The organism is Pseudomonas sp. ASL7, from assembly GCF_056680375.1.
Genome location: NZ_CM155279.1, coordinates 4,815,120 through 4,927,342 on the forward strand (window position 1 = coordinate 4,815,120; position 112,223 = coordinate 4,927,342).

The 112,223-nt window shown below is 57.3% G+C and carries 102 protein-coding genes, 3 tRNA genes, 4 rRNA genes and 3 pseudogenes (2 of these 112 cut by a window edge); 53 read left to right on the forward strand and 59 right to left on the reverse strand.

All coding sequences use genetic code 11. The features are described from left to right. The 3 genes in view from znuC to AC1MDT_RS22330 are tightly spaced (at most 37 nt apart) and all read left to right on the forward strand, a layout consistent with a single transcriptional unit that may run on beyond the window. Positions 1-538, forward strand: the 3' portion of a protein-coding gene (gene znuC / locus AC1MDT_RS22320; RefSeq protein WP_480418977.1) for a zinc ABC transporter ATP-binding protein ZnuC. It extends 248 nt beyond the left edge of the window; only the last 538 of its 786 coding nucleotides appear in the window; the start codon falls outside the window, past its left edge; its stop codon occupies positions 536-538. Further along, positions 531-1,319 carry a zinc ABC transporter permease subunit ZnuB gene (gene znuB / locus AC1MDT_RS22325; protein WP_414909760.1) on the forward strand — a complete coding sequence of 263 codons (789 nt, stop codon included), beginning with the start codon at positions 531-533 and terminating at the stop codon, positions 1,317-1,319. The genes znuC and znuB overlap by 8 nt, the downstream gene beginning before the upstream one ends. A 37-nt stretch (positions 1,320-1,356) precedes the next feature. Continuing rightward, positions 1,357-2,073 (forward strand): PA5502 family lipoprotein, encoded by a 717-nt coding sequence (locus tag AC1MDT_RS22330; RefSeq protein WP_480418978.1) that lies wholly within the window; start codon positions 1,357-1,359, stop codon positions 2,071-2,073. Positions 2,074-2,177: 104 nt separating this feature from the next. On the opposite strand, the gene katE is transcribed toward AC1MDT_RS22330, so the two are convergent. Then, the gene (katE, locus tag AC1MDT_RS22335; protein WP_480418979.1) at positions 2,178-4,316 is read right to left on the reverse strand and encodes a catalase HPII; all 2,139 of its coding nucleotides are present in this window, start codon (positions 4,314-4,316) and stop codon (positions 2,178-2,180) included. A gap of 264 nt (positions 4,317-4,580) precedes the next feature. On the opposite strand from katE, the gene AC1MDT_RS22340 reads away from it, so the two are divergent. From AC1MDT_RS22340 to AC1MDT_RS22350, 3 genes are all read left to right on the forward strand, one after another. Next, positions 4,581-5,588, forward strand: a complete 1,008-nt coding sequence (locus AC1MDT_RS22340) for a methionine ABC transporter ATP-binding protein (RefSeq protein ID WP_480418980.1) — start codon at positions 4,581-4,583, stop codon at positions 5,586-5,588. After that, positions 5,588-6,262, forward strand: coding sequence for a methionine ABC transporter permease (locus tag AC1MDT_RS22345; RefSeq protein WP_480418981.1), 675 nt, complete (start codon positions 5,588-5,590; stop codon positions 6,260-6,262). Before AC1MDT_RS22340 ends, AC1MDT_RS22345 begins: the two co-directional genes overlap by 1 nt. 62 nt (positions 6,263-6,324) lie before the next feature. Further along, positions 6,325-7,098, forward strand: a complete 774-nt coding sequence (locus AC1MDT_RS22350; protein WP_480418982.1) for a MetQ/NlpA family ABC transporter substrate-binding protein — start codon at positions 6,325-6,327, stop codon at positions 7,096-7,098. A 148-nt stretch (positions 7,099-7,246) separates the two neighbouring features. Here the strand turns inward: AC1MDT_RS22350 and AC1MDT_RS22355 are convergent, their stop codons facing one another. From AC1MDT_RS22355 to AC1MDT_RS22375, 5 genes are read right to left on the reverse strand one after another with little or no spacing between them, the layout of a single operon-like run. Then, entirely contained in the window at positions 7,247-7,882 is a 636-nt protein-coding gene (locus AC1MDT_RS22355; protein WP_480418983.1) for an SCO family protein, read from the reverse strand. Then, a complete protein-coding gene (cyoE, locus tag AC1MDT_RS22360; protein WP_480418984.1) occupies positions 7,879-8,778 on the reverse strand; it encodes a heme o synthase in 900 nt (299 codons plus the stop codon). Before cyoE ends, AC1MDT_RS22355 begins: the two co-directional genes overlap by 4 nt. Next, positions 8,766-9,845 (reverse strand): COX15/CtaA family protein, encoded by a 1,080-nt coding sequence (locus tag AC1MDT_RS22365; protein WP_480418985.1) that lies wholly within the window; start codon positions 9,843-9,845, stop codon positions 8,766-8,768. The genes cyoE and AC1MDT_RS22365 overlap by 13 nt, the downstream gene beginning before the upstream one ends. A 10-nt stretch (positions 9,846-9,855) precedes the next feature. Next, positions 9,856-10,449 (reverse strand): hypothetical protein, encoded by a 594-nt coding sequence (locus tag AC1MDT_RS22370; RefSeq protein ID WP_480418986.1) that lies wholly within the window; start codon positions 10,447-10,449, stop codon positions 9,856-9,858. Next, complete coding sequence (locus AC1MDT_RS22375; RefSeq protein ID WP_480418987.1) at positions 10,415-11,155, reverse strand: SURF1 family protein; 741 nt, start codon at positions 11,153-11,155, stop codon at positions 10,415-10,417. The genes AC1MDT_RS22370 and AC1MDT_RS22375 overlap by 35 nt, the downstream gene beginning before the upstream one ends. Before the next feature lie 70 nt (positions 11,156-11,225). Here AC1MDT_RS22375 and AC1MDT_RS22380 point away from each other — a divergent pair, with 70 nt between their 5' ends. After that, a complete protein-coding gene (locus AC1MDT_RS22380; RefSeq protein WP_027926133.1) occupies positions 11,226-11,429 on the forward strand; it encodes a twin transmembrane helix small protein in 204 nt (67 codons plus the stop codon). Between the two features lie 79 nt (positions 11,430-11,508). Here AC1MDT_RS22380 and AC1MDT_RS22385 read toward each other — a convergent pair whose 3' ends face one another. The 4 genes from AC1MDT_RS22385 to coxB all read right to left on the reverse strand — a co-directional run bounded on the left by AC1MDT_RS22385 (position 11,509) and on the right by coxB (position 15,926). Then, positions 11,509-12,396, reverse strand: a complete 888-nt coding sequence (locus tag AC1MDT_RS22385) for a cytochrome c oxidase subunit 3 (protein WP_480418988.1) — start codon at positions 12,394-12,396, stop codon at positions 11,509-11,511. A 31-nt stretch (positions 12,397-12,427) separates the two neighbouring features. Continuing rightward, positions 12,428-12,985: a cytochrome c oxidase assembly protein gene (locus AC1MDT_RS22390; RefSeq protein ID WP_480418989.1), complete on the reverse strand. Its 558-nt coding sequence runs from the start codon at positions 12,983-12,985 to the stop codon at positions 12,428-12,430. A 138-nt stretch (positions 12,986-13,123) separates the two neighbouring features. Beyond that, positions 13,124-14,716, reverse strand: coding sequence for a cytochrome c oxidase subunit I (gene ctaD, locus AC1MDT_RS22395; protein WP_480418990.1), 1,593 nt, complete (start codon positions 14,714-14,716; stop codon positions 13,124-13,126). Between the two features lie 82 nt (positions 14,717-14,798). Then, entirely contained in the window at positions 14,799-15,926 is a 1,128-nt protein-coding gene (gene coxB, locus AC1MDT_RS22400; protein ID WP_480418991.1) for a cytochrome c oxidase subunit II, read from the reverse strand. 371 nt (positions 15,927-16,297) lie between these two features. Between coxB and AC1MDT_RS22405 the strand changes: the two genes are divergently transcribed. Then, positions 16,298-16,948 carry a hypothetical protein gene (locus tag AC1MDT_RS22405; RefSeq protein ID WP_480418992.1) on the forward strand — a complete coding sequence of 217 codons (651 nt, stop codon included), beginning with the start codon at positions 16,298-16,300 and terminating at the stop codon, positions 16,946-16,948. 109 nt (positions 16,949-17,057) lie between these two features. On the opposite strand, the gene AC1MDT_RS22410 is transcribed toward AC1MDT_RS22405, so the two are convergent. The 4 genes from AC1MDT_RS22410 to AC1MDT_RS22425 all read right to left on the reverse strand — a co-directional run bounded on the left by AC1MDT_RS22410 (position 17,058) and on the right by AC1MDT_RS22425 (position 22,882). After that, positions 17,058-18,584 (reverse strand): SulP family inorganic anion transporter, encoded by a 1,527-nt coding sequence (locus AC1MDT_RS22410; RefSeq protein ID WP_480418993.1) that lies wholly within the window; start codon positions 18,582-18,584, stop codon positions 17,058-17,060. 85 nt (positions 18,585-18,669) lie between these two features. Continuing rightward, on the reverse strand, positions 18,670-19,401 hold the full coding sequence (locus AC1MDT_RS22415) for a carbonic anhydrase (protein ID WP_480418994.1): 732 nt from the start codon (positions 19,399-19,401) through the stop codon (positions 18,670-18,672). Between the two features lie 244 nt (positions 19,402-19,645). Further along, the gene (locus AC1MDT_RS22420; RefSeq protein ID WP_480418995.1) at positions 19,646-20,704 is read right to left on the reverse strand and encodes a PA0069 family radical SAM protein; all 1,059 of its coding nucleotides are present in this window, start codon (positions 20,702-20,704) and stop codon (positions 19,646-19,648) included. A gap of 219 nt (positions 20,705-20,923) precedes the next feature. Continuing rightward, complete coding sequence (locus tag AC1MDT_RS22425) at positions 20,924-22,882, reverse strand: methyl-accepting chemotaxis protein (RefSeq protein ID WP_480418996.1); 1,959 nt, start codon at positions 22,880-22,882, stop codon at positions 20,924-20,926. 375 nt (positions 22,883-23,257) lie between these two features. On the opposite strand from AC1MDT_RS22425, the gene AC1MDT_RS22430 reads away from it, so the two are divergent. Continuing rightward, complete coding sequence (locus AC1MDT_RS22430; protein ID WP_480418997.1) at positions 23,258-23,563, forward strand: hypothetical protein; 306 nt, start codon at positions 23,258-23,260, stop codon at positions 23,561-23,563. A 223-nt stretch (positions 23,564-23,786) separates the two neighbouring features. Continuing rightward, positions 23,787-24,434, forward strand: coding sequence for a dual specificity protein phosphatase family protein (locus tag AC1MDT_RS22435; protein ID WP_480418998.1), 648 nt, complete (start codon positions 23,787-23,789; stop codon positions 24,432-24,434). Between the two features lie 55 nt (positions 24,435-24,489). Here AC1MDT_RS22435 and AC1MDT_RS22440 read toward each other — a convergent pair whose 3' ends face one another. Both AC1MDT_RS22440 and prlC read right to left on the reverse strand, forming a co-directional pair. After that, positions 24,490-24,777 (reverse strand): YheV family putative zinc ribbon protein, encoded by a 288-nt coding sequence (locus tag AC1MDT_RS22440; RefSeq protein WP_414909738.1) that lies wholly within the window; start codon positions 24,775-24,777, stop codon positions 24,490-24,492. Next, complete coding sequence (gene prlC / locus AC1MDT_RS22445; RefSeq protein WP_480418999.1) at positions 24,774-26,825, reverse strand: oligopeptidase A; 2,052 nt, start codon at positions 26,823-26,825, stop codon at positions 24,774-24,776. Before prlC ends, AC1MDT_RS22440 begins: the two co-directional genes overlap by 4 nt. A 103-nt stretch (positions 26,826-26,928) precedes the next feature. Here prlC and AC1MDT_RS22450 point away from each other — a divergent pair, with 103 nt between their 5' ends. After that, positions 26,929-27,474 (forward strand): gamma carbonic anhydrase family protein, encoded by a 546-nt coding sequence (locus AC1MDT_RS22450; RefSeq protein ID WP_480419000.1) that lies wholly within the window; start codon positions 26,929-26,931, stop codon positions 27,472-27,474. A 40-nt stretch (positions 27,475-27,514) separates the two neighbouring features. Further along, positions 27,515-28,165, forward strand: coding sequence for an HAD family hydrolase (locus tag AC1MDT_RS22455; RefSeq protein ID WP_480419001.1), 651 nt, complete (start codon positions 27,515-27,517; stop codon positions 28,163-28,165). A 105-nt stretch (positions 28,166-28,270) separates the two neighbouring features. On the opposite strand, the gene AC1MDT_RS22460 is transcribed toward AC1MDT_RS22455, so the two are convergent. Then, positions 28,271-29,347: an aminopeptidase gene (locus AC1MDT_RS22460; RefSeq protein ID WP_480419002.1), complete on the reverse strand. Its 1,077-nt coding sequence runs from the start codon at positions 29,345-29,347 to the stop codon at positions 28,271-28,273. Between the two features lie 59 nt (positions 29,348-29,406). Between AC1MDT_RS22460 and AC1MDT_RS22465 the strand changes: the two genes are divergently transcribed. Together AC1MDT_RS22465 and AC1MDT_RS22470 are read left to right on the forward strand one after the other, a co-directional pair. After that, complete coding sequence (locus AC1MDT_RS22465) at positions 29,407-29,829, forward strand: PA0061/PA0062 family lipoprotein (RefSeq protein WP_480419003.1); 423 nt, start codon at positions 29,407-29,409, stop codon at positions 29,827-29,829. 40 nt (positions 29,830-29,869) lie between these two features. After that, the gene (locus tag AC1MDT_RS22470; RefSeq protein WP_480419004.1) at positions 29,870-30,292 is read left to right on the forward strand and encodes a PA0061/PA0062 family lipoprotein; all 423 of its coding nucleotides are present in this window, start codon (positions 29,870-29,872) and stop codon (positions 30,290-30,292) included. Positions 30,293-30,298: 6 nt separating this feature from the next. Here the strand turns inward: AC1MDT_RS22470 and AC1MDT_RS22475 are convergent, their stop codons facing one another. Next, entirely contained in the window at positions 30,299-30,532 is a 234-nt protein-coding gene (locus AC1MDT_RS22475; RefSeq protein WP_480419005.1) for a DUF1161 domain-containing protein, read from the reverse strand. A gap of 187 nt (positions 30,533-30,719) precedes the next feature. After that, positions 30,720-31,151 (reverse strand): OsmC family protein, encoded by a 432-nt coding sequence (locus AC1MDT_RS22480; protein ID WP_480419006.1) that lies wholly within the window; start codon positions 31,149-31,151, stop codon positions 30,720-30,722. Positions 31,152-31,391: 240 nt separating this feature from the next. Between AC1MDT_RS22480 and AC1MDT_RS22485 the strand changes: the two genes are divergently transcribed. Beyond that, a complete protein-coding gene (locus AC1MDT_RS22485; RefSeq protein ID WP_480419007.1) occupies positions 31,392-32,393 on the forward strand; it encodes an LLM class flavin-dependent oxidoreductase in 1,002 nt (333 codons plus the stop codon). Between the two features lie 67 nt (positions 32,394-32,460). On the opposite strand, the gene AC1MDT_RS22490 is transcribed toward AC1MDT_RS22485, so the two are convergent. Further along, positions 32,461-32,682 (reverse strand): DUF1161 domain-containing protein, encoded by a 222-nt coding sequence (locus tag AC1MDT_RS22490; protein WP_480419008.1) that lies wholly within the window; start codon positions 32,680-32,682, stop codon positions 32,461-32,463. Positions 32,683-32,805: 123 nt separating this feature from the next. Continuing rightward, on the reverse strand, positions 32,806-33,021 hold the full coding sequence (locus AC1MDT_RS22495; protein ID WP_414909726.1) for a dodecin: 216 nt from the start codon (positions 33,019-33,021) through the stop codon (positions 32,806-32,808). 154 nt (positions 33,022-33,175) lie between these two features. Here AC1MDT_RS22495 and AC1MDT_RS22500 point away from each other — a divergent pair, with 154 nt between their 5' ends. Further along, a complete protein-coding gene (locus tag AC1MDT_RS22500; protein ID WP_480419009.1) occupies positions 33,176-33,502 on the forward strand; it encodes an ElaB/YgaM/YqjD family protein in 327 nt (108 codons plus the stop codon). Here the strand turns inward: AC1MDT_RS22500 and AC1MDT_RS22505 are convergent. Next, on the reverse strand, positions 33,499-34,392 hold the full coding sequence (locus AC1MDT_RS22505) for a LysR family transcriptional regulator (RefSeq protein ID WP_480419010.1): 894 nt from the start codon (positions 34,390-34,392) through the stop codon (positions 33,499-33,501). The two genes, AC1MDT_RS22500 and AC1MDT_RS22505, sit on opposite strands and share 4 nt — an antisense overlap. A 112-nt stretch (positions 34,393-34,504) precedes the next feature. Here AC1MDT_RS22505 and trpB point away from each other — a divergent pair, with 112 nt between their 5' ends. The 3 genes from trpB (at position 34,505) to AC1MDT_RS22520 (ending at position 37,114) form a co-directional block, all read left to right on the forward strand. Beyond that, positions 34,505-35,725, forward strand: coding sequence for a tryptophan synthase subunit beta (trpB, locus tag AC1MDT_RS22510; protein ID WP_480419011.1), 1,221 nt, complete (start codon positions 34,505-34,507; stop codon positions 35,723-35,725). Then, positions 35,725-36,537 (forward strand): tryptophan synthase subunit alpha, encoded by an 813-nt coding sequence (gene trpA, locus AC1MDT_RS22515; protein WP_480419012.1) that lies wholly within the window; start codon positions 35,725-35,727, stop codon positions 36,535-36,537. Before trpB ends, trpA begins: the two co-directional genes overlap by 1 nt. Positions 36,538-36,658: 121 nt before the next feature. Beyond that, positions 36,659-37,114: an anti-virulence regulator CigR family protein gene (locus AC1MDT_RS22520; protein ID WP_480419013.1), complete on the forward strand. Its 456-nt coding sequence runs from the start codon at positions 36,659-36,661 to the stop codon at positions 37,112-37,114. Positions 37,115-37,198: 84 nt separating this feature from the next. Here the strand turns inward: AC1MDT_RS22520 and AC1MDT_RS22525 are convergent, their stop codons facing one another. From AC1MDT_RS22525 to AC1MDT_RS22575, 11 genes and pseudogenes are all read right to left on the reverse strand, one after another. Continuing rightward, on the reverse strand, positions 37,199-39,160 hold the full coding sequence (locus AC1MDT_RS22525; protein WP_480419014.1) for a DUF7844 domain-containing protein: 1,962 nt from the start codon (positions 39,158-39,160) through the stop codon (positions 37,199-37,201). Further along, entirely contained in the window at positions 39,157-39,477 is a 321-nt protein-coding gene (locus tag AC1MDT_RS22530; protein WP_480419015.1) for a DUF2388 domain-containing protein, read from the reverse strand. The genes AC1MDT_RS22525 and AC1MDT_RS22530 overlap by 4 nt, the downstream gene beginning before the upstream one ends. Positions 39,478-39,504: 27 nt before the next feature. After that, a pseudogene (locus AC1MDT_RS22535) lies at positions 39,505-39,734 on the reverse strand (DUF2388 domain-containing protein); the annotation flags it as partial. A 38-nt stretch (positions 39,735-39,772) separates the two neighbouring features. Further along, on the reverse strand, positions 39,773-40,090 hold the full coding sequence (locus AC1MDT_RS22540; RefSeq protein ID WP_480419016.1) for a DUF2388 domain-containing protein: 318 nt from the start codon (positions 40,088-40,090) through the stop codon (positions 39,773-39,775). A 145-nt stretch (positions 40,091-40,235) separates the two neighbouring features. Beyond that, the gene (locus AC1MDT_RS22545; RefSeq protein WP_480419017.1) at positions 40,236-40,445 is read right to left on the reverse strand and encodes a DUF1127 domain-containing protein; all 210 of its coding nucleotides are present in this window, start codon (positions 40,443-40,445) and stop codon (positions 40,236-40,238) included. 258 nt (positions 40,446-40,703) lie between these two features. Then, positions 40,704-40,919, reverse strand: a complete 216-nt coding sequence (locus tag AC1MDT_RS22550) for a DUF1127 domain-containing protein (protein WP_414909718.1) — start codon at positions 40,917-40,919, stop codon at positions 40,704-40,706. A 319-nt stretch (positions 40,920-41,238) separates the two neighbouring features. After that, a complete protein-coding gene (locus tag AC1MDT_RS22555; protein ID WP_480419018.1) occupies positions 41,239-42,732 on the reverse strand; it encodes an acetyl-CoA hydrolase/transferase family protein in 1,494 nt (497 codons plus the stop codon). A 182-nt stretch (positions 42,733-42,914) separates the two neighbouring features. Then, positions 42,915-44,351: an NAD(P)(+) transhydrogenase (Re/Si-specific) subunit beta gene (locus AC1MDT_RS22560; protein ID WP_480419019.1), complete on the reverse strand. Its 1,437-nt coding sequence runs from the start codon at positions 44,349-44,351 to the stop codon at positions 42,915-42,917. Further along, positions 44,348-44,704 (reverse strand): NAD(P) transhydrogenase subunit alpha part 2, encoded by a 357-nt coding sequence (locus AC1MDT_RS22565; protein WP_480419020.1) that lies wholly within the window; start codon positions 44,702-44,704, stop codon positions 44,348-44,350. Before AC1MDT_RS22565 ends, AC1MDT_RS22560 begins: the two co-directional genes overlap by 4 nt. Positions 44,705-44,715: 11 nt before the next feature. Continuing rightward, complete coding sequence (locus AC1MDT_RS22570; protein WP_480419021.1) at positions 44,716-45,837, reverse strand: Re/Si-specific NAD(P)(+) transhydrogenase subunit alpha; 1,122 nt, start codon at positions 45,835-45,837, stop codon at positions 44,716-44,718. Positions 45,838-46,270: 433 nt separating this feature from the next. Then, the gene (locus AC1MDT_RS22575; RefSeq protein WP_480419022.1) at positions 46,271-47,170 is read right to left on the reverse strand and encodes a LysR family transcriptional regulator; all 900 of its coding nucleotides are present in this window, start codon (positions 47,168-47,170) and stop codon (positions 46,271-46,273) included. A gap of 157 nt (positions 47,171-47,327) precedes the next feature. Between AC1MDT_RS22575 and AC1MDT_RS22580 the strand changes: the two genes are divergently transcribed. The 8 genes from AC1MDT_RS22580 to rrf (AC1MDT_RS22615) all read left to right on the forward strand — a co-directional run bounded on the left by AC1MDT_RS22580 (position 47,328) and on the right by rrf (AC1MDT_RS22615) (position 55,770). Continuing rightward, positions 47,328-48,509 carry an acyl-CoA dehydrogenase gene (locus tag AC1MDT_RS22580; protein WP_076029106.1) on the forward strand — a complete coding sequence of 394 codons (1,182 nt, stop codon included), beginning with the start codon at positions 47,328-47,330 and terminating at the stop codon, positions 48,507-48,509. Between the two features lie 13 nt (positions 48,510-48,522). Further along, the gene (locus tag AC1MDT_RS22585; RefSeq protein ID WP_480419023.1) at positions 48,523-49,743 is read left to right on the forward strand and encodes a CaiB/BaiF CoA transferase family protein; all 1,221 of its coding nucleotides are present in this window, start codon (positions 48,523-48,525) and stop codon (positions 49,741-49,743) included. 584 nt (positions 49,744-50,327) lie between these two features. Beyond that, positions 50,328-51,864: ribosomal RNA gene (locus AC1MDT_RS22590) — 16S ribosomal RNA — on the forward strand. A gap of 83 nt (positions 51,865-51,947) precedes the next feature. Further along, positions 51,948-52,024: transfer RNA gene (locus AC1MDT_RS22595), tRNA-Ile, on the forward strand. 30 nt (positions 52,025-52,054) lie between these two features. Beyond that, positions 52,055-52,130: transfer RNA gene (locus tag AC1MDT_RS22600), tRNA-Ala, on the forward strand. Between the two features lie 235 nt (positions 52,131-52,365). After that, positions 52,366-55,257 (forward strand): 23S ribosomal RNA (locus tag AC1MDT_RS22605). Between the two features lie 173 nt (positions 55,258-55,430). Next, positions 55,431-55,546 (forward strand): 5S ribosomal RNA (rrf, locus tag AC1MDT_RS22610). Positions 55,547-55,654: 108 nt separating this feature from the next. After that, positions 55,655-55,770 (forward strand): 5S ribosomal RNA (gene rrf, locus AC1MDT_RS22615). The 16S, 23S and 5S rRNA genes sit together here with 2 tRNA genes alongside, the layout of an rRNA operon. Before the next feature lie 151 nt (positions 55,771-55,921). On the opposite strand, the gene AC1MDT_RS22620 is transcribed toward rrf (AC1MDT_RS22615), so the two are convergent. From AC1MDT_RS22620 to AC1MDT_RS22640, 5 genes are all read right to left on the reverse strand, one after another. Then, complete coding sequence (locus tag AC1MDT_RS22620) at positions 55,922-56,389, reverse strand: SRPBCC family protein (protein ID WP_480419024.1); 468 nt, start codon at positions 56,387-56,389, stop codon at positions 55,922-55,924. A 30-nt stretch (positions 56,390-56,419) separates the two neighbouring features. After that, positions 56,420-59,836, reverse strand: coding sequence for an amino acid adenylation domain-containing protein (locus AC1MDT_RS22625; protein WP_480419025.1), 3,417 nt, complete (start codon positions 59,834-59,836; stop codon positions 56,420-56,422). Between the two features lie 13 nt (positions 59,837-59,849). Beyond that, positions 59,850-60,779 carry a diiron oxygenase gene (locus AC1MDT_RS22630; protein ID WP_480419026.1) on the reverse strand — a complete coding sequence of 310 codons (930 nt, stop codon included), beginning with the start codon at positions 60,777-60,779 and terminating at the stop codon, positions 59,850-59,852. Then, the gene (locus AC1MDT_RS22635; RefSeq protein WP_480419027.1) at positions 60,776-61,552 is read right to left on the reverse strand and encodes a DUF3050 domain-containing protein; all 777 of its coding nucleotides are present in this window, start codon (positions 61,550-61,552) and stop codon (positions 60,776-60,778) included. Before AC1MDT_RS22635 ends, AC1MDT_RS22630 begins: the two co-directional genes overlap by 4 nt. Before the next feature lie 648 nt (positions 61,553-62,200). Next, entirely contained in the window at positions 62,201-62,911 is a 711-nt protein-coding gene (locus AC1MDT_RS22640; protein WP_480419028.1) for a GntR family transcriptional regulator, read from the reverse strand. A 231-nt stretch (positions 62,912-63,142) separates the two neighbouring features. On the opposite strand from AC1MDT_RS22640, the gene lapG reads away from it, so the two are divergent. The 3 genes from lapG to AC1MDT_RS22655 all read left to right on the forward strand — a co-directional run bounded on the left by lapG (position 63,143) and on the right by AC1MDT_RS22655 (position 66,599). Then, positions 63,143-63,835 carry a cysteine protease LapG gene (lapG, locus tag AC1MDT_RS22645; RefSeq protein ID WP_480419029.1) on the forward strand — a complete coding sequence of 231 codons (693 nt, stop codon included), beginning with the start codon at positions 63,143-63,145 and terminating at the stop codon, positions 63,833-63,835. Positions 63,836-63,849: 14 nt separating this feature from the next. Further along, on the forward strand, positions 63,850-65,796 hold the full coding sequence (gene lapD / locus AC1MDT_RS22650; RefSeq protein WP_480419030.1) for a cyclic di-GMP receptor LapD: 1,947 nt from the start codon (positions 63,850-63,852) through the stop codon (positions 65,794-65,796). Between the two features lie 488 nt (positions 65,797-66,284). Next, complete coding sequence (locus tag AC1MDT_RS22655; RefSeq protein WP_480419031.1) at positions 66,285-66,599, forward strand: DUF6124 family protein; 315 nt, start codon at positions 66,285-66,287, stop codon at positions 66,597-66,599. A gap of 102 nt (positions 66,600-66,701) precedes the next feature. On the opposite strand, the gene AC1MDT_RS22660 is transcribed toward AC1MDT_RS22655, so the two are convergent. Further along, on the reverse strand, positions 66,702-67,067 hold the full coding sequence (locus AC1MDT_RS22660) for a tryptophan synthase subunit beta (RefSeq protein WP_480419032.1): 366 nt from the start codon (positions 67,065-67,067) through the stop codon (positions 66,702-66,704). A 229-nt stretch (positions 67,068-67,296) separates the two neighbouring features. Between AC1MDT_RS22660 and AC1MDT_RS22665 the strand changes: the two genes are divergently transcribed. From AC1MDT_RS22665 to AC1MDT_RS22680, 4 genes are read left to right on the forward strand one after another with little or no spacing between them, the layout of a single operon-like run. Beyond that, complete coding sequence (locus tag AC1MDT_RS22665) at positions 67,297-68,193, forward strand: TauD/TfdA dioxygenase family protein (RefSeq protein WP_480419033.1); 897 nt, start codon at positions 67,297-67,299, stop codon at positions 68,191-68,193. A 17-nt stretch (positions 68,194-68,210) separates the two neighbouring features. Further along, entirely contained in the window at positions 68,211-69,236 is a 1,026-nt protein-coding gene (locus AC1MDT_RS22670; protein WP_480419034.1) for an ABC transporter substrate-binding protein, read from the forward strand. Between the two features lie 5 nt (positions 69,237-69,241). After that, positions 69,242-70,102: an ABC transporter ATP-binding protein gene (locus AC1MDT_RS22675; protein WP_480419035.1), complete on the forward strand. Its 861-nt coding sequence runs from the start codon at positions 69,242-69,244 to the stop codon at positions 70,100-70,102. Positions 70,103-70,122: 20 nt separating this feature from the next. After that, positions 70,123-70,989, forward strand: coding sequence for an ABC transporter permease (locus AC1MDT_RS22680; RefSeq protein ID WP_480419036.1), 867 nt, complete (start codon positions 70,123-70,125; stop codon positions 70,987-70,989). Positions 70,990-71,059: 70 nt separating this feature from the next. Here AC1MDT_RS22680 and AC1MDT_RS22685 read toward each other — a convergent pair whose 3' ends face one another. After that, a complete protein-coding gene (locus AC1MDT_RS22685) occupies positions 71,060-71,797 on the reverse strand; it encodes an RHS repeat-associated core domain-containing protein (RefSeq protein WP_480419037.1) in 738 nt (245 codons plus the stop codon). A 329-nt stretch (positions 71,798-72,126) separates the two neighbouring features. Here AC1MDT_RS22685 and AC1MDT_RS22690 point away from each other — a divergent pair. Beyond that, positions 72,127-72,361: pseudogene (locus tag AC1MDT_RS22690) on the forward strand (hypothetical protein); the annotation flags it as partial. Positions 72,362-72,419: 58 nt separating this feature from the next. Then, on the forward strand, positions 72,420-73,991 hold the full coding sequence (locus tag AC1MDT_RS22695) for a glycosyltransferase family 39 protein (protein WP_480419038.1): 1,572 nt from the start codon (positions 72,420-72,422) through the stop codon (positions 73,989-73,991). A gap of 45 nt (positions 73,992-74,036) precedes the next feature. Here AC1MDT_RS22695 and AC1MDT_RS22700 read toward each other — a convergent pair whose 3' ends face one another. Further along, positions 74,037-74,792: a slipin family protein gene (locus tag AC1MDT_RS22700; protein WP_008034707.1), complete on the reverse strand. Its 756-nt coding sequence runs from the start codon at positions 74,790-74,792 to the stop codon at positions 74,037-74,039. A gap of 2 nt (positions 74,793-74,794) precedes the next feature. Then, entirely contained in the window at positions 74,795-75,328 is a 534-nt protein-coding gene (locus tag AC1MDT_RS22705) for an NfeD family protein (RefSeq protein WP_480419039.1), read from the reverse strand. Between the two features lie 252 nt (positions 75,329-75,580). Here AC1MDT_RS22705 and AC1MDT_RS22710 point away from each other — a divergent pair, with 252 nt between their 5' ends. The 9 genes from AC1MDT_RS22710 (at position 75,581) to AC1MDT_RS22750 (ending at position 84,063) form a co-directional block, all read left to right on the forward strand. Beyond that, complete coding sequence (locus AC1MDT_RS22710) at positions 75,581-76,042, forward strand: aminoacyl-tRNA deacylase (RefSeq protein WP_480419040.1); 462 nt, start codon at positions 75,581-75,583, stop codon at positions 76,040-76,042. Positions 76,043-76,156: 114 nt separating this feature from the next. Continuing rightward, positions 76,157-76,402 (forward strand): DUF2789 domain-containing protein, encoded by a 246-nt coding sequence (locus AC1MDT_RS22715; protein ID WP_480419041.1) that lies wholly within the window; start codon positions 76,157-76,159, stop codon positions 76,400-76,402. Positions 76,403-76,525: 123 nt separating this feature from the next. Continuing rightward, positions 76,526-76,954 (forward strand): MarR family winged helix-turn-helix transcriptional regulator, encoded by a 429-nt coding sequence (locus tag AC1MDT_RS22720; RefSeq protein ID WP_480419042.1) that lies wholly within the window; start codon positions 76,526-76,528, stop codon positions 76,952-76,954. After that, complete coding sequence (locus AC1MDT_RS22725) at positions 76,951-79,023, forward strand: FUSC family protein (RefSeq protein WP_480419043.1); 2,073 nt, start codon at positions 76,951-76,953, stop codon at positions 79,021-79,023. Before AC1MDT_RS22720 ends, AC1MDT_RS22725 begins: the two co-directional genes overlap by 4 nt. Next, on the forward strand, positions 79,020-79,229 hold the full coding sequence (locus AC1MDT_RS22730) for a DUF1656 domain-containing protein (RefSeq protein WP_008059581.1): 210 nt from the start codon (positions 79,020-79,022) through the stop codon (positions 79,227-79,229). The genes AC1MDT_RS22725 and AC1MDT_RS22730 overlap by 4 nt, the downstream gene beginning before the upstream one ends. Further along, positions 79,226-80,113 (forward strand): efflux RND transporter periplasmic adaptor subunit, encoded by an 888-nt coding sequence (locus tag AC1MDT_RS22735; RefSeq protein WP_480419044.1) that lies wholly within the window; start codon positions 79,226-79,228, stop codon positions 80,111-80,113. Before AC1MDT_RS22730 ends, AC1MDT_RS22735 begins: the two co-directional genes overlap by 4 nt. Further along, a complete protein-coding gene (locus AC1MDT_RS22740; RefSeq protein ID WP_480419045.1) occupies positions 80,110-81,558 on the forward strand; it encodes an efflux transporter outer membrane subunit in 1,449 nt (482 codons plus the stop codon). Before AC1MDT_RS22735 ends, AC1MDT_RS22740 begins: the two co-directional genes overlap by 4 nt. Positions 81,559-81,640: 82 nt before the next feature. After that, complete coding sequence (locus AC1MDT_RS22745; RefSeq protein ID WP_480419046.1) at positions 81,641-82,276, forward strand: NADH:ubiquinone oxidoreductase subunit N; 636 nt, start codon at positions 81,641-81,643, stop codon at positions 82,274-82,276. 281 nt (positions 82,277-82,557) lie between these two features. Continuing rightward, on the forward strand, positions 82,558-84,063 hold the full coding sequence (locus AC1MDT_RS22750) for a YdgA family protein (protein ID WP_480419047.1): 1,506 nt from the start codon (positions 82,558-82,560) through the stop codon (positions 84,061-84,063). Between the two features lie 244 nt (positions 84,064-84,307). On the opposite strand, the gene AC1MDT_RS22755 is transcribed toward AC1MDT_RS22750, so the two are convergent. Continuing rightward, entirely contained in the window at positions 84,308-85,831 is a 1,524-nt protein-coding gene (locus AC1MDT_RS22755; protein WP_480419048.1) for an FAD-dependent oxidoreductase, read from the reverse strand. 139 nt (positions 85,832-85,970) lie between these two features. Between AC1MDT_RS22755 and AC1MDT_RS22760 the strand changes: the two genes are divergently transcribed. Beyond that, positions 85,971-86,531 (forward strand): YbhB/YbcL family Raf kinase inhibitor-like protein, encoded by a 561-nt coding sequence (locus AC1MDT_RS22760; protein WP_480419049.1) that lies wholly within the window; start codon positions 85,971-85,973, stop codon positions 86,529-86,531. 213 nt (positions 86,532-86,744) lie between these two features. Then, on the forward strand, positions 86,745-86,951 hold the full coding sequence (locus AC1MDT_RS22765; RefSeq protein ID WP_480419050.1) for a hypothetical protein: 207 nt from the start codon (positions 86,745-86,747) through the stop codon (positions 86,949-86,951). 93 nt (positions 86,952-87,044) lie between these two features. On the opposite strand, the gene AC1MDT_RS22770 is transcribed toward AC1MDT_RS22765, so the two are convergent. The 6 genes from AC1MDT_RS22770 to AC1MDT_RS22795 all read right to left on the reverse strand — a co-directional run bounded on the left by AC1MDT_RS22770 (position 87,045) and on the right by AC1MDT_RS22795 (position 93,687). Then, complete coding sequence (locus tag AC1MDT_RS22770; protein WP_480419051.1) at positions 87,045-87,284, reverse strand: pyocin S6 family toxin immunity protein; 240 nt, start codon at positions 87,282-87,284, stop codon at positions 87,045-87,047. A gap of 15 nt (positions 87,285-87,299) precedes the next feature. Beyond that, positions 87,300-88,583: an S-type pyocin domain-containing protein gene (locus AC1MDT_RS22775; RefSeq protein ID WP_480419052.1), complete on the reverse strand. Its 1,284-nt coding sequence runs from the start codon at positions 88,581-88,583 to the stop codon at positions 87,300-87,302. Between the two features lie 521 nt (positions 88,584-89,104). Next, complete coding sequence (locus AC1MDT_RS22780; RefSeq protein WP_480419053.1) at positions 89,105-89,629, reverse strand: hypothetical protein; 525 nt, start codon at positions 89,627-89,629, stop codon at positions 89,105-89,107. A 1,167-nt stretch (positions 89,630-90,796) separates the two neighbouring features. Next, positions 90,797-92,068, reverse strand: a complete 1,272-nt coding sequence (locus AC1MDT_RS22785) for a hypothetical protein (protein WP_480419054.1) — start codon at positions 92,066-92,068, stop codon at positions 90,797-90,799. Between the two features lie 81 nt (positions 92,069-92,149). Beyond that, positions 92,150-92,812 (reverse strand): Cap15 family cyclic dinucleotide receptor domain-containing protein, encoded by a 663-nt coding sequence (locus AC1MDT_RS22790; protein WP_480419055.1) that lies wholly within the window; start codon positions 92,810-92,812, stop codon positions 92,150-92,152. Beyond that, the gene (locus tag AC1MDT_RS22795; RefSeq protein ID WP_480419056.1) at positions 92,812-93,687 is read right to left on the reverse strand and encodes a nucleotidyltransferase domain-containing protein; all 876 of its coding nucleotides are present in this window, start codon (positions 93,685-93,687) and stop codon (positions 92,812-92,814) included. The genes AC1MDT_RS22790 and AC1MDT_RS22795 overlap by 1 nt, the downstream gene beginning before the upstream one ends. A gap of 319 nt (positions 93,688-94,006) precedes the next feature. Here AC1MDT_RS22795 and AC1MDT_RS22800 point away from each other — a divergent pair, with 319 nt between their 5' ends. Next, positions 94,007-97,306: a VPA1262 family protein gene (locus tag AC1MDT_RS22800; protein ID WP_480419057.1), complete on the forward strand. Its 3,300-nt coding sequence runs from the start codon at positions 94,007-94,009 to the stop codon at positions 97,304-97,306. A 192-nt stretch (positions 97,307-97,498) separates the two neighbouring features. On the opposite strand, the gene AC1MDT_RS22805 is transcribed toward AC1MDT_RS22800, so the two are convergent. The 9 genes from AC1MDT_RS22805 to AC1MDT_RS22845 all read right to left on the reverse strand — a co-directional run bounded on the left by AC1MDT_RS22805 (position 97,499) and on the right by AC1MDT_RS22845 (position 105,279). Next, on the reverse strand, positions 97,499-97,684 hold the full coding sequence (locus AC1MDT_RS22805; RefSeq protein ID WP_407013372.1) for a hypothetical protein: 186 nt from the start codon (positions 97,682-97,684) through the stop codon (positions 97,499-97,501). A gap of 64 nt (positions 97,685-97,748) precedes the next feature. Next, on the reverse strand, positions 97,749-98,591 hold the full coding sequence (locus AC1MDT_RS22810; RefSeq protein WP_480419058.1) for a chromosome segregation protein SMC: 843 nt from the start codon (positions 98,589-98,591) through the stop codon (positions 97,749-97,751). A gap of 85 nt (positions 98,592-98,676) precedes the next feature. After that, a complete protein-coding gene (locus AC1MDT_RS22815; RefSeq protein WP_480419059.1) occupies positions 98,677-101,571 on the reverse strand; it encodes a DUF927 domain-containing protein in 2,895 nt (964 codons plus the stop codon). Further along, positions 101,568-101,840 carry a DUF3077 domain-containing protein gene (locus AC1MDT_RS22820; RefSeq protein ID WP_401324131.1) on the reverse strand — a complete coding sequence of 91 codons (273 nt, stop codon included), beginning with the start codon at positions 101,838-101,840 and terminating at the stop codon, positions 101,568-101,570. The genes AC1MDT_RS22815 and AC1MDT_RS22820 overlap by 4 nt, the downstream gene beginning before the upstream one ends. Further along, positions 101,837-102,121 carry a hypothetical protein gene (locus tag AC1MDT_RS22825; RefSeq protein WP_111454474.1) on the reverse strand — a complete coding sequence of 95 codons (285 nt, stop codon included), beginning with the start codon at positions 102,119-102,121 and terminating at the stop codon, positions 101,837-101,839. The genes AC1MDT_RS22820 and AC1MDT_RS22825 overlap by 4 nt, the downstream gene beginning before the upstream one ends. Positions 102,122-102,648: 527 nt before the next feature. Continuing rightward, positions 102,649-102,954, reverse strand: a complete 306-nt coding sequence (locus AC1MDT_RS22830; RefSeq protein ID WP_480419060.1) for a hypothetical protein — start codon at positions 102,952-102,954, stop codon at positions 102,649-102,651. Next, positions 102,951-103,205 (reverse strand): helix-turn-helix transcriptional regulator, encoded by a 255-nt coding sequence (locus AC1MDT_RS22835; RefSeq protein ID WP_480422852.1) that lies wholly within the window; start codon positions 103,203-103,205, stop codon positions 102,951-102,953. Before AC1MDT_RS22835 ends, AC1MDT_RS22830 begins: the two co-directional genes overlap by 4 nt. 98 nt (positions 103,206-103,303) lie before the next feature. Beyond that, the gene (locus tag AC1MDT_RS22840; RefSeq protein ID WP_253434641.1) at positions 103,304-103,552 is read right to left on the reverse strand and encodes a helix-turn-helix domain-containing protein; all 249 of its coding nucleotides are present in this window, start codon (positions 103,550-103,552) and stop codon (positions 103,304-103,306) included. A gap of 491 nt (positions 103,553-104,043) precedes the next feature. Next, positions 104,044-105,279, reverse strand: coding sequence for a tyrosine-type recombinase/integrase (locus AC1MDT_RS22845; RefSeq protein ID WP_253434662.1), 1,236 nt, complete (start codon positions 105,277-105,279; stop codon positions 104,044-104,046). A gap of 361 nt (positions 105,280-105,640) precedes the next feature. Between AC1MDT_RS22845 and AC1MDT_RS22850 the strand changes: the two are divergent. Both AC1MDT_RS22850 and AC1MDT_RS22855 read left to right on the forward strand, forming a co-directional pair. Beyond that, positions 105,641-106,672 (forward strand): annotated as a pseudogene (locus AC1MDT_RS22850) (HAMP domain-containing protein); the annotation flags it as partial. Positions 106,673-106,765: 93 nt separating this feature from the next. Then, positions 106,766-107,530 (forward strand): methyl-accepting chemotaxis protein, encoded by a 765-nt coding sequence (locus tag AC1MDT_RS22855; protein ID WP_480422853.1) that lies wholly within the window; start codon positions 106,766-106,768, stop codon positions 107,528-107,530. A 64-nt stretch (positions 107,531-107,594) separates the two neighbouring features. On the opposite strand, the gene AC1MDT_RS22860 is transcribed toward AC1MDT_RS22855, so the two are convergent. Beyond that, a tRNA-Arg gene (locus AC1MDT_RS22860) sits at positions 107,595-107,671 on the reverse strand. Positions 107,672-108,019: 348 nt separating this feature from the next. On the opposite strand from AC1MDT_RS22860, the gene gabD reads away from it, so the two are divergent. From gabD to AC1MDT_RS22875, 3 genes are all read left to right on the forward strand, one after another. After that, positions 108,020-109,462, forward strand: coding sequence for an NADP-dependent succinate-semialdehyde dehydrogenase (gabD, locus tag AC1MDT_RS22865; protein ID WP_480419061.1), 1,443 nt, complete (start codon positions 108,020-108,022; stop codon positions 109,460-109,462). 182 nt (positions 109,463-109,644) lie between these two features. Further along, a complete protein-coding gene (gene gabT / locus AC1MDT_RS22870) occupies positions 109,645-110,922 on the forward strand; it encodes a 4-aminobutyrate--2-oxoglutarate transaminase (RefSeq protein ID WP_480419062.1) in 1,278 nt (425 codons plus the stop codon). Between the two features lie 125 nt (positions 110,923-111,047). Further along, positions 111,048-112,223, forward strand: the 5' portion of a protein-coding gene (locus tag AC1MDT_RS22875) for an HDOD domain-containing protein (RefSeq protein WP_480419063.1). The gene runs 39 nt beyond the window's last position; 1,176 of the gene's 1,215 nt are visible here — the first part of the coding sequence; the start codon lies at positions 111,048-111,050; its stop codon lies beyond the right edge, outside the window.

Sequence of the window (112,223 nt, forward strand, 5' to 3'; positions counted from 1 at the left end):
GCCACTGTCGGTGCTGCGATTCCTGCGCCTGGTTCCGGGCGTGGATCGTGTGCGGGCCTTGGCGGCACTCAAGGAAGTCGGCGCCGAGCAGGTGATTGATAGCCCGGTGCAAAGTGTTTCCGGTGGTGAGATGCAGCGCGTGCTGTTGGCTCGGGCTCTGTTGCGTGAGCCGGAGTTGCTGGTGCTCGACGAGCCTGTGCAAGGCGTCGATGTGGCGGGTCAGGCCGAACTGTATAGCCTGATCACGCGATTGCGGGACCGTCACGGCTGCGGCGTGTTGATGGTGTCCCACGATCTGCACCTGGTGATGAGCACCACCGACCAGGTCGTTTGCCTGAATCGCCACGTTTGCTGTTCCGGACACCCGGAGCAGGTCAGCGGCGATCCTGCATTCGTCGAACTCTTCGGAAAGAACGCACAAAGCCTGGCGATTTATCACCACCACCACGACCACGCCCACGACTTGCATGGCTCGGTAGTCAGCGCGGACCCTTCGGTTCAACCCCACGTTCATGGAGATAGCTGCAAGCATGGCTGATTTTCTGCTCTACGCCCTGCTTGCAGGTCTGGCTCTGGCGTTGGTGGCGGGCCCACTGGGTTCGTTCGTGGTCTGGCGGCGCATGGCCTATTTCGGCGACACCCTGTCTCACGCGGCCTTGCTTGGCGTGGCGTTGGGATTCTTGCTGGATGTCAGCCCGACGGTGGCGGTCACCGTAGGGTGTCTGCTGCTGGCGGTGCTGTTGGTGACATTGCAGCAGCGCCAGCCGCTGGCGTCCGACACGCTTTTGGGAATTCTCGCACCGAGCACGCTCTCATTGGGCCTGGTGGTACTAAGCTTCATGCATGAAGTACGGATCGATCTGATGGCGTATCTGTTCGGCGACCTGTTGGCGATCAGCCCGACAGATCTGGCTTGGATACTCGGGGGCAGCGCGGCAGTCCTGGCGCTGTTAGTCACGTTGTGGCGACCCTTGCTGGCGATCACGGTGCATGAAGAACTGGCCAAGGTAGAAGGTTTGCCGGTGGCGGCGTTGCGCTTGACGCTGATGCTGCTGATTGCCGTCGTGATTGCCGTGGCGATGAAAATCGTCGGTGTGTTGCTGATCACTTCGCTGCTGATCATCCCCGCGGCTGCCGCACAACGTCACGCGCGCTCGCCAGAACAGATGGCATTGGGCGCAAGCCTGTTGGGTATGTTCGCGGTGTGTGGTGGGCTGGCGCTGTCCTGGTTCAAGGACACGCCAGCAGGCCCATCGATTGTGGTGATGGCCGCTGCACTGTTTCTGCTGAGTTTTGTCCTGCCCCGTCGAGGGGTGTAGACTTGCTCGTTTTTTGCGCAAATAGAGAGTCGCAGGAATGAAGTCGTTCGCCTCCCGTTATCTGCTCCTTGTCGCATTTTCTCTGCTGCTGGGTGCTTGCCAAAGCACGCCACCGGCGGCCACCGAGGCCCCCGATGCGCGGGCTACGGCCATCACGCAACTGGAACAAAGTATCGCCAGCAATGAGTTGGCCACCGCCGAAGATCAACTGGCTGCCTTGCAGGCCCAGTCGCCCGACGACCCAAGCCTTGTGCAGTACCAACGGCAACTGGCCGAAGCCTATCTGCAGCGCAGCCAGATCGTGTTGCAAAAAGGCGATGTGAATGCCGCCGCCACGGCGCTCAGCCGTGCTCGGTCGTTGATGCCCAAAGCCCCGGCGCTGACCGGTGGTGTAAACAACGCCATCGTCAATGCCCGCAAGGCTGAGCTGGATAAAGCCGAGGCGGCGCTCAATGCTGCAGAAGCCAAGTCAAAGGCGAAAGTCATTGATCCGACGGCGCAAAGCACCACGGTTGCGCTGAACGTAAACGATATGGTCAAACTTCGCCGGCAGCTGGATGCTATCGCCGCCGATGTGGTGAATTACCAGTGCGATGTGAGCATTCAGACGCCGCGTACTGAGGATTACCCTTGGCTGGCCACATTGCTGACCAAGCGGGTGAAGAAGCTGGATTCCGGGTTTGACTTGAAACTGCAAAAGCAGATCCTGCGCAACGTTCCGGCGCAGATGGTTCTTAGCCCGCGTAAACCCTAAAAGCTTCGCGAGCAGGCTCGCTCCCACAGGTGATTTGCAGCGAGTCGCAGATCCAATGTGGGAGCGAGCCTGCTCGCGAAGGCGTCCGTCCAGTAATAAACAACTTAAGCCGCAATCGCCTTGGCTTTATCCTCCCGATCCCAAACCCGATGTTGCCCGATCGCGGCAATAAACGGTTTGATCAACTCCGCGTCCGTCCCCACGATCAGTCCTGCATCAGCGTCCAGTCTCAACACATCAAGCAACTGCTGCGCCTCGCCGTGCAGCGCAATCGCCTTCAAATGCTTGTACGCCTCCAACACGTAGTGCAACGCCACGCCGTCAGTACTCAAGGCCTTGATCGACCCCGCGCCACCTGGCACAAACACTGCGTCGAACGCCACCGAAGGCAAGCCTTCCATCGAAGCATCCACGGGCAGCGCCTTACCTTGCGCAGTCGTCACCGGTGCTGAAGTCGGTCCCAACAATTTGGCGTGCGCCCCCTCGGCCATCAGCGCTTTTTTCATCGCATCGATCGCTGCGCCATCGACACCGTTGGCGGCAAGAATGGCCACTTTGCGGGTTTTGATGTCCGCCGGCAGCAAGTTGGCCTGACTCAAGGCTGGTGATCGGTTCAGCGAGGACTTCCGTACATCGACAGTTCCTGCTTTCGGCGCCGGCAAACCAAGGTTCTGCGCCACACGCTTGGCCAGTTCCAGGTCGATGTTGGCCAGGATCTCATTCACCTGACGCGCACGGATGGTCTCGCGCGCAACCTTCCCCAGCTCAAAGCTGTAGGCCGCGATGATGTGTTCCTGCTCGTGCTTGCTCATGCTGTGGAAAAACAGCCGTGCCTGGGAGAAATGGTCGCTAAACGACTCGCTACGCTGGCGGATTTTGTTAGCGTCGATGCGCTCCGGATAACTCTCGAAGCCGCCATCCTGAGCAGCAGACGCCGTTTCTTTCGGCCAGCCACCGTCGATGGAGTTTGGCTCATAAGACGCGCGGCCCTTGTCAATGGTGGTGCGGTGCAATGCGTCCCGCTGGTCGTTGTGGAACGGAGCGACCGGACGGTTGATTGGAATTTCGTGAAAGTTCGGCCCGCCGAGTCGGCTGATCTGCGTGTCTGTGTAGGAAAACAGCCGCCCCTGCAGCAACGGGTCGTTGGAGAAATCGATCCCCGGCACGATATGGCCAGGGCAGAACGCGACCTGCTCGGTTTCGGCGAAAAAATTGTCCGGGTTGCGGTTGAGCACCATTTTGCCCAAAGGCGTGATGGGGACGAGCTCTTCCGGGATCAGCTTGGTGGGGTCGAGGATGTCAAAGTCGAATGTGTGTTCGTTTTCCTCTGTGATGATCTGAACGCCCAGCTCCCATTCCGGGTAGTCGCCCATCTCGATCGATTCCCACAGGTCGCGACGGTGGAAGTCAGTGTCTTTACCGGCGAGCTTCTGCGCCTCATCCCACACCAGTGAGCAGGTCCCGGCCGTAGGACGCCAGTGGAATTTGACGAAGCGCGATTTACCTTCGGCATTGACCAGGCGAAACGTGTGCACACCGAAGCCCTGCATGCTGCGCAGACTTTTCGGGATCGCTCGGTCGGACATGGTCCAGATCACCATGTGCGCCGATTCCGGCACCAGTGAGACAAAATCCCAGAACGTATCGTGAGCCGAGCCCCCCGTAGGAATCTCGTTGTGCGGCTCGGGTTTTACCGCGTGCACGAAGTCAGGAAACTTGATCGCGTCCTGAATGAAAAAGACCGGCATGTTGTTGCCCACCAGGTCGAAGTTGCCCTCGTCGGTGAAGAACTTCACAGCGAAGCCTCGCACGTCCCGCACGGTATCGCCTGACCCGCGAGAGCCTTGCACCGTGGAAAAGCGCGTGAAGACTGGGGTTTTCTTGCCCGGGTCCTGTAAGAAACCGGCTTTGGTCAGGGCAGAATGGTTTTCATACGTCTGGAAGTAACCATGAGCACCGGTGCCGCGAGCATGGACGATGCGTTCGGGAATGCGCTCATGGTCAAAGTGCGTGATTTTTTCACGCATGATGAAATCTTCCAGTAACGACGGCCCGCGAGCGCCGACCTTCAACGTGTTCTGATTGTCCGAAACCTTCACGCCCTGATTGGTGCGCAGGGCTTGTTCAGTGGCGTCGGAGCGGAATTTCTCCAGGCTGTCGAGCTTGGCATTGGTGTTGCCACGGTCCAGGGTGTCGGTCCCGGCCAGTGCGTTTTTAGGGGTGGCAGGCTTTTTAGTACTCATCAGACGTAAACTCCTCGTTGCGATTCCCGCCGTAGCCAGAACGCTGAGTAAAACCCCCGGCACGGCACCAGGAGCGATATCGAGTTGCCTACTTACTGACTGATGAAGTTTTTAGCCGTTCCTTTTTTCTGACCTTTGATCGCGTTATTGCCAAATCGAAGGTTGAATGCGGAATAAATGCTAATAACCTCTATACGGACAGGCTAAAATGCGCGCCCGGCTAACCGCTGATCCTTTTCTATCGCGCCCCACAAGGTTCGCTACGTGATCGAGTTTCAAAACGTCCATAAAACCTACCGCATCGCCGGTAAGGATATCCCCGCGCTGCATCCGACCAGTCTGACGATTGAGAACGGTCAGGTCTTCGGCCTGATCGGCCATTCCGGCGCGGGAAAAAGTACCCTGCTGCGTCTGATCAATCGCCTGGAAAACGCCAGTGGCGGCAAGATCATCGTCGACGGCGAAGAAGTCACCGCGCTCGACGCCAACAGCCTGCGGCGCTTCCGTCAGCAGGTCGGGATGATTTTCCAGCACTTCAACCTGCTGGCCTCCAAGACCGTGGCCGATAATGTTGCGCTGCCGCTGACCCTCGCCGGCGAACTGTCGCGCGGCGAGATCGACCAGCGTGTGGCTGAATTGCTGGCGCGGGTTGGTTTGTCCGACCACGCCAAAAAGTACCCGGCGCAGTTGTCCGGTGGCCAGAAGCAGCGCGTCGGCATCGCCCGCGCCCTGGCCACCAAGCCGAAAATCCTGTTGTGTGACGAAGCCACCAGCGCCCTGGACCCGCAGACCACGGCATCGGTCCTGCAATTGCTGGCCGAGATCAATCGCGAGCTGAAGCTGACCATCGTCCTGATCACCCACGAGATGGATGTGATCCGTCGCGTGTGCGACCAAGTGGCTGTGATGGACGCTGGCGTAATTGTCGAGCAAGGTTCGGTGGCCGAGGTGTTCCTGCATCCCAAGCACCCGACCACCAAGCGCTTCGTGCAAGAAGACGAGCAGATCGATGAAAGCGAACAGCGCGACGACTTCGCTCACGTGCCAGGCCGCATCGTGCGTCTGACCTTCCAGGGCGAAGCGACCTACGCGCCCTTGCTGGGTACCGTTGCTCGGGAAACGGGTGTGGACTACAGCATCCTGGCCGGTCGTATTGATCGCATTAAAGACATCCCCTATGGGCAACTGACTCTGGCCGTCACCGGCGGCGACATGGAAGCCGCGTTCGCCCACTTCACCGCAGCTGACGTCCACATGGAGGTGCTGCGCTGATGGAAGCCCTGATGAGTTTCTTTTCCAATATCGACTGGATCGAAATCTGGCTGGCAACCGGCGACACGCTGCTGATGCTCGGTGGTTCGTTGTTGTTCACCGTTTTGCTGGGCTTGCCGCTGGGTGTGCTGTTGTTCCTGTGCAGCCCACGCCAGTTGCTGGAAGCCAAAGGCGTTTACGCGATGTTGTCGCTGGTGGTGAACATACTGCGTTCGCTGCCCTTCATCATTCTGCTGATCGTGATGATTCCGTTCACGGTGCTGATCACTGGCACGTCTCTCGGTGTTGCCGGTGCGATTCCGCCACTGGTGGTGGGTGCTACGCCGTTCTTCGCACGACTGGTGGAAACCGCGTTGCGTGAAGTCGATCGCGGCATCATCGAAGCGACCCAGGCCATGGGCGCGACGACGCGGCAGATCATCATCAATGCCTTGCTGCCGGAAGCCCGCCCGGGCATCTTCGCGGCGATTACGGTGACAGCTATTACACTGGTGTCCTACACGGCAATGGCCGGTGTGGTTGGCGCTGGTGGTCTGGGCGACCTGGCGATCCGTTTCGGTTACCAGCGCTTTCAGACTGATGTAATGGTGGTCACCGTCGTGTTGTTGCTGGTGCTGGTTCAAGTACTGCAGACCGTTGGCGATAAGCTTGTGGTCCACTTCTCTCGTAAATGACAATTGAGCCGGCCATTCGCTGGCAGGCGCCGCAAACAGGCGCCTCACATGGAGTTAGCTGAATGAAAAAACTACTCGTCGCGTTCGCTGCCGTTGCAGCCTTTTCTGCTCACGCTGCCGAGACGCTGACCGTCGCGGCCACCCCGGTCCCGCACGCAGAAATCCTCGAATTCGTTAAACCGGCCCTGGCCAAAGAAGGCGTGGACCTGAAGGTCAAAGTCTTCACCGACTACATCCAGCCGAACGTGCAAGTGTCCGAGAAGCGCCTGGATGCAAACTTCTTCCAGCACCAGCCGTACCTCGATGAGTTCAACAAGGCCAAAGGTACGAACCTGGTGGCTGTTGCCGGTGTGCACCTGGAACCCCTGGGCGCGTACTCCAGCAAATACAAAACCCTGGCCGAGCTGCCGGGTGGCGCTAACGTGGTCATCCCGAACGACGCCACCAACGGCGGCCGTGCGCTGTTGCTGCTGGCAAAATCCGGCCTGATCAAGTTGAAGGATTCGAACAACATCCTGTCGACCGTCAAGGACATCACCGAAAACACCAAGGACCTGAAAATCCGCGAACTGGAAGCCGCGACAATCCCGCGCGTGCTGACCCAGGTCGACCTGGCGCTGATCAACACCAACTACGCGCTGGAAGCCAAGCTTGATCCGGCCAAGGATGCTCTGATCATCGAAGGCAGCGACTCGCCTTACGTGAACATTCTGGTGGCTCGTCCGGACGACAAAGACAGCGACGCGATGAAGAAACTGGTTGCTGCCCTGCACAGCCCGGAAGTCAAAGCGTTCATCCTCGAGAAGTACAAAGGCGCGGTTGTGCCGGCGTTCTGATCCGAAGCATTAACGAAAAAAGGGGCGCATTGAATGCGCCCCTTTTTTTATGCCTGAAACACGACCCCTCTGTAGGAGCGAGCTTGCTCGCGAAGGTGTGTCAGTCGACATCACCGCAGCTGACACACCATCGCGAGCAAGCTCGCTCCTACATGCGTTTAAGCATCACCGGCAACTGCGCCACCAACTTGGTGTTATTCAACGGCGCCCGAATAAACCCACGCTGCGTCCCGTCTGGCCCAATCACCGCCAGGTTCCCACTGTGATCAACCGTGTAATTCGGTTTGCTGGTATCCGCCGGAATAAACGGAATGCTCACCGCGTTGGCCAGTTTCTGAATGTCGTCCACCGACGAAGCCGTCAGGCCGATGAACTGCGGATCGAAGTAACCCAGGTATTGCTTGAGCTGCTTGGGCGTGTCGCGATTCGGGTCGACGCTGACGAGGATGATCTGCAACTTGGCCACCGCTTCCGGGGGCAGTTCGCTCTTGATCTGGCGCAGCTGGGCGAGGGTGGTCGGGCAGATGTCCGGGCAGAAGGTGTAACCGAAGAACAGCAAGCTCCACTTGTCTTTCAGCTCGTTGACGGCCACCGGTTTGCCGTCCTGATCGGTCATGGTCACGTCCGGCAGGTTGCGGCTTTGCGGCAGCAGGATAATCCCGGCGTCGATCAGTGGAGTCGGGTCGCCCTGGCCCTTGCCGGACAGCACTTTGTTGATGGTCAGGCCCAGGACCAGCGCGATCAGGGCGACGAGGATGAAGACGGTTTTCTGGGTTCGGGTCATAGGTTCAACAATAAGTAGTGGTCTACGAGCAGGGCGATAAACAGCAGGAACAAGTAATAGATAGAGTACTTGAAGGTGTTGATCGCCGCGTGCGGCCGAGTGCCACGGTACAGCACGACGGCCCATTGCAGAAACCTTGCCCCCAGGCCCAGGGCGCAAACCAGGTAGAGCACGCCGCTCATGTGAATCACGTAGGGCATCAGGCTCACGGCCAGCAGCGCGAAGGTATAAAGCAGGATATGAATCTTGGTGTAATGCTCGCCGTGGGTGACCGGCAGCATCGGAATGTCGGCCTTGGCGTATTCCTCTTTGCGATGGATCGCCAGTGCCCAGAAGTGTGGTGGGGTCCAGGCGAAGATGATGAGTACCAGCAACAGCGGTTCGGCGCTGACATGGCCGGTGGCCGCGACCCAACCGAGCAACGGTGGGGCGGCGCCGGCCAGGCCTCCGATGACGATGTTTTGCGGTGTCGCGCGTTTCAGGAAACCGGTGTAGACCACCGCATAACCCAGCAGCGAGGCAAGGGTCAGCCAAGCGGTCAGCGGGTTGGTGAAGGCCAGCAGCAAGGCCTGGCCCAGCACCGCCAGCACCAATGCGAACGTCAGTGCAGCGGTCGGTGACACCCGGCCTTCGGCCAGTGGGCGCTTGTGGGTTCGCGCCATGACCGCGTCGATGCGCCGGTCCACCACATGATTGACCGCCGCCGCACCGCCGGCACACAACGCGATCCCCAGATTGCCGAACACCAGCACCGTCCACGGCACCCCGGCGCGGGTTGCGAGGAACATCCCGACCAGCGAGGTGATGAGCATCAGCACCACCACTTTCGGCTTGGTCAGCTCCAGATAGTCGCGCCAGATTGCCTGACTGTGACGTTCGCCGATCAGAGTCGCCATGGCATCTCTCCTTTTTTTGTTATGGGCCCGGCTGAATGTTTATGCAGGCTGAACCGCCAGCGCACGAGGGATTGTTGCTTGACCCGAACCAGACTGGTTCGCGCGTGGTAATTGACCAGCACCATCGTCAGGAGCAGCGCTGCGCCGCCGGCGTTGTGCGCGACGGCCACCGGCAGCGGCAGGTGGAACAACACGTTGCTGATGCCCAGGGTGATTTGTGTGGCCAGTGCGATCAGTACCAGCCCTGCCAGTCGCGTCATGCCGACAACTTTCAGTTGCCACGCCAGACCGAGCAGCACCAGCGTCACCAGCAACGCGCCGATACGGTGAGTGAGATGAATCGCCGTGCGAGCATCGCTGTCCAGTTGCCCGCCGAGGTAATTGGGGCCGATGTGTTGGGTCAGATGAAAACCGTTGGCGAAATCTGCGGGTGGCAGCCATTGCCCGTGGCAGGTCGGAAAGTCGATGCAAGCCACGGCGGCGTAGTTGGAACTGACCCAGCCACCCAAGGCAATTTGCAGGATTACCAGCAGCAAGCCGGCCGTTGCCCAGTACTGCAAACGCCGTGGCACGGTGAGCGCCGGCAACACGCCAGACAGGCGCAGCGTCAGCAAGAACAGCAGACTCAAGGTCGCAAAACCGCCGAGCAAATGTCCGGTCACCACCTGCGGCCAAAGTTTGAGCGTCACTGTCCACATGCCGAACGCCGCTTGGGCGAACACCACGGCCAGCAGGAACAGCGGCAACTTCACGGGTTGTCCCGGATGATGACGATGGACCCAGGCGCGACCGGCCAGCACCGCAATCAACAGCCCAAGCGTACCGGCGAAGTAGCGGTGGACCATCTCGTTCCAGCCCTTGTGCGCTACGACGGGCGCATCAGGAAAATGCAATTCGGCATGGGCCAGTTGAGCTTCGCTTTTCGGCACACTGATAAAGCCATAGCAGCCCGGCCAGTCCGGGCAGCCAAGGCCGGCGTGGGTCAGACGTGTGTAGGCGCCGAGCAACACCACAATCAGTGCCAGCAAGGTGGCAAACAGCGCGAGGCGAAATCCAGGTTTGGCCATGACGATGCCCTTATCCGATGTTCGACAGTTTCAGCAGATGACGCAGGTCGTTCAGCAAGTCCTTACCCTTCACCGTCGGGTCATAGCGCAGCACCAGATTGCCGTGAGGGTCGATGATCCATAGCTGCGGCACGGTATTGTCACCCATCGTCTTGCTAAAGGTCGTCAGGTCCATGGGATAGCGCTGCAGTTGCGGGTATTCGCGGGTCAGTTTGGTTTCGTAATCGGCAGTCAGCGGTTGTGCGGCGGCCAGTGCATGGCTGGCGCGGGACGCCTCGGGGCCGAGGCCGATCTGGATTTGCCGCGCCAGATACACCAGTTGCTGGCAATCCACTGAGCACTCCTTGGGCGCCGTGACCAGCATCTGCCAGCGGTCTTCTTGTGCCTGAACCCCAAGGTCGGCGCGGGTCTGGCCATTGCCGATCAGTTCACCGTGATAACTGCGACCCTCCGGCACCCAGAACTGCAATTTGTACATGCCGGTGGCGAGGACCATCGGGCCGATCACTCCCAGTAAGATTAGCAGCAACTGCAAGCGACCTTTGCGCCGGCGAGCCGGCGTTTTCGTCTCAGACATGCTGGGTGGATTCATGGCCGCTCCCATGGTGTTTCTCCTTTGCGTTGTGCCAGCCGAGGTAGATAAAAAGGCCGAACAGGGCAATCGACATGGCGAACCACTGCACGGCGTAAGCGATGTGTTTTTCCGGGCCCATGGCGACGACCGGCCAATCGGCCTGATAAGACGCGGGACCGGCTTCTTCACGTAATTCGTAGGCAAAACCTTCGCGCCCGAGCGTCTTCCAGAGCTTGGCCGGCTCAACCGCTGTCACTAACTGAGGCCAGAGGGTGGTGCTCGGATCGGCGTGCAACTGAAAGGTCGCGCCGGGGGAGACGTAGACCCAGGCATCGAGACTCAATGCCTGAGTGGGTGTGGTGAATTGTGGCGGGGTGCGGCGCTCTGGCCACGGCAGCCAGCCGCGATTGACCAGTAGCCAGAGTCCGGTCGCCTGATCGTGGAAGGGTTGCAGCAACTCGACGCCGACCTTGCCGTTGCGCTGACGGTTGTCCAGTAACAGGCTGTGTTCGGCATCGAACTGACCGTGCAGGTGAACGCGGCGGAAGGCTGGGTCTTTGGTGTGTTGCAGCTCGCTGCTGGCCATCGGTTCGGCGACACGGCGTTCGGCATAGCTTTGCAGCAGGGCGCTTTTCTCCGCGCCCCGGCTCAATTGCCAGAACCCGAGCGACACCAGCAGCGGCAGCAAGATTGCGACCACCAGGGTTGGCACGATGCCCGGCTGGAAGCGCTTCATGGCGTCGCCAGAAAGTCGGTCATCGCGATAGCTATACTCAAATGCATCGCCTTACCCCCGGAGTCTCACCATGCTCAAAGCAGCCATCGTCCTGATGCTGATTGCCACGGTTGTCAGCCTGTTCAGCGGCCTGTTTTTTCTGGTCAAGGACGACAGCAGCTCGAACCGCCTCGTTATTGCCTTGAGTGTTCGTGTTGCGCTGGCCGCCACCACCGTTGGCTTGATCGCCTGGGGTTTCTACAGCGGCCAGTTGGTCTCGACTGCGCCTTGGTAGCTGTAGGAGCGAGCTTGCTCGCGAAGGTGTCTCAGTCGAAATCAACGCGTCTGACACACCTTCGCGAGCAAGCTCGCTCCTACAGCACGTAGACGAAAACGAACAAACCGATCCACACCACATCCACGAAGTGCCAGTACCAACTCGCCGCCTCAAATCCGAACTGGTGATCGGCATCAAAGTGCCCGCGCATGATCCGCATCAGCATCACGAACAGGATGATGGTGCCGATCGTCACGTGAGCCCCGTGGAAACCGGTGAGCATGAAGAAGGTCGCGCCGTAAATGCCCGAGCCGAGGGTAAGGCCCAGCTCGTGATAGGCGTGCATGTACTCTTCGGCCTGAAAGGTAAGAAACCCACAGCCGAGCAACACAGTAATCGCCAGCCAGATTTTCAGCGCGCCGCGATGGCCCTTTTTCAAGGCGTGGTGAGCGATGGTCACGGTGACGCTGGAACTCACCAGTAACGCGGTGTTAAGCAGCGGCAGGCCCCAAGGGCTGATCACTTCTTTGGGCGGAGGAAAGAGCTTCGGGTCGGGGGTATGCAGCAATGGCCAGGCAAACTGGAAGTTCGGCCAGAGCATGTGGGCAATGCCTTTCGGGCCTTCCCCACCCAGTGCGGGGCCGGAAATATGCCGCACATAAAACAGCGCACCGAAGAACGCGATGAAGAACATCACTTCCGAGAAAATGAACCAGCTCATGCCCCAACGAAAGGAGCGATCCATCTGGGCGCTGTACAGCCCGGCGCGACCTTCCTTGACCACCGTACCGAACCAGCCGAACAGCATGTATGCCAGCAACAGGCTACCGACGAAAAAGATCAGCGGGCCGTGGGATTCTGGCCGCGCCGCCTTCAGGTCGTTGAACCAGGTGGCCAGGCCGAACACAGTGGTGAGCATGCCGAGCGTGGCAATGATCGGCCATTTGCTTTGGGCCGGTACGTAATAGTGTTCATGAGTTGCCATTATTGTTCTCCTTATCGGGCACGCTTAACGCCTAGCCACCGGTGCTTGCAGCAACAGTCACGGGCGGATGACGTGCGGTGATATCGAACAGCGTGTAGGACAGCGTCAGGTGCTTCACATCCTTGGGCATGTCTCGGTCAACGATGAAACGTACCGGCATCTCGATCCGTTGACCGGGCTGCAACACTTGTTGGGTAAAGCAGAAACATTCGGTTTTGTGGAAGTACGCTGCCGCTTCACTGGGCGCGATGCTCGGCACTGCCTGGGCGCTCATGGCGTGATCGGTCGGGTTGTAGGCGACGAAAATCATCTCGTTCACTGCCCCCGGATGCGCCGTCAGCTCATTGCCCTTGGGATAGAACTCCCAGACCATGTCGGCGTTATTCATCGACAGAAACTGCACGCGCACTTGCCGTGAAAAATCGACCACTTGCTCGCCTTCGTATTGCCCGGCGGTTTTGCCATTGATGCCAAATGCCTTGCACATCACGTCGTAGATCGGCACCAGGGCAAACCCGAAGATAAACATCGCCACCACCACCAGTAGCAGGCGCGTGACCAGTTTCTTCAGCGAAATAGAGTCAGCCATGGTTCAGACCCTCTACGCATAACCCTGTAGGAGCGAGCTTGCTCGCGAAAAACCTGAGGGTACCGCGCAGTGTCAGGATTCCAGCGGAATCGTTGACGACCATCGCGAGCAAGCTCGCTCCTACAAGGGCAAAGGTGTTCATTTCACTTCCGGCGGGGTGGTGAAGGTGTGATACGGCGCCGGTGACGGAATGCTCCACTCCAGGCCTTCGGCCCCGTCCCACGGTTTGGCCGGCGCTGGCGGGCCGCCACGGATGGTCTTGATCACGATGAAGAGGAAGAACAACTGCGTGGTGCCGAACATGAACGCGCCGATCGAGGAGACCATGTTGAAGTCGGCGAATTGCAGGTTGTAGTCCGGGACCCGTCGCGGCATGCCTGCCAGCCCCACGAAGTGCATCGGGAAGAACGCCATGTTCATGCCGATGAACGAGAGCCAGAAGTGCAGCTTGCCGAGGGTTTCGTCGTACATGTGGCCGGTCCATTTCGGCATCCAGTAGTAGGCAGAGGCGAAGATCCCGAAGATCGCTCCCGGCACCAGCACGTAGTGGAAGTGCGCGACCACAAAGTAGGTGTCCTGGTACTGGAAGTCCGCCGGGGCGATGGCCAGCATCAGTCCGGAGAAACCACCGATGGAGAACAGGATCACGAAGGCCACCGCAAACAGCATCGGCGTCTCGAAGGTGAGCGAGCCTTGCCACATGGTGCTGACCCAGTTGAACACCTTCACCCCGGTGGGCACGGCGATCAACAGCGTGGCGTACATGAAGAACAACTCGCCCACCAGCGGAATGCCGACCACGAACATGTGGTGCGCCCAGACGATGAACGACAGGAACGCGATGCTCGCCGTCGCATAAACCATCGAGGTATAGCCGAACAGCGGTTTGCGCGAGAAGGTCGGGATGATCGAACTGACAGCGCCAAAGGCCGGCAGGATCATGATGTACACCTCGGGGTGACCGAAGAACCAGAACACATGCTGGAACAACACCGGGTCACCGCCACCGGCGGCACTGAAGAAACTGGTGCCGAAGTGGATGTCCATCAGCATCATCGTCACGCATCCGGCCAGCACCGGCATCACTGCGATCAACAGGAACGCAGTGATCAGCCAGGTCCAGACGAACAACGGCATTTTCATCAGCGTCATGCCTGGGGCGCGCAGGTTGAGGATGGTGGCGATCACGTTGATCGCGCCCATGATCGAACTGATGCCCATCAAGTGGATGGCGAAGATGAAGAAGGTCACGCTTTCCGGCGCGTAGGTCGTCGATAGCGGGGCGTAGAAAGTCCAGCCGAAATTCGGCCCGCCACCGGGCATGAACAGCGTCGAGACCAGCAGAATGAACGCCGCCGGCAGGAGCCAGAAGCTGAAGTTATTCATCCGTGGCAGGGCCATGTCCGGTGCGCCGATCATCAACGGGATCATCCAGTTGGCGAGGCCGACGAAGGCCGGCATCACTGCACCGAAGACCATGACCAAGCCGTGCATGGTGGTCATCTGGTTGAAGAACGCCGGTTCGACGATTTGCAGCCCCGGCTGGAACAGCTCGGCGCGAATGACCATCGCGAACGAGCCGCCCAACAGGAACATGGTGAACGCAAACCACAGGTACAGCGTGCCGATGTCTTTGTGGTTGGTGGTCAGCACCCACCGCATCAGGCCTTTGGCGGGACCGTGGGCGTGCTCGGTGGCGGTATGAACATGTTCATCGATTACAGCAGTCATGTCCTGTCTCCTGCAAACAGATGGGCTGGGCAGGCCGGGGCGCGCAGCCCCGACCGGTTCCTTACGTGGGCAATAGACCGGGTCATTTGCTTTCCGCCTGTTTCAGCGCCAGCACTTCTTTAGGAGTGACCATGTCGCCTTTGTTGTTGCCCCAGGCGTTACGTTCGTAGGTCACGACCGCCGCGATATCGACTTCTGAAAGTTGCTTGCCGAATGCCGCCATGGCGGTGCCGGGTTTGCCGAAGTAAACGCGGTGCAGGTGGTCGGCTTTGGGGCCGGTAGCAATCGGCGAGCCTTTGAGCGCCGGGAACATGGGCGGCAGACCCTGGCCTTCGGCCTGGTGACAGGCCACGCAGGTGGTGTGATAGATCTTGTCGCCGCGCTCTTTGAGCTCGTCGAGGGTCCATTCCTTACTGGTCAGCTCTTTGAGCTGCATGGCTTCTGTCTTGCGTTCGGCCAGCCATTTCTCGTAATCGGCCTTTTCCTTGACCTCGACCACGATCGGCATGAAGCCATGGTCCTTGCCGCACAACTCGGCGCACTGGCCACGGTAGATGCCGGGCTTGTCGATGCGGGTCCAGGCTTCGTTGACGAACCCCGGGATCGCATCGCGCTTGACCGCGAAGGCCGGTACCCACCAGGAGTGGATGACGTCGGCGGAAGTCACCAGAAAGCGCACCTTGGCGCCAATCGGCAGCACCAGTGGCTTGTCGACCTCGAGCAAGTAGTGCTCGCCCTTGGTTTCCTTGTTGTGGATCTGGTCGGCGGGGGTGGCCAGGTTACTGAAGAACTCGACGTCCTGGCCCAGGTACTTGTAATGCCACTTCCACTGATAGCCGGTGATCTGGATATCAATATCCGGCTCACTGGTGTCGTACATCCTGATCAGGGTGGCGGTAGCCGGAATCGCCATGGCCACCAAAATCACGAAGGGCACGATGGTCCAGAGGATTTCGACGGTGGTGCTTTCATGAAATTTTGCGGCCACTTGCCCGGTAGAGCGGCGGTGGACCATCATCGACCAGAACATGGCGCCGAAGACGATGATGCCGATCACTACACAGATCCAGAAAATGGTCATGTGCAGGTCAAATATTTCGTGACTGATTTCAGTCGCTCCAGGCGCCATATTCACAGTCCAGGCCGCTTGCGCCTGACTGAAAATCGACCACAACAGGAGGCCCATCCAGACGTGTGGATGTCGCATCATTGCGGGTTCCCCTTATCGTTCTTGTTATCCCGCCGGCTTTCACCTGCGGCAAGGGAGCGGCTTTTTCAGACTACGAACTTGAATCGCCGAGCCTTGCTGCATATGCAGTCGGGCGTCATCAGCTAACTCCATTCCAACCCGAGTATAGACAGCGACCGCGACCTCGCAATGTGACGGCGTAAATGATCTGAAACAGCTGATGCTTGCGTTCAAGGTCACGAATGGAGAAGGATGCAGACGAGTGGTGGCAAATCGATATAACTATGATGTCTCAAGGATGAAATAATTATGACAAATGCGTCTTAGCATTTTTCGACAGCCAGCTAAGTTATGTCTTCCCTATTTCATTGCCTTCGTTTCCTGGAGTTTTCATGAACACCGCCGCATTGCGCGAGCAGATCCAAAAAGCCCAACAACACGAGAAAGAAACCGGCCTGCTGGCACGTCAGCTGCAGACCCAACTGCCTCATCTACACCCTGCTATCCAATTGCCGGAGGCCGATGCCAACGGCGTGCTGACGCGTTTTGTTTGCGCCTACATCGAAGAGGTGCCCGACCTGCTGGACGCAGCCAATGAAGTCGCCAGGGAAGCGGGCATCGAATCGCAAATCAAACCGGTACTGACAATCGCCGAGCAATATTTCCTCCAGCCTCCGGCAATCATGAGCGGGCATGTCGGTCTGGATGGCCTGCTGGACGAAGCCTATCTGGCGCACCGGTTTGTAGAAGAGGTCAACGACCTGTACATCAAGCATTTCGGCCAGCCATTGATCCCCTTGGACATGACGGTCGCCAACTTGATTGCTCACCAATTGATCGGTGAGGAATTTGCCAACCAACTGGATGAAGCGGTACATCACGCCATCGACGAGATGCTCAACGAAGAGAGTTTTGCGCTGGAATCGGTGGAAGCCTACCGTGAGAAACTCAACAGCCCGGACACCGGCGCCGCGTGGAAACGCTGGCCGTGCATGTCGCGCCGCTTGGACGTAGGCCTGGAACTGGATCAGCCGGCGGCTTGATCCACCGCTCAACACAATCCCTTGTAAGAGCGTGCTTGCTCGCGATGGTGTGTCAGCTACGTCGTATCGACTGACACTCCATCGCGAGCAAGCTCGCTCCTACAGTGCTCTACCCGGTGGAACCGATGCCGGCCGTGGTGCGCAACCGCCCCTCCAACCTGCGCTTCAACCCCCGCGCCTCAATCAATAGCGTCGAGCCCTTCGCCGCATTCGCCCGACCCCATTCCTCAAGCAACTCCAGGCACGAGTGATCGATGTAGCTCAGGTTATTGAGCGGCACATGCACCGTCGTCCCGGCAGGGATGGTTCCCAGTACCTGAGTCAGCGCCGGCACCTTGAGAAAAGTCGCGGCCCCCATCAGTCGCAACTCCATTTCTCCTTCCTTGGGCAGGTCTATCAGGCTGATCTTCAGCCGCGACGCTTTCCAGGCAAGCTTGACGAGTGTCAGGCCAAAGCCAATCAACACGCCGGTCAGCAAGTCAGTGAAGATGATGGCCAGCGCCGTCGCCGCGTAAGTGAACATCGGCATCCGGCCATAACGTCCCAGACCACGAAGGGCCTTGAGGTCGACCAATTTGAAACCGGTGTAAACCAAAACCCCCGCCAGACTCGCCACCGGAATGCGTTGCAGCACACTGGACAGCAGCAGGACGAAAGCCAGCAACCACAGGCCATGAAACACCGCCGACAGTCGCGTGGTGGCACCGGCCTGAACGTTGGCCGAACTGCGCACGATCACCCCGGTCATCGGCAGCGCGCCAAGAAGACCGCAGAGCATGTTGCCTATACCTTGAGCGGCTAATTCCCGGTCGAAATCCGAACGTTGACCGTTGTGCATGCGATCGACCGCCGCGGCGGAGAGCAGAGTTTCGGCGCTGGCAATGAAGGCTACGGCGAAGGCTGCGATCAGCAGTGTCGGGTCGGCCAGGTTGAGCAAGTCCGCAGGTTTCAGCCAGTTGATGGCTTGCGCGAGATTCGCCGGCACCTCAACCCGTTTGACCTGCAGCGCCAGCGCCACACTGGCGGCCGTCGCAAGGCCAACACCCAGTAATGCACCGGGAATGAAGCGCAGGGAATGCGGACGGAATTTTTCCCATAGCCACATCACGACAATTGTCGACAGCCCGAGCAACCCCGCTTGCCGGCCGAGGGAACGCAATGCCTGAGCCACGGCGGCCGGGAAGGCTGACAGGTTATCCAGTCCGGAAGGCTTGGGCACGCCATCAAGCATCACATGCACCTGGGACAAGACGATCAGTACGCCAATTCCAGCGAGCATTCCGTACACCACCGCAGGCGCCGTCACTCGAAACCAACAGCCCAGTTTCAATCTCCCGGCCACCAGTTGCAGAAAGCCTGCGAGCAGCAGGATTGGCCCGAGCATGGCGATGCCATGCTGGCGCACCAGTTCGAACACCAGAACCGCCAAACCTGCTGCAGGGCCGCTGACTTGCAGAGGCGAGCCGGCAATCCAGCCCACCACCAATCCGCCGATGATGCCGGTGATCAGACCTTTGGCGGGCGGCAACCCCGAGGCGATGGCGATGCCCATGCACAAGGGCAGAGCGACCAGGAACACAACCACTGAAGCGAGCAGCTCCCGTGGCAGAACAGCGTTGAGTTGCGCAGCACGCATGTGGGTTTCTCCTGACGTTTTCTTCAGGCGTGGCGAAGCCAGGCTGCTTGATCAGCAGCCTCGGCTTTACCACACTTAGGAGGTGTTAGAAGCGTGCTTTGGGCGTCGCCACCGGAATTGGGTGGCTGCCATCGAGCGGCAGGAAACAACCCTTGTCCGCGTCGTAAGCTTTGATTTCGCTGGTTTCGATGCTGTAGACCCAGCCATGGATAAACAGCTGACCGTTGGCCATACGCGAAGCCACCGAAGGGTGCGTGCGTAAATGTTGGAGCTGAGCGATCACATTCTCTTCGGTGAGGATCTGCATGCTCTCGGTTTCATTCGCACAATGGCAGTTTTCCTGAACCATGGTTTTCGCCACTTCCGCATGCCGCAGCCAGGCTTTGACCGTCGGCATCTTTTCCAGACTTTCCGGGTTGAGCACTGCGCGCATGGCGCCGCAATCGGAGTGCCCGCAGATGATGATGTGTTGCACGCCAAGGGCCAGCACCGCGTATTCGATGGCGGTGGAAACGCCGCCGTTCATTTGCCCGTAAGGCGGCACAACGTTGCCGACGTTACGGGTCACGAACAGGTCGCCCGGGGAGCTTTGGGTAATCAGTTCAGGCACGATGCGCGAGTCGGCGCAGGCGATGAACATCGCTCTGGGGTTCTGAGCTGTGGCGAGTTTTTTGAAGAGCTCTTCCTGCTGAGGGAAGACTTCGTGATGAAAATGCAAAAAGCCGTCAACGATATGCTGCAGCGCTGCATCGGCGGACTCCGCCTCGGGGTGGGCTGAAGCCGACGCAGCCAACGGCTGTTTATCCTTGTCACTCATGATTCATCCTCTTTGACGGAGTTGGGGGAAAGTGTCCCGTTTTGTCCGATATGAAGCCAGTGGCTGTTTAAAAAACATCCAGGCCGAAATTTCGACCCGTCAGTCACTCGATGAACAAGGTAACCGCCGAAACTTAACTCAAACTGAATCAAACGCTCTAGGACGTGTGTTCCAGGTCACAGAAAACGTGACTAGCTTAGTTGCACGGTGCTTGTACCCCTACTCAACCTTAGGCCAATTGTCCTCAAATCAACGACATTTGGCGACCCGGCGGACAGAAGGCGTCGCAATCCAGATTAAACCCTTCTCGACGATTGAGCCCCAGGCGCTTGATGGTTTTGGCAAAGCGCTGCGCCAACAGGTCGGCGAACGGCCCTTCACCGCGCATCCGGGCTCCAAATCGACTGTCGTAAAGTTCGCCGCCACGACTCTGGCGGATCAGGCTCAGCACATGGGCCGCACGCTGCGGGTAGTGGGCCGTCAGCCATTCTTCGAACAACGGTGCCACCTCCAGAGGCAGGCGCAACATCATATAGGCCGCGCTCTGGGCTCCGGCCGCATGGGCCTCGGCGAGCAGGCTTTCGAGTTCGCTGTCGTTGATCATCGGAATCATCGGTGAACACAGCACGCCCACCGGGATTCCCGCTTCACGCATGACCCGGATCGCCCGCAGCCGAGCCTTGGGCGCAGCAGCGCGTGGCTCGAGGATGCGCTTGAGTTCATCATCCAGCGTGGTGAGGCTGATCATAACCGCCACCAATCGCTGTTCGGCGAGTTCGACCAGCAAATCCAGATCGCGAAGAATCAGCGAACCCTTGGTAATGATGGTCACCGGATGGCGGTAGCGCAGCAGTACTTCCAGGGTCTGGCGGGTGATTTTGTGTTCGCGCTCAATGGGCTGGTAAGGGTCGGTGTTGGAGCCCAGGTTGATCGGCGCGCATTGATAGCCGCGTTTGCAGAGTTGCTCCTCCAGCACTTCCGCGGCGTTGGTCTTGGCGATCAGCTTGGTTTCGAAATCCAGCCCCGGCGACATGTCCCAATAGGCATGACTGGGCCGCGCGTAGCAATAGATGCAGCCGTGCTCGCAGCCGCGATAGGGATTGATTGAGCGATCAAAGGGCAAGTCCGGCGAGTTGTTACGGGTGATGATGGTTTTCGCCGTCTCGATGCGCACCTCGGTGCCCTGGGTGACCGGCGCTTCTTGATACCAACCGTCATCCTCGGCCACCGAACGGTTCGGCGCGAAGCGGTTGTGCGGGTTGGTGGCGGTGCCGCGGCCGCGTGGAGGCAACGGAGTGCTCATGGGTCAATGTCCTGTACTGTATACATATACAGTACAGGGGGGCTGGCGAACCGGCCAGTGCCGTTCGGCGGTCGTTAGAAAATAAAATGAAGTCATTGCCTTGGCGCAGCGCGCCATGACTTCATGCGAATGCTTTAACCGCGGAGCAACTCAGGTCGAACGCCTCACGCCACCTGTCGAACTCCAGGCGGCTGTCCGGCTGAGAGCTAGCGGTGGCGGCTAAAGGCGGAAGCGCAGCACCAGGGCTTGCTGGTTGTTGGCCACTTGCTCCAGGTGCTCGCCGCTACTGCGGGTATGCGCCGCATTCCTCCGGTTGTCGCGGGTCATGTCGTGCAAGCGGTGCATATGCTGATTCACTTCCTGCGTGGTTCCGGCCTGTTCGTCCGCGGCGGCGGCGATCTGCACGGCAAGGGCGTGCACGCCTTGCAGGGAATTGTCCAACTGACTGAGCGAGGTCAGCACGACTTGGGTTTCACGTTCCAGCGTATGTGCTTGTTCGGCCGAAGCCTGCATCGCCTGCCGGGCTTCAGTGGAAGAACTTTGCAAGGTGTTGGTGATGGCAACGATTTCTTCGGTGGCGCTGCTGGTGCGTTGGGCAAGATTGCGCACTTCGTCAGCGACCACAGCAAATCCACGGCCTTGTTCCCCGGCGCGCGCGGCCTCGATAGCGGCGTTGAGTGCCAGCAGATTGGTCTGTTCGGCAATGCCACGGATCACCGCGAGCACGGTGCCGATTTGCAGGGCATCGCTGGTCAAGGTGTCGACCACCCTGCCGGCCCGGCCGATGTCGTTCAGCAAGCGACCCTGCTGGCCGATCATCTGTTGCAAGGTACCTTGCATCTCGCCGAAGGCACCCCGTGCGGCGGTGCTGCCGTGTGCACTGTCGGCGGCGTTGCGGGCGATCTCCTGCACGGTGCAGGACATTTGCTCGACGGCGCTGACGACCATTTCCAGCGACTCTTGCTGCAGGTCGAGGCGTTCGCTGGTTTGCCCGGCGGCGCTTAGAATTTCGCTGCTGGCCTGACCGACGTCCTGGCTGGATTGGCGCAGACGCTCAATCACATCGCGCCAGGCCTGGGCCATTTCATGCAGGGCCTGCATCAGGCCAGCCTGTTGTCGTTGTTCGGTCGGCAGGTTCAGCTCGCCTGCGGCCAAGCGACGGGCCAGTACCGTCATATTGCTCGGTTCACCGCCCAGCGGGCGCATCACACTGCGGCTGACCAGCCAAGTGGCGATGGCAACGGCGGCGACGGTCAGCAGGCCGAGCAGCAAGACCTGCCACATCAGTTGATGTACCGGGGCAAACGCCTGGGTCTGATCCATTTCGGCAATCAGGGCCCAGTGGTTGTCATCGAAGCCGACAGGGACAAACACTTTCAGCGCACTATTGCCGTCCAGCCCCGGTTCGGCGATACGTCCCTGTTGGCCCGCCAGGGCATTGCTGACGGCATTGCCAGTAAGGCCGACGGGTGCATTGAGGCTGCGGTTGACCTGATGTTCAGGGAAACGTGCCGAGTCCGAACGCAGGCCGGCATCGCTGCCGACCAGGTAGGTTTCACCTTTTTCACCCAGGCCCTGGCGGGTTTGCATCACGTTATTGAGCGGAGCGATGGGCAACTCCAGAACCACGGTCATTTGCAGCTCACCATGCGACAAGACAGGGGTCACCAGATACTGGGTCGGCTCCTTGCTCAGCGGGTTGTACTGCAGATCGCTGATCAACGGTTTGCCGCTATCGCGGCTTTGCTTGACCAGACGCGCCAGCGAGGTATCACGGAGGCTGGCTTCGCTGAGATTGTGCTTTTCTTCACGGCTGTCCTTCAAACTGAGCATGACCGTGCCATCGGGCATGATCAGTTTCAGATCACGGTAACCAAAGGTGCTGATGAAATTTTCAAACATCGGATGATCGTAGTGGGTGGTGCTGATCAGTGCGTTGCCGTCCAGTCCCTGGTAGCTGTTGCTCAGGTTACTGGCCAGGGTGCTGATCTGGTTTCGCCGCTCCTGCCAGTTATCCAGCAACTGCTGCTGTTTGATATGGGCAACCGCCTCGAGAGCGTTCAGCGTCTGCTCGCGCAGGGCCGTACTGGCTTGTTGATAGACCGTAAAGGCCATGCCCAGAACCGGGATCAAACCGATCAACAGGTAGCTGAGGGCTAACTTCAAGCGTAACGGCATGTTCAACGACTCCGCGGGTAGAAGGGTTACAGATTAAGGTGCTTGTAAATTATTCTGCAAGAACTGTGCAAATTACTGAACGCAATGACTTGGCTTGAGCTTCTGAGTCGCTTTTCTGGCTTGTAGAGCAGGCTGAGGATCTGTTTTCGCGCGAGGTCATTGGCTGGGCAATGAAGGCAATGAGGCGATTTTTATTTTCTGATGAGCACTGAAGCTCTGGCAGCCCTGAATCCCGTTATTGCCCTTTAGTTGATTAAAATGGCAACTTGTCGCAATGCTGGGAAACAGATAACAAATAGCCTGATGATGAAGTTTCTCAGTACTATCCGCTGCACACGAAGTTATCGTGAATTATTAATTAAATGGAATTAATCAATGTCGTTTTTTAATCAGCGCGGTATTTTTTTACAGCTGTTGGCTCCCAGTATTATCAATCCACGGGAAGCGCAAGTTTCAATGCAACTTTCCCGAAAAGAACCAGGTTGGGATGCCGAAAATGAAGCACAGACCGAGTCCCTGGTGGACTCCGTCTATGTCACGGCAATTTCGGCTGATGGCGGTCAATCCTTCAACATCAAAGAAGTCAGAAGCGATGTGGACGGTGACGGCGATATCGACAGTGATGACAAGGCAAAACTGTTGGCGCTGGCAAAAGCGTATGCCAGCATCGTCAATCCATAACTATTGGATGACGAAACCTGTGTGGAAATTCATGCAGGTTTCATTGTCAGTCGAGCGTTAAATAAACACAGTATCTAATGGGCTGAAAAGTTTCGGTTGTGTAACATGCGCAAATTTAATGGGCTAATTCACGATTCTTTGACAGTCGGCTCACAGGCCTTTGACCGTTCGGAGCACAAGCTGGCCGTTATTTTCCAGCCTTTTCCTGAACGGTAGCCCTAGCATGTCCCTACCTCGCTTCATCCCTGCGTTCTGTCTATCGCTGGCCGCACTTTTCAACGTGTCGCTGGCCATGGCCGACGACGCTGCATCGCCGCGACCTGCGGAATGGGCGCAATCGGTGGAGGCAAAATATAACCTCTATCAAATGACCCCAACCCTCTACCGCAGCGCATTGCCGGACAGCGGAGCGGTGCCACTGCTGGAAAAACTCAAGGTGGGGACCGTCATCAACTTCCTGCCTGAATCGGATAAGAACTGGTTGTCCACGCCTGGCATCGACCAAGTCCAGCTGCCTTACCGCACCAACCATGTAGATGACGCTGATGTACTCAAGGCCCTTCGCGCTATTCAGACAGCCGAAGCCAAAGGTCCGGTGCTGATGCATTGCAAGCACGGTTCCGACCGTACCGGCCTGATGGCGGCCATGTATCGGGTGGTGGTGCAGGGCTGGAGTAAGGAAGACGCCCTGAACGAAATGACTCAGGGTGGTTTTGGCGACAGCACCCACTTCAAGGACGGCGTTCGCTACATGATGCAGGCGGATGTCGACAAACTGCGCACGGCGCTGGCCAACGGTGATTGCAGCACGAGTCCGTTCGCCATGTGCTCGATGAAGAGCTGGTTCAAATCGGCCAACGTCGAGAAGTAGGAAAAATCGGGAGTGCCACCTTTCACGCCATTGCGACGTGGAAGGTGGTGATGACTCAATGTTGCTCGTCAGGCTTTTTCTTCAGCTTCGGGTTCGGGAAGAATTGCACTGCCTGAACCTTGATGTCCGGCACTTTCAGCGCCGAGGTATTAACCCTCGTGCCCAATTCCTTGGGCACTGACAGACCTTGTTCATTGAGCGTGTCTGAATAACCGCAGGCCACGCACTCACGGTGCGGGACCTCGTCTTCGTTCCACATCATCAACTTGTCCGGCTCGCTGCAGGCCGGGCAAACTGCCCCGGCGATAAAGCGTCGTTTGGTAATCACAGGTCCCTCACTCATGCTGCTGCGTCCTCACTCAGGCCGCTGTGGCGCAAGAGTGCGTCAATCGATGGCGCACGGCCACGGAAGTCGACGAACAGCACCATCGGTTCCTGAGAACCCCCACGAGCCAGGATCGCTTCGCGGAAGGCGCGGCCGGTTTCGGCATTGAGCACGCCGTCTTCTTCGAACTTCGAGAAGGCGTCGGCGGACAGCACTTCAGCCCATTTGTAACTGTAATAACCCGCCGCGTAACCACCGGCGAAAATGTGAGCGAAGCTGTTAGGGAAGCGATTGTAGGCGGGTGGACGCATGACCGACACCTCGTCGCGCACGCCTTCGAGCACTTGCAGCACGCTGCGGCCGTCGCCGTGGGTGGCGTGCAGTTCGAAGTCGAACAGCGAGAATTCCAGTTGTCGGACCATCATCAGGCCGGACTGAAAGTTCTTCGCCGCGAGCATTTTTCCCAGCAGGTCTTGCGGCAGTGGTTCGCCGGTTTCGTAGTGACCGGAAATCAGCGCCAGGCCTTCCGGCTCCCAGCACCAGTTTTCCATGAACTGGCTTGGCAGCTCGACCGCATCCCAAGCCACGCCGTTGATGCCGGATACGCCGGCATGTTCGACGCGGGTCAGCAAGTGATGCAGGCCATGACCGAATTCGTGGAACAGCGTGGTGACTTCATCGTGGGTCAGCAGCGCAGGTTTGCCGCTGTCGGCCGGAGTGAAGTTGCACACCAGATTGGCCACCGGGTTCTGCAGTACGCCTGCAGCCGTACGGCGACGGTCGCGGGCGCCATCCATCCAGGCACCGCCGCGCTTGTTGGCGCGGGCGTAGAGGTCGAAGAAGAAGCGGCCGACGTGCTGGCCGTTTTCCTTGATTTCGAACAGGCGAACATCCGGGTGCCAGGTGTCGAAGCCTTTTTGCTCGGCGATCTCGATGCCGTATAGACGCTGGACGATGGCGAACAGGCCGCTCAGCACTTTATCGATCGGAAAGTAAGCGCGCAGTGCTTCTTGAGCAACGCTGTAACGTTGTTCGCGAAGTTTTTCGCCGTAGAAACCGCTGTCCCAGCTTTGCAGGTCCGGGCAGCCCTGTTCGGCGGCGTAGGCCTTGAGGTGTTCCAGATCCTGAGCGGCAAACGGCTTGCTGCGTTTGGCCAGATCGCGCAGGAAACTCAGCACCTGGTCGCTGGACTCAGCCATTTTGGTGGCCAGACTCAGCTCCGAGAAGCTGCCGAAACCGAGCAGCTTCGCCAGTTCCTGACGCAGGTCGAGGATTTCCTCCATCACCGGGCCGTTATCGTTCTGGCCGGCATTCGGGCCTTGGTCCGACGCACGGGTGCAATAGGCCGCGTAGACTTCTTCGCGCAGGGCGCGATCGTGGGCGTAGGTCATCACCGCGTAGTAGCTCGGGAATTCCAGGGTAATCAGGAAGCCATCCAGACCTTTGGCTTGAGCCGCGGCGGCCATTTGCGCCTTGGCCGACTCGGTCAGGCCGGCGAGGGCGGATTCGTCGGTAACGTGTTTGGTCCAGGCTTGAGTCGCGTCGAGCAGCTGGTTGGAGAAGCGGCTGCCCAGCTCGGACAGTTTGCTCTGCACTTCGGCGTAACGTTTCTGCTCAGGCGCAGGCAGGTCGATACCCGACAAACGGAAGTCACGCAGCGAATGTTCAAGGATGGTTTTTTGCGCCACCTCAAAACCGGCGGCTTCCGAACTGTTGGCCAAGGCTTCGAACGCCTCGAACAGCTCGCGGTTCTGGCCCAGTTCGGTGGCGTAGGCGCTTAACGCTGGCAGGCAGGATTCGTAGGCTTCGCGCAGTTCGGCGCTGTTGCAGACGGCATTCAGGTGGCTGACCGGGCTCCAGGCTGCGCCCAGGCGATCGTTAAGCTCGTCCATCGCCAGCACCAGGCCGGCCCAGGTCGGTTGTTTGCCCTGGGTTTCGAGGATCTCGATAATGGCGGCGCGGTTGTCAGCCAGGATCTGTTCAATGGCCGGTTGCACATGTTCGGCACGGATCGCGGAGAACGGCGGCAGGTCGTAGGACTGCAATAGAGGGTTGTTCACGCTCACGGTTGGCACCTTGGCTGGAAGAAACATGCATGAAGAAACATCGCCCCATCATAATTACAATCGACGTCAACCGCAGCTATCAGCAACAGAGAGAGAGCCTATCGTGACCCTTCGCAAGTATCAGAACCATACGCCGCTGCTGGGCACAGGCGCGTTTGTCGACCGTTCGGCGGTGGTGATCGGCGATGTCGAAATCGGTGATGACAGCTCGGTTTGGCCGCTGACGGTGATCCGCGGCGACATGCACCGTATCCGCATCGGTGCGCGCACCAGCGTTCAGGATGGTTGCGTGCTGCACATCACTCACGCTGGGCCGTTCAATCCTGATGGCTTTCCGTTGCTGATCGGCGATGACGTGACCATCGCGCATAAAGTCATGCTTCACGGTTGCAGCGTGGGCAGCCGGGTGCTGATCGGCATGGGCAGCATCGTTATGGACGGCGCGGTGGTCGAAGACGATGTGATCATCGGCGCCGGCAGCTTGGTGCCGCCGGGCAAGCGTCTGCAAAGCGGTTTCCTGTATGTGGGCAGCCCGGTGAAGCAGATCCGCCCGCTGTCTGACAAGGAAAAAGCCTTTTTCACCTACAGCGCGGCGAACTACGTGAAGCTCAAGAATTCGCATCTGGACCAAGGCTACGACCAAATCTGACCTTTTTTCTGAAGCCTCTTGCTATTACCCGGGAATTTTCATGCATTACCAAACCGTTTTGTTTGACCTCGATGGCACCCTGACCGACCCACGCGAAGGCATCACCCGTTCGATCCAGTTTGCTCTGAGCAAACTGGGCATCGATGAGCCTGACCTGACCAAGCTCGAACACTTCATCGGGCCGCCGTTGTTGCAGGCATTTATGCAGTTCTACGATTTCGACGAGCCCAAGGCGTGGGAAGCGGTGAATTTCTATCGCGAGCGCTTCAAGGTCACCGGTTTGTACGAGAATCGTGTGTTCGATGGCGTCACACCGTTGCTGGAAACCCTGACCGGGCAAGGGCGGCAGCTGTACATCGCGACGTCCAAGCCGTGGGTTTTCGCCCGGGAAATCGCCCGGCACTTCGACTTCGCCAAGCATTTCAAAGTCATATACGGCAGTGAACTGGATGGCACGCGAACCCATAAAGTCGAGCTGATCGCCCACCTGATGAAAGAGGAAGGCCTGGACCCGGCCAACACCTTGATGATCGGCGACCGTAAACACGACCTGATTGGCGCGCGCAGTAACGGGCTGGATGCAGCGGCGGTGGGTTATGGGTTTGGTAGCCGTGAAGAGTTGAGCGCCGAAGCGCCGGCGTATCACTTTGAAACGCTGGAAGAGATGCATCGGGCGTTTTTGCAGCGCTAATTGAATCGCCTTCGCGAGCAGGCTCGCTCCCACAATGGACCTGTGTTCCCAAATCTAATGTGGGAGCGAGCCTGCTCGCGAAGAGGTCTCTCAACCACCGGAGTTTTATGATCCTGCCAAAGCCTTCAATGTCGCCTTGCGCTCAACTACCGGCAACGCACCAAGCCTCTCCGCCGCCGCATAGAACTTTACCCAATCCCCACCTGACTGCCTGAATAACGCAGCAAACGCCGGCACCCATTGGTCGTACAACCCAAATGGCAACAACCGAGCGTTGTTCATCGGCGCGTTGATCCAGGCGTCGTATCGTTTGTCCCCGGCCCATTGGCTGTCACGCATCCTCCGGTACTCGGCGCGCAATCGTTCGAACTCAGCCGCTTTGCGCTGGCGCATTTGATCTGCAGGCAGCGCAAGGGCGTATAGCGCTGTAAGCCTGGTGCGGGTGTCGAGAATCAACTGGGTGAACTGGTCCCGTTGCTGCACCTGTGCACCGTTATCCGGCGACAGGCCGCGGAATGCACGCCATTGCCGAGTGCCTTCCTGTTCCACAAACGTGGCGTAAGACTCGTTGAACTCTGTGTCGTCCTTCACATACAGGCGCTGGTGCGCCAGCTCGTGGAAGATCATCGTCGCCAATCGTTCATCTCCCCAACCCATCATCGAACTGATGATCGGATCGTTGAACCAGCCGAGCGTCGAATAAGCCTCGACGCCTCCAATCGATACGTCCATACCGTTCAATCGTTGAATAGCGGCCTCACCCCGGGCCGCGCTTTGGCTGTAATAACCGCGATAGGCCACGCAACCGGCGATGGGGAAGCAATGGTTTTGCGGTGTCAGGGAAAATTCCGGGGTGACGAAGACGTTCCAGACTACGAACGGTCGGCCAATGTCGGCGTACAAACGGTAGCTCTGGTTATCCGGCAGGTGCAGCTGCTGGCTGGCGAATGCCCGGGCCTTTTGTGACTGGGCCAGGTGCGCGCGTAGCTTTTCATCGCGCGAGGGGTCGGCAATGACGGTGGAAACCGGCTCCCGTGCCCGCAGCAATTGCAGCTGACCACTGGCCAACTGGCTGTAATAGCTGACGCTGGTGCAACCGTTGAGCAATAAAAACAACACGCCCGGAAACAAAACGCGAAAAACGCGATCAAGTAACCCAAGGCTTGGAAGCGGCCTGATCAAAATGAATCTTCCCTGGAAAGTCTGCCCGCAAGACTATCCCGTCTGACTGGAGCTCCGCTATGCGCATGTTGATGCTGACAGGAAGCCTGCTGACGTTGGCCGGCTGTGCTGTTTTCGGATTACCCCGCCCTGATCCGGCTCAAGCGTGGATCGACCTTGATTCACCGCAGGAACACACAGCCCTGCAAGCATTGAAAGTCGACAACATAGCCACCACCGACAAACGTTTTTTTGAAGTGCCGCCCGGCAGCCATGAGCTGACGGTCCGCTATCAATTCCCGGTCCAGGCAACCAATATCGGCCCCGGGGCCGAACCACTTTGGCGTGATTGCCATTTGAATGTGAAATTCAACGATTTCAACGCCGGTGAGCGGTATCAGCTGGAAGCGGGGAATATCGGCTTTCGGCCGTGGGCAAAGCTCTATGATCGGCAGCGAAAAGTAATCGGTCATGGCACACCGGCAGGCTGCCAAAGCACCTGATCGGCGTTATGCTGAATGTCCAAACCTTGGGACATTCATCATGCGCAGGTTGATGCTGTTGCTCGCTGCAAGTGTTGTGGTCGGCTGCCAGAGCCCGTTACCGGCGGTTAATCCGCAGATGGCCTGGGTAGATTTCTCGACGCCGTTCCCCAACGACAGATTGCTGATGGCCGAGCGACTGGACAAGCAGCGGTTAAGTGACGGGCGTTTTTTCCAGGTGACGCCCGGCAGCCATGAGCTAATCGTTCGATTCGATTTTGACGTGCCCGGTGGGGGGGGCTTAGGTGTAAGGGACGGTCCCTCGGAGCGGCTGTGCTACCTGACCATCAACTACGACCATTTCGAAGCCGGCCAGCGTTATTTGCTGGTTGGCCAGTCAATAGTGTTTACGCCCGGCGCCCGGCTGTACAACGCCAAGCGGGAGATCGTCGCTGAAGATCGGGAGTCCTATTGCCTCATATGAGGCACATCAGCGGTTGTTCTTTTGGTAGATGATTTTCTTGGTGCCGCTATCGCACGAGCCAACGACCATGTTCTGATCGTGCACTTCCTCATTAGTGACGATTTCCAGGGTGTAGGACGAGACTTTTTTGGCCTGGATCTTGGTTTCGATTTCGGCCTTGAGTTCTTCACAGGATTTAGGTGCTGCCAGGACCGATGTGGCCAGCGCGCAACAGATAATCGCCAAGACAAAACGTTTCATGGTTGAAGCTCCCTTGAGGCAGCGCGCATCGTACTGCGTTTTTGCTGCTGTCATTTATTCGACCACACTATCGCCAGTCAGGTTTTATTTCAGCGCAAAAAAGATCGCAGCCTTTGGCAGCTCCTGCTGGTTCACCCGCCCGTCTAGGAGCTGCCGAAGGCTGCGATCTTTTAGTTTCAACGCGAATTTAGCTGACGAGTGTCGCCTCCAGACTGATCTTCGCATTCAGCACTTTGGAAACCGGACAGCCCTTTTTCGCCTTATTGCTCAGATCCTCGAATTGCGCCTGGGTCGCCCCCGGGATTTTCGCTTTGAGGATCAATTTCACGGCTGTGATCGCAAACCCACCGTCAACCTGGTCCAGGGTGACTTCAGCCTGGGTGTCGATGCTGTCTGCCTTAAGCCCGGCATCGCCGAGAATCATCGAAAAAGCCATGGAGAAGCAGCCTGCGTGGGCCGCGCCGATCAGCTCTTCCGGATTGGTGCCCTTGCCACCCTCGAATCGAGCCTTGAAGCCGTAGGGCGCTTCTCTGAGTACACCCGTTTCTGTGGAAATCGAGCCGATGCCGGTTTTCAGGTCACCTTCCCAATGAGCCGATGCTTTCTTGGTAATAGCCATGCCTGCCTCCTCAAGATCCGGCGCGAGCGCCGCGCCGTTGTGGTTTTCGGTTACTCAAAGCTCTGAGGATAGACGGTGGTGCAAAGTTCACCTCATCTGATCGGTCCGCTAAATCTGTAGGAATTTTGTCTGTGCTATTGAAACTCGGGTATATGCCCTCATTGCATGAACACGCTTATAGATTCGGCAGGTTTTCGTTCGCAAGAAAAAACCTGCGCCCTCAATTGGAGAAGCAGGTTTATGAAACGACTGTCCGACATCAAGTTCTCGACCCTCGATCTGGTACCTGTGCGTGAGAATGGCAACGCGGCCCAGTCGCTGCGTAACTCTCTGAACCTGGCGCAGCAGGTCGAAAAATTTGGCTATAACCGCTTCTGGGTCGCCGAACACCACAACATGGACGGCATCGCCAGTTCCGCGACCTCGGTGCTGCTTGGTTACCTGGCCGGCGGCACGTCGACCATTCGGGTTGGTTCGGGAGGGGTGATGCTGCCTAACCACGCGCCGCTGGTCATCGCGGAGCAGTTCGGGACCCTCGAAAGTCTTTATCCGGGCCGGATTGACCTGGGCCTCGGGCGTGCCCCTGGCTCCGATCAAATGACCGCACGCGCCCTGCGCCGTGAACGCTCTGGTAGCGCCGATGATTTCCCGGAAGATGTGGCCGAACTGATGCGCTACCTCGGCCCGCGCACACCGGACCAACGCATCATTGCAATGCCGGGCACCGGCACCAATGTCCCGGTCTGGCTGCTGGGCTCCAGTCTGTTCAGTGCACAGCTGGCCGGTGAACGCGGTTTGCCCTACGCCTTCGCTTCACATTTCGCTCCGCGCTTTATGCATGAGGCGATACGCGTCTATCGCAATCACTTCAAGCCCTCAGCGGTTTTAGATAAGCCCTATGTCATGCTCGGCGTGCCTTTGGTGGCGGCCGATACGGACGAGCAGGCCGAGTATCTGGCGACTTCGGTCTATCAGCGGATTCTCGCGTTGATGCGCGGCCAAAGTCTGGTGCAACGGCCACCGGTAAAAACCATGGACGGCCTGTGGCTGCCTCATGAGAAAGAAGCGGTGGGGGATTTCCTGGGGCTGGCGATGGTCGGCAGCCCACAGAAAATTCGCGCCAAACTGGAAGTGCTGATCGAGCAGACCCAGGCCGATGAGCTTATTTTCACCTGCGACCTGTATGAACATGCCGATCGAGTGCACTCCTATGAACTGCTGGCGCAGGTCATGAAGGGCTGAGGCTCAAGCCGCGCCCATCAAAAGCCGACGTATTAACGTCGGCTTTTTCATTCACATCAGCATCAGCCTACTTTTTGTAAACGATGACCTTGGCGCCTTTTTCACATTTGCCGACGACTTTCCCACCCGCTTCCGCGCCCTTGTCGACTATTTCCAGTGAATAACCGGAAATGCCCTTGGCATCCAGTTTCGCAGCAATTTCTGCTTTCAATTCTTCACACGGCTTGCCGTCAGCAAAGGCTGTACTCGCAAGACTCAACAAACCTACCGCCAAAATAAACTTCTTCATCGGTCGCATTCCCTGGTCGGAATAAATGGGAAACATCCAGCCGTCAGCCGGGTGCGCTCATGTAGCGCTTTGCCATTTCTATGGCACTCGGCCAGCGCGCAAGTTCAGAAGACTAGCCCAAACTCAGCTGCTGGCAATCCGGAACCCGACTTTGAGGGTCACCTGGAAATGGGCGGCCTTGCCGTCCCTGATGTGACCGCGGGTTTCGGTCACTTCAAACCATTCCATGTGTTTGATGCTTTTGTTGGCTTCGGCCAGCGCGTTGTTAATGGCATCTTCAATGCTGGAAGTGGACGAGCCGACCAGCTCGACTTTTTTGTAGGTGTGATGGTCAGTCATGGTGTTCTCCTAGGGTGTGAAATACAGCCTAGCAGTGATTTTTCGTATTACTTCTGTCGGCGAATCCCACAGCGGGATTCAGATTTACTGCACTTTCTCGAACCCGTGAAGTCCCAACCAACACACGCAACTCAATCAATGCAGGAGAGCCATCATGGCCAACACCTCTTTACGTAAAGCCTCATTGCAAAGCATGGAAGCCGAGATCGAGAGTCTGCTGAAATCGTTGGAAAACTTGAAAGACGATGCCTCGGACGAGTCGCGTAAAACCCTGAAAGCCTTGAAAACCAACGCGGAGAACGCGCTGAAGCATTCGCGCCACCTGCTCAGTGATGCGTACGAAGAAGTCAAAGTCAAAACACGAGAAACCGGGATTGCAACTCGGGACTACGCCCAGGATCACCCTTGGACTACAGCCGGTGTGGCTGTCGGTGCACTGGGCCTGCTGGCGGCCTACTTGCTGTGTAAACGCGACGACTAATATGCCTGGCGCAGCTCGTTCTTGAGCCACTGCGCCAATTGCCGAGCGCGGCCGTCTGCGGCGCGCTTGGGTAGCCATAACGCCAGTTGCGCCGGGGTTTCACTGAAACCCCATGGTGCAACCAGGCGACCCGCTTTCAAGTCCTCGGCCACCAGCGGCTCTGGCGCAATGGCTACACCCAGCCCTGCCACGGCGGCTTCCAGCAAGTAATACAAATGCTCAAAACCCTGACCGTACTTCAATGATTTGGCGTCGAGGCCGCTTTGCTGTGCCCAGCTGGGCCACGCTTGCGGTCGCGAGGTGGTGTGCAGCAAGGGCTCGGTCAACAGCGCGTTTGTCGGTCCGTTCATCAACCGCGCGTAACCGGCAAATCGAGGGCTCATGACCGGGCCGATTCGCTCGCTTGCCAGCTCGTAGACTTGCATGTCCGCGGGCCATGGTGGCTCGGCAAACACTAGCAACGCATCCAGACCGGGTTTGCGCGGGTCAAGATCGCCTTCACCCGCCGACAGGTGCAGGCGCAAATCCGGCAGGTCTGCATTCAAACGCCCCAACCGGGGGATAAACCAACGCGCCAGCAGGCTTCCCGAGCAGCCAAGTACGAATGGCGCATCGGCGGTGCTTTGAGTCAGTTCGGCGCAGACGATACGCAAACGCTCAAAAGCTTCACCGCTGACATCACGCAAACGAACGCCAGCATCTGTGAGTTTAAGGCCACGCCCATCCTTGGTGAAGAGGCTCACACCCAGGTGTTCTTCCAGCACCTTCAATTGCCGGCTGACCGCGCCATGGGTGACGTGCAACTGCTCGGCAGCCTGACTGACGCTGTTCAGGCGGGCGGTGGCTTCGAAGGCCCGGAGGGCGTTCAGCGGAGGAAGGTCATGGCGCATGGTATCTGTGAGTTTTCCTGACAGGTTGTGGCGATCTTATCGGTTTTCAGCTCAAGGCGTCAGGGGTAGAGTGGACCCCATTGTCATCTCACGCATTCAACTGGAGCGACCCATGACCCAGACAAATCTGCGCACCGGCCCCGACACCAACGGCATGTTCGGTGCGTTCGGCGGCCGCTACGTTGCCGAAACACTGATGCCGTTGGTTCTCGACCTGGCCCGTGAATACGAATTGGCCAAGGAAGATCCTGCCTTCAAAGAAGAACTGGCCTACTTCCAGCGCGACTACGTCGGTCGTCCAAGCCCTCTCTACTACGCCGAGCGACTGACCGAGTTCTGCGGCGGCGCGAAGATTTATCTTAAACGCGAAGAGCTGAACCACACCGGCGCGCACAAGATCAACAACTGCATCGGCCAGATCCTGTTGGCGCGGCGCATGGGCAAAAAACGCATCATCGCCGAAACCGGCGCTGGCATGCACGGCGTGGCAACCGCCACCGTGGCCGCACGGTTTGGCCTCGACTGCGTGATCTACATGGGCACCACGGACATCGAACGCCAGCAAGCCAACGTGTTCCGCATGAAGCTGCTGGGCGCTGAAGTGATTCCGGTGGTCGCAGGCACGGGTACGCTGAAAGACGCAATGAACGAAGCCTTGCGTGACTGGGTGACCAACGTCGACAGCACGTTCTATCTGATCGGCACCGTAGCCGGCCCGCACCCTTATCCCGCCATGGTTCGCGACTTCCAGGCCGTTATTGGCAAGGAGACCCGTACTCAACTGCAAGCCCAGGAAGGCCGTCTGCCAGACAGTCTCGTGGCGTGCATCGGTGGCGGTTCCAATGCCATGGGCCTGTTTCACCCGTTCCTCGATGACAAAAGTGTCGAGATCATCGGCGTTGAAGCCGCCGGTTACGGCATCGAGACCGGCAAGCACGCGGCCAGCCTGAATGGCGGCGTTCCCGGCGTGCTGCACGGCAACCGCACCTTCCTGTTGCAGGACGAAGACGGCCAGATCATCGACGCCCACTCGATCTCCGCTGGCCTCGATTATCCAGGTATCGGCCCGGAACATGCCTGGTTGCATGACATCGGCCGCGTTCAGTACACCTCGGTGACCGACGACGAAGCCCTCGACGCGTTCCACACATGCTGTCGCCTGGAAGGGATTATTCCCGCGCTGGAAAGCGCCCATGCCTTGGCCGAGGTGTTCAAGCGCGCCCCGACCCTGCCGAAAGATCACTTGATGGTGGTCAACTTGTCCGGCCGTGGCGACAAAGACATGCAAACCGTGATGCACCACATGGAACAATCCCAGCAGGAGAAACACTGATGAGCCGCCTGCAAACGCGTTTTGCCGAACTCAAGGAACAGAATCGCGCCGCCCTGGTGACCTTCGTGACCGCTGGCGACCCGAGCTACGATACATCCCTGGCGATCCTCAAAGGGTTGCCCGGTGCTGGCGCCGATGTGATTGAGCTGGGTATGCCCTTCACCGATCCGATGGCCGATGGCCCGGCGATCCAGTTGGCCAACATCCGCGCCCTGGGGGCCAAGCAGAACCTGGCGAAAACCCTGCAAATGGTTCGCGAGTTCCGTGAAGGCAATACAGAAACGCCGTTGGTGTTGATGGGCTACTTCAACCCGATCCATAGGTACGGTGTGCCGCGCTTCATTGCCGACGCCAAAGAGGCCGGTGTTGATGGCCTGATCGTGGTCGACATGCCGCCTGAACATAACGGCGAACTGTGCGACCCGGCTCAGGCTGCGGGTATCGATTTCATCCGTCTTACCACGCCGACCACCGACGACGTGCGTCTGCCAACCGTGTTGAACGGCAGCTCCGGTTTTGTGTACTACGTGTCGGTAGCCGGTGTGACCGGTGCGGGCGCGGCGACGCTGGAGCACGTCGAAGAAGCGGTCGCCCGCCTGCGTCGCCACACCGATTTGCCGATCAGCATCGGTTTCGGCATTCGCACACCTGAGCAAGCAGCGTCCATTGCACGTCTGGCCGACGGTGTAGTGGTGGGTTCGGCACTGATCGATCACATCGCCAATGCCTCGACACCGGATCAGGCAATCGATGGCGTGCTGAGTCTTTGCTCGGCGCTGGCTGAGGGTGTGCGTCAGGCGCGAGTCAGCTGAAGGTAAAGTTCTTGATACAGAGGAATTAGCGCCACGCCGCGCAGACTAAACAGTAAGACCGAGGGCTTCAGGACTATGTTCTGAAGCCCTTTTTGCTGTATGTGCAGTGAGGAAAGACCTGATGAAAATGCCGAAACGTCTGATTGCCAGCGTGGGTGTACTGATGCTGAGTGCAACCCCGTTGCTGCACGCAAGTGCCGATCAACGCGACGATCACGACCACGGCGGCCCGGAGCAGGGCCAGTACGATAACCACGGCTACAACAATCATGGTGATGACCATCGTGGACCGCAGGACAATCGCGGCGGGCCTCCGCCACGGGACTTCGGTCCGGTTCGCCAGACTATTCATGATAATCACGATTATTTCGTGCGCGGTGCGCCGCCACCGCCAGGTATTCGTCTGGAACGTGGCCGACCATTCCCTCACGGCTATTATGGCGAGCGCCTGGATAACCGCGCTCTGTCGCATCTGCCGTATTACCAGGGTTACGAATGGCGCCGCGCGGGAGGCGACATTGTGCTGGTCGCCGTAGGAACCGGGATTGTCTATGAAATTCTGGAAGGGGTTTTGTAACTGTCCCAGGCCTGTCTGGCGGATGTGGCGAGGGACTTTCCCCCTCGCCATAGAGGATCTTGGTTTTGTCGCAAGCTCCAGGCTTTACGGCAATTCCAGTCCGCCCGCTGCTTTATGCAGTTTTCGCAAATGCGCGCCAACCTGCTTCAGGTTGGCTTCATTGGCGGCCATCTCGGCTGCACGGCTCGGTTCGAGTAACGCTCTGACTTCCTTGTCCAGATCACCGGTCAGCGCCTGAAGCTGTTTCTGGCGCAGGCTGCTTTCCGATTCCAGATGCTGCCACTCACTTGGCTGCGGCAAGCCATAACCACCGGTGCCGAGCAACTCTGCCGGACGGCTGAGGAAGCCACTGTTGGCGAGAATTTGCTGCAAGGTCGCGTTGGCCTTGTCCATGCCGCCGCTCTTCAATTCCCGAGCACCCAGATAGCGTTGTTTGACTTCGTCCTGAGCCAGCAGCAGCTGTTGTCGGAAGGCTGCCTGCTCCAATAGCAGCAATGCTGCGCTGGTGCGCAAGTCAGCCTGGTCGAACCACTTGCGCCGTTCTTCAGCTTTCAATGCCAACCAGTCTTCGACGGTTTCCTGTTTGATCGGCAAATGCTTCTTCAGCACTTCGAACATGGCTTGATAGCGATCGCGGAAAGAATCGAAGCGATAGCCCAGACGCAATGCCTCACGAGGATCGTCCAGCACGCTGGTGTCCGCCAGCCCGCGTCCCTTGAGGACTTCCAGCAAGCCATTGGGCATGATGCTGTCCAGACCGACCAGTTGCGCATTGTTGGTGCCGCTGCGCAATAGTTTCAGGCCTTCCACCGCACAGTTGTTGGACAGGAAGAAATAGTTGCCGTCGTAACTCCAATGCATCTCGGCGGCATGTTCCACAACGTCGTCGATCTCGCGGCGCGACAGGTTCAGCGGTACCGAGGCAAGGCTGCGCAGTTCGGTCTTGGTGTACTCGTCGATCACTTGAGAGAGGGGCAGTACAAACAGGCGCGACGGGTATTTACCCACCAGCCCGTCCCAGCTCGACAGTTGTACGTCACCGACAAAGGCGCGGTAAGACAGCACCAGGTGCTGATCCAGATCCAGTCGGCAATCGGGCCCACGTGGTCGGCCAGGGGCACAGATCACCAGTCGCAACATGCTGTGACCCCAACGGCTGACCCAGTTCTGATTGGCTTCAGCCAGCAAATAGTCGACGGCGTAAACGCGCTCCGGATCGATCTGGCCCAAAGGCTCTTTGGCGAAGTCGTTGCCAGCATTGAGGAACGCGAAGGATTTGCTGCAGGTGTCTTTGGCGGCGGGCGCCCAGCCGAAATGGTCTTTGTAGTAGCGGTACAGCGCAGGACGACGACAGGCGTAGCTCGGGTCGAGGAGGAAATACTCCATGTTGACCGCAACGAACTCCTTGGGATTGGTCGTTTCGTAGATGTCAGGGCTACGGGCGACCTGGCGGTTGTGCTGTTCGCGCTCGCCACGACGGCCGACGTATTGCTGCCAGCCGGCGAGATCAAGCAGGCGCGGGTCGTCGCTCAGCGTGAAGCGTCGATCGGTCTGGCCGCGACATTGATCGGGAAGTCCGACCAGCCCTGAGCTGCTGCTGCGCTGCGTACAGCGTTGAATCAGTTTGCGCTCCGCGTCTGGCCACAGGTGTGAGCGGTCATAAATGTGGGTGAGTTCATGCAATACCGTGGCGAGCATTTCCTGGCGGACAGTGCCATGGGGGCGATTAGTCTTTTTGGTGGCGGCGCTGCCATCGGTGAGGCTGGTCAGCAAGTTGCGGTTCAGGTCGATTTCGGAGACCAACGACGCCTCGCCATAGGCGTTGCTCGGCATGTCATCAGTCCAGCCGACGTCGATGCGGCGGTCAAGTTGCTCGATGAACCGTGGCGGCAGAGCCCGCATGGCCTCATCGAGCAATGCCTGACTGGCCTGCTGCTGCGCGGGACTCAGGCCGTCGGTCTTGAGCTGTAATTGCAGGCTGGCCTGGGCCGTGTTGCCAAGGAGCAACATGACCGCGGCCAGTAGCCAGGCGCCTGGAGTCCTCACAGTGCGAGGATGGCTTCGGCAAGTACATGATCGCTGGCGTCACGAGCTTCCGGCACGCGGGTGCGCAAGGTGTTGATGGCTGCTTCCAGGTGCGCACCACGAATATCGCCGTCGCTGGCGACGAAACTGGCAGCATCGTCGTGCGCTTCACGGACGATCTTCGAGTCACGGATAGAGGTGGTGGTGTCGGAAGTGAAATCGAGCGTGCGCTGGGTGGCCCGAATGATCATGTTGCTGGTGGCTTCCAGGGTGCGCGCCTGGACCCCGCCGGCCAGCAATAGCAGGCCCAGGGTGGCAGCGATCAGTGGGTTACGCATGGAACGACTCCGGAGGAACGAGGATAACTATTGGACGAGTATTGCCTGCGCCAGTTCAAGGTCGCTTACATGAAGTTTTGGCTGGGTTCGACGCAGAAAATAAGTGCGGATTCCAGTTGCACTCCTTTCCATTGGCCGTGGCTGGCGATGAAAGCTGCGGCGTCATCCTGAGCGGCGAGCAGTTTAGGGTCGAAGGGAGCGCAGGTCACGATGCTTGTGGCGCAGCCAGTGGCCACAATGCCTTGCGTCGAAACATTGGGACACTACAAGCGTGTCCCATGTCAGCCAATGTTGCTTAGATAGTCAGAATGGCTTGTGCGAGTTGTGTATCCGTCGCCTTCAACTGCGGGGCCTGGTGACGAATGTAGTCAAGGGCGCTTTCCAGTTTGGCGCCACGAATGGCGCCTTCGGTGGCAACAAAACTGGCCGCGTCATCTCGGGCAGCGAGGACAATTTTGTTGTTATGAAAGGACGACGTGACATCGGAAGTTGCATTGGAGCTGGACTTCAGTGCATCAACGACCGTGTCGGTGGTCACGATAAAGCTGGTGGCGTGGGAATTGGCAGCCACGGCAAGCAGGGCTGCAGTGCTGAGCAGACGAAGTCGGGACATGGTGTAACTCCTTTTGATAAACCAAGTAAGAGGTGACGAGGTATCTGAAGGATCAGACGTCTATCGCGAGGTGTTCGCCACGTTCTGGTTTGATTTTAGGCCTGCGCGTAAGCGTTCGAACAGTCCCGTCTGTGCCAAAAGGGCGCTATCGCCAAAAGGGTTTGTCCAGTTCGCTGATACGGTCCGCGTGGCTAATGCCCAGATCTGAAAGCTGCTGGTCATTGAGCTGGCCCAGCAATCGTCGGGTTCTAGCCCTTTCCAGGCTGTCGGCGAGCGCTCTCGGCAACCCCCGAAGCCAGCGCAAACGAGGCTTCGATTGAGGCGTGGAAACGGAAACTTCCAATGGGTGTTTCATGGTCGAAGTCCTTTTGCTGGGTGGGGGAATTCATGTTGGCCCCGGCCGGACTTGCGCAACAGATACACTGCGGAAAAATTGTACTGGTTCAGATTTATTAAAACTAAAACTGTACCTATAAATTGTTCATGCTTTTGTGTGGGCGTCTTTGATGCCCACAAAACGACAAAACCCGTCGTGGTTGCCCACGACGGGTTTTGTTTTTTCAATTCGGGTTGCTGGCGGTGGACCCTGCAGGTCAGAGCCAGCGACGCTAACTTAGCGCCAGAACGGCTTGCTCAGCTCTTCGTAGCGTTGTGCTTCGCTAATCCCGGCATCAGCCAGCAGACGCGAATCCAAGCGAGCCAGTTGATGGCGGCTGGAGAGGCGGCGCTGCCACAACATCAGGTTGGCTAGAACGCGAAGAGGCATGGAAGCCTGGGTTTTTGCAGCGGTATCTTCGAAGAACATTTCGGAACTGAGTGTACGTTCCATGATTGACATCCTTCCGCTTATGGCGGGATTAGGTAGTGGCTTAACTGGTGCCCATGATCCTCTCCTTTGGCCAGTCTCTCTAGATACAGTTCAGCTGTATTGTGAGGTACCAGTTAACTGTTAATAGGGGGTGTACTGGTCGAAATTGAGGCAACTGTACCTATGCGCACTATAATGGTGCGTTTTTGATGGTTTCACTCTAAAAAGTAGGAGATTACGGTAGGAAATGACCGGTACAGCAGTACAGTTTTAAACAAAAATTACCGTTGCAATAGCAAGCTGACGAAACTGTGTTTGCGTCAGCTGCTATCTGTATCAATTACACGGCGAGCATGCGCCCGGTTTCTTCCAGGTTTATGTGCCAGCTCAGGGCATCACGAAGGATATGTGGCGTGTGTCCGCCGATGGCACAAGCGGCTGTGAAGTAATCATCCAGGGCCTGGCGGTAGTCCGGGTGAACACAGTTGTCGATGATGACGCGAGCCCGTTCCCGCGGCGCGAGTCCACGTAAGTCTGCCAGACCTACCTCGGTGACGAGGATGTCGACGTCATGTTCCGTGTGGTCGACGTGGCTGACCATCGGTACCACGCTGGAAATCGCGCCACCCTTGGCGATTGACTTGGTGACGAAGATCGCCAGATGCGCGTTGCGCGCAAAGTCGCCCGAACCGCCGATACCGTTCATCATTCGCGTCCCGCAGACGTGCGTGGAGTTAACGTTGCCGTAAAGGTCGAACTCAAGCGCCGTGTTGATACCGATGATGCCGAGCCGGCGCACCACTTCCGGGTGGTTGGAAATTTCTTGCGGGCGCAGGACCAGTTTGTCCTTATAGCGTTCCAGATTACCGAAGACGTCGGTGTTGCGACGGGCCGACAAGGTGATCGAACTGCCGGACGCGAAGCTCAGCTTGCCCGCGTCGATCAGGTCGAAAGTAGAGTCCTGAAGCACTTCGGAGTACATCGTCAGGTCTTCGAACGGCGAGTCGATCAGGCCGCACATTACCGAGTTGGCGATGGTGCCGATACCGGCTTGCAACGGGCCGAGTTTGTTGGTCATGCGCCCAGCCGCTACTTCCTGCTTGAAGAAGTCGATCAGGTGGTCGGCAATGGCCTGGGTATCGACGTCCGGCGGCAGCACAGTGGATGGCGAGTCGGGCTGATTGGTGATCACGATCGCAACGATCTTTTCCGCGGGGATCGGAATGGCGGTGCTGCCGATACGGTCATCGACCTTGACCAGCGGGATAGGTGTGCGGGTCGGACGGTAAGTCGGGATATAGATGTCGTGCAGACCTTCGAGATTCGGGTTGTGCGCCAGATTGATCTCGACGATCACATGTTTGGCGAAAATCGCGAAGCTGGCCGAGTTGCCAACCGACGTGGTCGGCACAATGTGGCCTTGCTCGGTGATCGCTACGGCTTCAATCACCGCGATGTCCGGCAGTTTGAGTTGCTGGTTGCGCAGTTGCTCGACGGTTTCCGAGAGATGCTGGTCGATGAACATCACTTCACCGGCGTTGATCGCCTTGCGCAAGGTGCTATCAACCTGGAACGGCATGCGTCGCGACAGCACACCGGCTTCAGTGAGCTGTTTATCGAGGTCGTTGCCCAGGCTCGCGCCGGTCATCAAAGTGATTTTCAGCGGGGTGATTTTGGCGCGTTCGGCCAATGCATGGGGCACGGCTTTGGCTTCGCCAGCGCGAGTGAAACCACTCATGCCGACGGTCATGCCGTCCTCAATCAGAGCGGCTGCGTCAGCGGCGCTCATTACCTTATCCAACAACGAAGGCAAGCGAATACGATCACGGTACATGGATTGTTATCTCGGGCAACGGAAGCAAGGTACGCAGTTTAGTGATTTCAAAAAAAATCCTCCCGCTACCATGGTCGAATGCCAGCCCCTGATTTAGAGCCTTTTGTCGGGTTTTTCGCGGGCAATAAAAAACCCCAGCCTGCTAAAGGCTGGGGTTTCAGGTATTGCTGCGTGCGCGAGTTTTACTCGACGGCTTTAACCATGTCTTCGATGACCTTCTTGGCGTCGCCGAAGACCATCATGGTTTTATCCAGGTAAAACAGCTCGTTATCCAGTCCGGCATAGCCGCTGGCCATCGAGCGCTTGTTGACGATGATGGTCTTGGCCTTGAACGCTTCGAGAATCGGCATGCCGGCAATCGGCGATTTCGGATCGTTCTTCGCGGCCGGGTTTACCACGTCGTTGGCGCCGAGCACCAGCACCACGTCGGCCTGCCCGAACTCGGAGTTGATGTCTTCCATCTCGAACACCTGGTCGTAAGGCACTTCCGCCTCGGCCAGCAACACGTTCATGTGGCCAGGCATCCGACCGGCAACCGGGTGGATCGCGTACTTCACGGTGACGCCGCGATGAGTCAGCTTCTCGGTGAGCTCCTTCAACGCATGCTGTGCCCGCGCCACCGCCAGGCCGTAACCCGGGACGATGATCACGGTGTCGGCGTTGGTCAGCAGGAAGGTGGCATCGTCAGCCGAACCGGATTTCACCGGGCGGGCTTCTTTCGAACCCGCAGGGCCGGCCGCATCCGCCGTGTTGCCAAAGCCACCGAGCAGGACGTTGAAGAACGAACGGTTCATCGCCTTGCACATGATGTACGAGAGGATCGCACCGGACGAACCCACCAGGGAGCCCGCGATAATCAGCATCGCGTTGTTCAGCGAGAAACCGATACCGGCCGCTGCCCAGCCGGAGTAGCTGTTGAGCATCGACACGACCACTGGCATGTCTGCGCCGCCGATCGGGATGATGATCAGCACGCCCAGCACGAAGGCCAGGGCCAGCATCAGCGCGAAGGCGCTGAGGTTGCCGGTCAGCATGAAGGTCACGCCCAATGCCAGTGTCGCCAGGCCCAGCAGCAGGTTCAACTTATGCTGACCGCGAAACTGTACCGGCGCGCCCTGGAACAGGCGGAACTTGTACTTGCCAGCCAGTTTGCCGAAAGCGATGACAGAGCCGGAGAAGGTGATCGCACCGATGGCCGCACCGAGGAACAGTTCCAGACGGTTACCGGCCGGGATCGCGTCACCGAGTTGCTGGACGATGCCCAGCGACTGTGGTTCCACCACGGCAGCCACGGCGATGAACACAGCCGCCAGGCCGATCATGCTGTGCATGAAGGCAACCAGCTCGGGCATCTTGGTCATTTCAACGCGTTTGGCCATGATCGAACCGACAGTGCCGCCGACCAGCAGGCCGACGATCACGTAGACGATACCGTCATGGGCCAGCTCGGCACCGAGCTTGTAGATCAGGCCGACCGTGGTAAGGATCGCCAGGCCCATGCCGAGCATGCCGAACAGGTTGCCGCGACGCGACGTGGTTGGGTGTGAGAGGCCCTTGAGCGCCTGGATGAAGCAGACCGAGGCGATCAAATACAGGGATGTAACCAGGTTCATGCTCATGCTTGCTGCACCTCAGCCTTGACTGCATCGGCCTTGGCTGCCGAAGCTTTTGCTGGAGCCGCTTTCTTCTTGAACATTTCCAGCATGCGCCGGGTCACCAGGAAGCCACCAAATACGTTGACCGCGGCCAGGGCCACAGCCAGGGTGCCCATGGTCTTGCCCAGCGGGGTCACGGTGAGGGCGGCGGCGAGCATGGCGCCGACGATCACGATGGCCGAGATGGCGTTGGTAACAGCCATCAGCGGTGTGTGCAGTGCAGGTGTCACGTTCCAGACCACGTGGTAGCCGACATAGATGGCCAGCACGAAGATGATCAGGTTGTAGATGCCATGAGAGATCAGCATGTCTTCCATTGTTTTTATCCTCAGCCGTTCTTGCGCACGATCTGGCCGTCGCGGCACATCAGGCACGCGGCGACGATATCGTCTTCAAGGTTGATCACCAGTTGTCCTTCTTTATCGAACAACAGTTTCATGAAGTCCAGCAGGTTGCGTGCATACAGTGCCGAAGCATCTGCCGCGACCGCGCCGGCCAGGTTGGTCGGGCCACAAATAGTCACGCCATTCACGACCACCACTTGATCCGCCACGGTCAACGGGCAGTTGCCGCCCTGAGCTGCCGCGAGGTCGATGACCACCGAGCCTGGCTTCATCTGCGCCACGGTTTCCGCGCTCAAAAGCGTCGGCGCCTTGCGGCCGGGAATCAGTGCAGTAGTGATGACGATGTCAGCCTGCTTGGCGCGCTCGTGCACGGCCAGGGCCTGACGCTGCATCCAGCTGGCGGGCATTGGCCGCGCGTAACCACCGACACCGACGGCGCATTCGCGTTCTTCATCGGTCTCGTAAGGGACGTCGACGAACTTGGCGCCGAGGGATTCGATCTGCTCTTTAACAGCAGGACGCACGTCAGACGCTTCGATGACCGCACCCAGACGCTTCGCCGTAGCAATGGCCTGCAAACCAGCCACACCAGCGCCTAGAATCAGTACGCGTGCCGCTTTCACGGTGCCCGCCGCGGTCATCAGCATCGGCATGAAGCGCGGATAATGATGAGCGGCCAGCAACACGGCTTTATAGCCGGCGATGTTCGCCTGGGACGACAGCACGTCCAGGCTCTGAGCGCGGGAGGTGCGTGGCGCAGCTTCCAGCGCGAACGCGGTAATGCCGCACTCGGCCAGCTTGGCAATGGTTTCGTTGCTGAACGGATTGAGCATGCCCACCACAATGGTGCCGCTCTTTATCAGCGTCAGCTCGCTGTCGCTGGGGGCGACCACCTTGAGAATCAGCTCGGCACCAAACGCATCATTGGCGCTGCCAATGGTTGCGCCTGCCGCTTCATAGGCACTGTCGACAACACTGGCATTAATGCCGGCGCCGCTTTGCACAGTGACCTTATGACCTTGGCCGATCAGCTTCTTGATGGTTTCCGGGGTTGCAGCAACCCGTGTTTCACCCGTCTGGGTTTCGAGAGGAACACCAATGTGCACGTCAAATCTCCTGCGTGATCTTATTGAGTAAACCCAGGCACTGCGGATGGTGCGGCTGGGGCGGCCGATCAGCACGATCCCGCCAAATCAGGGCGGGGCGCGGCATTTTGCAGGTGAACTTTGTGCCCTTCAAGGAATTATGATCGGTGACGGAAAATTAACTACAAGTCACCCCGTGACCGTATGTCGCAACTAACCGGCTCAACCCCTTGTATTCCGTGCCTTTCATGGATTTTTCGCAATTTTCAAGAATTTACACATCGGTGCGGTGAATAAGGCGTTATGTTTCTGAATAACGGCTCAAGGCCACGTCCTCAGGCGCTTGTGGGACGTTTGTACTGTTAGTCGGTACAGTCTGCAAAATGCGACAAATACTTATATCTGTAGGGCTTTCATTTTGCTGACTACGAGGTCAGATAATCGCTGTAAGCCTTTATCCTTCTAGGTTGTAGCTTTGTGCCTGATTAACCAGCCAATCGCGAAAAGCCTTTAAAGAGGCTGATTCGACCTTTCGTTCAGGAATCATCAGGTAATAGGCCTTTATGCTGGAGAGTGCCTGGGGGCTGGCAATCATCAGGCGCTTCTCGGCCAGTTCGCGCTGAATCAGGAACGGTGGGATCAGCGCGATCCCCATGTCGTGCATGGCCGCTTGGGCCAGCATGGAGAATAGCTCGTAGCGTGGCCCTGTCATGTCGCGCGGGATATTAAGGTTCTGAGAGTTGAACCATTGGCGCCAGGCGTAGGGGCGGGTGGTCTGTTGGAGTAGCGGCAGATCGGCGATTTCACTGGCGCTCAGACTCGTTCTTTTTCCCAGAAGGCTCGGACTGCAGACGGGCATCGGATTTTCACCCATCAACCTGTGGGATTGCGTACCCGACCAATCCGCGTCGCCGAAGTAGATCGCGGCATCGAAGTCGGTGTCGGCAAACAGAAAGGGCCGTGTGCGGTTTGTGAGGTTGACCGTCACTTCCGGGTGTTTTTGCTGGAAGTCCTTGAGCCGTGGCAGCAGCCATTGAGTGCCGAAGGTTGGTACGACCGCCAGTTCAATCACGTTCGCGCCTTGTTGGCCCATCACCGACAGGGTGTCTCGCTCAACCGCGTCGAGCTGGGTGGCTACTCGGCGGCTGTAGGAAAGTCCGGCTTCCGTTAGCTTCACCCCACGCCGCGAGCGTCGGAACAGTTCCACGCTGAGGAACTCTTCAAGACTGGCGATCTGTCGGCAAATCGCGCCTTGGGTCAGTGAAAGCTCTTGGGCGGCTTTGGTAAAGCTCTCGTGGCGCGCTGCCGCTTCAAAACTAATCAGGGCGGTTGTGCTGGGTATTTTCCTGCGCATGTACGTCAACCTCACTAATGCACCACATAAGCGCTATTTCGCGATGTTTCGGAGTGAGAAATTAGCACAACAGTATGCAAAATCCTCGTTTGCCGTAATGTCGAACCCGGCCTAGGATCAGTCCACGTTATTTGACCCGATTCGAGAGGACACACTCATGGGCGGTAAAGCTAGCTTCAACTGGATCGATCCCCTGCTGCTGGATCAACAGCTCACCGAAGAAGAGCGCATGATCCGCGACACCGCCGAGCAATTCGCTCAGCAGAAGCTCGCGCCGCGCGTGCTCGAAGCTTTCCGTCATGAAAAAACCGATCCGGCGATCTTCCGCGAGATGGGTGAAGTCGGCCTTCTGGGTGCAACCATCCCTGAGCAGTACGGCGGTAGCGGCCTGAACTACGTCAGCTACGGCCTGATCGCTCGTGAAGTCGAGCGCGTCGACTCCGGCTATCGCTCGATGATGAGTGTGCAGTCTTCGTTGGTGATGGTGCCGATCAACGAATTCGGTACCGAAGCCCAGAAACAGAAGTATCTGCCGAAGCTGGCCTCAGGCGAGTGGATCGGTTGCTTCGGTCTGACCGAGCCTAACCACGGTTCCGACCCGGGCGCGATGATTACACGCGCTCGTAAAGTGGAAGGCGGCTACAGCCTGACTGGCAACAAGATGTGGATCACCAACAGCCCTATCGCCGATGTGTTTGTGGTCTGGGGCAAGGACGACGCGGGCGACATCCGTGGCTTCGTTCTGGAGAAGGGCTGGAAAGGCCTGAGCGCTCCGGCGATTCACGGCAAGGTTGGCCTGCGTGCATCGATCACCGGTGAGATCGTGATGGACAACGTGTTTGTTCCTGAAGAGAACATCTTCCCGGATGTCCGTGGTCTGAAAGGTCCGTTCACTTGTCTCAACTCGGCACGTTACGGCATCTCCTGGGGCGCGCTGGGGGCGGCTGAATTCTGCTGGCACACCGCTCGCCAATACACCCTGGATCGTCAGCAGTTCGGTCGCCCATTGGCGGCGACTCAGTTGATTCAGAAGAAGCTGGCCGACATGCAGACTGAAATCACCCTGGCGTTACAAGGTTGCTTGCGTCTGGGTCGTATGAAAGATGAAGGGACAGCGGCAGTCGAGATCACTTCGATGATGAAGCGCAACTCCTGCGGTAAATCCCTGGACATCGCTCGCATGGCGCGCGACATGTTGGGTGGCAACGGTATTTCCGATGAATTCGGTGTTGCCCGCCATCTGGTGAACCTGGAAGTGGTGAATACCTATGAAGGTACGCATGACGTCCACGCGCTAATCCTCGGTCGCGCGCAGACCGGCATCCAGGCGTTCTATTAATAGGAGAACGGTCATGGGCGCGCTTTCGCATCTACGGGTACTGGATTTATCGCGAGTGCTGGCCGGGCCCTGGTCCGGGCAAATTCTGGCGGACCTTGGCGCCGAGGTGATCAAGGTCGAACGCCCGGGAAATGGCGATGATACGCGCGCCTGGGGGCCTCCCTTCCTTAAAGATGCTTATGGCGAGAACACCAGCGAAGCGGCCTATTACTTGTCGGCCAATCGCAACAAGCAATCGGTGACGATCGATTTCACGCGCCCAGAGGGGCAAAAGCTGGTGCGTGAGCTGGCGGCGAAATCGGACATTTTGATCGAGAACTTCAAGGTCGGTGGTCTGGCGGCGTATGGGCTGGATTATGCGTCTCTGAAGGCGATCAATCCGAATCTCATCTACTGTTCGATCACCGGGTTTGGCCAGACCGGGCCGTACGCCAAGCGCGCGGGTTATGACTTCATGATTCAGGGGCTGGGCGGCCTCATGAGTCTGACGGGGCGACCTGAAGGGGAAGAGGGGGCTGGGCCGGTAAAGGTCGGGGTGGCACTGACGGATATTTTGACCGGGCTCTATTCGACTGTGGCGATTCTTGCAGCGCTGGCTCACCGGGAGCATGAGGGTGGTGGTCAGCATATTGATATGGCTCTGCTGGATGTTCAGGTGGCGTGTCTGGCCAACCAGGCGATGAACTATTTGACGACCGGAGTTGCTCCCAAGCGTTTAGGTAATGCTCATCCGAACATCGTGCCCTATCAGGATTTTCCTACGGCAGATGGCGACTTCATCCTTACCGTCGGTAATGACGGGCAGTTCCGTAAATTTGCCGAGGTGGCTGGTCAGCCTCAATGGGCAGATGATCCGCGTTTTGCTACCAACAAGTTGCGGGTGGCAAATCGGGCGCTGCTGATTCCGCTGATCCGCCAGGCAACAGTATTCAAGACCACTGCAGAGTGGGTCGTGCGGCTGGAGCAGGCAGGTGTACCGTGCGGGCCTATTAACGATCTGGCTCAGATGTTTGCCGATCCTCAGGTTAAAGCGCGTGGATTGGCGATCGAACTACCCCATGCGTTGGCCGGGATGGTGCCGCAAGTGGCGAGTCCGATTCGTCTTTCCGATACCCCGGTGGAATACCGCAATGCGCCTCCTTTGTTGGGTGAGCATACGCTGGAGGTTTTGCAGCGAGTGTTGGGGCTGGATGCTAATACGGTTGCGGCTTTTAAAGCGGCTGGGGTGCTTTGAGGCTTCCCTCTATATAGAGGGTGTGGCTTTGCTCCTCTATATAGAGCGAAGCCGGGCTGTTTTCGGCCTTTGCGCAACTTATTGATAGAAAAGCAAAATCAGAGGTTGACGGCAGATTCCAGACGTCTATAATTCCCCCCACTTCCGGCGCAGTCGAAACGGAAAACTCCTTGGTAAACAATGAGTTACGCAGTTTTCGGCAGCAAGTTGCTTCAGGTCATCGAAGCGCGAAAGGAGTTGAAAAAGAGGTGTTGACAGCAGCGAGTAACGCTGTAGAATTCGCCTCCCGCTAACGAGAGATCGAAAGCGCAAGTGGTTGAAGTTACAAAGGAAACTTTGAAAGCTTCGGAAAATAACCGCTTGACAGCAACAGAGGCTGCTGTAGAATGCGCGCCTCGGTCGAGACGAAAGACTCAGCCAACCGCTCTTTAACAACTGAATCAAGCAATTCGTGTGGGTGCTTGTGGAGTCAGACTGATAGTCAACAAGATTATCAGCATCACAAGTTACTCCGCGAGAAATCAAAGATGTAACCAACGATTGCTGAGCCAAGTTTAGGGTTTCTTAAAAACCCAAAGATGTTTGAACTGAAGAGTTTGATCATGGCTCAGATTGAACGCTGGCGGCAGGCCTAACACATGCAAGTCGAGCGGTAGAGAGAAGCTTGCTTCTCTTGAGAGCGGCGGACGGGTGAGTAATGCCTAGGAATCTGCCTGGTAGTGGGGGATAACGCTCGGAAACGGACGCTAATACCGCATACGTCCTACGGGAGAAAGCAGGGGACCTTCGGGCCTTGCGCTATCAGATGAGCCTAGGTCGGATTAGCTAGTTGGTGAGGTAATGGCTCACCAAGGCGACGATCCGTAACTGGTCTGAGAGGATGATCAGTCACACTGGAACTGAGACACGGTCCAGACTCCTACGGGAGGCAGCAGTGGGGAATATTGGACAATGGGCGAAAGCCTGATCCAGCCATGCCGCGTGTGTGAAGAAGGTCTTCGGATTGTAAAGCACTTTAAGTTGGGAGGAAGGGCAGTTACCTAATACGTATCTGTTTTGACGTTACCGACAGAATAAGCACCGGCTAACTCTGTGCCAGCAGCCGCGGTAATACAGAGGGTGCAAGCGTTAATCGGAATTACTGGGCGTAAAGCGCGCGTAGGTGGTTCGTTAAGTTGGATGTGAAATCCCCGGGCTCAACCTGGGAACTGCATTCAAAACTGTCGAGCTAGAGTATGGTAGAGGGTGGTGGAATTTCCTGTGTAGCGGTGAAATGCGTAGATATAGGAAGGAACACCAGTGGCGAAGGCGACCACCTGGACTGATACTGACACTGAGGTGCGAAAGCGTGGGGAGCAAACAGGATTAGATACCCTGGTAGTCCACGCCGTAAACGATGTCAACTAGCCGTTGGGAGCCTTGAGCTCTTAGTGGCGCAGCTAACGCATTAAGTTGACCGCCTGGGGAGTACGGCCGCAAGGTTAAAACTCAAATGAATTGACGGGGGCCCGCACAAGCGGTGGAGCATGTGGTTTAATTCGAAGCAACGCGAAGAACCTTACCAGGCCTTGACATCCAATGAACTTTCCAGAGATGGATTGGTGCCTTCGGGAACATTGAGACAGGTGCTGCATGGCTGTCGTCAGCTCGTGTCGTGAGATGTTGGGTTAAGTCCCGTAACGAGCGCAACCCTTGTCCTTAGTTACCAGCACGTTATGGTGGGCACTCTAAGGAGACTGCCGGTGACAAACCGGAGGAAGGTGGGGATGACGTCAAGTCATCATGGCCCTTACGGCCTGGGCTACACACGTGCTACAATGGTCGGTACAGAGGGTTGCCAAGCCGCGAGGTGGAGCTAATCCCAGAAAACCGATCGTAGTCCGGATCGCAGTCTGCAACTCGACTGCGTGAAGTCGGAATCGCTAGTAATCGCGAATCAGAATGTCGCGGTGAATACGTTCCCGGGCCTTGTACACACCGCCCGTCACACCATGGGAGTGGGTTGCACCAGAAGTAGCTAGTCTAACCTTCGGGAGGACGGTTACCACGGTGTGATTCATGACTGGGGTGAAGTCGTAACAAGGTAGCCGTAGGGGAACCTGCGGCTGGATCACCTCCTTAATCGACGACATCAGCTGCTCCATAAGTTCCCACACGAATTGCTTGATTCATTGAAGAAGACGATATAGAAGCAGCCCGAAATTGGGTCTGTAGCTCAGTTGGTTAGAGCGCACCCCTGATAAGGGTGAGGTCGGCAGTTCGAATCTGCCCAGACCCACCAATTTTGTGTGGGAAACGCCTGTAGAAATACGGGGCCATAGCTCAGCTGGGAGAGCGCCTGCCTTGCACGCAGGAGGTCAACGGTTCGATCCCGTTTGGCTCCACCACTACTGCTTCTGAGTTGTAAAGCTTAGAAATGAGCATTCCATCGTAACGATGGTGAATGTTGATTTCTGATCTTTAAGATTAGATCGTTCTTTAAAAATTTGGGTATGTGATAGAAAGATAGACTGGACGTTACTTTCACTGGTAACGGATCAGGCTAAGGTAAAATTTGTGAGTAATTGCGAATTTTCGGCGAATGTCGTCTTCACAGTATAACCAGATTGCTTGGGGTTATATGGTCAAGTGAAGAAGCGCATACGGTGGATGCCTTGGCAGTCAGAGGCGATGAAAGACGTGGTAGCCTGCGAAAAGCTTCGGGGAGTCGGCAAACAGACTTTGATCCGGAGATGTCTGAATGGGGGAACCCAGCCATCATAAGATGGTTATCTTAAGCTGAATACATAGGCTTAAGAGGCGAACCAGGGGAACTGAAACATCTAAGTACCCTGAGGAAAAGAAATCAACCGAGATTCCCTTAGTAGTGGCGAGCGAACGGGGACTAGCCCTTAAGTGGCTTTGAGATTAGCGGAACGCTCTGGAAAGTGCGGCCATAGTGGGTGATAGCCCTGTACGCGAAAATCTCTTAGTCATGAAATCGAGTAGGACGGAGCACGAGAAACTTTGTCTGAATATGGGGGGACCATCCTCCAAGGCTAAATACTACTGACTGACCGATAGTGAACTAGTACCGTGAGGGAAAGGCGAAAAGAACCCCGGAGAGGGGAGTGAAATAGATCCTGAAACCGTATGCGTACAAGCAGTGGGAGCCCACTTTGTTGGGTGACTGCGTACCTTTTGTATAATGGGTCAGCGACTTATTTTCAGTGGCGAGCTTAACCGAATAGGGGAGGCGTAGCGAAAGCGAGTCTTAATAGGGCGTCTAGTCGCTGGGAATAGACCCGAAACCGGGCGATCTATCCATGGGCAGGTTGAAGGTTGGGTAACACTAACTGGAGGACCGAACCGACTACCGTTGAAAAGTTAGCGGATGACCTGTGGATCGGAGTGAAAGGCTAATCAAGCTCGGAGATAGCTGGTTCTCCTCGAAAGCTATTTAGGTAGCGCCTCATGTATCACTGTAGGGGGTAGAGCACTGTTTCGGCTAGGGGGTCATCCCGACTTACCAAACCGATGCAAACTCCGAATACCTACAAGTGCCGAGCATGGGAGACACACGGCGGGTGCTAACGTCCGTCGTGAAAAGGGAAACAACCCAGACCGTCAGCTAAGGTCCCAAAGTTATGGTTAAGTGGGAAACGATGTGGGAAGGCTTAGACAGCTAGGAGGTTGGCTTAGAAGCAGCCACCCTTTAAAGAAAGCGTAATAGCTCACTAGTCGAGTCGGCCTGCGCGGAAGATGTAACGGGGCTCAAACCATACACCGAAGCTACGGGTATCACTTAGGTGATGCGGTAGAGGAGCGTTCTGTAAGCCTGTGAAGGTGAGTTGAGAAGCTTGCTGGAGGTATCAGAAGTGCGAATGCTGACATGAGTAACGACAATGGGTGTGAAAAACACCCACGCCGAAAGACCAAGGTTTCCTGCGCAACGTTAATCGACGCAGGGTTAGTCGGTCCCTAAGGCGAGGCTGAAAAGCGTAGTCGATGGAAAACAGGTTAATATTCCTGTACTTCTGGTTATTGCGATGGAGGGACGGAGAAGGCTAGGCCAGCTTGGCGTTGGTTGTCCAAGTTTAAGGTGGTAGGCTGGAATCTTAGGTAAATCCGGGATTCTAAGGCCGAGAGCTGATGACGAGTGTGCCTTTGGTACACGAAGTGGTTGATGCCATGCTTCCAAGAAAAGCTTCTAAGCTTCAGGTAACCAGGAACCGTACCCCAAACCGACACAGGTGGTTGGGTAGAGAATACCAAGGCGCTTGAGAGAACTCGGGTGAAGGAACTAGGCAAAATGGCACCGTAACTTCGGGAGAAGGTGCGCCGGTGAGGGTGAAGCATTTACTGCGTAAGCCCATGCCGGTCGAAGATACCAGGCCGCTGCGACTGTTTATTAAAAACACAGCACTCTGCAAACACGAAAGTGGACGTATAGGGTGTGACGCCTGCCCGGTGCCGGAAGGTTAATTGATGGGGTTAGCTAACGCGAAGCTCTTGATCGAAGCCCCGGTAAACGGCGGCCGTAACTATAACGGTCCTAAGGTAGCGAAATTCCTTGTCGGGTAAGTTCCGACCTGCACGAATGGCGTAACGATGGCGGCGCTGTCTCCACCCGAGACTCAGTGAAATTGAAATCGCTGTGAAGATGCAGTGTATCCGCGGCTAGACGGAAAGACCCCGTGAACCTTTACTATAGCTTTGCACTGGACTTTGAATTTGCTTGTGTAGGATAGGTGGGAGGCTTTGAAGCGTGGACGCCAGTTCGCGTGGAGCCAACCTTGAAATACCACCCTGGCAACTTTGAGGTTCTAACTCAGGTCCGTTATCCGGATCGAGGACAGTGTATGGTGGGTAGTTTGACTGGGGCGGTCTCCTCCTAAAGAGTAACGGAGGAGTACGAAGGTGCGCTCAGACCGGTCGGAAATCGGTCGTAGAGTATAAAGGCAAAAGCGCGCTTGACTGCGAGACAGACACGTCGAGCAGGTACGAAAGTAGGTCTTAGTGATCCGGTGGTTCTGTATGGAAGGGCCATCGCTCAACGGATAAAAGGTACTCCGGGGATAACAGGCTGATACCGCCCAAGAGTTCATATCGACGGCGGTGTTTGGCACCTCGATGTCGGCTCATCACATCCTGGGGCTGAAGCCGGTCCCAAGGGTATGGCTGTTCGCCATTTAAAGTGGTACGCGAGCTGGGTTTAGAACGTCGTGAGACAGTTCGGTCCCTATCTGCCGTGGACGTTTGAGATTTGAGAGGGGCTGCTCCTAGTACGAGAGGACCGGAGTGGACGAACCTCTGGTGTTCCGGTTGTCACGCCAGTGGCATTGCCGGGTAGCTATGTTCGGAATAGATAACCGCTGAAAGCATCTAAGCGGGAAACTAGCCTCAAGATGAGATCTCACTGGGACCTTGAGTCCCCTGAAGGGCCGTCGAAGACTACGACGTTGATAGGTTGGGTGTGTAAGCGCTGTGAGGCGTTGAGCTAACCAATACTAATTGCCCGTGAGGCTTGACCATATAACACCCAAGCAATTTGCAGGCTTCGAGCTGAAAAGCGAAAGAGCACCAGATTGCGGTGTGTGAAGACGAAACGAACCGAAAGTTCGACAAACTCACAAAGCACCAAGCTCTATCACCTACCCATTCGCTGGAGCGTAAACCGAAAGGTGAACGACCTGGCTACCGAATTTCTTGACGACCATAGAGCATTGGAACCACCTGATCCCATCCCGAACTCAGCAGTGAAACGATGCATCGCCGATGGTAGTGTGGGGTTTCCCCATGTGAGAGTAGGTCATCGTCAAGATTAAATTCCGAAACCCCTATCTGCGTATGCAGGTAGGGGTTTTGTTTTAAGTAGAAGTCACCAATTTTGCTGGCACGTTACTGCTGTAACGGGCTGGTCACAGAATTTCTTGACGACCATAGAGCATTGGAACCACCTGATCCCATCCCGAACTCAGTAGTGAAACGATGCATCGCCGATGGTAGTGTGGGGTTTCCCCATGTGAGAGTAGGTCATCGTCAAGATTGAATTCCGAAACCCCTGTCTGCTAACGCAGACAGGGGTTTTGTCGTTCTAGGGCTATCAAAAACCGTGGTCACGAAAAAGCCAGCCCATGAACTCAGGGGCTGGCTTTGTCGGTGTGGCGAGTGATTAGAGCTGGTGGCTCACCGTGGCTTACGTAAACAGTTTCAGCACATTGTTCATCGCATCATCGGCAAAACCCTGAACAAAGTCCTTGAACCCTGAGAGTGCCTCCACGCTGTCCTGTGCGGGTTCTGCGATGATGGTCCAGGTCGCTCGGGATTTGCCGGCAGTCACCGGTTCAACACTCATCGCGGCCCACAAATGAGCCACACCCAAGGTGTTGTAGATCGTGGTCCAGGTCATGTTCCGTGCCTGGTCATCCCGGGAGTTCAGTTGTTCGACCACCAGGTTGCCATCCTTGAAGAACTTCTTGCGCAGGGAAGACACGCCTTCGCCGGTCATCTCGATGTGCGACAGCGCCGGAATGAATTGATCGAAGCCGGCAAAGTTGCCGACCACGGCCCAGACCTGCGCGGCGTCAGCCGGCACTTCCACCGAGGACGCCACATGGCAGCCTTGTGGATTTCTGATCAAAGTATCGGGTTGCAGAGTAGTCATGGTCTTGCTCCATTGTTGGTGTAGGGGGAATCAGATGAAATTGATTTCTTTGAGGTAGTCGCAGCCGCGGCGCAGCAGTGCCGGAGATTTTTCCGGGTACCGCGCACCCATCTGCCGGACCCCGGCCTGGGCGTTGTCGTGGCCGATCATCGAGATGTCGCCGATGTCTTCTTCGAAGCCGTTGAGGTAGAAACCGAGTACGCCGAACAGGGCGTTATCGGTGTCGACTCGCCCCAGTTGCTGCTGCCAGTCGGCAACGCTGACCATGGAAAACTCCCGACCGGCCTCACGGAATGACGACACGTAGTCATCCCAACTCAGAGGTTCTGGGTTGTGCAGGTTGAACACCGCTTTTTCGGCCTGATAGCGGCTGGCGTGAAAGGCGATGAAGCGGGCGAGAAAGTCCACCGGCATCAGGTCGAAGTTCAGTGCAAACTCCGGCACTTGTCCGAGCTGGATCGAACCTTTGAGCATCAGCATCAAGCGATTTTTGTGCGGCTGGCAGACACCGGTGAGGCTGTTGAAACTGATGTTGCCGGGTCGATACAGATTGACCCGCACTCCGCGTTCGCGACCCCGTTCGAGGATTCGCTCACCGACCCACTTGGACAGGTTGTAGCCGTTCTTGATGTAGATCGGCGGGGTCTGCGCCGCGGGCAGTTCCAGCACCCGCCCCTCGGCAGAAATCGTGCTGGAGGCCGAGAGCGTGGAGACGAAATTGAAGATTTTTTTGCTGCGTCCTTCACACAGACGCAGGCACTCGAAAATCGGTTCGACGTTGTCCCGTGCCAATGACTCGTAATCGAGGACGTGATTGACGTTGGCGGCGTTGTGCACCAGCGCGCCGAACTCACGATCCAGCCGCTCGTAGACCTCATTGGCGAGTCCCAGTCCGGGCCGTGTAATGTCCGCCGCGTAAACCTGTACCCGGCTGAGGTCCAGGTGTTCCAGACGGTTCTCTCGCACTGCATGAGTAAAGCGTTCCGCCGCTGATTGCCCGCCGCCGTCGCGCACCAGGCAGGCGACTTCGCTGGCGCCCCAGGCGAGCAGCGCTTCGACGATGTGGAGACCGACAAAACTGTTGGCGCCAGTGACGATCACTTTGTGCACATCGCCCATCTGGCTAACAGGCAGCGGCTGTACATCCAGTTCGCGGAAGGCGTCGGCCATGGCCTGTTCACTCAATACGGCTTCGGTGCCGGTGCCGCGAACCAGGGTCGCCAACTTCGTGATGGTCGGCAGTTCGATGAAGCGATTGATCGAGATGCTGCGCCCGAACTCTTCACGCAAACGCAACAGCATGCGCGACAGCAGGATTGAGTGGCCGCCCAGATTGAAGAAACTTTCATCGGTGGAAATATCGCTGGCGGGCAATTCCAGCAGCTCGGCCCAGATTTCCAGCAGCAGCGCTTCATCGGCGCTGGCGGGCAGGCGTCGCTGGTTGTTTTCGGTAATGCTGACGGGGAGTCCCAACAGCGCTTTACGGTCGACTTTGCCATTGCTGGCGAACGGCATGCTCGTCAGCTCAGTCCAGGCCACGGGTTGCATGTAGTCCGGCAAAAACAGCAACGAATGGGCTTTCAACGCGTCACGAGCGGCACCGGATTGGTCCTCCTGCGGTTGCGCAAGGAAGGCCAGAATCCGTCGATGACTGTCGATGACCACCGCCACCTGACGGTACAACTGGCTGTCGCGCAGGCAGCCCTCAATCTCTTCTGGCTCGACCCGGAAGCCACGGATCTTCACCTGGTTGTCGCGCCGTCCGCAGAGTTCGATACCTTCGGCGGTCCACTTCGCCATGTCGCCTGTGCGGTAGGCGCGCAGGCTATGACCATTCGGCAAGCTCAGGTTTAAATAACGTTCGGCGGTCTGTTGCGGGTTGTTCAGGTAACCCAGGCATACACCAGGGCCGACGATGTACAACTCGCCGACGGTTTGTTCGGCCACCGGTTGAAAACCCTCATCGAGAATCAGCACCTGGCTGTTGGCGATCGGCGCGCCAAGGGTTCGATTGCTATCGCCGGCTTGCAGGCGCCGCGCGGTAATCAGCACCGTGGCTTCGGTGGGGCCATAGAGGTTGTAGAACCTGCCCTGGCGTGTCAGTTGCTGGATGACGTAGGGTTCGCACACATCGCCGCCGGTCATCACATGATCCAGGCACTGCAATTGATCCAGCGGCAGGATGCTCAGCAACGCTGGCGGCAAAAAGGCATGACTGAGTTGTCGATGGCGGATCAGGTCGACCAATTGCAGTGGATCGCGACGCTGATCCTCGCTGGGTACGATCAGTTCGGCCCCCTGCAGCAACGTCGGGAAAATATCGATCAGTGACGAGTCGAAACTCAACGATGAAAACTGCAACACCCGGCTCTGTTCCGTCAGTTGCACATAGTCGGCATACCAGGCGGTGAAGTGCGCGAGGTTGGCCTGGCTGAGCAAAACGCCTTTGGGATGGCCGGTGGTTCCCGAGGTATAGAGCGCCATGCACGGAGCATCGAGCCCCGGCCGCTGACGCATCAGCGGTTGATCGAGATCCATGTCATCAAAGTCGATGCTGCTGATATCCATCCCAGGTATTTCGTCAGCGAGCGGATGCTGGCCGTCGTGCAGCAACAACACCGCCCCGGCATTCGCCAGAATGTATTGCTGACGTTGCAGCGGGTGGCTCGGCTCCAGCGGCAGGTACACCGCGCCGCTGCCGAGAATTGCCAGAATGCCTGCGTACAGCGCGCTGCATTTCGGCAAACAGATCCCGACCACCAACGGCCCTTCGTGCTGGTTGAGCAAAGGCTGCAATCGCTGCTCAATGGCACGGCTGTGAGCGTACAGTGCGCGATAGCTCAGGGAGGTGCCGGCGATGTTCAGTGCCGGGCGTTCAGCGGACTGGATAAAGCGCTGCTCAAGCCGCTCGATCGTCGGTGTTTGCGCGAGGTGCAGCAGTTTGGGTTCAGTCGTTGTGTTGAGTCGATGGACGAACGCCAGGCTCTCCAGAAACAGGAGGTTCTCCACGCGCTCGAAGGGAATGGAGGGGATCGGCACAGAAAGCTCAAAGTACTCGACGTCCCGTGAGAAGCGACTGACCAGCAGCGCGACGTGGTCCACCAGCTCCCCCATCGCCCGCAAGCGCAGTGCCTGGCCGTTGCCCGAAGGTTCGTCGCCAATGGGCACACGAGTGAGCAGCGTTGAACCAAGCAGGCACAACAGGTCCAGCGACGGCAGGACAGCAGTAGCCGATGTTCCTATACCCAGCTTTAGCGTCAGTTGAGGTACGGGGCCGAAGTTCCGGAATGGCAGGGTAGCGTCGTCAATCAGCAAATCGGCAGGACCGGATGGCTGTTCGTCGACGCTCGTCAGGTGCACCAGTGAATGACCGTGCTGTTCGAGTTCCAGCGCCAGGTCGGTCAGGGCCTGGCTTTGCCCAATGAGCAGAATATCGAGACGTCTCATGATGTGCTCCTCGTTAAACCAGGTAGTCGCTCAAGGCGCTTTGCACGCACGGCGAATCGAGCAGTGAACTGCTACGGAAAAACCGCACGATGTTGGCCACCAGTGGGTGATGGCGGTTGATCGGAAAGGCCAGCCCCGACACTTCGCGCTTGAGAGCGCTGCGCGCCGTCTCGCTGATTTGCAAGGACTCGATCAACCGGAAGTCGAAGGACTTCTGGATCTCGTTGGTCAGGTAATGGCCGATGAACACCGGCAGGATGTGGGCGATGCACTGCCGGTCGGCTTCGCTCGCGGTGTGCCAATAGATGCGCACCATCCGTGACCAAAACCCGGAATGACGGCCCTCGTCCAGCAAGTGGTCGGCCATCAAACCCTTGATCGATTGCTTGACCGTGTCGTCCTTGGCAAACGCCGCGACATCGCCGGTCACGGTGTTTTCGGCGATGGCCACGCAGATCAATTCCACGGCACTGCGCAAGTGTTCCGGTGCCAGTGCCACGGCGGCTGGAACAGCCCGGCTCAGTTCGATCTCACCCGGTAATTCGAGGGGCGTGATCCCCGTCATGGCGATGGTTTGCTGCATGAAATCCATGGCGACCAGCGCGTGATAATCCTCGTCCACCACCACGGTCATCGCGTCGTATCGACAGGCGAACGGGAAGGCCACGGCGAAGCGGTTTTTCGCGATGCTGCGGGCGGTCTTGTCGACGATCTCGGTTTCGAAAATCACCACGTCGTTGATGAATTTGTAGAGCGTCTGCACCAAGGCAAAGTCGCGCTGTTCCGGGCATTCGCGCAGGAAGGTTTCGCTGAGCACCAACGGTTGTCGGCTCAACGGATAAATCAGCTTGTGGTCGTTCTCCAGAACGCGGCGCGGGCGGGTGCGAATGGTCGCGCGGCTTTCCCAGGCGTCGGCGAAGGATTGGTAGTCGGCGGCGTTCATGCGTTCACCTCCGCAGCCGGCTCGCTCATGCTCAGGCGCAGTCCGTCCCACAGGGCGATGCGACTTTCGACGGCGGCGATGGCGCTGGCGTAGACGTCTACTTCGCGTTGTGGATCGCCATCGACCAGCCGTGCGAGGAGTTTTTCGGCGGCCGGGCCGTGGTCTTCGGAGTCGACTTCGATGTGTCGCTCGAGGTAGTAACGAAACGTCGGCGCCTGCTCGATGCCAATACCCCAGTCGTCGAGAATACGCTGGAACATCTGCGGGATGACGCTCTCGCGACCATGCAGAAACGCCGCTGCCACGCTGTGGCCGGGCGCATGCAATGCAGTGTGCAAGGTATGACGAACGAACCGCGCGGCCGCCGGGTCGACGTCCACGCTCTGCAGTGCCACGTCGTAGCTCACGCCTTCTTGTTGCAGGGCCACGAAGCGTTCGACGGCGGCGGTGCTTGCCCCGACTTCGCGCATTGCATCCAGGTACAACTCGAAATGGCTGTAGTGACCTTGCGTCGGACGGTCATCAGACTCTTCACCCAGCACAATCTCATTGATCAACCGCGCCGCCTGGGCATCCCGCGGCGGCAGCCATGGCAGTTGCACGCAGGTCAGTTCCTGTTGCAGGCGCTTGGTCAGCGACATGAAATCCCACACCGCAAATACATGGGTTTCCATGAAACGTTGGAGGATCGGCAACGAATGGATTTCGGAGAAAATCGGATGCGCGCTAAGTTCTGCTTTCTTCTGGTTCAGGCGATCTTTAGTCGGTTTCATGGGAGAGCCTATAAGTTCTCTGGAATGAGGGGTGATCAATAAGTAACTGCGAGTTAAACGTTTCTTTTGGCGAGCGAGTGCCTCAAACGAATTGATCTGTGTCAGTTGTTTCCAAGTCATTTAATGCTGGCTTGGTCGCCAGTGTTCATTGGCTGCGGAGAAAAACTAATACACGAATAAAGATCGCGACAAGTTATTTTTATATTATTTTCAAGTTTAACTTTTTAAGGCGTGACAAGTTCCAATAACACTTTTCATATAAGTTTTATTTTGGCGTAGTTGCTCCTTCCGGCTTGTATAAGTCAGAATTAAAATAAAGAGTGAATGCCTCACTCGAAGCAACTTTCTAATTGAAATCGTTGAGGTGATTTGAGGGGGTAGAAGTTGGCCGGGAGCGACGCCGATTCTTCCTTTCCCGTGGCAAGGCTCCTTCCGTAGGTTCTTGATGCGGGGACTGCTCGCTCGCGCGGAGCGTCGCCCGTACGTTATTCGCTGGCACCCTAGAGTGAGCGTAATTCAAGGCAGCCGCTATCACCGAGGCATCATGCAGTCGGTGAAATTATGGGTTTGAGGAGGCTTTGGAGCAGGGCGAGTTGTGACAAATCAAGACGAGCAGTGCAACCTGCTCGTTCAGGCTGCTATGGCGATTTACTTCGAGGTTTTTTTATTCAGCGCTTGAGGGCTGTTGAGGTAGCGGGTGATGACCTCGACTCCGCGGTTGAGGTGGTGTGCGAGCAGCTTCACCGAGCCCTCGATGTCCCGGTTTTCGACAGCCTGCAGCAGTGCACGGTGATCTTCCTGGGACAGTTTGCCCAGGCCCATGGCTTCCAGGTTGAAACGCAGGAAGCGCTCCTCTTCGTTCAACCCGTCTTCCACTAACCTCAATAGCCGCTGGTTCGGTGCTTTGCAGTACAGCGACATGTGGAACAAGCGATTGAGTCGGCCGATTTCGGTGTAGTTTTGTTCTGTTTCCAACTCATCGATGTAGCGGGCAGCCTGTTCCAGATCTGCAATTTCGAGCAATGGAATCGACAAGCGCAAGGCTTCCGATTCCAGCAGGATCCGTAGCGCGTAGGTTTCTACAGCATCGCCCTGAACCAACGGTGCGACCACTGCGCCTTTATGCGCGACCACGTTGAGCAACGCTTGCGCTTCGAGTTGGCGCAGCGCTTCGCGTACCGGCATGCGGCTGACGCCGAACAGGTCGGCCAAATCTTGCTGACGCAGGGCCGTACCGCAGGGAATACGCCCGTCGAGAATCGCCGAACGCAGAGTTTCTTCAATCACCGAGCGTGCCAGATGAGCAGGAATCGGCCCGTTGACCTTAATGCTGTTCAGAGGATTGGGCTTCTGTGTCACAACAACGCACCCTGTTTGACTGAGATAAATTTGGATCCAAGAGGACACTAGTGACTGCCTGACAGGTTGTCAAACGGCCAAGACATCTCCGCCTTAAAAGGCGGCGATATTTTTATGATCCCCGACATACAAAGTCTAGCGCGCCGCAAGTGATCTCATCCTGCCATTGTCTTTTAACGGGCTAACCTCCACCATCAACCGACTTCCACTTGCCTACCTGGGTGCCTCGCATTGGCGGTACGTTTCGCGATCCCTCGGACTTTTCGCTGGTTAGGCTGCGCATTGCTGCTGGCCGGCGTCATGCTGGGCGGGCTGCATGCCGACTGGGATTTTTCCCTGATCAGCCGTCGAGCGCAGGCATTGTACGGGCCATTGGGCGAAGGGCAGCAGCGTATTGATGCCTGGCAACATCTTTTAGCAACTCAAAAGCAAGTCAGCGAGCTGCAGCAGCTCGAGGTGGTCAACCAATTCTTCAACAAACAGATGCGCTATGAAGAAGACATCGACCTGTGGCATGAGGTCGACTACTGGGAAACCCCGATCGAGGCACTGTGGAAGGGCGCCGGTGACTGCGAAGATTACGCCATCGCCAAGTATTTCAGTTTGCGTCATCTCGGCGTGCCCAGTGACAAGTTGCGCATTACTTATGTAAAGGCGTTGCGCTTGAACCGCGCACATATGGTGCTGACCTATTACTCAAGCCCAGAGGCGATGCCTTTGGTGCTCGACAGCCTGATCGATGCAATCAAACCCGCCAGTCAGCGAACCGATTTATTACCGGTGTATTCCTTTAATGCCGAAGGGTTGTGGTTACCGGGCGCCAAGGGCAACAAGAGGGTCGGAGACACCAAACGGCTGTCCCGTTGGCAAGATGTGTTGAAGAAAATGCAAGCCGAAGGTTTTCCGGTCGAGACGACTCATTAGGAGCACGCGTTTAGATGTCTTTGTTCAAACAGCTGTTGATCGCTATCTGTCTGTTCCTGGTCGTCGCCTTCACCGGCAGCTTCATGGTCAGCCTGGAGAGCTCGCGTACCCAGTACGTCAACCAGTTGCGCTCTCACGCCCAGGACGCGGCGACCGCGTTGGCGCTGTCCTTGACGCCGAACATCGACGATCCGGCGATGGTTGAGTTGCTGGTCAGTTCGATTTTCGACAGTGGTTATTACGCGAGCATCCGGGTGGTTGACCTGTCGAACGACAAGACGCTGGTCGAGCGTAGCGGTATTCCAGCGGTGAACAACGTACCCGACTGGTTCGTCAAACTGATTGGCCTCGAACCGGCGGGCGGCGATGCGATCGTCAGTCGTGGCTGGGAACAGGCCGCACGGGTGGAGGTGGTCAGCCACCCGATGTTCGCGTTAGCCAAGCTTTGGCAGAGTGCGTTGGGCAGCCTGGGCTGGTTGCTGCTCTGTGGCGCAGTGAGCGCGGCATTGGGGGCGCTGTTGCTGCGCCGGCAATTGAAACCGCTGGACTACATGGTCCAGCAATCCCACGCCATCGCCCGTCGGGAATTCCTCAGCCTGCCAGACCTGCCGCGCACCCCGGAATTGCGCCGCGTGGTGCAGGCCATGAATCAGATGGTCGAGAAGCTTAAAGCGCTGTTTCAGGAGCAGGCCGAGCGCAGCGAAAAACTGCGGGTCGAGTCCTATCAGGACACCTTGACCGGGTTGGCCAACCGGCGCTATTTCGAGATGCAACTGAATGCGCGAGTGAGTAATCCCGAACAGGCCAGTTCGGGTTACCTGCTGCTGCTGCGGATCAAGGATCTGGCCGGGCAGAATCAGCGTCGCGGCGGTCAACACACGGATGAATTAATCAAAGCGGTGGGCGAACAACTGTCCCGTGAGTGCGCCAAATATCCGGAGACGCTAAACCTCGTCACGCGGATTCGTGGTGGAGAATTTGCCGTGCTGGCCCCGGGACTGGTGCGCGAAGAAGCGCTGCAACTGGCGCAGAACCTCGACAATGCCCTGGCCAGCCTGCATACGACGGGTGCCACCGATGTGGCCTCGGTAGCGTCAATCGGACTGGCGCCGTTCATTCATGGCGACTCACCGCAAGCACTGCTCGGGCTGGCGGATCAGGCGCTCGCGCAGGCCGAAGGCCAGGGCGATTCGAGTTGGGTCTGCCTGGATCACAGTGCATCGGCCCGTGTCGGCGATGACCCTCATGGCTGGCACCGCTTACTGGATCAGGCGCTGGGTCAGCGGCGTTTCGAGTTGTATTTCCAGCCGGTGGTGGCCAGCCAGGACACGCAACTGGTGCTGCATTACAAAGTACTTTCGCGTTTGATTGACGACCAGGGCCAGAGTATTCCCGCCGGGCGCTTCCTGCCCTGGCTGGAGCGTTTTGGTTGGGCTGCCCGGCTGGACCGTCTGATGCTGGAGTTGGTGTTCGAGCAGATGGCCAGCCACGAAGAGTCGCTGGCACTGAACCTGTCTTCGGCGACGTTGGCGGACCCGCAGGTGCTGGATAAAGTCTTCGAGATTCTGCGTTCTCACTCCAGTCTGGCGCCGCGACTGACCCTGGAAATCGGCGAGGAACAACTGCCGGAGCAAGGGGTGCTGGAAGCGCTTACGCGACGTTTGCGTGAACTCGGTTTCTCCCTGGGCCTGCAGCACTTTGGTGGGCGATTCAGCATGATCGGCAACCTGGCGCGGCTCGGGTTGGCGTACCTGAAGGTCGACGGCAGCTACATCCGCACGATCGATCAAGAGAGCGACAAGCGCTTGTTCATCGAGGCGATTCAGCGCGCGGCCCACAGCATCGACTTGCCGTTGATTGCCGAGCGGGTCGAGACCGACGGCGAGCTGTCGGTGATTCGCGAGATGGGGGTATATGGGGTTCAGGGGCGGTTGATTGGTGAGCCCAAGCCCTGGGGTTAAGGCTTAGGTCGCTTCGCCAATGAGGCCGCCATCGCGAGCAAGCTCGCTCCCACATTGGTTCTGTGTCGTACGCAAATCCCGCGGCCACCACCAATCAACGGTGGGAGCGAGCCTGCTCGCGATGGCGTCGGTTCAGACACCTCCAAACCGCTGTGGGAATGTTCTGAGTGGGGACAACACCGTCGGAGATTTCCTTCAAGTTGTAGCGGCGTTGGTGAACTTGTTTGGCTAACGGCGCATGGCTAGTCTGAGTTTGTCACTGAATTAACAGTGACTCGGACGTGCAAATCCGGCCAAACTATTTAGTTCGCGTACTGCCTTTCAATGAGCATTGGTATGCTCACTGCTTTATGGCGGCCGCGTGCAGGAGATCCTCGGATCTGCTGGGTGTCTAAGTAGGCCCGGTTTTGCACACCTGCGCACGGCCGCCACCCCGTTCGCGTGCAAACGAACGGTGATGGCCCCCACTACTACTTAGGGAATGTCATATGTTCAAAGTAACCCCGAATCCGCCAGACGAAACTGGCACCTCCGAAACCTGCCTGCGCAAAGGCCAACTCTTCACCGTCTCCCCCGACATCAACATCGAAGCTCTCCTGGCCAACGCCTCCGAAGACCTGCTCTCCATCAGCGCCATCGCTGCCGACCTGGCCGACGATGTGGAAGGCTCACGCCGATCCGTCGCGCTGGCGCTCAGTCGAATGGCTGACGGGGTTCATTTGTTGGTGGAGCGGGCACTGGATCACCTTGAATCGCCGGAGCTGATGGAATTTCTGTTCAAGAATAAACCTGTGGTTAGCTGAAAATCGCCTTCGCGAGCAGGCTCGCTCCCACAGGATCACCTTTAACCTGTGGGAGCGAGCCTGCTCGCGAAGGCGTCGATGCAGACTGCGCAAGGAACAGGGTCAGATCAACCCATCCTCGTCATCATCAATCAAATGACTCAACCCGCCCAACGCTTCACGCGCCTGGCTCCGGTCCATAAGTTTGGCCTGGGCGGCAGCCGGCAGGTCGGTGACCATAATCACGCCTTTACCGATCAGTACCTGGATCAAGTCGTCGAGTACCCGGATCATTTCCAGGTCACTCTGTTTGAGTTGCTTAAGCTGTTTAAGCTGCTTGAGCTGTGTGAGGCTGGTCGCCATGACTTCGCTGGCGAACCAGGCCTGTAGATCGGGGTGATCGGCCGGCAGGGTTTCGGTGGAGTCGGCGTAGGCCTCGGCTTCCACGCGCATCAGTTGGCCTTCTGTATTGCGTTGCACGTAGAACATTGAGCTTCCCTCGACATTGGCGCCGCGATATCTGTCAGCAGCATAGGCGAAATAAGCCATATGGTTATTCGCTAATGGTATTTAAAATAAATTTCTTATACCTATAAAGTCATCCTTCTGCGTACCTGCCGACCCATCGGCGCGCCGCACGACACGAACCAGCACGGATCCTCCGTGAGTTTCTGATCGACGCGCGCGCTAGTGAGCGTGCCGTGCGTGGGAGTTTATTATGTCTGCCGCTACTGCTACTTCAAACGCCGCGAACATCGCGCCGCAGTTGTTCGAAATCCGCCCGTTCAGTGGCACTGTCGGGGCCGAAATCGTCGGCCTGGATGTGGCCCTCCCCCTCAATGATCAGGACTTCGCCCGCCTCCACCGGGCGCACCTGGATCATCACGTCGTGGTGTTTCGCGATCAACACATTTCCCCTGAACAGCAAATTGCCTTCAGCCGCCGTTTCGGTGTGTTGCAGATCCATGTGCTCAAGCAGTTTTTGCTGGAGGGGCACCCGGAAATTCTCATCGTTTCCAACATCATCGAAAACGGCCAATCCATCGGCCTCGGGGACGCCGGCAAGTTCTGGCACTCCGACCTTTCCTACAAAGAGCTGCCAAGTCTGGGCTCGATGCTGCACGCCCAAGAGCTGCCAGCCGAAGGTGGCGACACCTTGTTCGCCGACATGCACAAAGCCTGGGACAACCTCCCCGAGGCACTGCGCAACGCCGTCGAAGGTCGCTCGGCCGCGCATTCCTACACGGCGCGCTACAGCGAGAGCAAATTCGAAGGCAACTGGCGCCCGACCCTGACGCCGGAGCAGCTCGCCCAAGTCGCCGAAGTGGTTCATCCCATCGTCCGAACCCACCCGGAAAGCGGCCGTAAGGCGTTGTTCGTCAGCGAAGGTTTCACCACTCGCATCGTTGGTCTGCCGGAAGACGAGAGCAAACAACTGCTCGACGAGCTCTACGCCCACAGCGTGCTGCCGCAAAACATTTACCGCCATCGATGGCAGCCGCACGACCTGGTGTTCTGGGACAACCGATCGCTGATCCACCTCGCTGCCGGGTGCCCAAGCTTTCTGCGCCGCAAGCTGTATCGCACCACCATCCAGGGCGACGCGCCTTTCTGATTTGTCGGAGAAACATCATGTCCAAACGTCTTTCATTTGCACCGTTGGCCGCGGCCATTGGCTTGGGTTTCAGCTTGCTCGCCGGTAGCCTGGTGGCCCCAACCGTGGCTCACGCCGAAGGTGAGATCCGTATCGCCGAACAGTTCGGCATCGTGTACCTGCTGCTCAACGTGGTGCGCGATCAAAACCTGATCGAGAAATACGGCAAGCAGGCAGGCATCGACATCAAGGTCGACTGGACCCAGCTCTCCGGCGGCGCGGCGGTCAACGATGCGCTGCTCTCCGGTTCCATCGACATTGCCGGCGCTGGCGTTGGCCCGCTGCTGACGATCTGGGATCGCACCCACGGCAAGCAGAACGTCAAAGCCGTCGCTTCCCTCGGTAACTTCCCTTACTACCTGGTGAGCAATAATCCGAAGGTCAAAACCATCGCAGACTTCACCGAGAAGGACCGCATTGCGGTGCCGGCGGTGGGTGTATCGGTGCAGTCGCGCTTCCTGCAATACGCGGCCGCCAAGCAGTGGGGCGACAAGGAATTCAATCGCCTCGACAAATACACCATCGCCGTTCCCCACCCCGACGCGACTGCCGCGCTGATCGCGGGCGGCACCGAATTGACCGGGCATTTCTCCAATCCGCCGTTTCAGGATCAGGCACTGGAAAATCCGAACGTGCACGTCGTGCTCAATTCCTATGACGTGCTCGGCCCGAACTCGCCGACCGTGCTGTTTGCCACCGAGAAATTCCGCGACGAGAACCCGAAAACCTATAAGGCGTTCGTCGAAGCGTTGACCGAAGCAGCGCAATTCGCACAGAACGATAAAGGCGCGGCAGCCGATACGTACATCCGCGTCACCAAGGCAAAAATCGACCGCGCGGCGCTGCTGAAAATCATCGACAACCCGCAGTTCGAGTTCAGCGTCACCCCAAAAAATACCTACCCATTGGCCGAGTTCCTCTATCGCGTCGGCGCGATCAAAAACAAACCGGACTCGTGGAAGGACTATTTCTTCCAGGATGCAAAACCGCTGCAAGGGAGCTGATCGAGATGAACGCCCCTTTGCAAGGCCACACGGTCAGCAGACCGGTCGCGGCAGCCCAGGCGCTGCTGTCGGTCGACAATGTCAGCCTCGAATACCGCACGCCGCAGCGTGTGGTTCGGGCGACTCATCAAGTCAGTTTCGAGATCGACCCGGCAGATCGCTTTGTGCTGCTCGGCCCTTCCGGTTGCGGTAAATCGACGTTGCTCAAAGCGGTCGCCGGGTTCATTCAACCCTGCGAGGGCGAGATTCGGCTGCAAGGGCAAACCGTTCATGCGCCAGGCCCGGATCGCATTGTGGTGTTTCAGGAATTCGATCAACTGCCACCGTGGAAAACCGTCAAACAGAACGTAATGTTTCCGCTGCTGGCGTCCAAGACCCTCAAACGCAAAGAGGCTGAAGAGCGTGCGCTGCACTATCTGGACAAGGTGGGTCTGGCGGCGTTTGCCGATGCCTACCCGCACACCTTGTCCGGCGGAATGAAGGCGCGTGTGGCGATTGCACGGGCGTTGGCGATGCAGCCGAAAATCCTCTTGATGGACGAACCCTTCGCCGCCCTCGACGCCCTGACCCGACGCAAGATGCAGGAAGAATTGCTGCTGCTCTGGGAAGAAGTGCGCTTCACCCTGTTGTTCGTCACTCACTCCATCGAAGAAGCGCTGGTGGTCGGCAACCGCATCCTGCTGTTGTCGCCGCATCCGGGGCGAGTGCGGGCGGAAGTCCACAGCCATCAATACGACTTGCACAGCCTTGGCGGGGTGGCATTCCAAGCGTCGGCGCGGCGGATTCACCGGTTGTTGTTTGAAGAAGGCCAGTCCCCGGAAACCGGGCGAGAGCTGGATTTTTCCGACATTCGCATCGCTTATTGAGCCATTGAGAGGATTGCCCGATGAGCCATTTATCATCTGCGCGTGAAGAATTCGAAACCGTATTGCAGCCACTGACGAGCGTGCCGCTGGAGCGTGAATTGCCCCTTGGTCAGCGCCTCTGGCAACAGGGTTGGCTGCGCAAAAGCCTGATCCTGATTCTGCTCGCCGTGCTCTGGGAAATCGTCGCCCGCGTGCAAAACAACGACCTGCTGTTGCCGAGTTTTCTGCAAACCAGCAGCGCGCTGTATCACGGTTTGCTCAGCGGTGAATTGCTGAGCAAGGTGTGGATTTCGCTGGTGGTGTTGCTGAAGGGCTATTTGATTGGCATCGTCCTCGCGTTTGCCCTGACGACGCTGGCGGTGTCGACCCGGTTCGGTCGCGATCTGCTGAGTACATTGACCTCGATGTTCAATCCGCTGCCGGCGATTGCGTTGCTGCCGCTGGCGCTGCTGTGGTTTGGCCTGGGGCAGAACAGCCTGATTTTCGTGCTGGTGCATTCGGTGCTTTGGGCGTTGGCGTTGAACACTTATGCCGGGTTCCTTGGCGTCTCGGAAACGCTGCGCATGGCCGGTCGTAATTATGGTTTGAAGGGCATGCGCTTTGTGCTGTTCATCCTGATTCCCGGTGCGCTGCCATCAATTCTCGCCGGGCTGAAAATCGGCTGGGCTTTTGCCTGGCGCACGCTGATCGCCGCCGAGTTGGTGTTTGGTGCGACCAGTGGCAAGGGTGGTTTGGGGTGGTACATCTTTCAGAATCGCAATGAGCTGTACACGGACAAGGTGTTTGCCGGGCTGGCGGTGGTGATTTTGATTGGGTTGCTGGTGGAGAATTTGGTGTTTGATACGTTGGAGCGGGTGACGGTGAAGCGGTGGGGGATGCAGCGGTGAGGATGGCTCACCGCGCCGATAGTTGGGGTCGTTTAAATTCCTCCGCCGATGAGAGCTTCAGGGTCAACCTTCATTTTCGGTGCGCCCTTTCGCCCGAGGGGTTGCGAACTTCACCGACGGATGTTGAAGCTCCGCTGTTTCGTTGATTGAGCGGTAAGTTAGAAATATGTGGACTGTCGTATTGGTTTAAATATCGATTTTCAGGGTAAACGCGATCCGCTCGCGGTCGCTGTTGGAACTTGGGAGGAGGAGGACCGAGTTTTTTCAATACATTAGGATCAAACAAAAAATTGTTGGCAACGGCCTTCTTCGCACTCTGTGCGGCCCCCAATACTTGCGACACACCATTGCCGATGGTTGATTTGGTCTTGCTGAGCACCTGAATAGCTGCGGTTCCCACTTTGTCCGTCAACGACTGCACAAAGCGAGAAACCGCCCATATCGATTGCCCCGTCGGATCCGAATTCATCATCGGCTCGCCGCCGCAATACATATATGCATTCAATCCGCCCTTACCAAATGGACTCAAACTGTCGGCGCTCTGAAAACGCATCAATCGCGGGTTGTAGGCGCGGTGGCCATTACCCAACAAATACCAGCCGATGTTTGCTTCGCGCAATTGGCCGTTGAAGCCCAGGTGCGTAGCGACTTCCTGCTGACCGGACAGATGACCGTAGGCGGAATAGGCGATGGCATTGGTCTTGCCATCGACGACTTCGCCAATGATCGATTGGCTGTTGTTGGTTGCCAGCAACACCGTGCGTGACCCGTTCGGGTTCTTTTGATCAACAGATGTGGGTTGACTCATAAAAAACCTTCACGGAAGTGGGGCATGGGGTGCTCAGTTCTACACGCCTGAGCCCAGGTTGAGAACTATCAGAACTGCTAGGTTCAGCCGTGCCGAACCCGCACACCTCCCCTTGTAGGAGCGAGCTTGCTCGCGATGGGCACCAGTCGACATCAATTTTCCTGACACACCATCGCGAGCAAGCTCGCTCCCACAGGGTGCAAGGGTGATTCGGCGTTCAACCTGTGGGACGCAGGATTCTCCGCGTCCTGGGAACTGGATTTCTGGGGCCGTGTGCGTCGCCATCGGCTCCCAAGCCATGCAGCCGAGCGACTTTGGTTCATGGGGGCGCGCAACAGCAATACGTCGAAGGGGTGGTGGATTTCGTCAATGTGCTGAACGGTACAAGGCGCGTTATTTGGCGACGCAGGAACAGTGGGGTGGAGAGCCCGACCGGGGTGTCGCTGGCCTTGGTTGGGCTGTACAAAGCGTTGGGCGGGGGGGTGGGAGTCGGTGTATCCGCTGGCCGGTGACGTAGGTCGCAAAGCCAGCATCGACAACGGAACTGCACCTACCCTACAGTGACCAGCTGGTTTCGTGGTTATGGATGTGGTGTTTGGACCGGCAATTGCAAGGGGTAACAATGGAGGCACGCAGAGAAACGCCGCTTGACGGCACTGATGATCCGCACGCGGCGCGCGGCGTCCGTGCGATTGTTCAGCGCTGGATGCGGTGGGCGCAGGAGCTCTGGCTGTTGCCGATTCTGGCATTGGCCACGCTGGTGCGTCTCTACGACCTGACGGCGGCGGCCATCTGGGGTGATGAAGGGTCCAGTTTGCTGCTGAGCCAATTTTCCCTGGCCGGAATCTGGTCGCACGCGGCGCATGACGTACACCCACCGCTGTATTTCATGCTATTGCATGGCTGGGTCGGGCTGTTCGGCGACGGTATTTTTTCGATCCGTATTCTCAGCGCATTGCCCGGGATCGCCACGGTATGGCTCGGCGTCTGGCTGGTGGACCTGCTCGCCACCCGGCGTGCCGCGTTACTGACTGGTTTCCTGCTGGCGCTGCTGCCCACGGCGGTGCGTTACAGCCAGGAAGTGCGCATGTATTCGCTGCTGGGCCTGTTGTTGATCGGCGCCACGATTGCTCTGGTCTACTGGATCAGACACCCCCGGCGCACGCGTTATCTGGTGGCGTATGCGTTGTTGATGGCTGCCGGGCTCTACACCCATTACTTCACCGCTCTGTGTGTGCTGTGCCACTGGTTGTATCTTGGGCTGCTCCGCGTACAGCCAGGGTACCGCCTGCGGCATATTCAGCGTCCCGGCTGGTGGTTGGCGAACATGGCGATCGTGCTGTTGTTCCTGCCATGGGTGCCGAGTCTGATCGATCTGATTCAGCACATGGATCAGCTCAAAGCCAATGGCGACGTGGGGTGGGAAGCGCCTGTCACGTTAGACTCGTTACCTTCGATGGTCTGGTCATTTTTGATCCAGGACGATGGTGAAACCTTTCCAACGCTGCTTTTTATCGCGCTGCCGCTGGCGCTACTGGCCGTTGCTGGCGTGGCACTGGTGCGGGATCGCAGTGTCTTTCGTGGCAGTGCGCTGCTGGTGATCTACACGGCGCTGCCGTTGCTGCTGCTGTTCGGAGTGTCGTTTATCTCGCCGGTGTTCATCGAGCGTTACCTGACGGCCTATGCCTTGGGGCTGCCAATGATTGTCGCGCTGGCCATTGATCGCCTGTATTCAGGGTTTCGGGTGCTGGCGCTGACTGTGCTGGTGCTGTTTGTCGGCGTGGAACTGGTGGGCGTGAAGAACAACGCCACGGTGGATATCAATGATCAGATCAGCGTGATGGTCGACTACGTGAACCAGCACTTCGTGACCGGCGACCGGATCGTCACCAGCGATATGCTCTGGTACCTCTGCTACGTCTATTACAACCGCACCGATGCAAAACCGCTGCTGTACACCCCGCCGCTGGCCAATGGTGCTTCTAGCCGACCGAATGACTATGGTTTCGGCACACTGGTAACCCAGGACATCTATCTCGACAGCCTTGGTGGCTTGCCCAAAGGCAGTGGCAGAGTATGGTTGATCGGCACCGCGAATGTGCCGGACGAGTTTGCGCCCTTGCCCGCAGGCTGGCAGAGCGTTGGCGAAGCCCACGCCGGCGGCGCCAATGCGCGTTTATTCGTGCTGCATTGAACCGACGGCCGGAGGTTTAAACGGTTTCCCTGAAACGCTGATTGCTCAAGGCTTCGACAAATCTGCCATGCCCTTGAGCAATTCGATCGGCAGCGGGAAGACAATGGTCGAACTCTTGTCCCCGGCAATCGAGCTCAGCGTCTGCATGTAGCGCAACTGCATGGCGCCGGGTTGACGGCCGAGCATTTCGGCGGCTTGCATGAGTTTTTCCGAGGCCTGCAATTCCCCTTCGGCGTGGATGACTTTAGCCCGGCGTTCCCGCTCGGCTTCGGCCTGTTTGGCGATGGCACGGACCATCGATTCGTTGAGGTCCACATGCTTGATCTCGACGTTGGCGACCTTGATGCCCCACGCGTCGGTCTGGGCATCGAGCACTTGCTGGATGTCGATGTTCAGCCGTTCGCGCTCGGCCAGCAGCTCATCGAGTTCATGTTTACCGAGCACCGCCCGCAACGTGGTCTGGGCCAGTTGGCTGGTGGCCATGAGAAAGTCCTCGACCTGGATGATCGCTTTCTGCGGATCGAGCACCCGGAAGTACAGCACGGCGTTGACCTTGACCGAGACGTTGTCGCGGGTGATCACGTCTTGAGGCGGCACGTCGAGGACCACGGTACGCAAGTCGACGCGGACCATTTGCTGGACCACTGGAATCAGCAGGATCAGGCCTGGGCCTTTGACCTGCCAGAAGCGGCCGAGCTGGAACACCACCCCGCGCTCGTATTCGCGCAGGATGCGGAAGGTCGATCCCGCCAGCGCAATGACCAACAGCAGCAGTGCGGCAAAACCCAGTTGCAGGCCCATGTTTATTCTCCAGCCGACGCCGCGTCAGCCGCGGCCACTTGCAGCAGTAATCCCTTGCGCGCCACTACCCGGACTTGCTGCCCCGGTTGCAGTGGCGTAGCGCTGAGTATTTGCCACTGTTCTCCTTGCAGGTGCACCCAGCCGCTGTAGGCATTGCCCGCCCGTAATGACGTCACCGGGGCTACGCTGCCGATGAGGCCGGCATCGCCACTGACCGTGTGGCGCGGTCGGGTTTTCAGGGCGTGGATCAGCAGGAAAATCAGCAGCAGGGCACTCACCAGCCCCAGGCCAATCATCAAAGGAACGGGCACTTCGGTGTTGCTCAGAATCACCGCACCGATCACGAACATCACAATCCCGCCCAAACCGATCACGCCGTAATTGGGCAGGGCCGCCTCAGCGATCAGAAACGCGATGCCGAACGTGATCAGCCAGATCCCGATGGGGTTGGGAACCAGCAGCACGACGGTGTCCGCCGCGAGCGCCGATCCACTCAAGGCCAACAGCAGCGCAACTGCACAACAACGAGTGTTCACTTGACCCTCCTTGTAGGAGCGAGCTTGCTCGCGATGATCCTGAGAGCACCGTGCTGATTCAGGCAGTCCGCGTTAGCTCATCGCTTCATACAGTCTAGTCGAGCTATGAATTGTATGAATTTTGCTCAATTGTCGACGTCGCCCGACCGGCAAATTTCCCGCGCGATTGCGCCAGCGGGCCTAGACTTTGAGATGAAGCGAACAGATTTAACCATCGTCCGCCACCAGCTGTTGCGGACACCGAGGTGCATCATGCGTATGGCAAAAACCGTGCAAAGCAGCCTTGAGAAGGCGCAATGCGAATATGACGTCGTCACCCACCCACACTCGGCCAGCAGCCTTGAAACGGCGCGGGTCGCGGGCATTCCTGCCGAACGGGTGGCCAAATCGGTGATCCTCGATGACCACCACGGTCATTACCTGATGGCCGTGCTGCCGGCGAACCGTCATCTGGACCTGAGCAAAGTACGTGGCAGCGGCGAATGGCAAGTCACCCGGGAAAGTACCCTGGCGCACCTGTTCAACGATTGCGAACGCGGTGCGGTCCCGGCATTGGGTGAGTCCTATGGGCTAGACATGGTCATCGACCCTTTGCTGACCCGGCAGAAAGACATTTACGTGGAGGCCGGTAACCACAACAACTTGCTGCACATGAGCGTGCCGGAATTTCTGAAAATGGTGCCGCATGCCGAGGTGTGTGAGTTGAGTCATTAATTTTTTTAGCGTCAATTACACCATCGCGAGCAAGCTCGCTCCTACAGGGGAAGCGCGGACAACTGTAGGAGCGAGCTTGCTCGCGAAAATATTTCTGTCACCAGGAGCCCCACTATGGAATCCCCAACCCACAGCCTCCCATCCCTGTTCAAACAACTGGGCCTGGAAAACGACCCGGTCAGCATTGACCAGTTCATCGCCACCCATTCCCCGCTAAAACCCGAACTGCACCTGGCGGACGCGTTTTTCTGGACCGAGTGCCAAGCGGCATTCTTGCGCGACGAGATTCTGGATGATGCGGATTGGGCGGAGGTGGTGGATCAATTGGATGTGCTGCTGAGGAAGGGGCGAGGCGGTTAAACCTGGCCAGAAGCGCATTAATTGTTTCAAGACTTGACCAGCTTTCTCCTGAAATGCCATATTGATAGTTAGCAAACTAACAGTGTGCATTGTCCCGTGCCGAAGAACCTCGACGTTCTCCAGATGAACATCAGCAGCGCCATGGTGGTGGCCGCCAGGCATTGGCGGAAGATCTGCCAGACCACGCTGGTCAATTACGGAATCTCCGAAGCCTGCGCCGTCCCGTTGTTGATGATCGGGCGTTTGGGCGAGGGTGTGCGTCAGGTGACGGTGGCGCAGGCGGCGGGCATGGAGAGTCCGTCACTGGTGCGTCTGTTGGATCAACTCTGCCATTCTGGCTACGTCCGTCGGACCGAAGACGCCAACGACCGTCGCGCCAAATGCCTGAGCCTGACTGAGACTGGCCGCGAGTTGGTTCAGGCCGTTGAAATCGAGCTGGTACGCTTGCGCAATGAAGTGCTTGAAGGGATCGACCAGAGTGATCTGGAGGCCACGCTGCGGGTATTGAAAGCCTTTGAAGCGGCCAACCCACCGTCGGCGGTGAACCCTTGAGCGGTTTTTTCACTGGCGTGCCTCCCGCACGGGATTGGTTCTACGGGGTGCGCACGTTTGCCGCCTCGATGATTGCGCTGTACATCGCCCTGCTCATGCAGATGCCGCGTCCCTATTGGGCGATGGCGACGGTTTACATCGTCTCCAGCCCGTTTGTCGGCCCGACCAGCTCCAAAGCGCTATACCGCGCGATAGGGACCTTTTTCGGTGCAGCGGCGGCGGTTTTTTTCGTGCCGATGTTTGTCCAGAGTCCTTATGTACTGGTGGTGGTCATTGCCCTGTGGACCGGGACGTTGCTGTTCCTGTCCCTGCACTTGCGCACCGCCAACAGTTACGCGCTCATGCTCGCCGGGTACACATTGCCGCTGATCGCCTTACCAGTGGTGAACAACCCATTGGCGGTGTGGGATGTGGCCGAAGCGCGGACTGAAGAAATATTCCTCGGCATCGCCGTGGCGGCGGTGATGGGCGCTGTGTTCTGGCCACGGCGGCTGGCGCCGGTGTTCAACGATTCGGTGAGCAAGTGGTTCACCGATGCTTCGACCTATAGCCTGCGTTTCCTCAGCCGCAACGTGCAGCCAGATGAAGTCAGTAGCCTGCGCTCCGCGATGGTGACGACTTTCAACAGTCTGGAATTGATGATTGGTCAGTTGCCTCACGAAGGCGCGGGCCCGCAAACGGTGCGCAATACCAAAGAGCTGCGTGGTCGGATGATTCACCTGTTGCCCGTGATCGACGCCCTCGACGATGCGCTTTATGCGCTGGAACGGCGTACGCCCGAACTGGTGGACAAGTTTGCCCCTTTGCTGACTGCGACCACCGAATGGCTCAACCACAACGATGCCGATCTCGGTCGCTGGCAGTCGTTGAAAGATCAGCTCGAAGCGCTGCAACCGTCCGCCGAGGCGCTGGATGATCGCAAGCAACTGCTGTTCTCCAACGCGCTCTACCGCCTCGGCGAATGGATCGATTTGTGGCAGGACTGTCGCAGCCTGCAAGTCGCCATCCAGTGTGAAAGCCAGGACAGCTGGCGCGCGGTGTATCGGCATTGGCGTCTCGGTCGCCTGACGCCGTTTCTCGACCGTGGGCTGATGCTCTATTCGGCGGCGTCCACGGTCACCGCGATCATCGTCGCCTCGGTGCTGTGGATCCAGCTCGGTTGGATCGACGGTGGCTCCGCCGTGATTCTGGCAGCGGTGGCGTGCAGTTTCTTCGCCTCGATGGACGACCCTGCGCCGCAGATCTTCCGATTCTTTTTCTGGACCGCGATGTCGGTGTTGCTTGCCAGCCTTTATCTGTTTCTGGTCCTGCCCAACCTGCATGACTTTCCGATGCTGGTGCTGGCGTTCGCCGTGCCGTTCATTTGCATCGGCACCCTGACGGTAAAGCCGCAGTTTTACCTGGGCATGCTGCTGACCCTTGTGAACACTTCGTCTTTCATCAGTATTCAAGGTGCTTACGATGCGGACTTCCTCAGCTTCGCCAACTCCAATCTGGCCGGCCCCATCGGGCTGCTGTTTGCGTTTGTCTGGACCCTGATCGCTCGGCCGTTCGGTGCCGAATTGGCGGCCAAGCGCCTGACCCGCTTCAGCTGGCGCGACATCGTCAGCCTCAGCGAGCCGGCCACACTGGCCGAACACCGGCACTTGGGCGTGCAGATGCTCGACCGCCTGATGCAGCATCTGCCGCGGCTGGCCATGACCGGCCAGGACACCGGCATCGCCCTGCGCGAAGTGCGCGTGGCGCTGAATGTGCTCGACCTGCTTGCCTATACACCGCGAGTGCTCGGCGTACCGCAAGCATTGCTGCATCAAGTGGTGGCCGAGGTCGGCGAATACTTCAAGGCCTGCCTCAAGGCTGGCGAGCGCCTGCCGGCGCCGGGTGCATTGTTGATGACCATGGACCGTACGCGCCGCGCCCTGAACCGCGATTGCGATGACGGCGCCCGTCTACCGTTGCTGCACGCCTTGAGTGGCTTGCGTCTGGCACTGCTGCCCGGCGTTGAATTCGTCGGCACTGGCGAACTCGAAGAGCCGCTTCCCCATGGTATTGATGGAGCGCCTTTATGATCGGTGACCTGGATATCAGCGGGGTGTTCCTGCCCACGCTGCTGGTGCTGATGGGCATTACGTATGTGTTGTACCTGTTGGTGCACGGGGTGCTGACGCGCCTGCACTTTTACCGTCTGGTCTGGCACCGGGCATTGTTCAACGTGGCTCTCTACGCTTTGCTGCTCGGCGCCGTGGACTCACTCAGTCGATACCTGATGACATGAAAAAACCTTTTTTGACCCTCGGTCGCGTCGTGTTGACCCTGCTGATCGTGACCTTCGCCGTCGTTGTGGTCTGGCGCATGGTGATGTACTACATGTTTGCGCCCTGGACCCGCGACGGCCACATCCGTGCCGACATCGTGCAGATCGCCCCGGACGTGTCCGGGCTGATCCAGCAAGTGGACGTGCGCGACAACCAGTGGGTGAAGAGTGGCCAGGTGCTGTTCAGCATCGACCCGGACCGTTTCAAGTTGGCCTTGCGTCAAGCCAAGGCCGCGGTTGCCGACCGTCAGGAAACCCTGGCTCAGGCGCAGCGCGAAGCCAAGCGTAATCGTGGCCTGGGCAATCTGGTGCCGGGCGAGCAACTGGAAGAAAGCCAATCCCGAGTCGCCCGCGCCGAGGTGGCGCTGATGGAAGCTCAGGTGGCGGTGGACAGCGCACAACTGAATCTGGACCGCTCGGTGATCCGCAGCCCCGTGGACGGTTACGTCAACGACCGCGCGCCGCGCGCGCAAGAGTTCGTCAGCGCCGGGCGGCCGGTGTTGTCGGTGGTGGACAGCAATTCGTTCCACATCGACGGTTATTTCGAAGAAACCAAGCTGAACGGCATCCATGTCGGCCAGCGCGTCGACATCCGTGTGATTGGCGATCGCACTCGACTGCGCGGCCATGTGGAAAGCATCGTCGCCGGTATCGAAGACCGCGACCGCAGCAGTGGCAGCAACCTGCTGCCAAACATCAACCCGGCGTTCAGCTGGGTGCGGCTGGCCCAGCGGATTCCGGTGCGGATCGCCTTCGACGACGTACCGGAGGATTTCCGCATGATTGCCGGGCGAACCGCGACAGTATCGATCATCGACGACCAACAGCAGGAGCCGTCTAAATGAGCAGGGCCTCGGGTTTGGCGGTCGCCGGATTAGGCCTGTTGCTGTCGGCGTGTCAGGTGGTCGGCCCGGATTATCACCTGCCAGATCAAGCCGCCATACACCGTGAAGATTTGCAGGGCGATCTGGCGGTGAACGGCAAAAATGTCGTCTCCGTGCCGGTACCCAGCGATTGGTGGCGCTTGTATCAGGATCCGCGCCTCGATCAATTAGTCCAGCAGGCCATGGCCTCCAATACCGATTTACGCGTGGCGGCAGCGAGGCTCTCGCGGGCTCATGCTCAGGTCGACGAAGCGCAGGCGGCGGGCGGTTGGAGTGGCGGTGTGAAGCTCGGCGCCCAGCGTTTGCAGGAGTCTGGCGAAGCGTTCTTGATACCGGAGAAAGTGCCGGTGGCCAACGTGGGTGATATCGGCATCACGACGTCCTATCAGTTCGACCTGTTCGGCACGTTGCAGCGCGGTATCGAGGCGGCCAAGGCCAATGCCGACGCAACACAAGCGGCGGCCGATACCGCACGCATCACCCTGGTGGCCGATGTTGTTCGTGCTTACACCCAGGTCTGCGCGGCCAACGAAGAGCGGGAAATTGCTCAGCATTCCCTCGACTTGCAAGCCCAGAGCACGAGCTTGATCCAACGTTTGCGCGATGCCGGGCGGGGTGATGAAACCCAGGTCACCCGCTCGCAAACCCAGTTCAAATCCTTGCGCGCCGACATGCCGCGCTATGAGGCGGCGCGTCAGGCCGGGTTGTTCCGGCTGTCGATGTTGCTGGCCGAACCGGTGGATCAACTGCCGGCCGGCACCGCCACTTGCGCCGAGCTGCCGAAGATTACCCAATTGTTGCCGGTGGGTGACGGCGCCACCTTGCTCAAGCGTCGTCCCGATGTGCGGCAAGCCGAACGTCAGCTGGCGGCGGCGACTGCCGGCATTGGCATTGCAACCGGCGAGTTGTACCCGAACATCAGCATCGGCGCGACCGTCGGTACGGTCGGTATTCTGGAAGACCTCGGCAAACCGGCGACCAACCGCTGGGGCTTCGGCCCCTTGCTGACCTGGACCGTACCCTCCAACGGCTCTCGGGCACGCATTCGTGAGGCTGAGGCGACGACCCAGGGCACGCTGGCGCATTTCGATGGCGTGGTGCTCAACGCCATTCGTGAGACCCAAACCGGGCTGGCGCAGTACTCCGCGTTGTTGCAACGTCGCGATGCCTTGGCGGACGCCGAACAATCGGCGCAACTGGCGGCAGACCAGACTCACCGCTTCTTCCAGGCCGGCCGCGCGTCGTTTTTGGCGGATTTGCAAGCCACGCGCACCTACACCGATGTGCGGGCGCAATTGGCTTCCGCCAACACCCAGGTTGCCATGAGCCAGATCGATTTGTTCCTGGCATTGGGTGGCGGCTGGGAAAGCGGACGAACGCAAGGCTCACAACCCGGCAAACCCTGAGGCCGTTGCTATGCTTTGAATTGATGAGGTCGCGCGTCGGTCTCATCAATCAAGGCTCGCGTTGGTCATGGGGATTCCAAGAATGAAAAACCCTTATGCTCCCGGCTTCTGGTGCGCTATTGCAGCGTTGGTATTGCTGTCGGCCACCTATTTCTACGGCATTATGCTGGCCCACCAGATCGACAAGGCGCTGGTGTTCCTCGACAGTGCCACCGCGCTGATTGCCGTCATGGCTATCGTGGTGGTCGCCTGGTCTTCATTCCAGGGCCAGCGCATCAAAAAAAGACAACTCGAACAAGGCAAGACCCTGGTGCTGATCTGGGACACCAAGGTCGCGCTGCGCCGTGTCGAAACGGTGTTCGATCGATATTTCTGGGGTAGCTACTGGCAACCGGGGCGCACGTTCCAGGAAGTGATGGGCGAACTCACCGGCACACCGCTGGAAAAAAGCCTCGAAACCTTGAAGAAGCAGTGCCTGGCGCTGGACAAGCAAGTGGCCGACGAAGGTCGGCACTGGCTCAACAACGCCCGCGAACTGTCCGATGTTGCGACCGCCATGGCCCGTGAGCGCTATCAACTGGACGTCTGCGACCCGCGTTCGGAAGTGATGGGCGGGGCGGTGATCAATCGGGATTTCGAAGTGCTGGTGTATACGTGGACCGCGCGGCTGAAAAGCTTTGATCATCAGCTCGATGAAATCGAAGTCCAATACTCTTGAATCGATGTTGCCTGGACTGGCGCCATCGCGAGCAAGCTCGCTCCCACAGGGGCCGCGCTGAACCTGTGGGAGCGAGCTTGCTCGCGATGGCGATCTAATGACCGCCGAAACGCTCAATCCCCACGCACAGTCCAAAGACACTCTTTAACCTTTAATGATTGGGCCGCCCTGCGCGCCGGGTGCTAATCTCCATCCCACTTTAAGCGGAGTCGAGCCGTAACCCGTCACGGGTTCAGGGAAGACCACCACACCTTCAACAACGGACATTGAACGGGTCATTCATGAATAAATCAGCAGGCGTACTTCTAGGAATTGTTGTCGCCATCGGTGCGATCAGCGCCGGCGGTGCCTGGTACACCGGGACCAAACTCGAAGGCGTGCTGAACACTTCGATCGCTGATGCCAACAAAGAGCTGCAGGCCGCGCTGGTCGGGTCCAACGGCACGGCGTCGCTGGAGCTGGTGTCGCTGGAGCGTCATGTTTTCAGCAGTACCGCGCACTACCGCCTCAAGGGCGAAGGTGAAATGTTCGGCGAGGCACCGGTCGAGCTGCTGTTTGTCGATCACGTTGAACACGGTCCGTTGCCGTTCTCGCGCCTGAAGTCGCTAAAGCTGCTGCCGGTCATGGCCACCAGTCATTACGAGCTGGAAAAAACGCCGATCACCGAGAAATGGTTCGCTGCCGCCAAGGACAAATCGCCGCTCACGGGCGTGGTCAACATTGGCTACGATAATTCCACCAACGGCACCCTTGAATTGCTGCCGCTGGACGTCGCGCTCGATGACAAGTCCAACCTGAAGTTCTCCGGCCTTAGCCTCGACGTCGCTGCCAGCCCTCAAGCACAGAAGGTCAAGGCCGACGGCTACATGGACAGCCTGACACTGAGCACCGTGGCTGAAGACCAGACGCCGGTTAAAGTCGAATTGAGTGGCCTGACCGTGGCCAGCAACCTGGTAAAAAGTACCTACGGCTACTACACCGGCGAAAACACCCTCGAGCTGACCGACAGCAAAACCACCTTCGGGCCGAAGCAGTCGGTGATGGGCATCAAGAAATTCGAGATGAAGAACCAGACCGAGGAGTCGGGCACCAGCGCTTCGGGGCGTGCCGATTACAAAGTTGGCGAAATCTCCTTGAACGGCAAGACGGTCGGCTCTGCGCAGATGGCCATGAGCCTGAAAAATCTCGACATCCCGGCCACCCTGTCGTTGATGCAAATTTACCAGACCAAACTGCAACCCTACGAGAGGGCCGCCGCCGAGGCCGCCGCCGCGGGTCAACCGGCGCCAGAGCTGGTCTTGACCCCGGCCGAAGAGGCGCAGGTGAAAACCGGTCTGGAGACACTGCTGGCGGCTGGTCCGCAGGTGGCTCTGGAAAATCTGTCGTTCACCACTGCCAGCGGTGAAAGTCGCGCCAACCTGGTGCTCGACCTGACCAAACCGCAATCCATGGACCTGCCGCCAGACCTGCTGACTCAACAGCTGATCGCGCTGCTGGACATCAATGTGCAAGTGTCCAAGCCCATGCTCGTTGACCTGCTGAGCGTGCAGTCGCAAATTGCCGGTCAGACCGACACCAAAGTCATCGCCGATCAGGCCACCGCCACCGCCGATATGTTCAGCAGCATGGCGGTCGGTTCGCAGTTGGCAAAACTGGACGGCAACAACGTCGTCACCAAACTGCACTACGCCAACAATCAGGTGGAATTCAACGGCCAGAAGATGACCGTCGAAGAGTTTGTCACCTTCCTGATGAGCAAATTCGGCGGCAGTGTCACGGTCCAGTAAAACGGCGGCTTACAGCTGACGCCCGGCCTCTGTGTATTACAGGCGCCGGGCGTTTTGCTGTCTGGGGTCATCCTGGCGCTCAGCCGCTGGGCCGATGGGGTGCATTTGTTGGTGGAGCGAGCGCTGGATCATCTGGAAGAACCGGAAAGCCAGGCAACAAAGCCGAGTCAGCTGCTACACGGATCGTGTTTTGGCTTGACTGATCGGCATTAACTTAGCGACCCATAAAAAATGGGCACCCTGTTCAACCACGTATCAGCCGCCACGCCTCATCCACCGGCAGCGGCTGTTTCATCCGCTCGGCGAGCAGGGCCATCGTCCGCTCTTCATCGCAGGCCACCGCCGCCACCACTACACCGTTTTTGCCGAACAGCCCGATAAAGGGCGGGTGGTCAGGGTCGCCCTTGAACTCGACCTCGTCCCAGACTTCGGCGTGGCCCAGGTAGTCGTAGTTTTTGCCGAAATGCCAGGTCCAGAAGTAGGGCACGTCGAGGTAGTGCTCGTCGCCGCCGAGCATATTCGCCGCCGCGATCCGCGCCTGTTGCTGTGCCAGGCGCCAATGTTCGATGCGTTGGGGCTGGCCGTTGAGGGGGAAGGTGGCGATATCGCCCGCCGCCCAGAGCCCGTCGGTCACACGCATTGTGCCGTCGACGGTCAATGATTGATCTTTTTCCATGGGCAGATCGGCAAACGCGTCGGTGGCCGGGCTGACGCCAATACCGACCAACACCAAATCTGCCGCTAAACGTTGGCCATTATTCAGCCGAACCGCTTCGACGTTGGTGGTGCCTTCGATCTGCGCTGCTTCGCCATCGGTATGAAACACCACGCCGTTGGCCTCATGCAGGGCACGAATCGCCTTGCCGACGGCTTCGCCGAATTGCGCAGCAAACGGCACCGCGTGGCGAGCCAGGACGGTGACGTCCAAACCGTATTGACGCAGGGAAGAGGCTGACTCCAGGGCAATAAAACTGTCGCCGATGATCACGGCCCGTTGGCCGGGCTTCGCCGCGTTCAGAATTTGCTGCGCCTGCGCCTTTGAACGCAGCAGGAAGACCTGCGGCAAATCGGCACCGGGCAACGTGAGAGGGTTGGGCGTGCCACCGGTGGCGAGCAGGGCAGCGTCGTAGCTCAGCGATTGGCCATCGGCCAACTGCACGGTCTGGTTGGCGGTATCCAGGCTCGTCACTTCAGCGTTTATTCGTTCGATCCGCTGCTCGTGATAAAAGCCTTCATCGCGCAGTGGCGGGACTTCTTCCAGCGGCATCTCCCCGGCAATTACGAATTTGCTCAAGACCGTGCGGTCGTACCCGGCGCCGGATTCACGGTCAATCAGGACGATCCGGCCACCGAAGCCTTTTTCCCGCAGCGCCGCCGCACCCGCTGTACCTGCGGCGCCAGCACCGATGATCAGAAAGGTCCGATCATCGTCCGCTGGCGGGGCATGGGCGTCGTGCATGGGCTGATCCTCGACCCACACCTCGTCCTCGCGGATCTCCAACCGATAGCGCTGAAGACTGTCCAGCGCTGGCGGCTCGCACAGTGCACCGTCCTCGATCCTGTACGCCGCTTTATGCCATGGGCAAATCAAGCGTCCATGGCACAGCGCACCCTCGGCCAGTGGCGCCCCGGCGTGGGGGCATTCGCCTTGATACGCGCGCAATTGATCGCCGACCCGCAGCAAAAGGATTTTGGTGTCCGCGATCCGGACTTCCAGGCCTCGGTCTTCGGGTACATCGCAGAAACGGGCGACGCGGTACAGTGTCATGATCACTCTCCAGGCAGGCGTTTCACTTAAGAGTTTGGCCCTTATCCCGAGGTTCAGCCAAATCCCGCTGCCAAGGCGCGAGCGGTCCAGTTATAGTTTGCACGCCGACCACGGCCCCACCCGCAAAAGGTGTTCCGGTATGACCCGATTGACCTCGTTGAAACCTTGGCTGGCAGCGGTTGCAGTCGCCCTTTGCGTGCAATTGCCCGCGCTGGCCCAGGAGCGTTTCACCCTGAACATCCCAGGTGTTACGGATGACCGTTTGTTCACATCAGCTGCCGCCAGTGATGCACCGGGCTGCGGCGGGCACAATGCATCACCGGCGCTGAACTGGAACGCCGGTCCGGCGGGTACACTCAGCTACGCCATCGTGATGCACGATCCTGACGGCCAGAAAGGTCAGGGCGTCGATCACTGGGTGCATTACGGCATCAAAGCCACGACCCATCAGATCCAGCCTGGCGTCGGCGCCAAACCGGGCCTCGAAGGCTTGGGGGGTACGAACACTAAAGGCACCACGACCTATGTCGGCCCTTGCCCGCCGGCCGGCGACAGTGCGCATCACTACGTCATCCAGATCTACGCCCTGGACCTGGCACCGGACGCGTTGCCGGCCGGTCTGACCCGCGCGCAGCTACTGGAAAAAATCAAAGGCCATGTGTTGAAAAACAGCAGCGTGGTGCGGCGTTATCACCGCTGAGGTTTTTTCAGCGGTCTTGACCTGAATCGACGGGGCTGTCCGCCTCAGGGGATGAATGGATCAATTTCCTCCTGAGGTCAGCTCCCATGTCCTTTTCTCCGCATGTCCTGCTCAAGGAGCTGAAGAAAAACCGAGAATAAAAGCACTCGGCAATTTGGCATCGCCCCCTGAAAGCGCGCACTATCGGGCTATAGCCGATGCGTTGGAGGATCCATGGCGAAAAAAATCGACCGCATCGCCCAAATGCTCAACTGCCCGGTCAAGGGTGAGGAATTACGGCGAGCTGTGACTGAGAGTCGTAAGGAGTTTCTTCTGGCGAAGCAGGCAGAAGAAGCGCTTGAAGAAGACGTCCTTGATGATGAAGAGTTTGAGGACGACGAAGACGATGACTACGACGAGTTTGACTGGACGACGGAATGAACGAGGCGCTGTTTGTTCAGTGGTGCGCACTACCTGGCGCGTATCGGTCTGGTGAGGGTGCGCACCTCGTCGAACTTTCGCTATTAACCCCTGCTATGCCCGTACACCGATGAATAGCTCCAATTCTTTCGGTAATGACTGTTGGATCGCAATTTCTAATTGTTGGACCTGGCCGCCGGTTAATGGAAGCTCGCCATTAGCCTCCGCCGCTAAGCTGTCCCAACCCAATACGTCCATAACCGCTTGCTCAAATTCAGGACTTACGTCGAACTCAAATTTGATCGAATCGTCTTCATTGTCGCCTGCAAGAAAGCCCGTAATCTCTAAAAACATTATTGCTCTCCGATATCACTTTGATGTGGTTCGCCCTGGTTCAGCACCCTTTGTACGTTCGCCCGTATCGGGGTTGAACTCTCCCAAATGCTTGCCTTGCTTGTCGTAGAGTTCAATTCTGCCGTTCTCATAATCCCATTCATAAATTCTTCCCTTGCGATCTTTCCAACGACTTCGTTTTTTGCCTCCGCCTTGGACGCTCGACATTTGTTTTGCGCGTGTGGCGTCTGGGAAGGCCGTCAGTGTTTTAGGAGCGGGATGGTAGCTGTAGTCGCCGCCAAAAGGCCGAGCAAACACCACATACAGCGACTTCAAACCCGTATCTACCGGGAAGACCAGAATACAGTCATCGGTGGTGATGTCCTCGCCGGGGAGGCCTTCTATCTGGCTGTCGCTATTGTCCGGAATCGGGTGTACCAGGATGGTGCCAAGCTGTTCGCCGCTGCTGTCGGGGTAGATCAGCGGCGGCATCTGCCCCAGTGGCCCACGCTGGGGCGTCCATAGAATAGTGATGCCGTTGAGCTTGGCCTCCAAGGCGGTTTTATCGACGTTCCACGTGGCTTGCACGGTACGCACCGTGTCATCACCTGACGCGGTGGTGTGGATGCCGTAGACCTGTAATGCGCCCTCAGCATCACGACGAAACTGAAAACGCACACGGGTAGGTGCATGGGTCATGCTGCGCAACTGAGTGTCGGTATGAAGCGTGCCGTCGCCCATCTTGGTCGGGAGCATGCCCAGTATGAAGACACTGGCAGGCCCGCCCGCACCGCGTATTGCCCAATTGAGACGCTGTTGCAGGATGCCGCCACCGGCCATGCGACCTAGTGCCAGATCGGCGCCGAGTGCCGTCGCTACGGCGGTACTGGCCGACGGAAAAAGCATGGCGCCCGCGACCATTACCTTGCCGAAGTTCGAAGCCGGCTCCGGAGCGGTACCGGCGTCGGTGCTACACCAGTTATCGGGGATGCAAGATTTGGCAAAGACCTGATCGTCGCGAGGCTTGGTCTGTGGCCATGGATCTTTTGGGGGGATGTAGACCGGTTCAGGCGCTGGCGCTGATCTCGCCATGAAGCCACCGCCCGAGCTGGCAAAACGTTCCTTTACCAACAGCAAATCACCCTGGCGGACGGCTTCGACAATTTCGCTGTCGCTGCTAATGCGGGAATGACTCCCAAAATTAGCGGGTCCTTCGATGTTGTGGCGACCTCGCATCAGTGCGTCGGTCACCAATTGGGCTGCAGTGCTGGGGCTTTCGGTTTGTTCGAGGCCCTTGTCGACACTCCTTATCAACCGCATGGCGTTCCCTTTGGGTAAGTCCTCGGGAAGGCATTCTGGAGAGCGTGAAGCGCGCCGGGCAAAAAATAGTTTTGCGGCATTTGTCCGAGCTGGTCGATTGGGCCTGATGATTTTGCAGATTCAGTTGTTCGGTTTAACCGAACAACTGAGTATCGAGCTATGCGCCCTGAGACAACGCCCACAAAAAAGCCCCAGACCCATAAGGCCTGAGGCTTTTTCATTTCTGCGTATGGTGCACCAGGCGTCGTTTGAACCGAGCGCTGTGGGGCCCGGCTTGTAAGGGCTTAGCTAGTTGTGTTTTGGTTAGGCATACACTTGGGCATACATGCCGCCGGATGCTGAGGTTGGCTTTATAAACATTCCGTAGCATGCCAGCTCAAGCAAAGAGCTGGAGGTGTGGTGTTCTGTGCGGTGGTGGCTTAGCCTCAAATAAGGCGCGGTGAATATGCGTCGAATGGAAAGCAGCTATCAGCGATCCTCCACCTGCAAATGGAATGGTAAATATGTCTATGGATAACAAGTCAGCGACTGGTCATGCCGGAGCCCATCAGAGCCCTGATGGCCGTTGGGTGTGTGGTCAAGCGCATGCTGGAGCCCATCAGAATCCAGATGGTAGCTGGGTTTGCGGTGGAGCCCATGCAGGTGCACATCAAAACCCGAATGGCACCTGGGTCTGTGGAGACGCCCATGCCGGTGCCCATCAGAATCCGAATGGCACCTGGGTCTGTGGCGGTGCCCATGCTGGAGCCCATCAGAATCCAGATGGCACTTGGGTCTGTGGCGGCGCACATGCCGGAGCACACCAAAATCCGAATGGCACCTGGGTCTGTGGTGACGCCCATGCCGGTGCCCATCAGAATCCCGATGGAACCTGGGTTTGTGGCGGTGCCCATGCTGGCGCCCATCAGAATCCCGATGGCACCTGGGTTTGTGGCGGTGCACATGCCGGAGCTCATCAGAATCCGAATGGCACCTGGGTCTGTGGTGGTGCCCATGCTGGAGCGCATCAGAATCCAGATGGCACTTGGGTCTGTGGCGGTGCCCATGCTGGTGCTCATCAGAACCCTAATGGTACTTGGGTCTGTGGCGGCGCCCATGCCGGTGCCCATCAGAATCCTAATGGACAATGGGTTTGCGCATAACTGAAAGGAGATATCTCTAAGCTTTCTCTCCCGGGTTACTGAAAGCTGCCGGGGACCCTGGGAGAATTGTTGCTACACGGGGTCGGAAACCCGCGAGATCTTGGTAGCGACAGTTTCATCAGCTTACTGAAATTTCAAACGTTGAAATTGAAAGGATCATGAAGAAAAAGGGGCATCGTTACTGTGTCGGTAATGATGCCCCTTTGTGTTGCTGATAACGCACGCTTGGCGTTGGTCAACCGAGTCAACTCCGTCAACCTGTCAACTAACTTAAAAAATCCAGCCGCTAACACGAACGCGCGGGTTCTTTGCCCCGTGTCCTTCAGAAGTCTTCAGGGGCCCCGGCGATCTCTCAACACCTTGTGCAATTGCACTGGTGAACTTTGGGTTCACCCGGTTCACCTGTTCACTAAGCTGAGTACTTGTCCGCTAACGAAGTCCGGCGGGTTACTCGCCCCGTGTCGAGGGTAATTCCTCAGGGGCCCCCGGCACAATTTGGGTGGCTGTTAACCTGAGTTAACTGTTAACCGAATTTTTTCTTTGGCCAGCCCCCTGAGCTCGCGGGGTTCCGACCCCGTACTTAATGAACCCCTCCTGGGTCCCAGCGGATTTTGGTGCCGCAGTCACCTATCCGTTATTGGTTACGGCACCCACCTAGCCGCGACCGTTCGAGTTTTGTATTAGTCGATACCAATCCAGTACTGCTTTCGCTGACGGCGCGATCACCTATGGGGCGTTGGGGGGACGAAAAGGCGTGTTACAGGTGTTGCAGGTGATACGAATGTCGTTATCTTCATGAATTTGTTAGGTTTTGTTGGGTGTTACACCCCGTCCACTCTTCTGGTATATGGTGTGTAACAAGCCTTTAGGTGTTGCAGCAGCGTCTAAATCGGTGGTCGCATTAGGCCAAAACCAGCAACTCATGATGACAAACAAACCATCTGGCTTCCGGCTTGAGCACTCTGGTAACCATGAGGATCGCTGACGGTTGCAAAGAACTCTCGAGTGTTAGGGAGCATAAAAAACTCCTTCTTCATTATTGATCAAGCAGTAATTGAGAGGGTGTGTATATTAGTTTGTCAATTTACATCCTGCGGAGTGCGCAACTAGTTTGAATAAGATAATAAGACAAGTCTTATTATCGTTGAGGAGTTTTTCGTTTTCTTTTGGGGAGTCATCCAAGAGATCAAAGTGCGTGATCTTATTTCGCAATGACTCCCATCTTTGTATCTGTTTTGATGATATGTTGTGAGATTGTGCGAAATGCTTTAAAGATTTTTTAATTGTGGGTTTAGACTCTCTTATTCGATCGAGGTGTTTAAGGATTGACTCGATTATCCAGTCCTCTGACTCTATAGTATTGATGTTTTTTCCAATTTTTATAAGCTTGTCGTCAATATCAGAACTGACTGGAGTAGCTTCAGTGAAACGGTATTTAACAATTCCTTCAATCGCCGTACACAGTGCCAATGAAGAAATTTCGATGCTAGCGCCGGATGCAAGGTATGCACGATGCCAAGCGGCGTAAGTTGCTCCATATGGCGAGTTGAATTCTGATAGGTAGCATTCTAAAAATAGTTTGAAGTTGTCAATATTGAAAGCGGATAGCTCGTCCAGTATCGACGGAAGCCGATTTTCATCGGCTTCACCATGAGAAACCTCTAAGTTAAAGTGTTCTTCGTCCTGCCAAGACATCAGCAAAGGGACTATTACTCGACCACTACATATCGAAATTGCTTCAAGCAAAACATCTATTTGAGATCGATCGATCTCACCGTTCTTATGTAGTGCGATCTTGGTGTGTGATATGAACTTTGTTATTTTTATCGACAGATCAGAAGCTGTAAAGTTCACGCCCCACTCAAAATTATTTCCATCCTGCTGTTTTATTTGAAGTGGCAGATCTCCGTTGTGTACCGTTATAATTTCAACTATCGATTCACCGATGGCGTCAGCGTTATCGTTTGGGGTTTTCAAAATAAACGTGTCGATCTCAGCGGTTACTGTTGAATGTGACTCATCGTTGACTATGTTTGTAATAAATATTTCGCAAACATCCCACCATCGCCCTAGTTGGTCTTTGGCTTTCATTCTACACGTGAGTTCCTCAGATATTACTTGGCCCTCCCGGAGTTTTCGAAATACTTCCGCTCTTTCTTCCTCAAAAAAAAAGTTTGGGGATGTAAAAATCGTAATCGTCAGGCGGGAGTCGACTCCCCTGCTAATTGCCCCTGTTCCCCGATACGCAATTTCTTGTGAAGAGGAGATGCCATAAATTTCAATCTCGGTAAATTGCAAGTGGTAGTTGTTTTTTGCTAAAAATTTATATTCGTCGATTAACATGTTATCCCTATCAGGCACTCCGTAGCGAGTAGCGTAAGCATTGACTTGGATTATGGTTGAAATTACGATTGCATCGCTTCGTTAGCGCCGGTTTTCATTTTCTGTTACGGGATGCTCGCCCAAATCTTCTGGAAGCTCATCTAAAAGGTCTTTTGAGTGATATTTAAGAATTATTTCACCTTTTGTTAGTCTTTCCGTCCAATATCTACCAACTAGCTTTTGTTTTGGGTTCTCAATGATCTGGAATACTGCTGATCCGTCATGGGGAATACTCCGCTCGTTCAAACTTAGTCTGGGCCTGCTAGTGAAGGTGTACGCTACATTTTTAATCTGTCGGTCAGGGTCAATAAGAAACCCCTCAGAATATGAAGAGCTTTCCATTTCACTTGTACGCATCATGCAGCTTATGTGGAAGAACGACTGATTCACAGTCAGCAAAACGGGTATGGGTGGTGGTTTTTCACCCGTCTCTGGATTTCTCCAGTCTGAATAAATAAAGCCCACCCAGCTTCCGTTTAAATCCGGAAATGGAACAAGCCATCCTCTAAATACTTTGAGTTTCCATCCCCATTTAACAAACACTGCTATTACCAAAAGATCGACGCTGACCACTTTTGGAATAAGCCCAAAAAAGTCTAGCACCTTTGATAGATTCAGTCCGCTAAAGTAAGCGATCGAAAACCAAGCGATTGCTGAGGTTCCGACTAGCAGATACAGCGAGTTTTTCAATGTCACATTGCGCATTATTTGAACCCGAAATAGTTCCAAGCTGCTTTTGAGAACTCGCGTCCATCTTCACGAGTCCATTTTTGACCTGAGTGGAACAGGTAGAAACATTCATTCACTTCTACCCAGCGCCCGAAGTCCGGCTCATCACCTTGAAGATTATCCCAAATATGAAAAAGCATAGATCTGAGGCATTCCGTCCATGTCGAATGGGAAAATACAGCGTCTGGACAGTTATAGGCTAGGCATTCCATGAAGAAAGATGGCAATTCGCGAAATATATGATCTTCTGCCATTGCGTTTTCAATTCGTTTTAAAAGTCTAGCCCCTTTTTTATATGAGCCTCCAGTGCGTTTGTTCTTAGCTATACCATTTTCCATCTGCTGAGCTGGATAATTAACAATGCTACTGCCATCCGTCTTAAATATTCTAGTCCCATCTCTTGTTTCATGGCTCATGTGATATTGATAGCTAAAGCATGGGACGACATCAGCATCCACGCGCGATGAGTTAGAATTTATTTGTATTGCGGTAGTTCCCGTGGAGTCTACTTGCCCGGGAAACTTTGCCTTCATAGCTGAAAGAAGCTCGGCTCTCAGCTTTGCAGGCGTCCAAATTCCATCATATGGTTCGCCTGGCGTGTAATCCCCTTTTTCAGATTCCTCCCAATATAGAACCTCAGTACACTCCACGGCTATATCTACATCACTATCTGAACGCACATTTGTGTTGTTAGCGTAAGAACCTTTCGCATAAACCTTCAACGAACAATTGTTGAAAGGTTCGTGTGCACCTATCGCTTGGCGAATCATTCGCTCCGTTCTATCCTGCTTATCTTGCTCGGTATCACTAGAGGGACCAGTCCATCCGGACAATTTATTTTCTAGGCTCATTGCTTATCCTTTGAAATCGTTAACTGCGTCGTATAACGTTCCTTGTACTTTCGTAATCTCTTGAGCCAATTGAGTTGCTGGTTAAAGACGAGACAATGGCATCTGAGAAAAGCGACAAGACCTGCAGGTAGGTTACGAAGTCGTTGGCTGTGTGTCTATGGCCAGCCTTGGGTTAATCTCCCCATAAAAAATCGGCTGCTTTACTCGATTGCCACCTGTAGTGAAGGGCATATTACGACCCATCGGTGCCCGTCCAAGGTTTTAGGAAATTGGACCTCGCTAGTGAGAGCGGCATCGAAAAATGTTCTGAGAGGTAAAAATGACAGCCGAATTAAAGGACTTGATGAAGGACGCTAGGCTTGCGCGGTTGTTTTCCATGCCCGGGCGTGCGTGTGCTTTGCAAATTTGGATTGCGCAAATTCAAACCGACGACGGCCTGGAGAATCGATTTGTCTACGGTCGACTTCTTCCGTATAGCTTTTCCTTAGGAGGGTGGAGTGCCTCCAGCGACGATAAGTTTGAAGCTGTTGGTGACTGGCGCGCTCAGGTGATTCGCGCCACTCTCTACATTGATAGCGATCATGCAGGTGAACTGCTGGGCAAGCTTTCAAAAGGAGACAACATCAAGGAAATCAGTAGCTCGCTCGACCTCAAGCTGTCGGATTCGCTTGAGAGGCGTATCGGGACTTTCAGCTTTAGCGATAGCTACGTATGCAGGCCAGCGGCGTTGCTTTTGAATCGCGATGCGCATGAGCATCTTGGTCCACAAAGCCCTCACGGTAGTGCTTCCGCTTTTAGTGCCGCAATTACCACTGTCGACAAGGAGCAACTGTTCACAACTGCGCGAGGCCTTGACCAAGAAATGGCGCGCTTCCTTGTTAAACGGATGAACGCTGATACCGGTTTGGATTTCTCTAGCAAGGATGCGGCACGATTTGGCGATTTGGAATTGCTAGTGTTCCCGACCCTAGACGACCACGAGAGAGAGCTCTTGGATGTGTCTTGGGCAGACGGATGCAAGGCACTAGTGGTCAAACTAAATCTGACGCAACTGCCGAGCTTTTCGAAGTTCTTCGTCCACGCCCAAATAATGAACGACGCACAACGCATATTTTCGAGCATTGCGTCGGTCGATAAAGGAGCAACGGATGTCATCGAGTGTACGTTCGAATTGCCGGATGGTTATTGGGATATTGCCGATTCGGTGGAAATCGAAATACATGGAGTGAAGGACGGAGCCGTTGCAGCCACGTCGTGCTGCACCTGGAAGAATCATTATATTCGTGAGATCTCAATATCAGGACACGCCCTAGGAAGCTTGAACGCAGAAGTTAAATTGGGCTGGTTGGACAATGCGCTAAAGAAGAAGCTGCGAGGGTCTCCCAGGGTGAAAGCCGCGCAAACAGCTAATCGCGGTCATGGCGGATTTGCCTCGGTAATTGGTGGTAGAAAAGCAGACCCCTGGGTAGTGGCCAATCGAAAAATAAATGAATTGATTAGCGTTTTACATCCGCCAAAGTCCGAGGCGCGTTTCTTCGGTCGCCTAAGCGAGGGCGACGGCACTGAGCGCCTACAATTTGTAGAGTGGATCAAGCAACAGTTTGCGAAGCACCGAGACCATCAGATCATCTTCTTCGACCCTTACTTTGAAGACGCTGGGATAGGTCTATTTTTCCCCAATGCGTCCGACAAAGGGGAGTATGTGGTCTTCACCACAACTCTGCCGACGACTCCATCAACTCAAAGTCAGAAATCTTTTACCGGCGCTGACCCTGATTCCAACCGTATCGACAACCTGCTGGCGAGCTGCAAGCAACTCCAAGGGTTGGCGCAGCGTATTGACCTCAAAATATACGGAGTCAAGCCGGGTGCTTTGCATGATCGCTATATGCTCATTGCGGATCGGCGAGGCCTTCCAGTTGCAGGTTTCAATCTTTCGAACTCAATTCAGAAGGCAAACGAAGATCATCCGTTACTCATCACTCCTATCCCTATGGATTCGTTGCATGAGGTCTTCAAATATGCGACTCGATTGATAACGAGAGCTGCGAACGGGTCGAGCGCGGATGGCGAGTACATAGAGCCAATTTTCGATTCCAAACGTCAGGAGCAGCCTGTTCGAAAGCGGAACGAGCGATTGAGTTTCCTGAGCTGGGATATGACGGGCTCGGTTCTCTCGACTTGGATCGGGGACAATTCGCTTCGGGGCATACATGGCGAGGAATTGCGTGCTCGACTGGTGGAGCTGGATCTACTCGATGGTGAATCTTTACGCTTTCCTAAGACTCCAGGTATGGACGCGTGTGTCAGTGGCTTAAACGCGATGGAGGACGATTCTCAACAGAGGTGGGAGATTGTCGCTGAGATACTCGCACACACAACTCATGGAGATTCTCCGTGGGGCGTTGCTGACGACCAGAAAGTTGCGTTGTGCGACTTCCTGGAGGGCTCGCTTAAAAACGCATTCTCTCGGATCAGTGACATAGCGCCAGATACTTCTTTTGAGTCGGTCCAGTCGCACTTGTTTCAGCAAGATTTGGAAAGTTTTCTTCGCGGATCTTACTCCTACGAACACTTCCGCCATCGGATTAAATACCAAGCATTGACATGGGCGGATGTCTTCGCGATCAAGATCTTGTGGAATGCCGCACCAGAGAAACTGGTGAATTTGTCGGAGCGCTGCGCGGTCACACTCGATAGAGAAGAGCCCCACAGAGATGCCGTCAAGCTATCCCTATTGAGTCAAATTGTCGGGGAGGTGTCTCTCGCAATCGCCTTTGGGATTACGAATGAGCAAAGGGAGAGTTTGTTGCAGAGCACGAACGGGCTTCTGAAGTGGATGGGATTGGCCAGTCTGAGAGATGCGTCCAAGAATGGTGGGGCGAAGCAAGTCGTAGCTCGTCTAGCATCGTTTGATCGGCAGACGAGCATTCGGACGATGTGTTGGTTGTTAAGCGGCCTGGCATGGGAGGAAGGGAACGGTGAGGCAGTGGATATTGTTCGGCAAGCGCTCTACTACACATTGCCACCAAAGCTAGACAAGAACGAAGCTGAATTTCTTGTTGAGAGCCTGCGAGGCCACATGCGCGAGCTAGGATGGTCTGAACCTTGGTTGTTTGCCGAGGTGATTGTGCCGCTCCTGGAAGAAGAGCGAGTGACGCCGGAAGCACTATCTAGTACATGGATGAAGGAGTTGTACTCGTACCTCGACGAAAAGTTGCTTGGTAAGACCGTCAGCTTCGACCGTTCGCGCGAAGGACGAATTACCGAAGTTGCGGCGTTTCTCCTTGCGAGAAGTTCTTTCGAGACCCAAGGCAAAGCAATCGATGTTCTACTAAAGACTTTGAAGAAAGCACGCACGAACGTGCAACAACCGTTGGCCAGCACGATGAACTGGAACAAGTGGGATTGTTCCTTAGAAATCGCGATGTGGATCTACGCGTTTTGCCGACATGTCGAGCATCACATGGATGACTCCGCAAAATTACCGGTTCAATTCGTTGATTTGTGCCAACCATCGAGGGATGTCGCAATGGTTCGCACATTGGACGAATGGCGTTACAACGGAGTGCAGCGAGGGGCGCTTGCGGCGTTTATTGAAGAGGTTGGAAATATTTGATTTGGGTCCTGGTGATCAAAACAACGTAGGTCAATGATTCCTTCATTGGCTTCGCCTCATTTGGTGGCTCGACTGTGGGCCACCGAGGAGCGGGGTTTTGAGGCGTTCCGCTTCATATGGAGGGTTCTGGCCTGAAGCTGCCTGCCGAAATTGAATGCAACGGAAGCTTTCGCGAGCTTCCGTTTATCTAAATCATCTTTTGTTCAGCTTGTGCTCGATTAACCCCATTTCTGCTTTGATCGCAGTGATGGTGAGCTTCTGTATGTCTGTGCTTGTTCCGATTTTACTATCCACGATCTTGAGTAGGGCGATCAGGTGGGCTTTTCTCGCTTTAAGCGCTTCGGATATGGACGAGCTGTTTTGTGTCGCAGAGTTCATGGCTTCGATCCTTGGAGAGATTTTAAACAGCCCGCGAAAGCAGGCTGTTTCAGGGAGTCGGGAGTTACATCGAGAGCAGATCGCGCGTGCGATGCTGACGGCCACGGTCCGCCAGTTCGCTCCACCTCCAGCTGCCGAAGTTTTCACCTTGCTCGGGGATGTCGAGCTTCATTAAGGACACGGGGTCACGGCCTATCAGCCGAGCTGCGGCATACAGCTTGCCTCCCACATCTAGTAGCGCTTGGGCGGCTTCATTCCATGCTTCCTCCAGGGCGTTGTGGGCCAGCCGCAAGGCTGTGTCCTCAATTTTTTGGTGTTCTACCTGAGCCTCGCTGATGTGTCGGTCGACGATGGCCAGCTCTTGCTCCAAGGCGGTGATGATTAGGAGCTGGCGGCGATGTTGTTCGGTGGCGGTAGTGAGGTTTTTTGCGGCTTTCTGAGCGTCGGTGCTGGCTGCTTTTTCGCCGTCGACGTCGCCCCACGCCACGGCCTGTGCGTATGCAGTAGCCGCCTGAGTCTCAGCCTGCCGTGCGCTGGCCATCTCTTCCTGCGCTTGCTGGCGAATTTCCTCCAGGCGAGTGCTCAGGCTTTGCCGTTTTTCGTTAAGCTCCAGCTCATCCGCCATCCAGTTCGCCATGTCGGCAATGTAGCCTTCCATCAAGCTTTCTCGGTTGGCCAGCCTCTCCAAGCGGTCCAGCTTGTGATCCAGTCGGGAAATCTGATGATCGAGCGAATCGATCTTTAATTTTCGACTGCTGATTTCATGGCGGACGTCGCTCTCGCGGCCGTGGTTAATGACGTCTTCGCTGTGAAGCGCAGCCTCAAAAGGTGGCACTTCCTTTTTGATGGCTTCCATTTCAATGACCAATTTGTCGCGTTTGTCTTTCAGTTGTTCAATTCGGTTCATGAGTTTTCCTGATGGTTTAATTGGAGTTCGGAGTGGCTGGCGAGGCCCACTTGAGCCGGCTCTATCTCAGTCAGTAGGCCCGCCGTCAGGCGGCCTGAACCTCGCTTTCATCCGTTCCCGGCACGGTCTTCACCACATAACAACGCTGAGTGCCCAGGCCCGGTAAGCGGACCGAGCAGGAGGCTTTGCCATCCGGCCCGGGCTCAAGGACACCCCGGCGTATCAGCTCCTTGTTCACGGCGTTGATGTTCATGCCCTTGAAAACCTCCGAGCGCCATGATTCGGGCAACACGTAGTAGGTGTTGGTGGTGTGCAATGCATCGCCTAAACCGTGCTCCAGCGTTTTGCGAAAGCCCAATCGGTCAATGGTGCGCGGACCGTGCTCATCGATCTTCGCGGCGGCCGACTCCCAGCGCGTGAATCGGCTTTCGCCGAAGCGTTCGATGACCTGGCGCAGCCGCGCCAAGATCGCATCGCCTTCGAGGTTCCCGGCACCGCCGCGCTCATTCATCCAGGCACTCAGGCAGACCCGAGCGGCGGTGGTGGCGGTACCATCTGGCCAGCCGGTAATTCCCATCGCGGTGGCCAGCTCGCCGGCTGCTGCCGCGAGGCCAAAGCGAGCGGCTGCACGGTGCGCTTGCCCGCTGGCCGAGGCAGGTAGCGACTGGGCGATAAACCCTTCCAGCGTGCGGCGCAGGATCGCCGACCAACCATGACGTTTGCCGGGTTCGCAGAGGGCCGATAGGAAGGCGGTGAGCGGTGTGCCGTAGTACTTGGCCACCCGCGCCTTGAGTGCATCGGAGAGGGCGGCGGCATCATCGAAGCCGTTCAGCACATCGAACATGCCGAGGCCCTTGCTGGCGTCTGCTGGCACGGCGAGCATGCGTACTTCCATACCGGCTTTCAGCTCCTTGTTGGCTTCGGCCATGTGCTGCGCCAAGGTCTTCTCGCCGGTCGAGAGAAACAGCAAGCGCCACTCCTGCACCTGTCGGCCGGCTTGTCCTCGATCATTGGCGCGAGCCTTGCCGGTGCCGTTGCCGAGCATGTACACCGTTTCGCCAATGATGCGCGGGTCGCACATGCCGATTTCATCCAGCACCAGGAGCCCGTCGGAGTGCGCGGCGGCGATGGATTCCAAGGCGTTATCCGTGGAGCGCCAGGAGCGCACCAGACGCGGCCCGCCGTAGATCGAGGCGGCCACTTGCAGGTGGGTGGTCTTGCCGCCGGAGCTGTCACCGTAGAGGTGAAAGCCTCCGGACTCATGGCCGAGCATGTGCAGCAGTGGACCGGCAAACGCCACGCTGGCCACAAACGCCAAGCGGTGGTTACCGATGCACAAGGCGCCAATTTGTTCTTGCCACTGCTCCAGAGTGCCGGATTCACTGATGGGTGGAAGCTGGGCGCCGGCCTCATAAAAGTGCAGGTGTTCAACGTGTGAGCCGACCTGTTGTTCGGGTAGCAGGAAGGCGCTGTCGTGCCAGCCCAAGCGAGTGACCAATCGAGCGCGCTGGGCGCTGTCGAAGCCGCCGAGGTAACTCTGCAGATCGTTGCGGGCATTTCGACCGGAGCGACTGCCAGCCAAGCGCAGGCCCATGTCCACGAGCGGTCCGAGCACGTCCTTGCCGAAGTCACCAGTCATGGTCCGCGCCGGAATGTTCCAACGCTTTTTCGCCCCGTCAGGATCGTCGAACTCGACCAGCAAGCCCCAGTTATGGCCCTGTGCATCACGGGTGCGCGCCAGGATCTCCAGTGGCGAACACACCGGGCGTGCCTCGCCATCGTCGCCCGAGTAAAACACTCCTTCTGCCGTCAGCCGAAAACCGCCGGGTAGCAGATCATTTTTGGGTTTTGCAGCGCGCTTGGTCGCCGGCTTGGTCTTGGCTTCAAGTGGTTCGACCGCTGCTTTCTCCGGCTCAACACCGAACAGTTCGCCGCTGAGTTCCAGCTCAACGAAATGCGCCGTCGTCCATCCTTTACTTTGTGCATCGGCCGCGTCGTCGCCGTTATCCCATCGACCACCCTTGGCAAAAGTCGGTTGGTCATTCTTGAGCGTGGGCTTGCGTTTGAAGACGCCCAGGGCGATCGTACGCACCGACTTGGCGCCGATCTGGTGCAGTTGCGCCGCGACGGCATCCATGCAGCTTTTGCCACTGGCGTCGTTGTCGGGCCACAAAACCACGGACCGACCTTTCAGCGGTGTCAGGTCAGCTTTGTGCCAGGAGTTCGAGCCATTCGGCCAGCACGTGGCCACGTAGTCGGGTAGCAGCTGCGCCGCGGCGTCGGCGGCCTTTTCCCCTTCGCACAGAATGACCGGAGCCTCTGCTCGTTGCGCCAGTTCATCCCGGCGTAGCAGAGGACGCGGCTCCGGCAGACCTTGCCAACGCCATTGCTGAGTTTGGCCGTCGGCGCGTTGGCACCAAGTCAACGGTGCAAATACTTTGTGCGGTTTGCCGTCTTCATCCGGGCCCAAATCGAAGCGATAGAGCGCCATGACCGGCTGGCCCTGTGCATCGCGATACATCCAGACTTTGGACGGTGCGCCGTGCTGCCGATGCGTGGCCGGGCACTTGTTCATGGCCTCGGCCGGGATCGGCTGAATGGCAGTCCACTCAGGTGCTTTTGTCTTGGCAAGCGCTGGCTTCGCCTGGGCGGCGCCGGGCGATACGTTGAGGAGGTCTGCCAGTTTATTGCAGGCATCTACGTCGGTGCCGCCGTCCAGATAGCGCACCAGATCGATCAGGTCGCCGCCCTTGTCACCGGTGGCGAAGTCGGCCCACGTACCCTTGCTCAAATTGATCTTGAGAGAACCGGCGCGCTTATCGCTGCGGGTCGGATTGGGAGCGGTGTATTCCTTGCCGCCGTCGACGCGCTTGCCATTGGGGAGCCAGTGCGACAGGACGCGATCAATGTCTTTCAGTGCAGCGGCTTTCACGTCGGCGAAGCTGGGACGTTTCGCGGAGTTGCTCGGGCGTTGGCTCATGCGTCAGCCCTCGGCAAAAACAGCGCGTCGTTGATGTCGTCGATCAGGGCCTTGGCCATCTCGCCAAGATATAAAGCAGGCCAGCTAAAACGCTCGCCGCTGTCGCTCATGGCGGCGTCGAAGTTAAGCTGGTTGGCGTGATGCTGCAGCAGGGAAACCATCTCCAGTGCATCTTCGACCGGTACTCCGGCATTCACCCGGAACAACTTCAAATCGGTAGCGTTCACGCGAGTAAATGTGGCGCGACCAAGGGTGGTGGATGTGGTCATAGCGCACCGCCTTTCTGCGCAGCCGGAATGGAGGTGGTGTCACCGTGCAATGCGAGGGTTTTGATCAGGCCGAGAGTGCCGCGTACGTCCCAAAGGACGGCTGCGATCACATGATTGGCGAGGCGCGAGGATTCGCTTTCGAAGTGATCCTCCAGCAGCGTCAGCACCGAGTCGGCGCGATCAATGGCGCAGGTGATGGCGTCGATGGGCACACCGGCTTCTGCAGTCGGATTCACGCAGAGCAGATCTTCGGGCAAGGCAAAACTCAGCGCGCTGTTCATTGGGCACCGCCTTCGCTTTCGAGTGCGCGGGCTTTAGCCATGTGAGCGTTGTAACGGGCGAGACGTGTTGCGAGACTGGAGTTGGCGTGTAAAGCGGCGAGAGCCATTGCACGATGGGCAGCGGCGCGATTTTTGGACGGATTAAGGGCGTGCATAGGTAGAGCTCCAAGTTTGATCTGGAGCTGCCACTGATCGTCGCCAAACGATTTAGGGTGGCAGCTGTGCGCAGGTTGGCGAACCGGGAACTTGGAACCCGGCATACCCGAAGGTATCCCACGCACAGCTGCCATAACACGAAACGGCGAGCACAAAAAAAGCGCCTGCTGTCGGTCGGGGCGCCTGTGCGCCAAGTAACTCGGGTCGCCAAACCCGGTCGCTGAATTTGCAACGACGACCAGAGAGTAGCGTCCCGTTTTCGAAAGTGCAACCGTGCGGAAACCCTGCGCATTTTTTCGATGCGACATAAATTGTTTGGGCATATAGATTTACCTCGACGCCTTCGGATCGCTCCCGAGGGCGTTTTTATTTCATCCGTGAAATTTCCAATGCAGGGAAATCAGCGGAAGGAAACCGCCATCGAGACGTGATCTGGCATCTTCGTAGGCATCACGTTGTTGGCCTTCGTCGATAATCACGGCACTGAATTTTTCAGTGTGCAAAGCAAGGGCACACCATGTGCCATCTGGCCAAATCAGTACTCCCACAACACGGTTGAGGCGTTCATGTTTGGTTCGATAGCGCTCAAGGCGTTGCATGTAAATTGCCGACAGGCCTATCTCGCGGAGGACTGAAAACCGCTTCAGTACAGCCCTATGGGCGATGTGCCGTCTCATGCTGCTGCCTCATCGCGAGCTGCGATACGCGCACGAGTCCAACTCAAAACCTCCGACAAAACCCAGGCGACTGGAGCGCCACGGGCATTGCTGTCAGTGAGTTTTACGGACTGCGGGAAGCCGCTTTCGGGTTGGCTCATGAGTTTATAAACCGTAGCGCGTCCAATACCTGTGATGGACATCACCAGTTGGATGCGGATTAGAGTTGCGGCGGGATCGAACCGCCCCAGCTCTGTATCGCCCACTCTCATTGGTGAGGCCGTAGGCGACACAATTTCTCGAATCGAATTAGCATGGGTTGCTGAAGGCGCGAGTGCCGTAATGGTGCATTTCTGATTGGTTTCAACCATTACGCATGTCCTCGCGCTAAGTTGGTGGTGGCGGAGCACACACGACTTTCGAGCCAGGTGGCGACATCTTGAGGGCGGTAACGCACTCGAGATCCGGTCTTTAGATAAGGGAGAGAGTTGGTGCGCGAACTTCGCCAAGCGGCAAGCGTTCGGCTGGACAAACCAAGTGCAGTGGCAACTTGATCGGTGGTCAGCAATTCAGATGTGATCGTGGTATCAGATGTAACTGAAGCGTTGAGGAGCGTCATAGCGCGTTTCCTGTAGTAGTTCTTACAGGCCCAAGCTATATAAACGCTTTTGCATTTATTGGAAGTTCGAGTTTCTTGCGCTTTACCCTTCTGGGGTGCTTTTTTGAAGGATAAGTCGCGCACGTTCGCAGCAAAGTTTTGATTTTCACTGTAGGAGTCCAACCATGTCCTACTGGTTTTCCATACAGTTAAAAAATGAAAAGCCAGACATGGCAGTCGAGTGCAAATCCGACGAACGGTAGTCCCCGTGCCCCTGATTCGCAATCACGAGCAGCGACGGGAATTCGCCAAATTACACGTAACGGAGCAGCCTGCAGGAAGGTGAGGAGAATTTAAGGCGTAACACTTCTTTGCAGCGTAACACCGGGCAAATGGATAGCCTGTGCAGCGTGTTACGCGGTAGTTATCCAATAAATTGAATGGTTTGGCCGGTCTTGTATCACCCGTCACACCCGTAACACCGATTTTTCATGGGTGCTGGGATTGCACACTCATACCGCCTTGCCAAATTGACCCTGAACAATATTGCCGTGCTCCAATTCATCAAGGTGGTCTGCATACCACTGCATCATGACTTTACGCTGAGGCAAGTACACCGCCTTGTTGTACACACCTGCTATTCCCTCTTTTACATGAGAGAGCTGAGCCTCAATGTGGTTTTCGTCGAATCCCTGTTCATTAAGGATCGTGCTAGCAATGTGACGGAAACCATGGCCAGTTTGCCGGCCCGCATATCCCAGCCTGCGCAGCGCCATCAGAAAGACGGTATTGCTACGGGGGATGGTTCGATCTTTTCTCCCGGGGAAGAGAAGGGGGTATGCGCCTGTCAGAGTGCGCAGCTCCGTTATCGATTCAATGGCCTGTCGAGATAGAGGCACTACATGCTCGCGCCGACGCTTCATTCTCTCGGCTGGAATCGTCCAGAGCTTTTTGTTGAGGTCGATTTCTGACCAGCGTGCTTCTCTAATCTCGCTCGGGCGTGCCGCTAACAGAGCAAGCAAACGAAGCCCAAGACGGACATCCTTTGCGTGAGGGTAAGAGTTGATAGCTCGAAGTAATGCAGGCAGCTCTTCTATTGATACGTGTGCATAATTTTCAGCACTACGTGTCTGAAGAAATTTATTAAGGCCTTCAAGGGGATTGTGGATCGCTCGGCCTGTCACGCGTGCCAAGTCGTAGATCTCTTTGCAGAAGGCCCGAACTCTGCCCATTTGCTCAATGATCCCTTTCTGCTCCATGCCGCGCAGAAACTCCATCCATTCAAGGGGCAGTATTTCTGTGTAGATGCGTTTACCGAAAACGGGAAACACGTGAAGCTCCAGGGCACCAAGGACTCGACGGGACGTGCCGGCCTCCCAGCTTGAGCGCCTAGCCTCAAACCATTCGCGCCCTAATGCTTCGAAAGTGTTGTTGGCAGCCACCCGGTCAGCAATCTTGCGAGCCTGCTTACTGACTAAAGGATTTTTACCAGTCGATGCGTCATCCCGCAGTTGCGCCGCCTTCTGCCTGGCTAGCGAGCCACTGATTTCGGGGTAACCGCCTAGGCCCAGCCAGGACCATTTCCCGTCTGGTTTTTTGTAGCGCAACTCCCACGACTTCTGCCCATTTGCCTTGACCCGAAAATACAAGCCGTTGCCGTCTTGCTCCCGGTACGTCGCACTCTCTGGCTCCAAGCCTGCAAGGGTAGTGTCGGCCAGTGGGCGGCGTTTGATTTCAGTACGCTTCACTGCGTGTATGCCTCCAGTTCAATGAATCTCAAAGCATACACGTGGGCATACACGGCGTGAAGTTATAGGGGTAGACAGGGAGGGATAGCCAGAAACAAGAAAGCCCGCACAGGGCGGGCTTCTTGGGGTGTTTCGTAGACTGTCTGAGACAGGTCTAGACTGCTATATGGTGCACCAGGCGGGATTCGAACCCACGCCCCTGCCTTCGTAGTCCCGAAAGCCAATATTTAGAATCAAGTGTCGAAATTGCAGGCGATCCTACCGCGTATAGAAAAACGAACAAAGATGTTCAATATTTTATTCAAGCGGTCGATACAGCTCGTGCCAATCAACAATAACGCCTTCGTGGACACGACCCGTTATGAATAAAAACCTTAGATTCAGCCACAAGATCCTTTTTGTGGCGTCGCTGATCGTGGTAGTCGCCTTCGCGCTATTCACGCTGTACAACGATTACCTTCAGCGCAACGCCATTCGCAAGGATCTGGAAAACAACCTCCATGAAATGGGCGACATGACGGCGGCCAACATCAAGAACTGGTTCGACGGTCGCACTTTGCTGGTTGAAAACCTGGCGCAAAACGCGGCCTTGAACCCACAGATGGCCAGCATCACCACGTTGATGGCACAGAAAACGCTGGTGTCGAGCTTCCCCAGCACCTACGTCGGCACCACCGCAGGCGAGTTCGCCATCCTGCCTGATGCGAAGATGCCCGATGGGTACGATGCTCGCACACGCCCCTGGTACAAGCTTGCCGAGGCCAGCAATACCGTCGCCATGACCGAGCCTTACGTCGAAATGGCCACTAACACGCTGGTGGTCTCCATGGTGGCGGCCATTCGCAAGTCAGGGCAGACCGTCGGCGTGGTCGGCGGTGATGTGAGCTTCGGTGCGCTGGTCGACATCATCAACAAACTGGATCTGAGCGGCGTGGGTTACGCCTTCATGGTCAGCTCCGATGGCAAGGTGTTGGTCCACCCCGACAAAAACATGCAGATGAAGAGCCTGAGCGACCTCTTCCCGCAGGGTACGCCACGGATCAACGGCGAGTTGACCGAAGTCCAGGCCAATGGCCAGACCCGCATCGTCACTTTCGCCCCGATCAAGGGCTTGCCTTCGGTGAACTGGTACATCGGCCTGTCCATCGACAAAGACAAGGCCTTTTCCAGGCTCAGTGAATTCCGGGCGTCGGCTGTGATTGCCACCGTGATCGCCGTGGTTTTCATCATTGCCCTGCTGGGCATGTTGATTCGTCTGCTGCTGCAACCTCTGCAGGCCATGAGCAAGGCTATGGAAGATATCGCCGAAGGTGAAGGCGACCTGACCAAGCGCCTGGTCATTCATACCCAGGACGAGTTCGGCATTCTCGGGAACGCCTTCAACCGATTCGTGGAACGTATTCACACCTCGATCCGCGAAGTGTCGTCGGCCACAGAGCAGGTCAACGAAGTGGCCCTGCGTGTCGTGAGCGCATCGAACGCTTCGATGGTCAATTCCGACGAGCAGGTCAACCGTACCAACAGCGTCGCCGCCGCGATCAATCAACTGGGGGCTGCCGCCCAAGAAATCGCACATAACGCCGCGCAAGCTTCGCAACACGCAAGCTCCGCCCGCCACTTGGCCGAAGAAGGCCAGCAAGTGGTCAATCGCAACATTGAGGCCATGAACCGCCTCTCGGACCTGATCGTCACCTCCAGTTCGCACATCGAAACACTGAACAGCAAGACCGTGAACATCGGTCAGATCCTCGAAGTGATCACCAGCATCTCTCAGCAAACCAACCTGCTGGCGCTCAACGCGGCAATCGAAGCGGCGCGCGCTGGCGAGGCGGGGCGTGGCTTTGCCGTGGTAGCTGACGAAGTTCGCAATCTGGCCTACCGCACTCAGGAATCGGCGCAGCAAGTGCAGAACATGATCGAGGAGCTGCAAATCGGCGCCCGTGAATCGGTCAATACCATGGGCGAAAGCCAGCGCCACAGCCAGGACAGTGTGTCGATTGCCAATCAGGCGGGCGAGCGCCTGGGCAGCGTGACCCGGCGCATCGGTGAAATCGACGGGATGAACCAGTCGGTGGCCACTGCCACTGAAGAGCAGACGGCCGTCGTTGACTCGATCAACATGGACATCAATGAAATCAACACGCTGAACCAGGAAGGCATGGAAAACCTGCAGTTCACCTTACGTGCCTGCTCGGACCTGGAACAGCAGGCCAGCCGCTTGAAGCATTTGGTGGGCAGCTTCCGGATCTGATGAGTTCCAAGGACAACAAAAAAGCCCCAGACCTTGCGGTCTGGGGCTTTCTCGTTTTTGCGTATGGTGCACCAGGCGGGATTCGAACCCACGACCCCTGCCTTCGGAGGGCAGTACTCTATCCAGCTGAGCTACTGGTGCAATGCGGGCGCCATGATACTCATATGCACTGCAGGCGTCCATGCTGCTGAATCGCCGATGTTCTGCCAAAGCGTAACCTGCGTTTGCTACGTTGATCAGAAAAATGAGGCAAATGCGGCGTTTTCGTTCTTTTTTTCGAACAGCCTATTGTCCTTTACCCCCTTTGATCCTAGGATTCGTTTGAGATTTCAAACGCTCTTGTCTGGGTGCTGAACCGCACGAGTTCAATCAGTGCGCTATTTATGTGCTTCAGCCCGGTGAATGATTTCCCTGACGGCAGCCTTTTCAGGCGCCTTTCTACAATCATAATTTGCTCCGCGCGTGCGCGGTGCTGTTAAGGAAGCCGACATGCAGCTTAAAGACACCCAGTTGTTCCGCCAGCAAGCCTTCATCGATGGCGCTTGGGTCGATGCGGACAATGGTCAGACTATCAAGGTCAACAACCCGGCAACGGGCGAAATTCTGGGCACCGTGCCAAAAATGGGCGCTGCCGAAACCCGCCGTGCCATCGAAGCTGCTGACAAAGCGCTGCCGGCCTGGCGTGCACTGACCGCCAAAGACCGTGCGAATAAGCTGCGTCGCTGGTTCGAACTGATCATCGAGAACCAGGATGACCTGGCTCGCTTGATGACCATGGAACAGGGCAAGCCATTGGCCGAAGCCAAGGGCGAAATCGTTTATGCCGCTTCCTTTATCGAGTGGTTCGCCGAAGAAGCCAAGCGCGTCTACGGTGATGTGATTCCGGGCCACCAGCCAGACAAGCGCCTGATCGTGATCAAGCAGCCAATCGGCGTGACCGCTGCAATCACCCCGTGGAACTTCCCGGCTGCCATGATCACCCGTAAAGCCGGCCCAGCGCTGGCTGCCGGTTGCACCATGGTGCTCAAGCCTGCTTCGCAAACCCCGTTCTCCGCGTTCGCTTTGGCTGAGCTGGCCCAGCGTGCCGGCATTCCTGCCGGTGTGTTCAGTGTTGTGTCCGGCAGCGCCGGCGACATCGGCAGTGAGCTGACCAGCAACCCGATCGTGCGTAAATTGTCCTTCACCGGTTCGACCGAAATCGGTCGTCAGCTGATGGCTGAATGCGCCAAGGACATCAAGAAAGTGTCGCTGGAACTGGGCGGCAACGCGCCGTTCATCGTGTTCGACGATGCGGACCTGGATAAGGCCGTTGAAGGCGCAATCATTTCCAAGTACCGCAACAATGGCCAGACCTGCGTCTGCGCCAACCGTCTGTACATTCAGGATTCGGTCTACGACGCATTCGCCGAGAAGCTGAAAGTGGCTGTGGCCAAACTCAAGATCGGTAACGGTCTGGAAGACGGCACCACCACCGGTCCGCTGATCGACGGCAAAGCCGTGGCCAAAGTGCAAGAGCACATCGCTGACGCCGTTGCCAAAGGCGCCACCGTTCTGTCCGGCGGCAAGTCCATCGAAGGCAACTTCTTCGAGCCGACCATCCTGACCAACGTTCCGAACAACGCGGCCGTGGCCAAGGAAGAAACTTTCGGTCCATTGGCTCCGTTGTTCCGCTTCAAAGACGAAGCCGACGTGATCGCGATGTCCAACGACACCGAGTTCGGTCTGGCCTCCTACTTCTATGCCCGCGACCTGGGTCGTGTGTTCCGTGTGGCTGAAGCCCTGGAATACGGCATGGTCGGCGTCAACACCGGGTTGATCTCCAACGAAGTCGCGCCATTCGGCGGCATCAAGGCATCGGGCCTGGGCCGTGAAGGCTCCAAGTACGGCATCGAAGATTACCTGGAAATCAAATACCTCTGCCTGGGCATCTAAGCCCGGCTAGGCATTGCTTCAAACGCAAAGGGCACGAGAGCGCTGTCCCTTTGCGGCTTCAAACGGAATTTTTTCTGTGGCCGGGAACGCTGTGGCAGTCGATCATCGCATGCTGCCGTAGTTGCCTCCCCGCCGCATTTTCCTTGAACCACGCCGCCCGATGAGCGGTGAATGAGGACTTTATGAGCAAGACTAACGCATCCCTGATGAAACGCCGCGAAGCCGCTGTACCACGCGGTGTTGGCCAGATTCACCCGATCTTCGCCGAGTCCGCGAAGAACGCCACCGTGACCGACGTTGAAGGTCGCGAGTTCATCGACTTCGCCGGCGGTATCGCCGTGCTGAACACCGGTCACGTGCACCCGAAAATCATCGCCGCGGTGACCGAGCAGCTGAACAAGCTGACCCACACTTGCTTCCAGGTACTGGCTTACGAACCGTACGTAGAGGTGTGCGAAAAAATCAACGCCAAGGTGCCAGGTGATTTCGCCAAGAAAACCCTGCTGGTCACCACCGGTTCCGAAGCGGTAGAAAACGCCGTGAAAATCGCCCGTGCCGCCACTGGCCGCGCTGGTGTAATCGCATTCACCGGCGCTTACCACGGTCGCACCATGATGACCCTGGGCCTGACCGGTAAAGTCGTGCCTTACTCGGCCGGCATGGGCCTGATGCCAGGCGGCGTGTTCCGCGCGCTGTATCCGAACGAACTGCACGGTGTGAGCATCGACGATTCGATCGCCAGCATCGAGCGCATCTTCAAGAACGACGCCGAGCCGCGTGACATCGCTGCCATCATCCTCGAGCCAGTTCAGGGCGAAGGTGGTTTCTACGTCGCGCCTAAAGCGTTCATGAAGCGCCTGCGTGACTTGTGCGACAAGCACGGCATCCTGTTGATCGCTGACGAAGTACAGACGGGCGCTGGCCGTACCGGCACGTTCTTCGCCATGGAACAGATGGGCGTTGCTGCCGACCTGACCACCTTCGCCAAATCCATCGCTGGCGGCTTCCCGCTGGCCGGTGTGTGCGGCAAGGCTGAATACATGGACGCCATTGCTCCAGGCGGCTTGGGCGGCACCTACGCCGGTAGCCCGATCGCTTGCGCCGCGGCCCTGGCCGTGATGGAAGTGTTCGAAGAAGAACACCTGCTGGATCGCTGCAAGGCTGTCGGCGAGCGTCTGGTCACTGGCCTCAAAGCCATCCAGGCCAAATACCCGGTGATCGGTGAAGTCCGTGCCCTGGGCGCGATGATCGCGGTCGAGCTGTTCGAAAACGGCGACAGCCACAAGCCTAACGCTGCTGCTGTAGCGTCGGTGGTGGCCAAGGCTCGCGACAAGGGCCTGATCCTGCTGTCCTGCGGCACCTATGGCAACGTCTTGCGCGTCCTGGTACCGCTGACTTCGCCGGATGAGCAACTGGACAAAGGTCTGGCGATCATCGAAGAGTGCTTCTCCGAGCTCTGATTCATTTGTGAGCTGATCGACAAAAAACCCGCTTCGGCGGGTTTTTTTATTTCGTTGGAAACACATCCGGCTGTATCGCAGGGTCCGCATTGGATAAGGTGCAGGTATTGGCGAAGGAGTTGTAAATGATTGCTGTCGTGTTACCTGCTGTTCCGCGTGTGCTGATTGCCGAGGCTGACCCATGGTCCCGTGATTTGCTCAAGCAGGTGCTGTTGAGTGTGCGTTGCGACGCACGGCTGGATTTGTGTGCCGATGGCCAGCAGGCATTGGAATTGCTGGCAGCGAACCCCTACGATTTGGTGATCGCCGACTGGGAGTTACCCGGCGTCGATGGGTTGAATGTGTTGCGTAGTGTTCGTCAGCGCAAACGCAATCCGCCGCTGCCATTCATTCTGATGAGCAGCCGCAACGATAGCGTCAGCGTGCGCGAAGCCTTGCCACTGGCGCCCAGCGCGTACCTGACCAAACCCCTGAACATGGAAAGCCTGACTCATCGCCTGCAGGAGTTGCTGTTGGACGCCGGTGAAGCGGTGTCTTGCGAGGCGCCGCCGCTGGCGCCGGGCATGACGTTGTCGGTGTACCTGGAGCACCGTCGTGAACTGGCGGACGGTGCATCGCTGATGACGGACGTGCAACTGGCGGTCAAACGCAGTCTCAACCCCAACGGCCTCGATTTGAAGGTGCTGGAAGACGAAATCCGCATCGATCCGCAGGTCACCGCCGTGCTGATCGCCGCTGCCAACAGTGCGGCCCAGCATCATGGCGCTGGCGTGCAAACCCTGTCCCAGGCGCTGCACCGCCTCGGCTCCGGGCAAAGTATGAACCTGATTCTGGGGCTGTCCCTCAAGCGCAGCGCCCGGCTCAGCGATCCGTTTCTGGCGGACTATGCCGAGCGCTACTGGAACCTGTCGCTGCACACCGCCGAATACGCGCGGACGCTGGCACGCTTGCTGGATCTGGATCAGGAGCGCTGCTATTGCGCGGGCCTGTTACACCGCCTCGGCGACCTGACGTTGCTGCGTTGTTTGCAGGAGTGGAAGCAGGCCGGTGGTGAGCTGGATGAGTGGGAGGAGGTGGGCGATGCGCTGGCCGAATTCAGCGCGGCCTATGGTTCAGCGCTGCGGACACGCTGGCGCTTGCCGCTGGAGCTGCGAGAACTGATTGCCGCTGCCTACCAGCTCGGTGGCGGGGTTTACTCCCGCGAAGCATTGGTGATGAACATGGCCGCGCAATTGGCGCTGCTGACCGAGCATGAGGGCGTTGAGGCTTTGGCGAAGAGCCGGACGGCTCGGCTGCTCAAG

What these genes read in the sequence shown, in the direction of transcription:
- AC1MDT_RS22700 (WP_008034707.1), bottom strand. Translation starts at nt 74,792, where the DNA reads ATGGGCCTGCAACTGGGTTTTGCCGCACTGCTGCTGTTGGTCATTGCG.
- AC1MDT_RS22825 (WP_111454474.1), bottom strand. Translation starts at nt 102,121, where the DNA reads ATGAACAGCGCGCTGAGTTTTGCCTTGCCCGAAGATCTGCTCTGCGTG.
- gabD (WP_480419061.1), top strand. Translation starts at nt 108,020, where the DNA reads ATGCAGCTTAAAGACACCCAGTTGTTCCGCCAGCAAGCCTTCATCGAT.
- AC1MDT_RS22740 (WP_480419045.1), top strand. Translation starts at nt 80,110, where the DNA reads ATGAGCAGGGCCTCGGGTTTGGCGGTCGCCGGATTAGGCCTGTTGCTG.
- AC1MDT_RS22470 (WP_480419004.1), top strand. Translation starts at nt 29,870, where the DNA reads ATGCGCAGGTTGATGCTGTTGCTCGCTGCAAGTGTTGTGGTCGGCTGC.
- AC1MDT_RS22425 (WP_480418996.1), bottom strand. Translation starts at nt 22,882, where the DNA reads ATGCCGTTACGCTTGAAGTTAGCCCTCAGCTACCTGTTGATCGGTTTG.
- AC1MDT_RS22355 (WP_480418983.1), bottom strand. Translation starts at nt 7,882, where the DNA reads ATGACCCGAACCCAGAAAACCGTCTTCATCCTCGTCGCCCTGATCGCG.
- AC1MDT_RS22575 (WP_480419022.1), bottom strand. Translation starts at nt 47,170, where the DNA reads ATGCGCAGGAAAATACCCAGCACAACCGCCCTGATTAGTTTTGAAGCG.
- AC1MDT_RS22635 (WP_480419027.1), bottom strand. Translation starts at nt 61,552, where the DNA reads ATGAAACCGACTAAAGATCGCCTGAACCAGAAGAAAGCAGAACTTAGC.
- AC1MDT_RS22390 (WP_480418989.1), bottom strand. Translation starts at nt 12,985, where the DNA reads ATGGCTGACTCTATTTCGCTGAAGAAACTGGTCACGCGCCTGCTACTG.
- trpA (WP_480419012.1), top strand. Translation starts at nt 35,725, where the DNA reads ATGAGCCGCCTGCAAACGCGTTTTGCCGAACTCAAGGAACAGAATCGC.
- AC1MDT_RS22805 (WP_407013372.1), bottom strand. Translation starts at nt 97,684, where the DNA reads ATGAACTCTGCGACACAAAACAGCTCGTCCATATCCGAAGCGCTTAAA.
- AC1MDT_RS22555 (WP_480419018.1), bottom strand. Translation starts at nt 42,732, where the DNA reads ATGTACCGTGATCGTATTCGCTTGCCTTCGTTGTTGGATAAGGTAATG.
- AC1MDT_RS22565 (WP_480419020.1), bottom strand. Translation starts at nt 44,704, where the DNA reads ATGGAAGACATGCTGATCTCTCATGGCATCTACAACCTGATCATCTTC.
- AC1MDT_RS22370 (WP_480418986.1), bottom strand. Translation starts at nt 10,449, where the DNA reads ATGGGAGCGGCCATGAATCCACCCAGCATGTCTGAGACGAAAACGCCG.
- lapD (WP_480419030.1), top strand. Translation starts at nt 63,850, where the DNA reads ATGTCTTTGTTCAAACAGCTGTTGATCGCTATCTGTCTGTTCCTGGTC.
- cyoE (WP_480418984.1), bottom strand. Translation starts at nt 8,778, where the DNA reads ATGGCGACTCTGATCGGCGAACGTCACAGTCAGGCAATCTGGCGCGAC.
- AC1MDT_RS22505 (WP_480419010.1), bottom strand. Translation starts at nt 34,392, where the DNA reads ATGCGCCATGACCTTCCTCCGCTGAACGCCCTCCGGGCCTTCGAAGCC.
- AC1MDT_RS22540 (WP_480419016.1), bottom strand. Translation starts at nt 40,090, where the DNA reads ATGTCCCGACTTCGTCTGCTCAGCACTGCAGCCCTGCTTGCCGTGGCT.
- AC1MDT_RS22780 (WP_480419053.1), bottom strand. Translation starts at nt 89,629, where the DNA reads ATGGGCACCGCCACAGACCCAAGTGCCATCTGGATTCTGATGCGCTCC.
- AC1MDT_RS22765 (WP_480419050.1), top strand. Translation starts at nt 86,745, where the DNA reads ATGGCGAAAAAAATCGACCGCATCGCCCAAATGCTCAACTGCCCGGTC.
- AC1MDT_RS22710 (WP_480419040.1), top strand. Translation starts at nt 75,581, where the DNA reads ATGCGTATGGCAAAAACCGTGCAAAGCAGCCTTGAGAAGGCGCAATGC.
- AC1MDT_RS22685 (WP_480419037.1), bottom strand. Translation starts at nt 71,797, where the DNA reads ATGAGTCAACCCACATCTGTTGATCAAAAGAACCCGAACGGGTCACGC.
- znuB (WP_414909760.1), top strand. Translation starts at nt 531, where the DNA reads ATGGCTGATTTTCTGCTCTACGCCCTGCTTGCAGGTCTGGCTCTGGCG.
- AC1MDT_RS22815 (WP_480419059.1), bottom strand. Translation starts at nt 101,571, where the DNA reads ATGAGCCAACGCCCGAGCAACTCCGCGAAACGTCCCAGCTTCGCCGAC.
- AC1MDT_RS22670 (WP_480419034.1), top strand. Translation starts at nt 68,211, where the DNA reads ATGTCCAAACGTCTTTCATTTGCACCGTTGGCCGCGGCCATTGGCTTG.
- AC1MDT_RS22735 (WP_480419044.1), top strand. Translation starts at nt 79,226, where the DNA reads ATGAAAAAACCTTTTTTGACCCTCGGTCGCGTCGTGTTGACCCTGCTG.
- AC1MDT_RS22375 (WP_480418987.1), bottom strand. Translation starts at nt 11,155, where the DNA reads ATGAAGCGCTTCCAGCCGGGCATCGTGCCAACCCTGGTGGTCGCAATC.
- AC1MDT_RS22720 (WP_480419042.1), top strand. Translation starts at nt 76,526, where the DNA reads ATGAACATCAGCAGCGCCATGGTGGTGGCCGCCAGGCATTGGCGGAAG.
- AC1MDT_RS22760 (WP_480419049.1), top strand. Translation starts at nt 85,971, where the DNA reads ATGACCCGATTGACCTCGTTGAAACCTTGGCTGGCAGCGGTTGCAGTC.
- AC1MDT_RS22560 (WP_480419019.1), bottom strand. Translation starts at nt 44,351, where the DNA reads ATGAGCATGAACCTGGTTACATCCCTGTATTTGATCGCCTCGGTCTGC.
- AC1MDT_RS22625 (WP_480419025.1), bottom strand. Translation starts at nt 59,836, where the DNA reads ATGAGACGTCTCGATATTCTGCTCATTGGGCAAAGCCAGGCCCTGACC.
- AC1MDT_RS22715 (WP_480419041.1), top strand. Translation starts at nt 76,157, where the DNA reads ATGGAATCCCCAACCCACAGCCTCCCATCCCTGTTCAAACAACTGGGC.
- AC1MDT_RS22795 (WP_480419056.1), bottom strand. Translation starts at nt 93,687, where the DNA reads ATGAGCCTAGAAAATAAATTGTCCGGATGGACTGGTCCCTCTAGTGAT.
- AC1MDT_RS22660 (WP_480419032.1), bottom strand. Translation starts at nt 67,067, where the DNA reads ATGTTCTACGTGCAACGCAATACAGAAGGCCAACTGATGCGCGTGGAA.
- AC1MDT_RS22835 (WP_480422852.1), bottom strand. Translation starts at nt 103,205, where the DNA reads ATGAGAGTGGGCGATACAGAGCTGGGGCGGTTCGATCCCGCCGCAACT.
- trpB (WP_480419011.1), top strand. Translation starts at nt 34,505, where the DNA reads ATGACCCAGACAAATCTGCGCACCGGCCCCGACACCAACGGCATGTTC.
- AC1MDT_RS22385 (WP_480418988.1), bottom strand. Translation starts at nt 12,396, where the DNA reads ATGGCAACTCATGAACACTATTACGTACCGGCCCAAAGCAAATGGCCG.
- AC1MDT_RS22830 (WP_480419060.1), bottom strand. Translation starts at nt 102,954, where the DNA reads ATGAGACGGCACATCGCCCATAGGGCTGTACTGAAGCGGTTTTCAGTC.
- katE (WP_480418979.1), bottom strand. Translation starts at nt 4,316, where the DNA reads ATGAGTACTAAAAAGCCTGCCACCCCTAAAAACGCACTGGCCGGGACC.
- coxB (WP_480418991.1), bottom strand. Translation starts at nt 15,926, where the DNA reads ATGATGCGACATCCACACGTCTGGATGGGCCTCCTGTTGTGGTCGATT.
- AC1MDT_RS22350 (WP_480418982.1), top strand. Translation starts at nt 6,325, where the DNA reads ATGAAAAAACTACTCGTCGCGTTCGCTGCCGTTGCAGCCTTTTCTGCT.
- AC1MDT_RS22520 (WP_480419013.1), top strand. Translation starts at nt 36,659, where the DNA reads ATGAAAATGCCGAAACGTCTGATTGCCAGCGTGGGTGTACTGATGCTG.
- AC1MDT_RS22455 (WP_480419001.1), top strand. Translation starts at nt 27,515, where the DNA reads ATGCATTACCAAACCGTTTTGTTTGACCTCGATGGCACCCTGACCGAC.
- AC1MDT_RS22630 (WP_480419026.1), bottom strand. Translation starts at nt 60,779, where the DNA reads ATGAACGCCGCCGACTACCAATCCTTCGCCGACGCCTGGGAAAGCCGC.
- AC1MDT_RS22380 (WP_027926133.1), top strand. Translation starts at nt 11,226, where the DNA reads ATGCTCAAAGCAGCCATCGTCCTGATGCTGATTGCCACGGTTGTCAGC.
- AC1MDT_RS22775 (WP_480419052.1), bottom strand. Translation starts at nt 88,583, where the DNA reads ATGCGGTTGATAAGGAGTGTCGACAAGGGCCTCGAACAAACCGAAAGC.
- AC1MDT_RS22530 (WP_480419015.1), bottom strand. Translation starts at nt 39,477, where the DNA reads ATGCGTAACCCACTGATCGCTGCCACCCTGGGCCTGCTATTGCTGGCC.
- AC1MDT_RS22675 (WP_480419035.1), top strand. Translation starts at nt 69,242, where the DNA reads ATGAACGCCCCTTTGCAAGGCCACACGGTCAGCAGACCGGTCGCGGCA.
- AC1MDT_RS22365 (WP_480418985.1), bottom strand. Translation starts at nt 9,845, where the DNA reads ATGGCCAAACCTGGATTTCGCCTCGCGCTGTTTGCCACCTTGCTGGCA.
- AC1MDT_RS22495 (WP_414909726.1), bottom strand. Translation starts at nt 33,021, where the DNA reads ATGACTGACCATCACACCTACAAAAAAGTCGAGCTGGTCGGCTCGTCC.
- AC1MDT_RS22655 (WP_480419031.1), top strand. Translation starts at nt 66,285, where the DNA reads ATGTTCAAAGTAACCCCGAATCCGCCAGACGAAACTGGCACCTCCGAA.
- AC1MDT_RS22665 (WP_480419033.1), top strand. Translation starts at nt 67,297, where the DNA reads ATGTCTGCCGCTACTGCTACTTCAAACGCCGCGAACATCGCGCCGCAG.
- AC1MDT_RS22415 (WP_480418994.1), bottom strand. Translation starts at nt 19,401, where the DNA reads ATGAGTGACAAGGATAAACAGCCGTTGGCTGCGTCGGCTTCAGCCCAC.
- AC1MDT_RS22440 (WP_414909738.1), bottom strand. Translation starts at nt 24,777, where the DNA reads ATGAGTGAGGGACCTGTGATTACCAAACGACGCTTTATCGCCGGGGCA.
- AC1MDT_RS22810 (WP_480419058.1), bottom strand. Translation starts at nt 98,591, where the DNA reads ATGAACCGAATTGAACAACTGAAAGACAAACGCGACAAATTGGTCATT.
- AC1MDT_RS22410 (WP_480418993.1), bottom strand. Translation starts at nt 18,584, where the DNA reads ATGCGTGCTGCGCAACTCAACGCTGTTCTGCCACGGGAGCTGCTCGCT.
- AC1MDT_RS22330 (WP_480418978.1), top strand. Translation starts at nt 1,357, where the DNA reads ATGAAGTCGTTCGCCTCCCGTTATCTGCTCCTTGTCGCATTTTCTCTG.
- AC1MDT_RS22840 (WP_253434641.1), bottom strand. Translation starts at nt 103,552, where the DNA reads ATGACGCTCCTCAACGCTTCAGTTACATCTGATACCACGATCACATCT.
- AC1MDT_RS22420 (WP_480418995.1), bottom strand. Translation starts at nt 20,704, where the DNA reads ATGAGCACTCCGTTGCCTCCACGCGGCCGCGGCACCGCCACCAACCCG.
- AC1MDT_RS22345 (WP_480418981.1), top strand. Translation starts at nt 5,588, where the DNA reads ATGGAAGCCCTGATGAGTTTCTTTTCCAATATCGACTGGATCGAAATC.
- AC1MDT_RS22490 (WP_480419008.1), bottom strand. Translation starts at nt 32,682, where the DNA reads ATGAAGAAGTTTATTTTGGCGGTAGGTTTGTTGAGTCTTGCGAGTACA.
- AC1MDT_RS22770 (WP_480419051.1), bottom strand. Translation starts at nt 87,284, where the DNA reads ATGTTTTTAGAGATTACGGGCTTTCTTGCAGGCGACAATGAAGACGAT.
- AC1MDT_RS22745 (WP_480419046.1), top strand. Translation starts at nt 81,641, where the DNA reads ATGAAAAACCCTTATGCTCCCGGCTTCTGGTGCGCTATTGCAGCGTTG.
- AC1MDT_RS22405 (WP_480418992.1), top strand. Translation starts at nt 16,298, where the DNA reads ATGAACACCGCCGCATTGCGCGAGCAGATCCAAAAAGCCCAACAACAC.
- AC1MDT_RS22435 (WP_480418998.1), top strand. Translation starts at nt 23,787, where the DNA reads ATGTCCCTACCTCGCTTCATCCCTGCGTTCTGTCTATCGCTGGCCGCA.
- AC1MDT_RS22475 (WP_480419005.1), bottom strand. Translation starts at nt 30,532, where the DNA reads ATGAAACGTTTTGTCTTGGCGATTATCTGTTGCGCGCTGGCCACATCG.
- AC1MDT_RS22550 (WP_414909718.1), bottom strand. Translation starts at nt 40,919, where the DNA reads ATGGAACGTACACTCAGTTCCGAAATGTTCTTCGAAGATACCGCTGCA.
- AC1MDT_RS22465 (WP_480419003.1), top strand. Translation starts at nt 29,407, where the DNA reads ATGCGCATGTTGATGCTGACAGGAAGCCTGCTGACGTTGGCCGGCTGT.
- ctaD (WP_480418990.1), bottom strand. Translation starts at nt 14,716, where the DNA reads ATGACTGCTGTAATCGATGAACATGTTCATACCGCCACCGAGCACGCC.
- AC1MDT_RS22585 (WP_480419023.1), top strand. Translation starts at nt 48,523, where the DNA reads ATGGGCGCGCTTTCGCATCTACGGGTACTGGATTTATCGCGAGTGCTG.
- AC1MDT_RS22485 (WP_480419007.1), top strand. Translation starts at nt 31,392, where the DNA reads ATGAAACGACTGTCCGACATCAAGTTCTCGACCCTCGATCTGGTACCT.
- AC1MDT_RS22695 (WP_480419038.1), top strand. Translation starts at nt 72,420, where the DNA reads ATGGAGGCACGCAGAGAAACGCCGCTTGACGGCACTGATGATCCGCAC.
- AC1MDT_RS22800 (WP_480419057.1), top strand. Translation starts at nt 94,007, where the DNA reads ATGACAGCCGAATTAAAGGACTTGATGAAGGACGCTAGGCTTGCGCGG.
- AC1MDT_RS22430 (WP_480418997.1), top strand. Translation starts at nt 23,258, where the DNA reads ATGTCGTTTTTTAATCAGCGCGGTATTTTTTTACAGCTGTTGGCTCCC.
- AC1MDT_RS22855 (WP_480422853.1), top strand. Translation starts at nt 106,766, where the DNA reads ATGGTCAATTCCGACGAGCAGGTCAACCGTACCAACAGCGTCGCCGCC.
- AC1MDT_RS22785 (WP_480419054.1), bottom strand. Translation starts at nt 92,068, where the DNA reads ATGTTAATCGACGAATATAAATTTTTAGCAAAAAACAACTACCACTTG.
- AC1MDT_RS22790 (WP_480419055.1), bottom strand. Translation starts at nt 92,812, where the DNA reads ATGCGCAATGTGACATTGAAAAACTCGCTGTATCTGCTAGTCGGAACC.
- AC1MDT_RS22750 (WP_480419047.1), top strand. Translation starts at nt 82,558, where the DNA reads ATGAATAAATCAGCAGGCGTACTTCTAGGAATTGTTGTCGCCATCGGT.
- AC1MDT_RS22680 (WP_480419036.1), top strand. Translation starts at nt 70,123, where the DNA reads ATGAGCCATTTATCATCTGCGCGTGAAGAATTCGAAACCGTATTGCAG.
- gabT (WP_480419062.1), top strand. Translation starts at nt 109,645, where the DNA reads ATGAGCAAGACTAACGCATCCCTGATGAAACGCCGCGAAGCCGCTGTA.
- AC1MDT_RS22620 (WP_480419024.1), bottom strand. Translation starts at nt 56,389, where the DNA reads ATGACTACTCTGCAACCCGATACTTTGATCAGAAATCCACAAGGCTGC.
- AC1MDT_RS22580 (WP_076029106.1), top strand. Translation starts at nt 47,328, where the DNA reads ATGGGCGGTAAAGCTAGCTTCAACTGGATCGATCCCCTGCTGCTGGAT.
- AC1MDT_RS22500 (WP_480419009.1), top strand. Translation starts at nt 33,176, where the DNA reads ATGGCCAACACCTCTTTACGTAAAGCCTCATTGCAAAGCATGGAAGCC.
- AC1MDT_RS22545 (WP_480419017.1), bottom strand. Translation starts at nt 40,445, where the DNA reads ATGAAACACCCATTGGAAGTTTCCGTTTCCACGCCTCAATCGAAGCCT.
- AC1MDT_RS22730 (WP_008059581.1), top strand. Translation starts at nt 79,020, where the DNA reads ATGATCGGTGACCTGGATATCAGCGGGGTGTTCCTGCCCACGCTGCTG.
- AC1MDT_RS22480 (WP_480419006.1), bottom strand. Translation starts at nt 31,151, where the DNA reads ATGGCTATTACCAAGAAAGCATCGGCTCATTGGGAAGGTGACCTGAAA.
- AC1MDT_RS22755 (WP_480419048.1), bottom strand. Translation starts at nt 85,831, where the DNA reads ATGACACTGTACCGCGTCGCCCGTTTCTGCGATGTACCCGAAGACCGA.
- AC1MDT_RS22820 (WP_401324131.1), bottom strand. Translation starts at nt 101,840, where the DNA reads ATGACCACATCCACCACCCTTGGTCGCGCCACATTTACTCGCGTGAAC.